This is a genomic window from Polyangium jinanense, assembly GCF_028435365.1.
The window spans coordinates 1-85,228 of sequence record NZ_JAGTJJ010000052.1 but is presented as its reverse complement, the minus strand read 5'-3'; the positions used below and the strand labels follow the sequence as shown (position 1 = coordinate 85,228).

Annotated in this window: 69 protein-coding genes; 37 read left to right on the top strand and 32 right to left on the bottom strand. The window is 67.4% G+C overall.

The window, feature by feature from the left end; genetic code table 11:
* The first annotated feature begins 11 nt into the window (after window positions 1-11).
* From KEG57_RS43610 to KEG57_RS43575, 8 genes are all read left to right on the top strand, one after another.
* A complete protein-coding gene (locus KEG57_RS43610; protein ID WP_272426882.1) occupies window positions 12-8,060 on the top strand; it encodes a non-ribosomal peptide synthetase in 8,049 nt (2,682 codons plus the stop codon).
* Entirely contained in the window at window positions 8,048-9,679 is a 1,632-nt protein-coding gene (locus KEG57_RS43605) for a cyclic peptide export ABC transporter (RefSeq protein WP_272426881.1), read from the top strand. Before KEG57_RS43610 ends, KEG57_RS43605 begins: the two co-directional genes overlap by 13 nt.
* Window positions 9,676-11,301 (top strand): cyclic peptide export ABC transporter, encoded by a 1,626-nt coding sequence (locus KEG57_RS43600; RefSeq protein WP_272426880.1) that lies wholly within the window; start codon window positions 9,676-9,678, stop codon window positions 11,299-11,301. Before KEG57_RS43605 ends, KEG57_RS43600 begins: the two co-directional genes overlap by 4 nt.
* Window positions 11,298-12,023, top strand: coding sequence for a DUF6875 domain-containing protein (locus tag KEG57_RS43595; RefSeq protein ID WP_272426879.1), 726 nt, complete (start codon window positions 11,298-11,300; stop codon window positions 12,021-12,023). Before KEG57_RS43600 ends, KEG57_RS43595 begins: the two co-directional genes overlap by 4 nt.
* Before the next feature lie 11 nt (window positions 12,024-12,034).
* Window positions 12,035-13,576 (top strand): substrate-binding domain-containing protein, encoded by a 1,542-nt coding sequence (locus tag KEG57_RS43590; protein WP_272426878.1) that lies wholly within the window; start codon window positions 12,035-12,037, stop codon window positions 13,574-13,576.
* A gap of 37 nt (window positions 13,577-13,613) precedes the next feature.
* Window positions 13,614-14,294 (top strand): YcjF family protein, encoded by a 681-nt coding sequence (locus KEG57_RS43585; RefSeq protein WP_272426877.1) that lies wholly within the window; start codon window positions 13,614-13,616, stop codon window positions 14,292-14,294.
* A gap of 23 nt (window positions 14,295-14,317) precedes the next feature.
* Entirely contained in the window at window positions 14,318-15,397 is a 1,080-nt protein-coding gene (locus tag KEG57_RS43580; RefSeq protein WP_272426876.1) for a prohibitin family protein, read from the top strand.
* Window positions 15,398-15,792: 395 nt separating this feature from the next.
* Window positions 15,793-16,590 (top strand): hypothetical protein, encoded by a 798-nt coding sequence (locus KEG57_RS43575; RefSeq protein ID WP_272426875.1) that lies wholly within the window; start codon window positions 15,793-15,795, stop codon window positions 16,588-16,590.
* Here KEG57_RS43575 and KEG57_RS43570 read toward each other — a convergent pair.
* From KEG57_RS43570 to KEG57_RS43560, 3 genes are all read right to left on the bottom strand, one after another.
* Window positions 16,580-17,401 carry an SDR family oxidoreductase gene (locus KEG57_RS43570; RefSeq protein ID WP_272426874.1) on the bottom strand — a complete coding sequence of 274 codons (822 nt, stop codon included), beginning with the start codon at window positions 17,399-17,401 and terminating at the stop codon, window positions 16,580-16,582. The two genes, KEG57_RS43575 and KEG57_RS43570, sit on opposite strands and share 11 nt — an antisense overlap.
* A gap of 104 nt (window positions 17,402-17,505) precedes the next feature.
* On the bottom strand, window positions 17,506-18,198 hold the full coding sequence (locus tag KEG57_RS43565) for a helix-turn-helix transcriptional regulator (RefSeq protein WP_272426872.1): 693 nt from the start codon (window positions 18,196-18,198) through the stop codon (window positions 17,506-17,508).
* Between the two features lie 72 nt (window positions 18,199-18,270).
* The gene (locus tag KEG57_RS43560) at window positions 18,271-18,606 is read right to left on the bottom strand and encodes an HNH endonuclease (RefSeq protein WP_272426871.1); all 336 of its coding nucleotides are present in this window, start codon (window positions 18,604-18,606) and stop codon (window positions 18,271-18,273) included.
* 194 nt (window positions 18,607-18,800) lie between these two features.
* On the opposite strand from KEG57_RS43560, the gene KEG57_RS43555 reads away from it, so the two are divergent.
* Window positions 18,801-20,381 (top strand): lipase maturation factor family protein, encoded by a 1,581-nt coding sequence (locus KEG57_RS43555; protein ID WP_272426870.1) that lies wholly within the window; start codon window positions 18,801-18,803, stop codon window positions 20,379-20,381.
* Between the two features lie 25 nt (window positions 20,382-20,406).
* On the opposite strand, the gene KEG57_RS43550 is transcribed toward KEG57_RS43555, so the two are convergent.
* Window positions 20,407-22,344, bottom strand: a complete 1,938-nt coding sequence (locus tag KEG57_RS43550; protein WP_272426869.1) for a NusA N-terminal domain-containing protein — start codon at window positions 22,342-22,344, stop codon at window positions 20,407-20,409.
* 128 nt (window positions 22,345-22,472) lie between these two features.
* Between KEG57_RS43550 and KEG57_RS43545 the strand changes: the two genes are divergently transcribed.
* Both KEG57_RS43545 and KEG57_RS43540 read left to right on the top strand, forming a co-directional pair.
* The gene (locus tag KEG57_RS43545) at window positions 22,473-23,279 is read left to right on the top strand and encodes an arylamine N-acetyltransferase family protein (RefSeq protein WP_272426868.1); all 807 of its coding nucleotides are present in this window, start codon (window positions 22,473-22,475) and stop codon (window positions 23,277-23,279) included.
* 77 nt (window positions 23,280-23,356) lie between these two features.
* On the top strand, window positions 23,357-24,664 hold the full coding sequence (locus KEG57_RS43540) for an SMP-30/gluconolactonase/LRE family protein (protein WP_272426867.1): 1,308 nt from the start codon (window positions 23,357-23,359) through the stop codon (window positions 24,662-24,664).
* Here KEG57_RS43540 and KEG57_RS43535 read toward each other — a convergent pair.
* From KEG57_RS43535 to KEG57_RS43525, 3 genes are all read right to left on the bottom strand, one after another.
* Window positions 24,556-25,422 (bottom strand): hypothetical protein, encoded by an 867-nt coding sequence (locus tag KEG57_RS43535; RefSeq protein WP_272426866.1) that lies wholly within the window; start codon window positions 25,420-25,422, stop codon window positions 24,556-24,558. The two genes, KEG57_RS43540 and KEG57_RS43535, sit on opposite strands and share 109 nt — an antisense overlap.
* A 357-nt stretch (window positions 25,423-25,779) precedes the next feature.
* Entirely contained in the window at window positions 25,780-26,394 is a 615-nt protein-coding gene (locus KEG57_RS43530) for an FMN-binding negative transcriptional regulator (RefSeq protein WP_272426865.1), read from the bottom strand.
* 42 nt (window positions 26,395-26,436) lie between these two features.
* Window positions 26,437-27,432, bottom strand: a complete 996-nt coding sequence (locus KEG57_RS43525; protein ID WP_272426864.1) for a helix-turn-helix transcriptional regulator — start codon at window positions 27,430-27,432, stop codon at window positions 26,437-26,439.
* 64 nt (window positions 27,433-27,496) lie between these two features.
* Here KEG57_RS43525 and KEG57_RS43520 point away from each other — a divergent pair, with 64 nt between their 5' ends.
* The 7 genes from KEG57_RS43520 to KEG57_RS43490 all read left to right on the top strand — a co-directional run bounded on the left by KEG57_RS43520 (window position 27,497) and on the right by KEG57_RS43490 (window position 34,548).
* Window positions 27,497-28,039: a dihydrofolate reductase family protein gene (locus KEG57_RS43520; protein ID WP_272426863.1), complete on the top strand. Its 543-nt coding sequence runs from the start codon at window positions 27,497-27,499 to the stop codon at window positions 28,037-28,039.
* Between the two features lie 93 nt (window positions 28,040-28,132).
* The gene (locus KEG57_RS43515; protein ID WP_272426862.1) at window positions 28,133-28,792 is read left to right on the top strand and encodes an RNA polymerase sigma factor; all 660 of its coding nucleotides are present in this window, start codon (window positions 28,133-28,135) and stop codon (window positions 28,790-28,792) included.
* Window positions 28,792-29,616 (top strand): hypothetical protein, encoded by an 825-nt coding sequence (locus tag KEG57_RS43510; RefSeq protein WP_272426861.1) that lies wholly within the window; start codon window positions 28,792-28,794, stop codon window positions 29,614-29,616. The genes KEG57_RS43515 and KEG57_RS43510 overlap by 1 nt, the downstream gene beginning before the upstream one ends.
* Complete coding sequence (locus tag KEG57_RS43505) at window positions 29,613-32,402, top strand: CHAT domain-containing protein (RefSeq protein ID WP_272426860.1); 2,790 nt, start codon at window positions 29,613-29,615, stop codon at window positions 32,400-32,402. Before KEG57_RS43510 ends, KEG57_RS43505 begins: the two co-directional genes overlap by 4 nt.
* 79 nt (window positions 32,403-32,481) lie before the next feature.
* Entirely contained in the window at window positions 32,482-32,898 is a 417-nt protein-coding gene (locus KEG57_RS43500) for a hypothetical protein (RefSeq protein ID WP_272426859.1), read from the top strand.
* A gap of 75 nt (window positions 32,899-32,973) precedes the next feature.
* On the top strand, window positions 32,974-33,399 hold the full coding sequence (locus KEG57_RS43495; protein ID WP_272426858.1) for a hypothetical protein: 426 nt from the start codon (window positions 32,974-32,976) through the stop codon (window positions 33,397-33,399).
* A 375-nt stretch (window positions 33,400-33,774) separates the two neighbouring features.
* Window positions 33,775-34,548 carry a LamG domain-containing protein gene (locus tag KEG57_RS43490; RefSeq protein WP_272426857.1) on the top strand — a complete coding sequence of 258 codons (774 nt, stop codon included), beginning with the start codon at window positions 33,775-33,777 and terminating at the stop codon, window positions 34,546-34,548.
* A gap of 64 nt (window positions 34,549-34,612) precedes the next feature.
* Here the strand turns inward: KEG57_RS43490 and KEG57_RS43485 are convergent, their stop codons facing one another.
* Window positions 34,613-35,266 (bottom strand): DUF4132 domain-containing protein, encoded by a 654-nt coding sequence (locus KEG57_RS43485; RefSeq protein WP_272426856.1) that lies wholly within the window; start codon window positions 35,264-35,266, stop codon window positions 34,613-34,615.
* Entirely contained in the window at window positions 35,263-37,923 is a 2,661-nt protein-coding gene (locus tag KEG57_RS43480) for a hypothetical protein (protein WP_272426855.1), read from the bottom strand. Before KEG57_RS43480 ends, KEG57_RS43485 begins: the two co-directional genes overlap by 4 nt.
* Window positions 37,924-38,206: 283 nt before the next feature.
* Between KEG57_RS43480 and KEG57_RS43475 the strand changes: the two genes are divergently transcribed.
* The 3 genes from KEG57_RS43475 (at window position 38,207) to KEG57_RS43465 (ending at window position 42,264) form a co-directional block, all read left to right on the top strand.
* Window positions 38,207-39,481, top strand: coding sequence for a response regulator (locus KEG57_RS43475; RefSeq protein ID WP_272426854.1), 1,275 nt, complete (start codon window positions 38,207-38,209; stop codon window positions 39,479-39,481).
* Window positions 39,482-39,597: 116 nt separating this feature from the next.
* Window positions 39,598-40,476 (top strand): phosphate/phosphite/phosphonate ABC transporter substrate-binding protein, encoded by an 879-nt coding sequence (locus KEG57_RS43470; protein WP_272426853.1) that lies wholly within the window; start codon window positions 39,598-39,600, stop codon window positions 40,474-40,476.
* A gap of 1,329 nt (window positions 40,477-41,805) precedes the next feature.
* The gene (locus tag KEG57_RS43465; protein ID WP_272426852.1) at window positions 41,806-42,264 is read left to right on the top strand and encodes a sensor histidine kinase; all 459 of its coding nucleotides are present in this window, start codon (window positions 41,806-41,808) and stop codon (window positions 42,262-42,264) included.
* Between the two features lie 4 nt (window positions 42,265-42,268).
* Here KEG57_RS43465 and KEG57_RS43460 read toward each other — a convergent pair whose 3' ends face one another.
* The 4 genes from KEG57_RS43460 to KEG57_RS43445 form a co-directional block, all read right to left on the bottom strand.
* Window positions 42,269-43,126, bottom strand: a complete 858-nt coding sequence (locus KEG57_RS43460) for a sterol desaturase family protein (RefSeq protein ID WP_272426851.1) — start codon at window positions 43,124-43,126, stop codon at window positions 42,269-42,271.
* 146 nt (window positions 43,127-43,272) lie between these two features.
* Entirely contained in the window at window positions 43,273-44,472 is a 1,200-nt protein-coding gene (locus tag KEG57_RS43455) for a sialidase family protein (RefSeq protein WP_272426850.1), read from the bottom strand.
* A gap of 64 nt (window positions 44,473-44,536) precedes the next feature.
* Entirely contained in the window at window positions 44,537-50,218 is a 5,682-nt protein-coding gene (locus KEG57_RS43450; protein WP_272426849.1) for a sensor histidine kinase, read from the bottom strand.
* Window positions 50,219-50,367: 149 nt separating this feature from the next.
* Window positions 50,368-51,069: a TVP38/TMEM64 family protein gene (locus KEG57_RS43445; RefSeq protein ID WP_272426848.1), complete on the bottom strand. Its 702-nt coding sequence runs from the start codon at window positions 51,067-51,069 to the stop codon at window positions 50,368-50,370.
* A 79-nt stretch (window positions 51,070-51,148) separates the two neighbouring features.
* Here KEG57_RS43445 and KEG57_RS43440 point away from each other — a divergent pair, with 79 nt between their 5' ends.
* Window positions 51,149-51,799, top strand: coding sequence for a TetR/AcrR family transcriptional regulator (locus KEG57_RS43440; protein ID WP_272426847.1), 651 nt, complete (start codon window positions 51,149-51,151; stop codon window positions 51,797-51,799).
* Between the two features lie 16 nt (window positions 51,800-51,815).
* Complete coding sequence (locus KEG57_RS43435; RefSeq protein ID WP_272426846.1) at window positions 51,816-52,526, top strand: NAD(P)H-binding protein; 711 nt, start codon at window positions 51,816-51,818, stop codon at window positions 52,524-52,526.
* Here KEG57_RS43435 and KEG57_RS43430 read toward each other — a convergent pair.
* The 8 genes from KEG57_RS43430 to KEG57_RS43395 all read right to left on the bottom strand — a co-directional run bounded on the left by KEG57_RS43430 (window position 52,495) and on the right by KEG57_RS43395 (window position 61,145).
* Window positions 52,495-52,989, bottom strand: coding sequence for a hypothetical protein (locus KEG57_RS43430; protein WP_272426845.1), 495 nt, complete (start codon window positions 52,987-52,989; stop codon window positions 52,495-52,497). The genes KEG57_RS43435 and KEG57_RS43430 overlap by 32 nt on opposite strands.
* 390 nt (window positions 52,990-53,379) lie before the next feature.
* Window positions 53,380-54,408, bottom strand: coding sequence for a Gfo/Idh/MocA family protein (locus tag KEG57_RS43425; protein WP_272426844.1), 1,029 nt, complete (start codon window positions 54,406-54,408; stop codon window positions 53,380-53,382).
* A 13-nt stretch (window positions 54,409-54,421) separates the two neighbouring features.
* Window positions 54,422-54,982: a class I SAM-dependent methyltransferase gene (locus KEG57_RS43420; RefSeq protein WP_272426843.1), complete on the bottom strand. Its 561-nt coding sequence runs from the start codon at window positions 54,980-54,982 to the stop codon at window positions 54,422-54,424.
* 289 nt (window positions 54,983-55,271) lie between these two features.
* Window positions 55,272-55,526, bottom strand: a complete 255-nt coding sequence (locus KEG57_RS43415; protein ID WP_272426842.1) for a hypothetical protein — start codon at window positions 55,524-55,526, stop codon at window positions 55,272-55,274.
* Between the two features lie 174 nt (window positions 55,527-55,700).
* On the bottom strand, window positions 55,701-57,758 hold the full coding sequence (locus tag KEG57_RS43410) for a serine hydrolase domain-containing protein (protein ID WP_272426841.1): 2,058 nt from the start codon (window positions 57,756-57,758) through the stop codon (window positions 55,701-55,703).
* 107 nt (window positions 57,759-57,865) lie between these two features.
* Window positions 57,866-58,969, bottom strand: coding sequence for an S-methyl thiohydantoin desulfurase family protein (locus KEG57_RS43405; RefSeq protein WP_272426840.1), 1,104 nt, complete (start codon window positions 58,967-58,969; stop codon window positions 57,866-57,868).
* A complete protein-coding gene (locus tag KEG57_RS43400; protein WP_272426839.1) occupies window positions 58,966-60,567 on the bottom strand; it encodes a hydantoinase/oxoprolinase N-terminal domain-containing protein in 1,602 nt (533 codons plus the stop codon). Before KEG57_RS43400 ends, KEG57_RS43405 begins: the two co-directional genes overlap by 4 nt.
* A gap of 47 nt (window positions 60,568-60,614) precedes the next feature.
* Entirely contained in the window at window positions 60,615-61,145 is a 531-nt protein-coding gene (locus KEG57_RS43395) for a hypothetical protein (RefSeq protein WP_272426838.1), read from the bottom strand.
* An 81-nt stretch (window positions 61,146-61,226) separates the two neighbouring features.
* On the opposite strand from KEG57_RS43395, the gene KEG57_RS43390 reads away from it, so the two are divergent.
* From KEG57_RS43390 to KEG57_RS43350, 9 genes are all read left to right on the top strand, one after another.
* Entirely contained in the window at window positions 61,227-63,620 is a 2,394-nt protein-coding gene (locus KEG57_RS43390; protein WP_272426837.1) for a hypothetical protein, read from the top strand.
* Window positions 63,621-63,784: 164 nt separating this feature from the next.
* On the top strand, window positions 63,785-63,955 hold the full coding sequence (gene rpmG / locus KEG57_RS43385) for a 50S ribosomal protein L33 (protein WP_272426836.1): 171 nt from the start codon (window positions 63,785-63,787) through the stop codon (window positions 63,953-63,955).
* Window positions 63,952-65,190, top strand: a complete 1,239-nt coding sequence (locus KEG57_RS43380; RefSeq protein ID WP_272426835.1) for a GTP-binding protein — start codon at window positions 63,952-63,954, stop codon at window positions 65,188-65,190. Before rpmG ends, KEG57_RS43380 begins: the two co-directional genes overlap by 4 nt.
* A gap of 162 nt (window positions 65,191-65,352) precedes the next feature.
* Window positions 65,353-66,471, top strand: a complete 1,119-nt coding sequence (locus tag KEG57_RS55940) for a sensor histidine kinase (RefSeq protein ID WP_272459607.1) — start codon at window positions 65,353-65,355, stop codon at window positions 66,469-66,471.
* Window positions 66,468-67,271, top strand: coding sequence for a LytR/AlgR family response regulator transcription factor (locus tag KEG57_RS43370; protein ID WP_272459606.1), 804 nt, complete (start codon window positions 66,468-66,470; stop codon window positions 67,269-67,271). Before KEG57_RS55940 ends, KEG57_RS43370 begins: the two co-directional genes overlap by 4 nt.
* A 57-nt stretch (window positions 67,272-67,328) precedes the next feature.
* Complete coding sequence (locus tag KEG57_RS43365) at window positions 67,329-67,988, top strand: ABC transporter ATP-binding protein (protein ID WP_272426832.1); 660 nt, start codon at window positions 67,329-67,331, stop codon at window positions 67,986-67,988.
* Window positions 67,985-68,788, top strand: coding sequence for an ABC transporter permease (locus KEG57_RS43360; RefSeq protein ID WP_272426831.1), 804 nt, complete (start codon window positions 67,985-67,987; stop codon window positions 68,786-68,788). The genes KEG57_RS43365 and KEG57_RS43360 overlap by 4 nt, the downstream gene beginning before the upstream one ends.
* A gap of 110 nt (window positions 68,789-68,898) precedes the next feature.
* Window positions 68,899-69,384: a hypothetical protein gene (locus KEG57_RS43355; RefSeq protein WP_272426830.1), complete on the top strand. Its 486-nt coding sequence runs from the start codon at window positions 68,899-68,901 to the stop codon at window positions 69,382-69,384.
* Window positions 69,378-70,715, top strand: coding sequence for a hypothetical protein (locus KEG57_RS43350; protein ID WP_272426829.1), 1,338 nt, complete (start codon window positions 69,378-69,380; stop codon window positions 70,713-70,715). Before KEG57_RS43355 ends, KEG57_RS43350 begins: the two co-directional genes overlap by 7 nt.
* 43 nt (window positions 70,716-70,758) lie before the next feature.
* On the opposite strand, the gene KEG57_RS43345 is transcribed toward KEG57_RS43350, so the two are convergent.
* Window positions 70,759-71,022: a hypothetical protein gene (locus KEG57_RS43345; protein ID WP_272426828.1), complete on the bottom strand. Its 264-nt coding sequence runs from the start codon at window positions 71,020-71,022 to the stop codon at window positions 70,759-70,761.
* Window positions 71,023-71,123: 101 nt separating this feature from the next.
* Here KEG57_RS43345 and KEG57_RS43340 point away from each other — a divergent pair, with 101 nt between their 5' ends.
* The 3 genes from KEG57_RS43340 to KEG57_RS43330 are packed head-to-tail and all read left to right on the top strand — an operon-like array spanning window position 71,124 to window position 73,167.
* Window positions 71,124-71,819: a helix-turn-helix transcriptional regulator gene (locus KEG57_RS43340; RefSeq protein ID WP_272426827.1), complete on the top strand. Its 696-nt coding sequence runs from the start codon at window positions 71,124-71,126 to the stop codon at window positions 71,817-71,819.
* Between the two features lie 46 nt (window positions 71,820-71,865).
* The gene (locus KEG57_RS43335; RefSeq protein ID WP_272426826.1) at window positions 71,866-72,240 is read left to right on the top strand and encodes a VOC family protein; all 375 of its coding nucleotides are present in this window, start codon (window positions 71,866-71,868) and stop codon (window positions 72,238-72,240) included.
* 15 nt (window positions 72,241-72,255) lie between these two features.
* A complete protein-coding gene (locus tag KEG57_RS43330; RefSeq protein ID WP_272426825.1) occupies window positions 72,256-73,167 on the top strand; it encodes a fibro-slime domain-containing protein in 912 nt (303 codons plus the stop codon).
* A gap of 18 nt (window positions 73,168-73,185) precedes the next feature.
* Here the strand turns inward: KEG57_RS43330 and KEG57_RS43325 are convergent, their stop codons facing one another.
* The 10 genes from KEG57_RS43325 to KEG57_RS43285 all read right to left on the bottom strand — a co-directional run bounded on the left by KEG57_RS43325 (window position 73,186) and on the right by KEG57_RS43285 (window position 83,851).
* Window positions 73,186-73,746, bottom strand: a complete 561-nt coding sequence (locus KEG57_RS43325) for a 2'-5' RNA ligase family protein (protein ID WP_272426824.1) — start codon at window positions 73,744-73,746, stop codon at window positions 73,186-73,188.
* Between the two features lie 13 nt (window positions 73,747-73,759).
* Entirely contained in the window at window positions 73,760-74,557 is a 798-nt protein-coding gene (locus KEG57_RS43320) for an NRDE family protein (protein ID WP_272426823.1), read from the bottom strand.
* A gap of 10 nt (window positions 74,558-74,567) precedes the next feature.
* Entirely contained in the window at window positions 74,568-74,696 is a 129-nt protein-coding gene (locus KEG57_RS43315) for a hybrid sensor histidine kinase/response regulator (RefSeq protein ID WP_272426822.1), read from the bottom strand.
* Between the two features lie 93 nt (window positions 74,697-74,789).
* A complete protein-coding gene (locus KEG57_RS56295; protein ID WP_372518239.1) occupies window positions 74,790-75,089 on the bottom strand; it encodes a PAS domain-containing protein in 300 nt (99 codons plus the stop codon).
* A 34-nt stretch (window positions 75,090-75,123) separates the two neighbouring features.
* Window positions 75,124-76,728 (bottom strand): ABC-F family ATP-binding cassette domain-containing protein, encoded by a 1,605-nt coding sequence (locus KEG57_RS43310; RefSeq protein WP_272426821.1) that lies wholly within the window; start codon window positions 76,726-76,728, stop codon window positions 75,124-75,126.
* 97 nt (window positions 76,729-76,825) lie between these two features.
* Window positions 76,826-77,812 carry a nucleoside hydrolase gene (locus KEG57_RS43305; RefSeq protein ID WP_272426820.1) on the bottom strand — a complete coding sequence of 329 codons (987 nt, stop codon included), beginning with the start codon at window positions 77,810-77,812 and terminating at the stop codon, window positions 76,826-76,828.
* 49 nt (window positions 77,813-77,861) lie between these two features.
* Entirely contained in the window at window positions 77,862-80,543 is a 2,682-nt protein-coding gene (locus KEG57_RS43300; protein ID WP_272426819.1) for a hypothetical protein, read from the bottom strand.
* A gap of 123 nt (window positions 80,544-80,666) precedes the next feature.
* The gene (locus KEG57_RS43295; RefSeq protein ID WP_272426818.1) at window positions 80,667-81,698 is read right to left on the bottom strand and encodes a lipase secretion chaperone; all 1,032 of its coding nucleotides are present in this window, start codon (window positions 81,696-81,698) and stop codon (window positions 80,667-80,669) included.
* A 12-nt stretch (window positions 81,699-81,710) separates the two neighbouring features.
* Entirely contained in the window at window positions 81,711-82,823 is a 1,113-nt protein-coding gene (locus tag KEG57_RS43290) for an esterase/lipase family protein (protein ID WP_272426817.1), read from the bottom strand.
* Window positions 82,824-82,936: 113 nt separating this feature from the next.
* Window positions 82,937-83,851, bottom strand: a complete 915-nt coding sequence (locus tag KEG57_RS43285; RefSeq protein ID WP_272426816.1) for a LysR family transcriptional regulator — start codon at window positions 83,849-83,851, stop codon at window positions 82,937-82,939.
* Between the two features lie 113 nt (window positions 83,852-83,964).
* On the opposite strand from KEG57_RS43285, the gene KEG57_RS43280 reads away from it, so the two are divergent.
* Together KEG57_RS43280 and KEG57_RS43275 are read left to right on the top strand one after the other, a co-directional pair.
* On the top strand, window positions 83,965-84,840 hold the full coding sequence (locus KEG57_RS43280) for an oxidoreductase (protein WP_272426815.1): 876 nt from the start codon (window positions 83,965-83,967) through the stop codon (window positions 84,838-84,840).
* A gap of 54 nt (window positions 84,841-84,894) precedes the next feature.
* Complete coding sequence (locus KEG57_RS43275; protein ID WP_272426814.1) at window positions 84,895-85,128, top strand: hypothetical protein; 234 nt, start codon at window positions 84,895-84,897, stop codon at window positions 85,126-85,128.
* The last annotated feature ends 100 nt before the right edge of the window (window positions 85,129-85,228 follow it).

Below are 85,228 nucleotides of genomic sequence, written 5' to 3'. Positions count from 1 at the left end.
TGCGCGAGCACCTGGGGGCGACGCTGCCGGAATACATGGTCCCCTCTGCTTTCGTGCGCCTCACGGCGCTGCCGCTCAATCCCAGCGGCAAAGTGGACCGCAAGGCGCTGCCGTCGCCCGACGCGACGCGCGGCGCGGAGACATCGTACGTCGCGCCGCGGACCGATACGGAGCGCGTGCTCGTGGCCATCTGGGAAGAACTGCTCCAGGTGCGGCCGATCGGGGTCCGAGACCATTTCTTCCAGCTCGGCGGCCATTCGCTCCTGGCGATACGCATGGTGTCGGCGGTGAAGGCGCAGCTCGGGCTCGAGCTGACCGTGGCCACACTGTTTCAGCAATCGACGGTGGCGGCCCTGGCGGCGTCGCTGGACGGGACGGAGAATCGACCGGCGCCCGTGGCCGCCCTCTCTCCCGCCCCGCGCGGCGCGGCCGATCCCGCGTACGCTGACCTCTCGGGGACCGAGCGGCGGCTCTGGTTGGTCGACAAACTCTCGCCCGAGGCGCGGTCGTACCAGGTCCCGCAGATGTTCGTCCTTCGAGGCGCGCTCTCGGAGCAGGCGCTGCGCCAAAGCGTGGCATTGCTCGCGGAGCGGCACGAGATCCTGCGCACGACCTATCCCGAGGTCGACGGCGTGCCGAGGCGGGTCGTGGCGCAGAGCGTATCGATCCCGCTGCGCGTGGAGGACGTCTCGGCGCTGCCCGAAGCCGCGCGGGAAGCCGCATTGCGCGCGCTCCTGGAGGCCGAAATCGGCATTCGTTTCGACCTCGGCGCCGGACCGCTGACGCGGGTCCTCGTCGTGAGCATGGCCGCCGAGCACCATGTCGTGCTCGTCCTCCAGCACCACATCATCACCGACGAATGGTCCTGCGGCGTGCTCCTCTCCGAGCTCTCGCGCCTGTACGAGGCGTGCTGCCGCGGCGAGTCTGCGAATCTGCCGGCGCTTTCGTACCAATTCGCCGATTATGCACGGGCGGAGCAGGAGGCGCTCGCGGGTGGCAGCTTCGGGATCTCGCGAGCATACTGGAAGGACAACCTCGCCGGTATACCGCGGCTCCAACTGCCGATCCTTCGCCCCGCCTCGGAGGGCGGCCCTGGCCCCGAAGCGAGCGTAATGCTCCGCATTCCTCAGCATGCGAGCAGCGCGCTCTCGGCGCTCGCGCGGGGCCACGGCTGCACGCCGTTCATGGCCTGGTATGCCGTCCTCACGGCCGTCCTGTCCCGCTACAGCGGCCAGAAGGACTTCGGGCTCGGCGCGGTAATTGCGAACCGCGAAGTGCCGGGCGCGGAAAGCCTCCTGGGCTTCTTCACGAACACGGTCGTGCTGCGGACCGACCTTTCGGGAAACCCTACGTTTGGCGAGCTGCTCTCTCGCGCGCGACGGACGTCGCTTTCCGCGTACGAGCACCAGGCGCTGTCGTTCGACATCGTCATGCAGGATCAGGGGCTCTCGCGGCAGGCTGGAGAGAACCCGCTGTATGACGTGGCCTTCTTCGAGGTGACGCCTCCGATCACCGGAGCTGCGGCCGGCTGGTCACCCGCCCTTGGTGCAGTGCGCGAGGGCGCGACGACGGCGAAGGACGCGCTCGCTGTGTCCGTACAGCACTCGGTCGAAGGGACCGTCGTGGAGGTCCTGTACGACACGAAGCGGGTCTCGCGCACGGCAGCGGAGCGCCTGTGCGGACATCTGCGGACGCTTGTGACGGACGCCGTGGCGCACCCGGACAAACGTTTGCCGGATCTGGACCTCTTGACCGAAGAGGAAACGCAGAACCTCGCCGCGTGGAACGACACGCCAAAGGCCGACCCCGCCGCCCCGTGCATCCACGAGCTCATTGCGGAGCAGGCGGCGAAGGCGCCGGATGCCGTGGCCCTCGAGCAGGACGGCCGGCAGCTCAGCTATGGTGAATTCGAGGCGCAGGCCAACCGCCTGGCGCACCACCTTCGCGCTCTCGGCGTCGGGCCCGAGGTGCGCGTGGCGCTGTGCGTGGAGCGGTCGTTCGACATGGTGGTGGCCCTGGTCGGGATCCTGAAGGCGGGCGGCGCGTTCGTGCCCCTGGATCCGGCGTATCCGGCCGACAGGCTCTCGCTCCTGCTATCCGAAGCGCAGGCGCCGGTCCTGCTGACGCACTCGGACATCGAAAACCGCTTCACGGCGTCCGGCGTGACGGTGGTGCGCCTCGACGCGGACGCGTCGCAATGGGCGTCGCTGCCGGCCACGCCCCCCGAGAGCGGCGTCAGGCCCGAGCATGCGAATTACGTGGTGTTCACCTCTGGCTCCACGGGCAAACCCAAGCCGGTCGTCAACGAGCACCGGGGGCTCGCCGCGCGTGTGGCATTCCAGCGCGAGCAGTTCGTGATCCATCCGAGCGATCGTGTGCTCCAGAGCGCAGCGGTGGCGTTCGACGGGGCGATCATCGACTGGATGATATCGCTCTGCAACGGCGCCGCGTGCGTGCTACCGAGCAATGCCTACGGCGCGGTCGAGGGCATTGCGGAGTGCCTGGACAATCGGGGGATCACCGTGTCGTTCATTCCGCCCGCGATGCTGCGCGTGCTGAACTGCCGCGCGCCCCATCTCCGCCATATCACCCTGGCGGGCGACACGACCTCCCCCGCGCTCGTCGCGCAGTGGGCGAAGGGCCGGAGGGTGCTGAACTCCTACGGCCCTACCGAGTTCAGCATTTTCGGGGCACAGGCCTATTTCGATCCGGAGCGACCGGAGAATTTTTCGATCGGTCGACCGATTCACGGCGTGCATATCTACGTGCTCGATGGCGCGAAGAGGCAGGTCCCCATCGAAATGGCCGGTGAGCTCCACCTCGCCGGGGTGGGCCTGGCGCGTGGTTATCTGAATCGTCCCGGCATGACGGCGGAGCGGTTCGTCCCGGATCCCTTCTCGAAGGAGCCTGGCGCCCGGATGTACTGCACCGGGGATCTCGCGCGCTGGAACGAGGACGGCGAACTCGAGTTTTTGGGCCGCGCCGACCACCAGGTGAAGATTCGAGGGTTCCGCGTCGAGACCGGCGAAATCGAGGCGGCGCTCTCCTCACACGCCGCGGTGGCGTCGTGCGTCGTCGTGGCGCGTGAAGATGCGCCGGGGGACAAGCGCCTCGTCGCCTACGTGGTGGCGAAGGACGGCGCGTGCACGGCAAGCGATCTGCGAGAGTGGATCCGCGCGCGATTGCCGGAGTACATGACGCCGTCGGCGTTTGTGTTCCTCGACAAACTGCCGCTCTCTGCGAACGGCAAGGTGGACCGCAAAGCGCTGCCGTCGCCCGAGGCGACGCGCGGCGCGGAGACAGCGTACGTGGCGCCGCGGACCAATACGGAGCGCGCGCTCGTGGCCATCTGGGAAGAACTGCTCGAGGTGCGGCCCATCGGCGCGCACGGCGATTTCTTCCTGCTCGGCGGCCACTCGCTTTTGGCGGTGCGCCTCGTGTCCGCGGTGAAAGCGCGGCTCGGGCTCGGGCTGACCGTGGCCACACTGTTTCAGCAATCGACGGTGGCGGCCCTGGCGGCGTCGCTGGACGGGATGGAGAAGCGCTCGGCGCCCGTGGTCGCGGTTTCCCCCTCGCCGCGCGGCGCGGCCGAGCCTGCATACGCCGGCCTCTCGGGGACCGAGCGGCGGATGTGGTTCGTCGACAAACTCTCGCCCGAAGCGCTGTCGTACCAGGTCCCGCAGATGTTCGTCATTCGAGGCGCGCTCTCGGAGCAGGCGCTGCGCCAAAGCGTGGCATTGCTCGCGGAGCGGCACGAGATCCTGCGCACGACCTATCCCGAGGTCGACGGCGTGCCGAGGCGGGTCGTGGCGAAGAGCGGATCGATTCCGGTGCGCGTGGAGGACGTCTCGGCCCTGCCAGAAGCCGCGCGGGAAGCCGCCTTGCGCGCGCTCCTGGAGGCCGAAATCGGCATTCGTTTCGACCTCGGTGCCGGACCGCTGACGCGGGTCCTCGTCGTAAGCATGGCCGCCAAGCACCATGTCGTGCTCGTCCTCCAGCACCACATCATCACCGACGAATGGTCCTGCGGCGTGCTGCTCTCCGAGCTCTCGCGCCTGTACGAGGCGTGCTGGCGCGGCGAGGCGCCGAGTCTGCCGGCGCTTTCATACCAGTTCGCCGATTATGCACGGGCGGAGCAGGAGGCGCTCACGGGTGGCGGCTTCGGGGTCTCGCGAGCGTACTGGAAAGACCAACTCACCGGCGTGCCGCGGCTCCAGTTGCCCATTCTTCGCCCCGCTTCGGAGGGCGGCCCTGGCCCCGAAGCGAGCGTAATGCTCCGCATTCCTCAGCATGCGAGCAGCGCGCTCTCGGCGCTCGCGCGGGACCACGGCTGCACGCCGTTCATGGCCTGGTATGCCGTCCTCACGGCCATCCTGTCGCGCTACAGCGGACAGAAGGACTTCGGGCTCGGCGCGGTGATCGCGAACCGCGAAGTGCCGGGCGCGGAAAGCCTCCTGGGCTTCTTCACGAACACGGTCGTGCTGCGGACCGACCTTTCGGAAAATCCGACATTCATCGACTTGCTCTCGTCTGCGAGGCGCACGTCCGTGGAGGTCTACGAGCATCAGGCATTGCCGTTCGACGTGGTGGTGCAGGACCAGGGGTTGTCCAGGCACGGCGATGAGAACCCGCTGTATGACGTGCTCCTCTTCGAGGTATCAGCGCCGCACGCCGGGATCGCGGCGGGGTGGTCGCCGCACCTCGAAGCGGTGTCTCCCGGTGTGACAACCGCGAAAAACGCACTGGTGTTCGCCGTGGCCCGTGACGCGGAAGGGACCAGCATCCACCTGGCCTATGACACGACACGGGTGGACGAAGCCGCGGCGAAGCGGCTGAGCGAGCACCTCTGCACCCTGCTCCTCGACGTGGTGGCGCACCCTGACAACCCCCTGTCCGAGCTTGCCTTCCTGACCGAGGCGGAGCACGGGCAGCTCGCGACCTGGAACGATACGGCGGCCGCGTATCCCGAGGGCAAGTGCATTCACGACCTCTTCGAGGAGCAGGCCGCACGAACCCCCGACGCGGTGGCATTGGTATTCGCTGAGCAAGAGCTCACCTACCGGGAGCTCGACCAGCGCTCGAATCAGTTGGCTCATTACCTGCGCGCGCTGGGCGTGGGCCCGGAGGTGCTGGTGGGGCTATGCGTCGAGCGTTCGCTGGAAATGGTGGTGGGGCTGCTCGGCATCCTCAAGGCGGGCGGCGCGTACGTGCCGCTCGACCCAAACTATCCGCGGGAGCGGCTGGCCTACATGCTGACGGACGCGCGGCCCGCGGTGCTGCTCACCCAGGAGCGCCTCGAGGGCAGCCTTTCCGCGCACGCGTTTGTCACGGTACACCTCGATGCGAGCGTGCCCCCTTGGCAGGAGCAGCCGCTCACGTCTCCCGGCGCCCAGGTCGTGCCGGAGAACGCGGCTTACGTCATCTACACGTCAGGCTCGACGGGGAGGCCCAAAGGCGTCCAGGTTCTGCACGGCGCGCTGACGAACCTGCTCCACGATTTCGCCGAAAAGATGGAGGTCGGGCCCCGGGACGTGATGCAGGCCGTCACGTCGCTGTCCTTTGATATCGCCGGGCTTGAGCTGTTCATGCCCTTGCTCCGGGGAGCCTCGGTCCACCTCGCGTCGCAGGAAGACGCGAGCAACGGCGAAGCGCTGGTGAGAGCCCTGGAGCGCGCGACGATGATGCAGGCAACGCCTGCGACATGGCGCATGGTACTCGACGCAGGCTGGAAGGGCGGAAGGCCCCTGCAGGTGCTGTGCGGCGGGGAAGCAATGACGCCGGATCTCGCGGCCAAGCTCGCACTCCGGGCATCCTCGGTCAGGAACGTGTATGGGCCGACGGAGACCACGATCTGGTCTGCTCATTATCGCGTCGACGCCGAGCAGAGCTACGTCCGGATCGGCCGAGGTATCGCCAATACGCAGCTCCACGTGGTCGACCGAAACCTGATGCAGGTCCCGGTGGGCATTCCTGGGGAGCTGTACATCGCGGGGGACGGGCTCGCACGCGGCTATCTCGGGCGCCCCGGACTGACAGCGGAGCGCTTCGTCCCTGACCCGTTCTCGAATGTGCCCGGGGCGCGGATGTACCGCACCGGTGACCTCGCCCGATGGGACGCGAACGGAGAGCTGGAGTTCCTCGGGCGTATCGATCACCAGGTGAAGATCCGGGGTTTCCGCATCGAGCTCGGCGAAATCGAGGCGGTGCTGTCGTCCCACCCGGCGGTGCGAGCGTGCGCCGTGGTCGCATGGGAGTCCTCGTCCGGCGACAAACGGCTGGTCGCGTACGTGGTGGCCGGGGAAGGCGAATGTACGGAGGGCACGCTGCGCGAGCACCTTCAGGCCTCGCTGCCCGCGTACATGGTCCCCTCTGTATTCGTGCGGCTGACGGCGCTGCCGCTGAATCCCAGCGGCAAGGTTGATCGCAAGGCGCTGCCGGCACCGGAGATGACGCGTAGCGCGGCGGAAACCTCGTACGTGGCACCGCAGACCGAGACGGAGCGCGCGCTCGCCGAGCTGTGGTCCGAGGTGCTGCAGATCTCGCCCGTCGGGATCCACGATAACTTCTTCACGCTCGGAGGGGACTCGATCCTCGCAATCCACGTGATAGGTCGCGCCAAACGAGCTGGCCTCCACCTGACCGTGCGCGACCTGTTCGCGCACCAGACGGTGGCGCAGCTCGCGCAGGCGGCGCGCAAAGAGAGCGCGGTCCTCGTGGAGCAGGGCGCCGTGACCGGGACGGTCCCGCTGACGCCGATCCAGCATTGGTTCCTGGATCGAGATCCCGAGGACGCCCATCATTTCAGTCCGGCGATGTCGTGGACGCCGCCGCCCGCGCTATCGCCGGAGATCGCCGCAGAGGCGCTGCGGATCCTCGCGCAGCAGCACGACGCATTGCGGCTCCGGTATCGTCGCACCGACGCCGGGTGGGTGCAGGAGCACGAGGAGGGGGCGACTCTGGTGCTCGAGCGGGTGGACCTATCGTCGCTTCCGCCCTCGGCCCGTGATGCCGCCGTAAAAAAGGCAGCGGAGGTCCTGCAACGGGGCATGAACCTGTCCAGCGGCCCGATCTTCCGCGCTGCGTGGCTGGATCTGGGCGAAGGCGGGGCGCGGCTGCTCCTCGCCATGCACCACCTCGTCACAGACATCGTGTCATGGCGCATCGTGTGCGAGGACGTGGAGCGCGCCTGCGACGCATTGATCGCGGGGCAGACGCCGAATCTCGGACCCAAGACGACATCCCTTCGCCGGTGGTCCGAGCGATTGCACGCGTTTGTCGGGGGCGGCGGCTTCTCGGAGCAGCTCCAGTATTGGCAGGCGCAATGCGCCGGCAGCGTGACGCCGGGCGCGCGGGACCACGATGGCGCGGTGGGGACCTTCGGCGATAGCTGCACCCTGGAGGTGGAGTTGTCTCCGGCAGAGACCCGTGCGCTCCTCCACGACGTGGGATCGGCTGGTGGAACGGAGATCCATGCGGTCCTTTTGTCGGCATTCGCAGAGGGAATGAGTGCGTCCTCCGGGACGGATACGGTCTGCGTGGCACTGCAGCATCATGGTCGCGAGCCCGTGGTGGAGGACGTCGACGTGTCCCGCACCGTGGGGTGGTTCTCGTCGCTATTCCCGCTCTCGCTGCGCGTGCCTTCGGAGGAAGATCCTGCTCTGCTGCTGAATGGCGTGAAGGAGCAGCTCCGGTCGGTGCCGGGGCGGGGCGTGGGATACGGCTGGCTGCGATATGCGCACCCGGACGCGGCCGTACGCGCGTCGCTCACCGTGCCAATGCCGGTGCTGTTCAACTATCTCGGGCAGCATGAGGCAGGCTCGACCTGGGAATTCGCGGGGACGGAGCACACGAGCGCGAGCCCGAACATGGCGTTGTTTCATGAGCTCACGTTGAGTGCCATCGTGATGCAAGGACGCCTGCGGCTCACGTGGGGTTACAGCCCCGCGATGTACGAGAAATCGACGGTGGAGAGGATCGCGGAAAGGGTCCTCTCGTCGCTGCGACGCCTCATCGCGCACTGCACCTCACGCACGATCGCGGGGCAGCAATGTACGTCATAGACCTTCTCCTCGAGGAGGCGAAGGGGCAGCGGGCTTCGATTTTCGCCGTCGCGACGATGGGGGGTATCGCAAACGCGCTCCTCCTCGTCGGCGCCAATGTCCTCGCCGGGTCCCCGGAGCAGGCGGACCTGCGGGCGCTTTTCCTGTTCGGGTTGACGATGGCCCTCTACGTCCTCGGTGCTCGAGCGACGTATCACCGGACGACGTCCCTCGTCGAAGCTGTGCTCCACCGCGTCAGGACGAGGATTGTCGAGAAGATCGAGCGAACGGAGCTCGAGGGGCTCGAGCGCGTCGGGACCGCAGAGATCTTCGATCGCGTCACGGAAAACATGTCCGTCGTGTCGGAGCAAGGGTGGGTGCTCGGGAGCTTCCTGCAGGCGCTCTTCGTCCTCGTGTTCGGGCTCGTTTACATTGCGTGGATCTCGCTGCCAGCCTTCGCGCTGATCGCGCTCATGCTGGTGTTCGGGTTCTTCATCGTTCAATACAGATTCGAAGAGGTCGTCGATGTGCTGCGCCAGATGGGGCAGCTACGGCTCGAGCTCTTCGACATGGTCATGGATCTGCTGAAAGGCTTCAAAGAAGCCAAATTCAGCCGTCGGCGCGGGCGTGAGATCCACGACGATATCGTGGGGATGGCCGAATCCCTCCGCATTGGCGCCGTGAGGACGGCCGAGGGGCTCAGCGGCGTCTTGGTCATGCCCAACTGCGTCCTGTACATCCTGCTGGGGGCGGTCATCTTCACCATGCCCAGGTACGTCGACGTGGATGCCGAGACCATGGCCAGCCTGGTCACGTGCACCGCGTTCGTCTGGGGCCCCTTCACCAGCGTGGCCGGAGGGCTCAATGCGGTGTTCCGCTCCAGCGTCGCATTCGAACAGATCCGGACGCTGGAGGGGAAGCTCGATGAGGCCGTCGAGCGAGCGGCCGTCCAGAAGACCGAGGATCCGTGGAACGGTCGCATCGGCACACTCTCGACACGCGATATCGTGTACGAGTATCCCACAGGCAACGGAGACAGGAGCTTCCGCGTCGGCCCCCTGAGCCTCGATATCGAGCCGGGTGAGGTCGTCTTCCTCGTCGGTGGGAATGGGAGCGGCAAATCGACGCTGCTCAAGGTGCTCACGGGGCTCTACCCGCGGAGCGGCGGAGAGCTGCGCGTCGGCGGCGTCCTCGTCCAGCCGGAGAACGTGGCCGCGTACCGTGAGATGATTTCGGCGATCTATTCGGACTTCCACCTCTTCTCCAAGCTCTATGGCATGCTGGACGCGGAGCCGGAGGCGGTGCGCGCGCTGCTCGCGCAAATGGGCCTCGAGGGGAAGACCTCTTTCGAGGCGCAGCAATTTACCCGGCGCACGCTATCGACCGGCCAGCGCAGGCGCCTCTACACGATCATGACGCTCCTCGAGGACCGCCCCGTTTACGTATTCGACGAGTGGGCCGCCGATCAGGATCCTGGATTCCGCAGGTACTTCTACGAGGAGCTCGTGCCCGCGCTGAAGGGCCGGGGCAAGACGGTCATCGCCGTCACCCACGATGATCGCTACTTTCATTGCGCGGACCGCGTCATCAAGCTGAGCTACGGGAAGGTCCAGGCGACCCCCCGGATGGATGCGCCTTGACGATCGTCGATCTCATCACCCAGGAGGCGGGGGGCGAGCGCCGTCGCATTCTCATGGCGGCGTGCGTGGCGGGCGCCACGAGCATGTTCGTGCTCATCGGGGCGAACGTCGTCGCCAGCGCGCCGAAGCTTTCGGGGCTGCCGGCGGCCGGTCTCTTCGCGCTCGTCGTCGTCGGCCATTATCTCAGCGCCAAGTACGTGTACTACCGGACGGCCACGGTCGTGGAATCGGCGCTGCACCGAATCAAGATCAGCATCGTCGACAAGCTCGAGAAGGCGGACATTCAGGGGGTCGAGCGCATTGGCACCGCGGAGATCTACGACGGGATCACGGAGAACCTGAGCGTCGTGTCCAATTACGGGCCGCTGATATCGGCGTTCTTGCAAGCGGCCCTCATCCTGGCGTTCGCGGTGCTGTACATCGCCTGGATCTCCTTGCCGACGTTCATCGCCGTCACGTTCCTGCTCACCATCGGCTACGTGACGTATCGAGGCAGGGCCAAGGAGCTCGAGCGCTATCTGCAGCGGCTCGGGGACGCCCGCGTCGCGTTCTTCGAAAAGCTCACGGACCTGCTGAAGGGCTTCAAGGAGGTCAAGCTCAGCCGCCGGCGCGGTCGCGACATCTGCACCGACATCGAGCGGTCGTCGGAGGTATTGCGGGGCTTCAACCTGAAGTCCGGCGAGATGAACAGCGACAACTTCATCTTCGCCAGCAGCAACCTCTATGCGCTGCTCGGCGTCATCGTCCTCGTCATTCCGCAGCACATCGACGTGGAGTCCTCTGCGCTGGTCAGCATCGTCGCGGCCATTCTGTTCCTTTGGGGACCCATGACCGTGCTGATCACGGGGGCGCCCGCATACATCCGCTCGAATGTGGCGCTTTCCAGGGCGCGGACGCTGGAGGAAAAGCTCGACAAGGCCATCCAGGAGACACGAATCGCGCTGGACGTCGAGGACGCGTGGAAAGGTGGATTCGGCGCGATCGCTGGGCGCGGCATCGAATTCGAATACGTTTCCGATGACGGCGACGGCGCGTTCCGCATCGGTCCCCTCGACGTCGACATCGCGGAAGGCGAGATCGTGTTCATCGTCGGCGGAAATGGGAGCGGCAAGTCGACGGCCCTCAAGGTGCTCACGGGGCTGTATCCGCCGACGGGCGGCGAGCTCCTGGTCGGCGGGATACGCGTCGATTCCAGCAACGTGGCCGCATATCGCGAGAAGATCTCGGCCATCTACTCGGACTTCCACCTGTTCGCCAAGCTCTATGGGCTGCTCGACGTCGACCCGGCGGCCGTACACCGGCTCATCGCGCAGATGGATCTCCAGCAGAAGACGTCGTTCGAGAACAAGGGTTTCACGAACCGCAATCTCTCCACCGGACAGCGCAAGCGCCTGGCCATGATCGTGGCGCTCCTCGAGGACCGGCCCATCTGTGTGTTCGACGAATGGGCCGCAGATCAGGACCCCGAGTTCCGCGCCTACTTCTACGAAGAGATTTTGCCGGCGTTGAAGCAGCGGGGGAAGACGGTCATTGCAGTCACCCACGACGACCGATTCTTCCACTGTGCGGATCGAGTGATCACCATGGAGTATGGCCGTATTCGGTCTGTGGAACGCGCATGAACCCGAGCATCGAGACATTGGCCAATGAGCCTGTATTGATCAGCGCCAATCAGCTCGTCGAGCAGAGCGCCGGTCTGCCGGCGGCTGCCCGCGCGCAGCTGCTCGAGGTGCTGGCTTGGCTCCAAACCTCCATCGCCAAGCCGAATCCGCTGATCGGTCGCAAGGGCCATGTGTGTCCCTTCGTCGGGCCTGCCCTGACCCGCTTTCGGTCCATCCGTTTTCATGTCTACCAGGGCGAGCTCCGCCCGGCTGCCGTGGAGCCGGTGCTGCGCGCGCTTGCGGCACGCTTTCCGACGCTGCCACCCGCCACCGAGGTCGGCCGCGAGTTCCGCGCCATTCTGACCTTGTTTCCGGAGCTGCCCCACGACGGGGGGCCGCTGCTGATCGACCCCGTGCACGAGGCGCTGAAGCCCGAGATCACTGCCCAGGGCTTGATGATAGGTCAATTCTACCCCGGCTGCCTCGAGCCCGGCTTGCACAACCCCGATTACCGCCCGCTCGAGGCACCGCACCCGATGCTGGTGATTCGCTCGATGCAGCTCACCGATCTGATGTTCTTGTTCTCGCGCCCGGAGTGCCTGCGCGCGTACGTCCGGAAGTTCGGCGTCTCCTCCCGCGACGAGCTCATGGCGCGCGTCGCAGCCGCCGACATCCCCAAGCTGCCGACGCTCTGGGAGGAGGTCGTGGACGCGGCGTTTCCCCCCGCGACGAACGTCGATTGATGGAGGACCTCGTGGCCCCGACGCGAAAGCAAGACGAACCTCGCTCGAAAAAACCGACACTCGGGCTCACCATTCGCGACATTGTGATCTCCTCGGGTCTGTTCGCCCTCTTCGCAACGTTCTTCGCGCGAGGTGGCAGGTTCGTGCCCGACCTTCCAAAGCCATCACGGCTCGTGGACATGAAGGTTGTGAACGAGGCCTCGACCGAGACGTGCGGATTGGCGCCGCACGACGGACACCCCGTCATCGTCGAGATGCTGTACAGCAGTGACAAGCAAGCGTGGATCGACGAGGCCGCGACTCGGTTCGCGAAGATATGTCCGAAGATCCAGATCAAGGCGATTGCGGCAGGCGGTATCGAGGGAGCCGACTCCATCCTGAAGGGTGAGGTAAAACCGACGATCTGGTCGCCCGCGGACGATCTCGTCGTTCGTTACCTCGATGGGCGCTGGAGGGAGAGCCACGGACGATCACCGATCGACATCACGAAGCAGGTTTCTCTCGCCCGCTCCCCGCTCGTGATCTTGATATGGGAAGATCGGCTCGAGGTCCTCGAAGCCATCCTCGAAAAAAGCAAGAGTGGCGAGGGGCTGTGGATGGATGCGATGTGCCCGGGGGTGCCACGGGACCCGCAGGATCTCGAGGAGATGGCCCTCGAACACATGGTGCCGGGGACGTGGAGCGATTGGTACGGCTCGGTCGTCCCGGCCGCGTTCCCGCAACAACCGGCGCCGGCGGCTCGACGGGTCGACAAGAAGTCCCAACGAGCCTATATCGCGCCGTTTCCGACGGCGGACGACATGAAGCGGTGGGGAAGAGCGAAGTTCGAGCACCCGTCGCCGACGCGCTCGGCCGAGGGGCTCGAGGCGCTTTACCTCATGGCCTACGATTACGCATTGCCTCCGAACGACCGGCCGACCGCGCTCAAGGAGCGCATCAAGCAGGCGCTCGGAGAACCCGCCAAAGAGGGTGTGGTCGTGCGTGGCGACCTCGCCGAGGCGGATTTCGCTCGCTCGTTCCAGGAGCGGCGGGAGCCTTTCCAGCGCTGGCTCAAGCGATGCGAAGCGGGCGCGCCGCCCCCCACCCCGTCAGCGCCCCTCTTGACCGACGCCATCTTCGACCTCGGCGCGAGCCGATATGACGCCGTGGTGACGCAGGAGCAGCTCGTTTTCACGGTTCTTCAGCAGTTCGAGAAGCATGCGGACGTGATGGCAGAGCTGCGCGTCGTGTACCCGCGGCCGACGCTCGTGAACGAACATCCCGTGGTCATCTTCGACGACGGAACGCTCACCGCCGAGCAGCGCACGGCTGCCGAGAAGTGGATCACCTTCCTTCGTGGCCCGGAAATGCAGAAGCTGGCCGTCAAGCAGGGTCTTCGGCCGGCGAGCCCCGAGTTGAAGCTCCGGAGCATCGAGGACTCCGAGAATCCTTTCTTCAGATTCCGACGTTATGGCGTGGAGATCGACGCGCCGTTCGTCGAAGCGCCGCGCCTCGACGGCAAATTCGTGAACGAGCTCGTTCGCGCCTGGCGGGACGCGACGGGGAGACACTGACCCGCTCATCGTTGCAGCTTGCGAACGGAGGAAAATCATGGCGACCGAAACCGCGCAATCGAATCAGTCGACGGAGAAGAAGACGGACGAGCCTCGAATCGAGGTGAAAGAGGAAGCGACGAGCGCACCCGAGGTCGAGCCGAAGGCAGAAGCCAAGGTCGAGCCGAACGCCGGACCGAAGACCGAGGGGACGTCCCGGAGCAGCGCCGCGCCGAAATCCCCTGAGCCGGTTTCGCGCGTGGGCCGTGCGGATGCCGTCATTCGGCGCAATGTGCTGTGGGTGCTCGGCGCCGGGCTCGTTCCCGTGCCTATCGTCGATATGGTCGCGATCACGGGTATCCAGGTGAAAATGCTCGCCGAGCTCTCGGAGCTTTATGATCTGAGTTTCCGGGAGGACATCGCCAGGAAGCTCATCGGCTCGCTCCTCTCGGGCGTCCTCGGCGTCGGCGCCGGCGCCGTGATCGGTGCCAGCCTGGGGAAGCTCATTCCGTTCGTGGGCCACGCGTTCGGCATCGTCACGGTCCCCGTCATCTCGGGCGCGTTCACCCGGGCGCTGGGCAAGGTCTTCGTCATGCATTTCGAGACAGGCGGTACGCTGCTCGACTTCGATCCTCACAAGGTGCGCAGCTACTTCAAGCAGGAATTCGAGAACGCCAAGGAGTACGTCGCGGACGTGCAGAAGTCCAAAGAGGATTCCAAGGCGACCAAGCCGTCCTGAAAAGTCCTTGATGAGAGCCGCCAATGAGCAAGCCGGAAGCGAATGAAGAGATGCAAAAGGGATCTTCGAGTGGCGACGCGAAGAAGCCACCCTTCCGGGAGTGGCTCGCGAAGTGGCTCCGGAAGGCCCGATTCACCCTCTATACGACGCTGGTCATCCTCCTGTTCGTGGTCGGCTTCCTCTGGCCGCGGATCTTCATCCGCGTGCCGGCGGGGAGCAGCGCCGTCATGTATCGTTTTTTCCTCGGTGGGACGGTGAGGGATCGTATCTGGGGCGAGGGACTCAACGTGATCCCACCCTGGGACGAGCTCACCGTCTACGAGACGCGGATGCAGCAGCAAAAGCTGAAATTCGACGTGCTCAGCGAGGAGGGGCTCAACCTCCCGGTGGAGATCTCCGTACGATACCAGCCGAACATGGAAATGCTCGGTTATCTGCACCAGGACATCGGCGTCGATTACTTCGAGCGGTTGATCCGGCCCGAGGTCGAGTCCCACGTCCGGCGCACCTTCGGCAGCCGGACGGCGCACGAGATCTACACGAGCGTGCGTGACCTCCTCCAGGAGGTCGGCAAGGTATCGGCGCTCGGGCGCCTCGATGAAAACGGGAATGCGCGTCCCTACGTGCAGCTCTACGAGCTCAAGCTACTTGATATCGAGCTGCCCGAAATCGTCCAGAGCGCGATCGCGGACAAGTACAAGCAAGAGCAGCTCATGCTCGAGTATCGCTTCAGGCTAGAGAAGGAAGAGAAAGAAGCCGAGCGGAGGCGCACGGAGGCGGCTGGGGTCCGCGATTACAACCTCATCGCGACCAAAGTTTCTCCGGACATCCTCAAGTGGCGCAGCATCGAGGCGTCGCTGGAGCTCGCGAAGTCGCAGATGGAGCTCGCGAAATCGCAAAACACGAAAGTGGTCGTACTCGGCGGTGGGCCGGGCACGCAGATGCTCATGAATGTCGATGGGGCCACGGCCGTTCCCCCGGCGGCGGCCGCGGGCGAAAAAACCACGGAGGGAAAGAAGGATCAGGGAGCCGGTACGTCCGCGGCCGATGCGGCTTCTGCGCAGGCTTCGAGCCAGCAGGGGGCACAGGGGAGCGGGCCGTGACGACGTGGGATGTGCTCCCGCCGCTGCTCCCCGCGTACAGTTCCGGGCGGAACGTGGCCGTTTGGTCCGCATGGACCTGATGGCCCATTCCGAAGGAGCCCGACTCTCGTGCGACGCAGCGCATGGCGTAGCCTTGCCATTCGAGGCTCACCATGCGGCCGAGGGAGGGGACGACGATGCGTGCAGGGGGCGCGGTCCGCGTGCTCGTGGCCATGTTTCCGCTGGTATTCTTGTCCGCGTGCCAGGCGGGGCGCGTCTCCCCCGCGAAGGACGCGCGAACGCCGTCGCCGGCGGAACATGTCCGTAGCGCCCGGCCGTGACCGCTCCCGTCCGGCGACCCGCTCTGCCCTCTGAACAGCGCCTTCCGCGACGCTTACGCCGAGCGCCGCGCCGCCATGCTCGCGGCCTCTGGACCGGTGCTCGTGCAATACGGCGATACGCTCGTGCTCCTGCATCGTGGCGAGCGGCTCGAGCGGCCGGCCACGAATGAGCGTTATCACGAGCTCAAGACCCTCGCGCACGTTCCCTTTGCCCTCTATTTGCTGCTTTCTGGAGCTGACGGCCCGATCGACGAGGCGCAGCTCGGCAAGCTCATTTCCTACGAAGCCCTCCTCAGGGCGGCGCTCTCCACGATCGACGCGAGGTTTTCCGACGCGGCCGAGCGCGAGCGCCAGCGGCGCATCCTCACCCGCTCGCTCTCGCTGATCGATCAAGCCACCGGCGAGAAGCGCCTGACGCCGAGCACGCTCGACGCGTTCGTTCGCTCGCAGCGCGCCGACGTCCTGGAGAACATAAAGGAGGCCGCCCACCAGAATGTAATGACCCTGCACGCGCAGGTGACGGCGTGGGCGGCGCGCTTGACGCCCGAGGAGCGCGCGCGGCTGCGGGTGGTGATCGGGACGGCGCACATGGCACGCCCCGGCAATCTGTCGATCCAATACTTCGCGGCATGGCTCGGTGAGCCCGTCGCCGGTCGCGCGGCCGACGAGCGCGTCGTCGACGGGGCGCGTATCATCGTGGCCGAGAACATTTTCGATACGGACCGCTCGATCGCGCTCGTCGGGACGCACCTCGTCGATCGATCCGCCGCCGCGGCATTCTTCGACGACCCCTTGCGCCTCGATAGGGACGTGCTATCGGACGCGGCCGAGGAGGCCATTCGCGCGCTCTTCGGCGGCTCACCTAAGCAGTAAACGCGGATGCGTGTTCCGCCGCCCACTGCGCGAACGTCCGCGCTCGCCGCCCGGTCACCTGCTCGACCGTGGGCGTGACCGTGTATCCGATTTCCGGCGTATTGCCATATATGTACACGAAAAACTCGATGGCCTCGGGCGAGAACCCCATCCCCTGCCACCGTTCGCGTGCTTGCTGCTCCGTCAACTCGACGAGGTTGATCTCGCGCTTGGCTGCAGCGGCGAGGATATCGACCTTCTGACGCAGGCTGAGCACTTCCGGCCCCGTGAGGGTGTACGTCTTGCCAGCGTGGCCATCCTGCGTCAATGCTGCCACCGCGACGGCCGCGATATCGGCCTCATGGACGACCGCGCTCAGCCGGTCGGGGAACGGCTCGCGCACGAGCCCCTCGCTGCGAATCGACGCCGCCCATTCGAGGTGGTTCGCCATGAACTCCACCGGCTGCAGAAAGGTCCAATCGATGCTTCCGGCGGCGACCGCCTCATCGAGCGGCGCGGGCGCGCCGCCGAGGAGTACCGTGATCCGTCGCACCCCGGCCCGTTCGGCGAGCGCGACGATCCGTGCCCCGGTCTCGAGCGGCGCGGAATCGTCACCGCCGAAGTTGATCAAGTGCAGGGCCTCGATGCCCTCGAAGGCTTCCGCGAATGTGTCCGGCGCGGTCAGGTCGCCGGCCACGGCGTGGACGCCTGCGGGAAAATGGGCTCGTGCGGGATTGCGGGACAACGCGCGGACGTGGTGACCGCCCTCGACGAGTTGCTTGACGATTTCGCGGCCGACGGTGCCGGTCGCGCCAGTGACCAAGATGTTCATCGATTGCTCAATAGGGGTGAAGGGCCCTCGTGGGCGCCTTGGGGTTTTCGCCCGAAGAACATGCACCACCCCTGCTGACAACCGATGGCAGGAGCAAACCACGGCTAGCCGCGCTCGCGCTCCCAGGCCTGGAACCACTCGAGGGCGAGCATTCGGCGTGGCTTGCCGTAGGGCCTTTCCGTGAGGGCGAGGCTCACGATCCGATCGGTGCGGAAATGCCGGAACGACGCGCGCAAGCAGCACCATGCCGCGACGATCTGCTTGCCCTCGTGGTACGCGATCTGCACCGGCCAGATTTCGCGCTCGGTAATGCGATTGGACTCGTCCTCATAGCGCAGCGCGAGCGCACGCTCCTTCCGCATCGCCTGCCGTACGAGGCCGAGCGCGGGCACCGGGACCGCATCGGCCCCGTTGAGCACGACCGGCCAGAGTCCCGTGTCGTCCATGTTCTCGCGTAGCTCCCGGGGCGAGACGGTCGCAATCTTGGCGAGCGCGTTCTTCGCGGCGCAGGCAAGACTCTCGTCGACCTGCGCGCCGACCCAGCGCGCGCCGAGGACGAGCGCCTCGAGCTCCTCCGCGGTGAACATCAGCGGTGGCAGGAAGAAGCCGGGCCGCAGCACGTAGCCGACGCCCGCTTCGCCTTCGATCGGCGCGCCAAGTCCGATCAGCGTCTGCACGTCCCGATAAAGGGTGCGTACAGAGACCCCCTGCTCGGCCGCGAGCTCGGCCGCGGTGACCGGGCGTCGATGGCGTCGGAGCGCGTCGATGATTGCGAAGAGGCGTTCGGTCCTACCCATCGACCACGACGATCGCAGGCCGAGCGGCCGGCGTCGAGCCCATTGTGTGCCGACGGCGCGGCCTCGCCAGACCTATCCGAGGCGCCGGCTGGCCCGCTCGGCCTTCTCTCGTGAAGAGCCGACGACGCGGTAAAGCTCCTCCGGGCTGAACCCGGGCAGCGCCGTCCCGGTGCTATGGAAATGCTCTGCCTTCACGTGGCAGGCCGCGCAAAGCGAGATCCCGTTCTCGGGCACGTAGCCGCCGTTCGGCAGCTCGTTCCGATCGGTGATGTGGTGGGCGTCGAGCTCCTCGACGGCCCGCTCCGGCGAAGACCGGAAGGAGCACCCTGGCCCCTCACATCGGTATTTCGCTCTCGCGAAAACCGCGTCGCGGAACCGGCCCCGGATCAGCTTTTTTTCGGCGCTCATGATCAAGGAAGAGGTAATTACGGGGAGATTCGCAGGTTACTGCAATTGTGGATGGGTTGCAAGGGTCACGACGCCGAGCCCCGAGGCGCTTGCTGACGCACGAGCCGCAGGGACAAGCGCGGCGCTCCGGCGCGAGCCCGAGGGCACTCGCGGGATGAAATGGTGGGCCGTAGGTTCCGCTTCGGGGTTTCGGCATGTCGCGAAAGCCCGTGCTCATCCACGATGGCCTCGTTCGAGCGCAAAGCCTTGCGCCGCTCGGGTGGCTCGCGCGCTTGCCCATCGTCCGTTCGGTCGCCGGATTCCTCTTCGGTCGTTCCGCCTCACGGCCCCGGAGCCGCGCCGTTCGATGGTTGTTTTTGCGCTCGCTCGGCGCGGTCCATTACCTCGCGTTCGCCTCGCTCGGTTCGCAGGTGCTCGGTCTTTATGGCCGCCGCGGCATTCTCCCCATTCAGGAGCGGCTCGAGCGTGCCCGGTACGTCCTGGGACCAAAGCGCTACCAGGCCATGCCGTCGATCTTCTGGGTGGATGCGTCCGATGCCACGCTCGTTCGCGCCTGCCGCGCAGGAAAGCTCCTCGCGGCGCTGCTCGTGCTCGGTGTCGCTCCTCGGCCCGTGCTTTCGCTGCTCTGGGCGCTCTACCTCTCGTTCGTCTCGGCCGGCGGCACGTTCCTTTCGTTTCAATGGGACGCGCTCCTCCTCGAGAGCAGCCTGCACGCGCTCCTGGTCGCACCGCGGGGCCTGCGTCCGGGGTTCGGCCGGGAGGACCCTCCGTGGCAAGCGGTGCTGCTCCTGCGATGGCACGTCTTCCGGCTCTACTACGAATCGGGCCTCGCGAAGCTCCAATCCGGCGACGTCACGTGGAAAAACCGCACTGCGCTCGGCTACCATTACGAGACGCAACCGCTCCCGACGCCGATCGGGTGGTACGCGCATCAGCTCCCCCGCCCCGTCCAGAGGCAGTCGACCCGGCTTGCGCTTCTTTGCGAGTGTATCGTTCCGTTTCTGGCGTTTGCTCCACGGCGCATCCGGCGGCTCTCCTTCTGGCCCCTCGCCGGACTGCAGGCGGGCATCGCCGCCACGGGGAATTATGGCTTTTTCAATTTGCTCACGGCCGTGCTCGGGTTGTGGCTCCTGGACGACGAACCGCTGCTCGGAAAAACCCTCTTTCGGGCCACGGGGCCCGCGCGGCCGATGCGGGGTGTCCGGCGCTTCGTGATCGGAGCGGCTGCGACCCTTCTCTTCACGCTCACCCTCGGCGCGCATCTCGAACGCTACGGGCCTCGCAACCCGCCGGGCCTTCTCTCGCGCATGCTGGACGCGCTCGTGCCGCTGCATTCGGTCAACACGTACGGGCTGTTCAGCGTCATGACGGTGCGTCGACCCGAGATCGTGATCGAGGGGTCCGACGACGGAGAGCGCTGGCTCGCGTACGAATTCCGCTACAAGCCCACCGATCCTCGCCGTCCGCCGCCCTGGGTCGCGCCACATCAACCGCGGCTCGATTGGCAGATGTGGTTCGCCGCGCTCGGGCCGCCGCCACGTTGGTTCGTCGCGTTCCTGGCCCGTCTGCTGGAGGGATCGCCCGAGGTGCTCGCGCTGCTCCAGCGCTGTCCGTTTCCGGATCGGCCACCGAGGTATGTGCGTGCCGTTCTTTACGAGTACAGGATGACGGACATCGAGACACGGCGCCGTACGGGGATGTGGTGGGAACGGGAGCGGCTCGGGCTCTATTTCCCGGCGATCACGATCGCGAGACCCGACGCAGCGGCGGCGTAAATGGTTCGGCGTGGCCGCGGCCCGATCAGGCGCCGAATCGCGGATCGATCACGTCGTGCAGGAAGGCCCGCCATACCCGGCGGTCGCGCTCGCCAATCCGCGCGCGCTCTTCGCCGTTCATGCCGTAGATGCCGCCGAAGCACTCGACGATGCTGGGACCCGCGAACGCGATGTGCCACTGGTATCGCCAATCGACGAGAAAGCGATCACCCACGTCGGGCAAGCCGAAGCGCAGCCATTCCGAAAGCATCAGGCTCGCAGGCTCCGCAGGCTCCGCCGCGTCGTCGGCATCCTCGTCCTCATCCTCGTCGTCCTCGCCCAAATACGTGATCTGGGCATCGAGCCCGCCGCGGACGAGCGCTTCGCGCAGCCACTCACACAGCCGCCGGAACGCGAATGCGTCGCCGTCGACGATGGCCCGACTCGACGGGTTCCAGGCATCGACCCGCAGGACCTGGCAGATCCCGTCAACCCCGGGCGCGAGCAGGCCGACGAACGCGCCGGCAAATGGGAACGCGCGCCGGAGATCGTCCGCCAGCACGATTGCATAGGGGCCGGCCTCGAACACGCCGAGCAGTCGCTCCGCGCCGACCGCCTCGCGGACGCGCGCGAGCGTCGCAGGGGCAGGCGCGCGCACGATCTCCGCGGCGCGCGTGAGCGCATCGAAATCGAAAGGCGGCACGGGCAAAGGCGGCGGCGCCCCGTGCTCCACGCGCGCGGCGAACAGGTCGACCAGCGGGAAGTAGCACGGCATTGCAGACAAAGAGTCGTCCACGAGCTCGAAGGGCTCACGCCCGAGGTACTCGACAACATGCACGTCGAGCCAAGCACGCCACGTCGCCGCCATCGCCGCGAGCTCCCGCTCAGTCGTCGCATCAGGGCCCGGTCGCGTCAGCGCCGCGCACTCGAGGCCGCCGAGCGGGAGGCCCGCGTGCGCCGTCTCGCCGGTGCCGCGATCGGTGAGCGTGAGCCCGACGCTGCTGCTGCCAAAGCCGCGCAGGCTGCGGTCCGCCGCGAAGACGGAGGTGATCGCGAGCTCGAGGTCGCGGCCCGCGAGCGTGAACGCGTGGCGGTGCTCGCCGAGCAGCCCGGGAAGGTGCTCCTCGCACCACGCCCAGAGCGAGCCTGGCCGCGGCGGCAGGATCGCTGCGGTGATGAGGCGCTCGCAGGCGGTATATTCCGACAAACTTTCGATACCTCCCGCGTCGACCTGGGCGCAAAGCGTCGCCAATTCGCGGGTGAAGCCGTCTCTCGCATCCGGTCCCGTCGGCACGTCGAGATATCGCCGCGCGAGCGAATCGTTGCCGGAGCATGGCAAGCGCCAGCGATGGGTGCCACCGTCGCGCTCGACCACGACGGTGAGCCCGGCATCGACCCACCCGCTGTGCGGGGTCAAGCGAATGAACTCGAGCCACGCGTCTTCGAACCGGAGCGTGGTGCCGCCCTCACGCGCCGCGTGTCCCACGAGCCAGCCGCCGCCCTCGCAGAGCAGCGTCCACAGCGTGCCGTCCGGAAGCGTGGGCGCCGGGAAGTGGCGCAGCCAGTAGCCATTGAGCGCCTCGCCGAGCGCATCCCACAGGCCCTCGGCCCACAGCGGTAGCGGCAGTTTGTCCGCGAGCGCGCCGAGCTTCTCCCGGCGCTCGGCGTCGCGTGGGTCTCGGGTGTAGTCGATCAGGATCTTGAGCTCGTCGGAAGCGTCCAGCTCGGGCGCGACCAGGCGCGCGTCGGCCAGCGCGATCTCCCGAGCCGCGTCGCTCACGGCGTCGACGACCGTGAGCACCTGCCATATCTGGACCTGGTCGGACGGTTCGGCGAGCTCGACCGCGAGGGGTGTCCGCGTTCCGAGGACGCGGATCGCCGCGTCGTGTGCAATGGCGACGATCTCGTCGACGATCGCCTCGCGCGTGAGCCCACGGGTGCGCCCGAGCTCGTCGATGAATGCCTGATGGGATGTAGGAAACATCGAGGGCGATGCTACCGCCGATGGCAGATGAGGTCGAGGTGGGGACGCAGCAAGATCCGGCTCGGTCCTCATGTCGATCCGACTGGCCGGAGGTTTCGAGGACATGCACATTCCCCCCGGGAGACGAGATGACCATCAACCTCGACGCGTACCTTCGACGTATCGGCTACATGGGGCCACGGGCGGCGACGCTCGACGCTCTGCGCGAGCTCATCCTCCGCCACACCGAAGCCATCCCGTTCGAGAACCTGAACCCGCTCTTGGGGTGGCCAGTGCCGCTCGACCTTCCGGCGCTCGAGCAAAAGCTCGTCGAGGGGCAACGAGGCGGCTATTGCTTCGAGCAGAACCGCCTCTTTCAGGCGGCCCTCGAGGCGCTCGGCTTTCGTGTCACCGCCCTCGCCGCGCGCGTGCTCTGGAATGCCACCGAGGACGCGATCACGCCGCGCAGCCACATGCTCCTGCGCGTCGACCTCAGCGACGAGCCGTACATCGTCGATGTCGGTTTCGGGGGACAAGTCCTCACAGGACCGCTACGTCTCGAGCTCGGCACGGAACAGCCGACCCCCCACGAGCCCTTCCGGCTGCTCCCGAGGGAGGACGACCTCTTGATGCAGTCGAAGATCGGCGATGGTTGGAAGACGACCTATCGCTTTGACCTCAAACCACAATACCCGGTCGACTTCGAGGTCTACAACTACTACCTGTCGACCCATCCGCGCTCGCATTTCCGCACCGGGCTGATGGTGGCCCGGTCCGTCCCCGGTCGCCGCTACACGCTTCGAAACCGGCAATGGGCGGTTCACCACCTCGGCGGCCCCACCGAGCGCCATACCCTGGAGCACGCAAAGGACCTGAGGCGGACCCTGGAGCGCGACTTTTTGCTCGCCGTCCCCGACACGCCCGAGCTCGAAGCCGCCTTCGAGCGCCTGACGTAATGCGCGTCGCGCGCTCTCCATCCCTGATCCCTTGAAAAACCGCATCGCTCTGCGACGCATCGAGCTATCCTCGCGCCGTGCGCTCTCTCTTTCTCGACGCCCTTCCTCTGCCGGCCACGGCCCTCGCCCTGCTCGTCGCGATCTTCTTGCCTGCGTGCGGCGGAGCGCCCGCGCTGGCGACCACCACGGCCAAGGAGGCGCCGGCCAAAGCCGCGCCGCCACCCGATCCCATGCTCGAGGGCCTGAAGCGCGCGCTCGCCGACAACCCCAACGACGGCGTGCTCCTCTCGACGCTCGCCGAGCTCAGCGCCGAGCGCGGTGAGCGCGCGGAGACGCTCGGCTACCTGGAACGCCTCGCTGCCCTCCGCTGGCCGTTTGCCCTGCTGGAGAGCTCGTTCGGCGAGCTCCGGCGGGATCCCGCATTCCGCGACGTCGCCGCGCGCATCGGCAAGAACGAGCCCGTGGTGCGCCGCAGCGCGCCCGCATTCACCCTCGACGAGCTCGATCTCGTGCCCGAGGGCATCACCCACGACCCCGCAACCGACACCTTTTACGTCGGTAGCATCCGCCACCGGAAGATCGTGGCCGTCGGCAAGGACGGCAAGGCGCGCGATTTCGTGCGTTCTGCAGAGGACGACCTGCTCTCCGTGCTCGGCATGAAAGTCGACGCCGCGCGGCGCCACCTCTGGGTCGCGACCTTCGCAAGCAAGGGCATGAAGGGTTTTTCGACGGAGATGAAGGGCATGGCCGCGCTCTTTCAATACGATCTCGACAAGGGCGCGCTCCTCCGCAAGATCGTCTGGAAGCGTCCGGGAGAAGCGCACCTCTTCAACGATATCGCTCTCACAGCGGCGGGCGACGTCTTCGTCACCGACAGCGAGGCCGGCTCGGTGCTCGCCCTTCGCGCGGGCACGGATACGCTCGAGGAGGTTTTGCCCGCGGGTTCGTTCGTGTATCCAAATGGCATCGTCCTGGCCGAAGGAGGTGCGCGCCTGTTCGTCGCGCACTGGCGTGGCGTCGCGATGATCGACTTGAAGAGCCGCGATGTACGGCCGCTCGAGGCCCCCGCAGGCGTGGTGCTCGCGGGCATCGACGGGCTCGCGCTCGACGGGCGGCGCCTCGTCGCCGTGCAGAATGGCCTCGGCCGCGCGCGAATCACGCGTTATCACCTCGACGAGGGCCTGTCGCGTGTCGTCCGCGAGGAGATCCTCGAATCGGGTCATCCTCTCTTCGACGGCATTCCAACGACGGGCGTCATCGCCCGCGGCAGCTTTTATTACCTGGCCAACGCGAACCTCCGCGGCTTCGACGAGCAAGGTCGCCCCAAGCCCGGCGAGAACCCCCGCCCATCGCAGGTGCTTGCCGTCCCGCTCGGCGATCCGTGAGCAAAGGCCTCACGGCGGCTCAGCCCATGGGATCCAGGAATCGTATCCGCATCTCGTCCTGCAGGACGTCTCGCGTCCGCCGGCCTGCGCCGCCCGTACGCAGCGCCTCGACGCGTGGCCAGGCGAAAAGCCCCGCAACGGAGTCCGCGTAGAACATCCCTCGCGGCGTGAGGTGCCGCGTCCGCGTCGAGCCTCGCGAGGCCGGCGGCCTCGATCGCCTCGATCTGCGCGCCGAAATGCTCGACGAGGTCCACGCCGAAGAGGTCGCGATACGTGGGGCGCGGAATGCGGAGCAGCGCGAGGCTGCGTGTCGTGAAGAGCAGACGGAGGTCTTCCTCGCCGTACGGAAAGTACAGATCGTGTGCTCCCCAGAAGGCCCCCTCCAAGGACTTGCCGCGAGCGAGCTTCACGGCGCGCCGCTGCCCGAGATTCGTGAACGTCGAGCTCGACAGCGGCCCGAAACCAATCGCGTCGTACCGTTCGGGGGTGAAGCTATACTCCTCGTAGACGAAACGACGATCGGTCGCGTGGACCTCGGCCCGCTCGAAATTGGTCAGCGTCGTCTGCACGTACCCGCGCTCACGCAGCGCCTCGCGCACGGCGAGCCAGTTGTCGCAGGCCTCTTCGAGGGAAGGGAGCGCGGCGCGGACGGCCGGGTCCTCGGCCCAGGGGGTGCCCTGGCCCTCGGCGAGCACCAGATGATAAATGCAGATCTGATCGAATCCGAGCGCCGCGGCCTCGTCCACATCGGCCAGCATTTGCGCGCGGGGCTCCGAAACAGGCTCGGGACGCCCTCCAGGGTCACCTCGGCCCCGCGGAGATCGAGGTTGCGCCCGAGCGCCTCGACGATGTTCGCGAGATCTGTCTTCGGCGTGAGGTTCGCCGTCGCGCCGCCGAAATAAACGGCGTCGACGCGCCGGTCCGCGAGCTCGTCGTGTTTCAGGAAAAACAAGTCGTTCCGGTCGACCACTGCCTTTGCGGTCTGGCGTAGCAGGGCCTTGTCGTAACGATCGACTCCACAGCAGGGCGCATGAGCGGCAGCATCGGATACCCCTGCAGCAGCCGGTGCCGCTGCGGCCCCGCCATCCGTCGAGCGAGCTCGTCGTGCCACGATGTCATCGTTCCATCCATTCGAGCATCGCCAGATCGTCGGGCCCACCGCGCTCCCGAAGCGCCTGAATCACCCGCGCCCTGTCTTCCGGAGACCGATTCTGGCTCAATTTGAACTTGGCCTCCAGGCGCTCGATGGGGAGTGTGAAGCCGACGATCGCGTCGAGCAGGTCCTCGCGGACGTCGCTTTCGAGGTGTTCGAAGCGCCAGGGCTCGCTCGCACCTCGCTCGTGGAAGGCGGAGAGATCGTCGAGCAAGGACGCGAGGCTCGCGCGATCCATCGGGGCTTCGAGGCGGCCGTGGGCGTGCACGACCATGTAGTTCCAGGTCGGGACCTGCTCGCGCGGGTGCTCGTACCAGCGAGCCGAGACGTAGCCGTGGGGGCCGGAGAAAACGACGGTCGCCGGGCGGCCCGCGAGTTTCCAGATGGGGTTCGCTCGGGCGACATGAGCGCGCAGGCTGCCGTGTGGACCCGCGTTGCGATCGAGGAGGAAGGGCAGATGCGCGATCTCCAGGGAGCCATCGCCTTGCGGGACGATGAGGGCGCCGAACGAGTGGGCCTCGATGAAGCCGTGGATCTCTGCCGGATCGGTCGCTTGAAACGTTTTGGGGAGGTACACGTGGACGCAGGATAGCGGACGGCGCGGCGCGTGGTCGAGGGGTCACGAGGGTTCGGGGCCGAGCCCTCGACACGAATCCGGACCATTGCGCAGCGCCATCCGCATGCCCACGCGATAGAGACGTTCTCGCAATGCGGCCGGCGCCAGCACCTCGACGCCGTCGCCCAGGCCCGTGAGCTGGTGCGTGGCCACGTCCTCGCTCTCCAGCAGGAGATCCACCGTCCGAAAGCCCTCGGCGTCCGGCGGTCCCGCGTCCTCCAGCATCCGGCGCACGGCATCGTGCGGGACCACGTGCGGGAGGCCCTTCTGCGCGCCGGGCGAGAGGCGAACACGGCACGGATAGGTCAAGAGCGATCGGTCGAACGTCGCCGACGATTCGGCCCACCACGCGGCAAGGTCGAAATCATCCGGCCGGACAAACGTCTCCGCCTTCGCCTCGGCCTTGTGAATCCGGCTGATCCGGTAGGTCTTGATCACCCGCCGATGCCGCGCGACCAGGTACCACGTGCCCGCCTTGAGCACGAGCCCGAGCGGATCCACGCGACGGCGGGCCGACCTTTCCCCGTGCCGCAAGTCGAGCCGACGACCTTCCCAGACGGCCTCGGCGACGGCCGGCAGCGCATCGAGTTTTTCGCGGCGCGAAAACCACCCCGGCGCATCGAGCAGGAATCGCTCCCGGATCCGGCCGGCACGGCCGCGCAGCTCCGCCGGCAGGGTCGCGTCGACCTTGGCCCGCGCCGTCGCGGCGACCGTGGCCAACCCGAGGTCGGCGACCGCCTGCGGCGCGCCGGACAAAAACAAGGCGCTCGCCTCCTCGGCGGTCAGGCCATCGAGGTGCGTGCGCCAGCCCGGGGCCAGGCGAATCCCGCCGCCCGGCCCCGACTCGGTCCAGAGCGGAACCCCCGCGGCCAAGAGCGCCGCGATGTCCCGGTAAAGCGTGCGGACCGAGACCGAGAGCTCGTCGGCGAGCGCGGTCGCCGTGGCGTGCTTGCGTCGCTGGAGGATGAGGAGGAGCGCGAGAAGCCGGCTGGATCGCACGTCCGCATCATGCCAGAAAAACACTGACAGAAGGTGTCAGGGATGTCCGGGTATCTTTTCAACCATGACTCGGACCCAATACTACGTGGCTGCCAGCATCGACGGGTACATCGCCGACGCCGAGGGGCGTCTCGGCTGGCTGTTTCAATTCAACGACGTCGAAGGCGTGGACGCGCATTACAAGGCCTTCCTCGCCGGGGTCGGGGCGCTCGCCATGGGCTCCGCGACCTACGAGTTCATCCTCGCAGAAGGCCTGAAAGCGTGGCCGTACGCGGGGCTACCGACCTGGGTGTTCACCCATCGCGCGCTGCCGGCCTTCGAGGGCGCGGACATCCGGTTCACCTCCGAGGACGTGAGCGTCGTCCACGAGCAGATGGTGCGCGCGGCCGAGGGGAAACACATCTGGCTCATGGGCGGCGGCAACCTCGTCGCGCAGTTCGCGCGGCGAGGGCTGCTCGACGAGATTCTGCTCGGCGTCGCGCCCGTGGTGCTCGGCAGCGGGGCGCCGCTCCTGCCGGCCTCGATTCCAGGCCCGCTCGAGCTCCAGGGCATCACCCGATTCGGCCGCGGGTTCGTCGAGCTGCGATACGAGATCCCGCGCACCTAGGGCAGAAGGGCACTCCTCGGGCGGGTGGTACGGCGCGTTTCCACTTCCGCCGTCTGTTTGCCCCCTCCCCGGGCAGGACGCTAGGTTCTCGCCGTGCTCGCCCCCGAGCTGACCGTCGCGCTGGTAGCGAAAGCCCTCGTGGGGGAGCGGCAGGCCGTGCGCGCGCTCGTGGACAGGCTCACGCCCGTCGTCCAGATGCGCGTCGCCCGGGCGCTGCGGCGGCGCCGAGGGGCGGCGCTCGGGCGGGATGTCCGGCAGGAGGTCGAGGACCTCACGCAGTCGGTGTTCCTGGCAATTTTCGCGAACGGCGGGCAGGCCCTGCGCAAGTGGGACCCCGCCCGCGGCTCCTCGCTCGAAGGCTTCGTCGGGCTGCTCGCCGACCACGAGATCGCCTCCATCCTGCGCAGCCGCCGGCGCAGCCCCTGGACCGAGGATCCAACCGCGGACGAGGATCTCGCCGAAGACGCGCCCCCGGGCGACGTCGGGCCCGAGCTCGAGACCCTCACGCGCGAGGCCTTGCGGACGATCGTCGACCGGCTGCGCGAGCGGCTGAGCGACCGGGGCCTCGAGCTCTTCTTTCTGCTCTTCGTCGAGGAGCGATCCACCGAGGAAGTCTGCGCGGACACGGGCCTCACGCCGGACGCGGTCTACGCGTGGCGCAGCCGGATCGGCAAGCTCGTCCGGCAGATCGCCGCCGAGCTCGTGTCAGAAAACGAGGATTCGGATCGTAGATCTCTCCGGAGGCCCCCCTGATGACCACGGATGATCTGCTGAAAGCCGTGGCGCAGGCTGCCCGCGAAGACGAGATCGAGGACGATCCGCGCTGGTCCGCCCTGGCCGAGGGGAAGCTGTCTGAGCCTGATCGCGCGGCGCTCGAAGAGCTCACGCGGAAGTCGCCGCGGCACGAGGAGGCCTGGCACATGCTGAGGCCGCTCGACGAGGAGGCCCGCGCGCGGTTCACGGACAGGATCCTCGCGCAGATGGACAGGGAAAAGGCCGCCGAGGAGAGCCCTTCCCCGGCTGCGCCGCCGCGCGAAGGCGCCCAGGTGATCCCGCTCCCGAAGAAACGCACCTGGGTGCCTGCGCTCGTCGCGCTGGCCGCCGCCGCGGCCGTCGCCCTGCTCGTCGGGCTGCCCGGTCGCGGGCCCTCGAACGGGGACCCGCTCCCTGCCTACGAGGTCAGCCTCCTCGGCGGCGAGCGCAGCACCCGCGCGGAGCCCGCGCCGGGCGAGCCGCGCCCGCCGCTCCGCCTCGGCCCGGGTTCGTCCCTGGAGATCGTGCTCCGCCCGGCCACGCCAGACCGGAAGCCGATCGCTGCGGGCGGCTTCTTGATCCAGGATGGCCGCGCGCGCGTGTGGCCGATCCAACCTGACATTTCTCCCGATGGAGCCATCCGCGTCGCAGGGGAGCGGGAAACCTTGTTCCCCAACTTGCCCGCGGGTTCGTACGAGATCGTGATCGCCGTCGGCCGCGTCGGAGCGCTGCCCGAGGCCGACGCGGTGGTCCGCAGCGCCGCTGCGGAGCCGGATGCGCGCGTGCGGCTGTTTCGCCAGTCGATCATGCTCGTGGACCCATGACACCGGCGCCAGCGCGAGCGTCCTCGCTCGTTCCCGCCCTGTTCTTCGCGCTCGCGCTCGGCACGCGCGGCGATTCACGCCTCGAAGCACTTCCCACTCCGCCCTCGCCGCTCCTGCCGCTCGAAGTCGAGGTCGCAGGCTGCGGCGCCGTGCTCGCCGACCCCGCCTGTGAGTTGCCCGAAGATCGAACCCTGCGGGTCTGGGTGAAGGCGCCGCCGGGAGCCCGGATCGAAGCGGCCCTCGATGCCTCCGCCGTCCCGCTCGAAGGTGCCGCAATCCAGGGCGGCACGCTCGGCCGGATCGAGGTCCCCGCCCCCACGCGCGAGCTCTCCGTCACGGCCACGCTCGGCGATCGGCGCGCGGCCTTCCGGCTGCCGCTCCGCCCGCCGAGCCCCGATCCCGCCTTGAAGGAGGCCGAAACCCTGCGGCAAACGGGCAAACTCGACGAGGCCAGAAAGCTGCTCGCGGCGATGAGCGCCGACCCCGATCCTGTGCGCAGGGCGCGGGCGCTCGGCAAGCTCGCCCGGATCGACAGGGCCCAGGGCCGGATCGAGGAGGCGATCAGTCGCTTCGAGGAGAGCATGCGGGCCCACCGCGCGCTCGGCCGGATCTCCGACGAGTTCCTCGATGGGTTCGCGCTCTATTACACGTTGACGTACCACGGGCGGAGGCTCGCGGAGGCGCGGCGCGTGCTCGAACGCCTCGAACCACTCGCGGATCGGAATCCGGAGGGGCGCGTGCTCCTGTCCTATTACGCAGGGCTGCTCTCCTCGGAGACCGGCGATCTGCGCACCACGCTGGGGCTTTTGCGCGCCTCGGCGGAGGGCGCCGAGCGGCTCGGGCTCGCCTTGCATCGCCTCGACGTGCTGCAGCTCGAGGCCGACATGCTGCAAATCCTCGGGCGAGGCGCGGAGGGCGAGGCGCTGCTCGCCGAGGTGCGCGCATCGTTCCCCGAAGACGCGAGCCCGTGCCGAAAGGCCTCGATGCACACGAGCGTCGGCTGGTTCGCCTTGCAAGCCATCGCGAGGGGAGATCGATCGGAGCTACGCATCGAGGACGCGATCGCCGCATTCTCGCGAGCGCTCTCCCTTCACCGGGGCGCGTGTCCGGACGGCGAAAAACTCGCCAATGCGCTCACGAACCTGGCGCTGGCCGAGCTGTTCGGCGGAAATGCCACGCGGGCCGCGGAATACCTCGCCCTCGCGCGCCGCGAGCGCCCCGATCCGGACGCGCGCCTCGCCGTCTGGCTGCTCGATATCGAAGGTCGCATCACCTTCGGGCGCGGCGAGCCGGCGCGCGCGCTTCAAATCTACGAGCGAATGGCGGAAATCGCGGCGGCGGGCGTGCTCCCGGCGAGCCGCTTTCGCGCGGCGCTCGGGCGAGCGGAGGCGCTCGAGGCGCTCGAGCGCGTGGCGGCCGCGAAGGAGGCGTATGCCGAGGCGGAGGCGCTCCTCGACGACCACAGCTTGCTCGTTCCGCTCGGACAAGGGCGCGAGACCTTCCTCGGCCGGTTCGACGAGGGCGCGCGTCGGCGGGTCGATTTCCTCCTGCGCCACGATCCGGCCGAGGCCGCCAGGGCCGCGCGTCGTTCGCGCGCGCGGTCGCTCGCGGCGCTTCGATGGCAGGGCCGCATCGCGGCGCTCGGCCCCGAGGAGCGGGCTCGCTGGGAGGGCGCCATTCTGGATTATCGACGCGAGCGGGATGCGCTCGATCACGAGGCTCGCGGCGACTGGAAGCTCGCGGCCGATGCGCTCGCGCGCGCCCGCGCGGCGAGGAGCGCGCGCGAGGCGAAGCTCGTGGCCGCGCTCGATCAAGCGCTCGCGGTGCTCGGGCGCGCCGAGGTCGATGGTGGCGCGGCGTTGCCTCCTGTGCAGCCGGGCGAGCTGCTCCTCGTATACCACCCGATTCGCGACGGCTGGGCGGGGTTTGCCCTCAGTCGCGAGGGCGTCACGGCGCGCAGACTGCCCGCGCCGAGCGCGACGCCGACGCCGGAGGAGCTTTCCCGATTGCTGCTCGAGCCTTTCGGGGACGTGCTCGCCACGGCAAAGCGGATCCGACTCGCGCCTTATGGCGAGCTCGATCGCATCGATTTCCACGCGCTGCCCTGGAAGGGCGCGCCGCTGCTCGCGCGAGCGCCGGTGGCTTATGTCGTCGACCTCCCCGCGCGCGGCGAGAGCGTCGAGACGCCGGCCGCGGAAGGCGCGGCATCGGCCGTGGTGGTGGCCGATCCGCGTCGCGACTTGCCAGCGGCGCGGCGCGAGGCTGAGATCGTCGCGGGGGCGCTCGAAGAACGAGGGGGCTTCCGGGTGCGGCGATTGTGGACCCGCGAGGCCACGCTCGGCGCGGTGCGCGAGGGGCTCGAAATGCCCGGGGCCATGCTCTTCCATTATGCGGGGCACGGCTTCTTCGGCGGGCGCGACGGCTGGGAGAGCGGCCTGCCGCTCGCGGAGGGCGGCTTTCTGAGCGTGCGGGACGTCCTTTCTTTGCCGCGGGTGCCGGCGCACGTCGTGCTCTCCGGGTGCGACACGGCGCGGACGGCGGCCGAGGCGCGCGCCGAGGGGCTCGGGCTCGCCCAGGCGTTCGTCGTGGCCGGAGCTCGGTCCGTGATCGCGGCGACGCGCCCAATCGACGACCACATGGCCCAGCGGATGATGGCGGCGCTGTATGGTTCGCCCTCCGCGCGTGGCCCGATCGACGCGGCCGCCGCCCTGCGCGACGCGGCGCTCTCGGTCCGGGGCGAGGACGCCGCGTCCGACTGGGCGAGCCTGCGTGTGCTCGTGCCCTGATCGCGTGCTGCCAGAAAAAAGTGGTGGGGTTGTCAGACTCCGAAACGCGGCGTCGTAAAGGACAGGCGTGGAGGACGTCATGCATTATCGAATCGCGCTTGGTTTGTGCCTTTTGGTCATGGGTTGTGCCTCGGGCAGCGCGCCCGACACCAAGGAGAGCGTGCCGGTCGTCATGGCCCGCACGTGGCCGCAGCCTACCGATCCGCAATGCGGCGCGTGCTCGTATGTGCTGGCGGAGCGTACGGTGTACGCTTCGCTGGACAGCATGGACGAGATGCCTCCGATGGATCTCGTCCTTTACTCGTCGTCGAAGCAGGTCCTCCAGAGACACGTCGGCCTGGCACCCCGGACGTACGCTCCGGGCAAGGCAACATATCCGGTCCCGGACGGCGCGACGCAGGACGTCGGTTATGGCGTGCTCGGTTGGCAGGGCCGGTCGGGTTACCAGACCAAAACGATCCCGGTCGCGTACAGGTCCCCATTGCCCACGCAATGAGCCGCGCGCTCCTGCTGCGATGGGGTTGTCAGACCGGGCGGGGCGTCGTCGTAAGGACAGGCGCGGAGGGATACGATGCGAAATCAAATTGTGTTCGGATTGTGCATTCTGGTCATGGGCTGCGCCTCGAGCAGCGCGCCCGAGGTAGCGGAGAGCAAAGCGGCCGTCATGGCGCTTCGAGCTCCGCTGCCGCGCCCTACCGATCCGCAGTGTGGCGCGTGCACGTACGTGATCAACGAAACGCTGGTGTATGCGTCGCTGGACGGCATGGACCAGATGCCCTCGATGGATCTCATCCTCTACACGTCCACGGGGGAGGTCCTCGGCAAATATGATGGGCTCGCGCCCCGGACGTACGCGCCTGGCAAGGCGACGTATTGGGTCTCGGACGGTCCGACGAGGAGCGTCGAGTATGGCGTGCTCGGTTGGCAGGGCCTGACGGGCTACCACACGCAAAAGATCAAGGCGGTTTCCTCGGAGATACTCCTCCCCGTGGAATGACCCGCGCGCTTCCCCTGCGCGCCGCCCCGCCTCCCCTCCTCCCGGCCCCCTGCTCGCCCGTATCACCTCTGCCGCCGCACCACGCATCACCCCGCGTGATGCACCCACGCGTCCGCGGCGAGAATGAGCACGGTCCGAAGCGGTAGCCGGCCGCCGAAAAAACCCGGCGAGGGTCGTCAGAAAACGGAGACCCTCGTCGTAAGAACCATCGAGGCGAGCGCGAGGATACGAAAGAGCGCGCTGCCCGAGAAAATTCACGCGGGGAGGCGAAGCACGGGCGCCGCGAAGGCCCCCCTGCCCTCGTCTGCCCCGAAAGCCATCGCCCCTGGGGGCATCAGACGAAGACCGTTCGAAACCAGAGAAAGAGAGACCCACATGAAGACGAACTCGATTTTCACGGCATTGCTCATCGGCACCGGCCTCGTCGCGACGGCTTGTATTGCGGATCCCGGCGTCGCGGACGATGTCGGCGAGGAATACGGCATCGAGGAGGGGCGCGTCGGCGAGGCCGAGGAGGCGCTGCAGATCGCATGGCCCGTCGCGGCGTGGCATTTCGACGTCAATTGCAGCGGCGCCACCGCGTTCGATTCGTCGGGCAACGATCTGCACGGCGTCCGGTCGGGCGGCGTGAATTGCGCGGCGGGCGCGAAGGGCGGCAAGAGCCTCGAATTCAACGGGACGAACGGCAAGGTCGAGATCCCGGACCAGGCGGCGCTCGATTTCACGACCGCCATGACCGTTTCGGCTTGCGTGAAGCCCCAGTCCCTCGCGTCAGGCACCATCCTGAGCAAGTGGTACGCCCTCGATTCCTACCAGCTCGGTGTGTCCTCGGGGAACGTCCTTTTCTCGGTGGCATTCCCGGGCGGCCAGTGGGGCGTCACGAAAGACGTGACGGCGCCGGCGGCGACGGGCGTGTGGCAACACGTGGCCGGCGTGTACGACGGGGCGAACCTGCTCCTTTACCGGAATGGCGCCCTCGTGGCGTCGACGCCGGCGAGCGGAACGCTACAGCAATCGAGTCGCCCCGTGGTGATCGGCAATCACCCGTCGTGGAGCGCGTTCAACGGCAACATAGACCACGTCTACCTGTACAATCGCGCGCTCACGGCCGCGGAGATCGGCACGTTGAAGGCCGAGTGCCTGAACTGAAATGGCGGGGACGTGGCAGGCGCCTCGGTGACGGGGCGCGGCCCGTCGGTTCATCGTCCGCCGATCACGTCGCCGGAGGGGTCCGCGGCTTGCGCGGCTTGCGCTCCTTGGGCGCGCCGAGCACGGCGCGCGCGTCCTCGAAGGCCTCGCTGAAGAGCGCCGGCGTCGGCGGCGCCCAGATCGGCAGCCGGATCGGCTCGATGTCCTGGAGGCCGCACTTCTTCTGGCCACGCTCCCGGACCCAGATCGCGTCGTGCCGCGCCATCATGAACCAGCCGTCCGCAAGCGGACGCCTCGAATCGGTCACGACGCCCTGCTCGACCTTCCCTCGATGGTAGCCGCGCTGCCGCAAGAGGCCCTCGAAGGCCACGAGCGGCCGCGGCTCGGTCGCGACGATCAGCGCGGAGAGCTCGGCCGCTGCGTCGCGGGTGAAGGGGCGTTCGAGCTGCGCGAAGGGCTGCACGAGCGCGAGCGCCGAAAGCTGCCTGCGCAGGGCCACGAGCGCCGCCTCGTCGATCTCGATCGGGTGCGGGATCGTCACGGGCGCCTCGAGCTCCACGGCCGCGCCCGCGGCGTCGACCACATCCTCGGCCGTGAGGATCGCGAGGCGACCGTTCACGTCCTTCCACACGAGCCCGGCCGCGAACGCGCGCACCACCGGGTGTTCGAGCACGAACGCGCGGAAGTGATCGGCGTCGAAGCGTCGGGCCACGATCATCGCCGCTTCGAGCCTTCGGCGGTCGCGCGTGTCTTCTCGAGATCGTGCGGGGCGCGCGGGGTCGTGTGGTCGAGAAGTCGATCGCGGCCTGTACCCCGCTCCTCGCACGCGCGGCGGAGCGCTTCCTCCGCGACCCGCGCGAGCGCTGGCTCGCCGTGCTCCGCGAGGTGATCGAGCCATTCGAAGGCGACGCCGCGGCCACTCCGGCAGAGCGCCTCGATCTCGAGCGGCGTCCGGGCCGCGGCGCCGAGCGCGTCGAGCTGCGCGTCGCTGCCGAGCGTGCCGATCGCGAGCACGCGCCACGGCTTGTGCCCGAGCATCTCGCGCTCCATCGCCGCGAGGAGCTCGGCCGCATCGCCGTCGTCGATTTCGCGGCGAATCGCGGCGAGGCCACCATAGGGCACGCTCGCGTCGTCTGCGGTGAGCGCGGCGAGGAGCCCACGGCGCGCGTCTTCAGAGAGCTCCACGCCGTCGCGGAAGCGAATCGCCGGCATCCCGGGGAGCCGCGGGACGTTTGCGCCCCGCGCTCTCGCACGTTCGGCGAGGTACACGTCGAGCGCCGCGTGATCGGACGCGAGCACGCTCGTGCGGCATGACTCGAGCGCGAGCGTCAGCGCCGCGAGCCGCTCGCCGGTCGCACCCGCGAGCGCTTTTTCGAGCGCGGCAGCCGCCTCCGGAGCAAGCAGCGCGCAGAGCACGCGCGCCGCCGAAACGACGCTCTCGTCGTCGTCCCGCGCGAGCAAGGGAAGCACCTCGGGCACCACGCGTTTGCCTGCACGCACGAGGCCGCGCACCGCGCTCTCGCGCACCGGCGCATCCTCGCTGCGCGCGCACGCGAGCAGCACGCGTCGTCCCTCCCACGGAGAACGCTCGGCGACGTGTGCCGCGATCTTCGCGGTGTTTCCCGGAAGGCGCCGCTCCAGCCGAAAGCCGAGCGGCTCGAGCGCGGACGGCACGCGGTCGAGAAGCGTCTCGTCGAGCCCGTGGATGCCGCGGTCCGCGACCAGGAGGTCCGCGACGATCGCAGCGATGCCAAGGTGCTTGCCGGCCTCGGCCACGGCGAACCCGAAGAAGCTGTGCACCACGTCGAGCTCGGCGAACGCCGCAAGCGCGCGCGCCGGATCGGCCTGGATCGCCGCGCGCACCTGAACGAGCGCGTGCTCCGGCCAGAACCCGGCATAGCTTCGGCCGTGGGCCACCATCTCCGCGTACCGCGCGCGCTCCTCGCGCGTGAGCGACACCTGGAGCTCGCGCAGCGCGACATCGGCCGGAGTCGGCTGCCCCGTGACCGCGCGCAGCTCGTCCCTCGCCCAGCGCGCAAGCGTCCCCTCGCCCTTCGACGCCTCGATCAGCGCCGGCCGCGTGCCCTCCCCGAGCATTCGGAGCGCATCCCGCGCGGCGTCGCGCGTGATCTCGTGGCGGTCGTCGGCATGCGCGAGGAGCACCTTGGCCACGCTCGGATCGCCCAGCGCGCCAAGCGCGCGTAGCGCCACGCCGCGCCACGCCGCCTGTTTGCCCGGTCCTTCGAGCCACGCGACGAGCGGCGCGACCGCGGCGGGGCCCGAGGCGATCAGCGCCTCCTGCATCACGCGTTCGTTCCAGTGATCGCGGCCGCGATCGTCGGGAAAACGCTTTGCAAGATCGTCGAGCGCGAGCCCGAGGATCTTGGACGTGGGCACGAAACGCGCGAACGTCCAGTTGATCGTGGGCATCGCGAGGAGGAGCGCCTCGCGCCGCTCGGGCGTCAGCGTGAGCAGCGTCTCGCCGAGGATCGTGACGATCGGTTGGCTGGATGCGATCGTCATCGCCTGGGTCAGAAGCGCGTCCCAGCGCGCATCGAGTGGAGCACCTGTGGCCTCGAGGAGGCGCGGCAGGAGGAACGCGCACGCGAGCGTCACGTCGGGCTGGTGCGGCGGGCTCTCCTCCGCGCGCATAATCACCAGCGGGAGCGCCTCCTTCGCGATCGACCGCACGTAGCGGAGCGCGCGCTTCGGCTCCGGGTCGTGGCCCCAGGCCTGCGGATCGAACGCGAGCGCGATGGCGGCCTCGGGGCTCATCGTAAAACCCTCGTCGAGCAGGCCGTCGGCGCCGTTCCACAGCACGTCGCGCGCGTTCGGCGACGGGAGCGTGCGACGGAGCGCGGCGAGCGCGGCGGGCACGTCGGTCGCGAGGAGCGCCGCGCGCATGGCATCGGGCATCGGCCGCGTTGTGTTCAGAGAGCTGCCCCAAGCGTCGCCGCGTGGACAGCGCTCCTCGTGCGTCAGCACGCCGTTCGTGAAGATCGTCCAGTAGCCCTCGAACACCTGCTCGCCCTTGGCGTTCCGCGAGCGTTTGCCTTTCCGAACGGGTTTGCCGTGCTCGAAGACCGTCACGAGCCAGACGCCGTCACCTTGTGCGACCTCCTCGAGCATCAACGAGCCGTCTTCCCGGAACGTGTGCCACGTCCCGATCGGCTCGCCGATTGAGACGCCGGCCTGCCAGAGCGCGCCGTTCGGGTGGTACCAGCGCACCGGTCCGTCGTTTGTCCCGTCGCTCTTGCGCGTGACCCACTGGCATTTGCGCTGGGTCTCGGCCGCGTCGTGAAAGGACGTGTGGAGCGTGTGGGTCTCCTCTTGCTCGGGCGCGAGGACGATCGGCTCGTAGGATGTCGGGACCACGGGCGTTACGATACGCGCGCGCGCCTCAACCTCCATCACGGACGTCACGGGTGGTGCGACGGGCCGAAGACATGGAGGCCACTGACGGCAGTCGCGACAGATCGAATACCGTTATGCAATTGCAGACATCGGCGAGAATGTGCTCCGGTGGAGCGCCGAAACGTCCCCGTTGAATCAAGCGCAGCGGGTGGAAGCGCCCTCTTTGCGCAAGTTTCCAGCATTCGTCCCGATGGACGCGCGCTCGTTTCCGTGTGACGTTGGGAAAACAAGTATGGACGCGACCTTGTCAAAGAACCGACGCATCCTGGTCGTGGACGACAGCGACTCCATTCACCGCGACTTTCAGGAGATACTCAAACATCGTATGTACACATACGATCTCGATGCCATGGAGGCGTCGATCTTCGGGGGGCACACGGCCGCGTCGCCCGTGCTGGGGTTCGAGCTCAGCTTCGCGTCGCAAGGCGCCGAGGCGCTGGAGAAGGTCCGGAAAGCCCGCGACGTCGCCGCCCCCTATGCGCTCGCGTTCGTCGATATGCGTATGCCCCCGGGATGGGACGGGCTGGAGACGCTGACGCACCTCTGGGCCGAGGATCCGACCCTGCAAGCCGTCATTTGCTCGGCTTATTCGGACCATTCCTGGGCCGACATCACCGCGAAGCTCGGGGTGACCGATCGCTTCTTGATCTTGAAAAAGCCCTTCGATCCAGTGGAGGTTCGCCAGATCGCCTGCGCGCTCACCGAGAAATGGAACCAGGCCGATCGTTCTGCCCACGCCGAGGCCGATCTCCGGCGGAGCGAGGCGAAAAACCGAGGGATCCTCACAGCACTGCCCGATGCGTTGCTCGTCGTCACGCGGGACGGAACGTGTCGCGATTTCAAGCCCGCGCGCGGAGCCGTCGCGTCCACGCTCGTGTTTCGTACGGATGAGCCCATTTCCGCGGTGCTCGGGGAGGAGCTCGGCGCGCAGATGGCCGACCACGTGGGGCTCGCCATCGACACAGGCAGCGCGCAGATCTTCGAGCTCCGGCGCGAACAGGAGGGCGGCGCACGCCATTTCGAGGCGCGCGTCGCGGGCCTCGACGCCGAGGACGCGCTCGTGCTCCTGCGCGACGTCACCGAGGAGCGGCAACGCGACGAGGCGATCAAGCAGCAGCGGGCGCGGGAGGACGCCTTGCGCGCGCAGGCCGAGACGCTGCTTTCGATCTCCACGCCGCTCATTCCCATCACCGACGATATCGTGGTGATGCCCCTCGTGGGCGAGCTCGAGCCCTTGCGGATGCGGCACGCGCAGGAGACGCTCCTGCAGGGCATCATGGCGCGCAGGGCGCGCACGGCCATTCTCGACGTGACCGGTGTGCCGCGCGTCACGCCCGTGACCGCCGACGAGATCGTGCGTATCGCGCAGAGCGCGCGCCTGCTCGGCGCGGAGGTCATGCTCACGGGGATCCGGCCCGAAGTGGCGCAGACCTTGGTGGCCCTGGGTGAGAGTTTTTCCGGGCTATCGACGCAGCGAACGCTGCAGAGCGGCATCGCATTCGCGATGGGGCGCCGTTAGCAGGCTGTCAGCGGGGGGGACGTCGTATGCGTGGGTGGCTGAAATCACTGGGAATGTGGAGCTTTTTGGGAGGCATCGTCCCGGCCACGACGCTCTCCGTCGTTTTGACGGGGCCCATGGACGAGCCCGTATCCGAACGCCCCGATATCGTGCCCGGCGCGGCGCCCGCGGTGGCCGCGCGCCCCGTGCACATGGTGATGAGCGGGGCGTTCGTGTCGGAGTCGGGCATCAATCTCTACGAGAGCATCGCGCATCACCTGGCCCGGAAAACCGGGATCACGATCGAGGTCACGACGGGCCTCGCCTACAGCACGATCAACAGCATGCTGGAGACGGGCGCCGTGGAGCTCGGCTTCATCTGCGGATTGCCCTATACCGTGCTGCGCGACCTGCCCACCCCGCGCGCCGAGCTCCTCGGCGGGCCCATCATGAAATACCCTCGTTATGGGGGCCAGCCCGTCTACTTCGCGGATCTCGTGGTGCGGAACGATAGCCCGTACCATTCGCTGGAGGATCTCCGGGGCCGCACCCTCGTGTACAATGACGAGCGGTCGCACACCGGGTACAACGCGCCCCGCCACCACCTGATGGAGCGCGGCTTCGCGCGCGGCTTCTTCGGCAAGGTCGTGCGCTCCGGCTCGCACGAGGAGTCGATCCGCATGGTGGCCGCGGGCGAGGCGGACGCGAGCTGGGTGGACAGCCTGGTGCTCGATTACGATCGCGAAAAGCGCCGCGGCCGCGCGGGCGAGGTGCGGGTCCTCGAGAGCATCGGTCCCATGACCGTGAGCCCCGTCGTCGCCTCGCCCGATTTACCGGCAGAGCTCCGCGCCGCGCTCCGGAAGACGCTCCTCGGCATGCACGAGGATCCGGACGGGAAGCGGCTGCTCGACGCGGCGTTCATCGAACGGTTCGCCCCGATCGAGGACGCCCATTACGATGCGCACCGCTCCATGATGCGCGCTGCCGAAAAGGCGGAGGTCGTCGCGATCCGATGAGCGCGCCGCCACCTCGCGCGGGCATGCGCGGCCTCGTCCAGCCCTTCGTGGTGCTGCTCGCCGCGAGCGTGGCCTTGCAGCTCGCCTCGCTCTTGGCGGTGCGCGAGATCGGCCTCCGCACCGAGCAACGTCGCCTCTTGCTCTCGGCCTCTGAAGCCACACAGGATCTCCTGGATCGATACGAGAGCACCACGTACCTCGCCGTCGTGGGGCTCTCCACGTCCGATTGGGACCTCTTGCTCCGGCAGCGCAAGCTGGCCAAAGCGCTCGAGACGCAGGTCTCGCAGAACCTCGTGGCGCTCCAGCACGGGGGAAAGGCGCATATCGGCGGCGCGGAGGTCTCGCTCTCGCTCCTCTCCGACGACGAGCTTGCGACGAAAGAGCACCTCGCCGCCGCGGAGCCCCTCTGGGCCGAGGTGCGAACGAGCGCCGTGCGCGTGCTCCGCTCGGACAACCAGTCGCTCCGGAACAACCCCGACATCGAACGATTCCAGGCCGCGTCGCAGCGGCTCGATGAGGCGCTCGTCGCCCTCGACGCGGACCTCGACCGGCGCGCCGGGCCCGATCTGATCTGGCTCGGGCGTGCGCAACGGGCGCTGCCGGTGGGGACCGTGGCCTTGATGCTCTTGCTCGGCGTCTTCGTTTTTCGGCGCATCCTCGTGCCCTTCGACGCATCCATGAAGGACCTCGCGCGGAGCGAGGGTGCATTACGCGTGGCGCGCGACGAGCTCGAGCATCGAGTGGAGGAGCGCACCGCGGAGCTCTCGACCGCGAACACCGAGCTCGTGGCGGAGCGCGAAAAGCTCGCTCGCGCGAACCAGGAGCTCGAGTCGCAACGCGAAAAACTCCTTCGGGCAAACACCGAGCTCGAGCGGCAGGAAGAGGCGCTCCGGCGTTCCAACGAGGAGCTCGAGCGGCGGGTGGAGGAGCGCACCGCGGAGCTCCGGGAGGCGCAGCAGCGCTCGCTCGCGCTCGCGCGGCAAGCGGGCATGACGGAGATCGCCTCGAACGTGCTGCACAACGTGGGCAACGTGCTGAACCACGTGAACACCGGAAGCGCGATGCTCGCGGAGCGGCTGCGGGCGCTCCGCGTCGAGCCCATCCTCAAAGCGGCCGAGATGCTGGAGGCGCAAAAGGCGGATCTGGCCAGGTTTTTCTCGACAGACGAGCGCGGACGCAGGCTGCCAGAGTATTTCGGCAAGCTGGGCCAGAGCCTCGCCGCCGAGCGGGCGGATCTGCTCGCCCTGGTGGGCGGGCTCGAGGAGCACGTGGCGCACATCCGCGCGGTCGTCGATTTCCAGCAGAGTTATGCCACCGTGACGAACCTCGATGAGCCGGTGGATCTCGCGGTGGTCCTCGACGACGCGCTCCGCATCTCGATGGCGAACGGCCGCCGGGGCGGTCGTCGAGCGCGCACTTTCGCCTCTGCCGCGGGTGCTCTGCGACAAGCACAAGGTGCTGCAGATCGTCCTGAACCTCCTCGCCAATGCGAAATGGGCGCTCGACGAGCGGGAGGGAGAGGGCAAGCGCCTCGCGGTACGGCTCGCGCGACCGGCGGAGGACCGGGTGCGCATTCAGATCATCGACAATGGCGTGGGGATTGATTCCGCGCTGCTCACGAAGATCTTCCAGCACGGATTCACGACGCGGAAAGGCGGCCACGGCTTCGGGCTGCATTCCTCGGCGCTCGTGGCCCGCGCCATGGGCGGGACCCTCGCCGCGGAGAGCGAGGGCCCGGGCCATGGGGCGACGTTCACGCTGGAGTTCCCGTTTCGACCTGCGGGATGAGTCGTCAGCCTGGCGCGGATTCCGCGGTCGCTTCCTCGGAGGTTTGTCCCGTGATACGGGTGCCGCAAAGGACGTCCCACAGGTAGAGCGCCTCGCCGAAATGCGTGTTCGCCCGGGCGTGGTGCACGTTGTGGAAGGCCGAGGTGTTGAGGAAGATCCGCGGCAACGTCCTCTCGACCCACGACAGGGTCACGCCGCAGTGGAGATAGAAGTTGAGGTTCACGAATCCCACGACCAGCCCGAAATAGAGCGGCGCCCAGTGCAGCGCCTCGGGGATGCACAGGAAAAGAATCGGCCAGAACGTGAGCAGCGCCTCGACCGGGGCCACCGCGAACCCGGCGAAGGCGGTGGGATCACGGAAGACGTGGTGGGATTTGTGGAATCCGAACAAGAGCCGCGTGTGCAAGAGCCGGTGCTTCCAGTAGAGCCACGCGTCGATCACGACGACGCCGAGGAAGGTCTGCACGAGGACCCGGGTCACGCTCACGCCGTGCGCGTCGAGGTCCCAGACGAGCCCTGTCGGATGCCCCAATCGCCACGCCGTGAGGGGCCAGGCCATGAGGCAGGCGGCGACGTACATGGCGCGCGCCGTCTCGAAGGCTTCCCGCGCCATGGGCGCCGGCTTGATGCGTGGCCCCTGAATCCGCGCCCCGAGGCGGCGCGAGAGCCATGTCACGATCGCCGCGCCCGACAGCACGGGCACCACGAGGGCGGCCACGGAAAAGGCGAGGCTCGAAAACCAGGTCCCCGGGCTCTCGGGATGAAGAAATCCAGCGGCCGTCAAGGCGACGAGGACGGCGGCGTCGATGATCTCGTGGATGGTCCAGCGCCGAGCATTCTGCGCTGGAGGCGGAGCTCGCATGGCATACCTCCGATCGGATGCCTTCGAGCCAGTATCACAGCTTGCAGCGGTTCATCAATTCCCAGCAGCGATGCGTCGAACGCGACGACAGTGCGACTGCGGCGGGATTTTCCAGGCGGAGCATCCGACCGACACGAGCACTTGATTCAGGGGCCGCCGCCGTTCTCGACCGTCAGCCCCAGATAAAGCAGCTTCGGGTCCGCGGGAGAGGCGACGATGGCCGATACATCGTCGTTCGCATTGTGCGTCTTCGTGACCTTGCCGGTGGCGTGGTCGTAACGGAAAAGGTCTGTCCCGTAGTCCTGGTACTCCATGCCGAACACGAAGTAGAGCACGTTCACGTCGGCCGCGTGCGGCGCGAGCAGGTTGCCATTGATGAGGTTGACGTCTGCCGACTCGGTGACGACCACGTCGAAGCTCTTGCCACCGTCGTTCGATCGATAGATGTGGCGGATATCCGGGCCCATCTCCAGCCCCTCGGCCCAGACGACGTCCCCGTCCACGGGCGACACGGCGAGGGAAAACACGTTTGCGCCATTCGCGCCGAGGCCCTCGCTCTTGGACCACGTCGCGCCGCCGTCGAACGAGACGGAGCCGCCGTCCACGGACTGGCCCCAGAGCACGTGGTCGATGTTCTTGGGGTCGAAGGCGAAGCGATACCCGAGGATGCTTCCCGAGGCAGGAGGCGTGCCCAGCTTCGACCACGTCTCGCCGCCGTCGTGCGATTCGTGCAGGCTGCCACTCGCGTCGCCCAGGCGCAGGTGCTTGCCGTCGCCGGGGTCGACGCCCAGGCCGACGATGTTCGGTGCGGGCGTCGAAAAGCCGTGGGGACCACTTTCATCGATTCGATAGAACCCGTCGCCATTCTCGGCCCATGCGTACGCGAGCCCTCCCGCCGCGGCCGTGAGCCTGAAATTGCTCCCGGAAAGTGTTCCCACCTCGCTCCAGGTGCAGCCGGCGTCCTCGGAGCGCAACACCTTCCCCTTGTGCTCGGCGAGCAGCGTGTTCGGTACATCGAGCGCCGCGAGCCCGTAGGTGTATCCGATTCCCTGGAGCTGCCCCGGCGTCTCTGCGAGGGTCGCTCCTTCGTCGAACGTAAAGGTCACGGCGGACGTCCCGCTCACCGATTCGCACGCAGGTAGCGCCCAGCCGGGCGTGGAGCCGCCCGTTCCCCCTGTGCCACCTGTGCCACCCGCGCCACCGGCGCCACCCGCTCCGCCAGAGCCGCCTCCGCCGTTGCCGCCGGTCCCGTCGATTCGAGGGGTGTTGTCGGAGCCGCAGCCGAGCAAGAGCGCGCCGGCCGTGGCAAAGGCGCAGACAAGAATAAGGTTCGTCTTTGCAAGCATGATGATGTCCCTCATCGGTGGAGCACACCCAATGCAACGGGCATGCCTTCACTTCCCGCTCGTCCTACCCCTCGCCTCGCCCGGTGGCGATGGGGGGCCCGGCAACAGGTAACTCGACGATGAACGTCGCTCCGGCGGAAGGCGCACTCTGGACACGGATCGAGCCGCCGTGCGCCTCGGCGAGCTTGCGGCTGAGGTAAAGACCAAGCCCGAGCCCGCCATAAGACTTGCTGGGCACGGCGCGCACGAAGCGCTCGAAGATGCGGCCCTGCTGCTCCGGGGCGATACCGATTCCGTGATCCTTGATCGCGAGCCGCGCGATCCCGTCCTCCTGGTCGATGAAGATCTCGATGGGTTTGCCGGCCCCGAATTTGGCGGCGTTCGAGAGCAGATTGACGACGATCTGCTCGATCCGGGCAGGATCCCAGTTTCCCACGACCGGAACGTGGTCCCGGATCGAGGTCGAGCACCGGGCCTGTGAGAGCTGAAGTTTGAACTGCTCGACCACGTCGCGGACGAGGGCCCTGAGGTCGACGATGGCGAGCTCGAGCGGGAGCTGACCCGTGTGGACCCGCGCGACGCTCAACAGATCATCATTGAGCCGGCGCAGGCGCGCGCCTTGCCGCAAGGCGCGCTCGGCCAGCTTGGTCATGCTCTGCGGATCGCTGGAGGAGCCCGACTGGCTGGCGCGGCCCATCGATTGTAGCGAGAGCATCAGCGACGTGAGCGGCGTGTTGAGCTCGTGCGACGCCATGGACAGGAACTCGTCGCGTGCGTGAATGGCCTCCTGGGTCGCCCGATAGAGCCGCGCATTGTCGATGGCGGTCGCGGCCCGGCGCGCGACTTCCTTCGCCAGCTCGAGGTCGGCGCTCCCATAGGTGCGGCCCGACGCACCGGAGACGAGCGAGAGCACCCCCAGCGTTTGTCCGCGCGAAAGGAGAGGCACGGCGAGCATCGATCGGATTCCGAGCGCGCGGATGATTCTCGCATGCGCTTCGTCCTCGGTGTTGTCTTGGAGGCGAGCGTCCGAGAGCTCGGAGATCAGGACCGGCTCCCCCGTGGCAAGGGCCTTGGCTGCCGGATGGGCCGACCCCTCGTGGGGCGGATATTGCCGCTGGAGCTCCTCGAGCAGCGGCGCGTTCGCGGGGTCCTTGTGCACCCCGGCGATGCGCCGGATCTCCTGACCCTCCACGGTATCGATCACGCACCAGTCGGCCATGGATCGCACGCACAGCTCCCCGAGGCGCGCGAGTGTATCTTCGTAATCGAGCGATCCCGCAAGCAGCTCCCCGGCCTCGGCCAGGAACGCCGAGCGCCGCTCCGCCTCCTCGGCCGCGGCCCGCGCCCCCTGCGCGTCGGACAGGAGCCGCGCATTTTGCAGGGAAATGGCTGCCTGGACCGCGAGGAGCGAGAGCGCGACGAGCCGATCAGGCGTGAACGCGCCGATGAGCAGGTTGTTCTCGAGATAGAGCAGCCCGACCACGTTGGCCTGCCGCAAAATGGGCATGCACAGGACCGACTTGGGCCGCTCACGGGTGACGTACGGGTCCGCGGCGAACTTGCTCGCCCTCGCGTCGTCGAGGAGCACCCGCTCTTGCGTCCGCTGCGCATATCTCACGATCATGGCCGGGACGAGGGGGGACGACGAAATCGAAAGCGACGGGAGGAGGCGCGTCACCACCCCTTTCGCTTCGAGGCGTGCCTCGGCTTCCATCGAGAGGTCGCCATTTCGCAGGAGAAGCAGGTAACTCTTCGTGGCGCCGCCCTCTTCGAGGACGACCCGGAGGAGGGTGCTGGCCAGCTCGTCGAGGAGGATTTCGCTCGAAATGGTCTGGGAGGCCTTGACGACGGAAAGCAGATCGAGCTGCTCGGTGCGTAGCGCGAAGGTGGCGGTCGGCGTGAGCGGCCTGTGCTCCTCGAGACGCGGATGTTGCTCGTCGATCTGCCTCACCTTGCCATCGGCGCCCCAGCGCACGTAGCAGGCGCGGGCGTCGCGGAGATACGTTTCGGCCACCTGCTCGAAGCCCCGCGCCCGGTAAAACCTCGACGAGAGCTCGTAGGCGAGCCCTTCGTTATGGACGAAGCCATTCTCACGCGCGGACCGGATGGCCTGCTCGTAGAGGCGCATGGCGTCGAGGTCGCGTCCCTCGACGCGAGCGACCTCGGCCGAGACAAGAGCGTATCGATTGAAATAATTCTCGGGGCAGTTCTCCGCCCAGAGCGCGAGCTTCTGCTGCACGTCCGCGATGCGCCGAGCGAGCTCGCCCTGCTCGCCGGCGGGAGCATCCGGGAGGAGCTGCACCATCGTGAGCGCGTGGAAGAAATGGTGGGTGGCCTCGATCGGCATGGCCCTCGCGGCGCCGAGGTTCGTCGCCGCGCGGGCTGCGAACGAGAGCGCTTCGGCGTGACGCCCGTAAAGGAACGCCGTGATCTGCTTCATGATGTCGTGGAAGACGATGCCGCAGCCGAACGTCGCCCGGGTGATCGCCGCGAGGCACGCGTCCTCGTGGAACGCAGCATCGTCGAAGCTCGTCGGCCCCTGCGTCGCGCCCTTCAGGCAAGCCACGAATTGCCGCTCGAGCCGGATGGTCTCGCAGACCGGAACGTTATGGCTCTGCCTGGCGAACGCGGCATATTTTCTCGATACCTGGAGCACCTCGTCGAGCGGATCGCCCTTCTCGACGGACTGCCAGACGGTCTCGAAGGCGAGGAAGCCGGCATAAACGAGATCGCCCACCTCCAGGCACGCCTGAAAGGCCCGCTCGAGGATGGGGATGCCGGTGACGAAGGGTCTCCGCCAAAAATTGATGTGGTTGCCGTGGAGGTGGAGGAGCGTCCCCTTCAATCGGGGGTCGTGAAACTTCTCGTTCAGCCGCAGCGACATCTCGGAGAATGCGTAGCCGAGAGGGATATCGCCAAAGGCCGACACCAGCATCATGCCATAGATGCTGTACGCGAAGCAGGACGGCTGGGTGTTGCCGTACTGCAGGGACAAGCTCACCGCCTTGAGGGCGAGCAGGGGAAAGAGCTTCGGCCGCGCGATGTACGCGCAGGGCGCCGCCTCGACGAGCAGGCCGATGGTCGTCCGCGCGTCGGGATCGGTGGCCACGGGCGCGTCGAGGATGTCGGCGACGCGACGACCACGCAGGTGCGTCCGGATCACCTCGACCTCCGCCTCCGTCGCGGCTTTCAGCGACTCGTCCGAATCGGGGAGCGTCACCTCGAAGAGGCGCAGCGCTTCGAGCGCGACGGTCAACCCATCGCCGTATCTCCCGGAAACCTGGTACAATCGCATTCGCAGGCCAATCGCCGCGGCGCGGTCGAGATGGGAGCGAGCATGCACGAGAATCAGATGGAAGAGCGCGTCCGCCGTTTCGAAGTTGCCGACGAGGTACTCGCATTCGGACCGCTCCAGATAGAGCGCGAGCGTCTCGTCGTAGAGCGCGCTCCAGGCGTCCTTGGGCAGGAGCGCCGTCGCATGGGCCAGGTAGTTGCGCGCCGACGCATGGGCGACCGTGGCCTTGGCCTTCGTTCCCGCCAGAAAATTGAGCCTTCGGAGTGATTCCTTCTCGCGCGCATCGGTGATGAGCTCCGCCCCGCGGTTCAGCTGGCTCACGACATCGAAGATCTGCTCCTCGATGGTCTCCTCGGGCAAGTTGGCCAGAAAGAGCCGGCCGATCCGCAGATGCACCTCCGCGCGGAGCTCCGCCGAGACGAGCGAATAGGCCGCTTCCTGAATGCGGTCGTGGACGAAACGGTAGGAATCGCCCAGGCGGAGGATGAGCCCCACGCGGACGGCCTCCCAGAGCGCCACGTGCACCTCGTCCTCGGAATCGCCGCGAATCATCGCGAGCGTGGCGGCCTCCGCGCGGTTGCCGAGGCACGAGACGTGGGTCAGCACGTCCTGGGTCTGCGCTGGGAGCCGCTTCAGCTTGTCGACCATCAGGTCGACCACGTTGTCGGTGAAGCTTTTCTCGCGGATCCTGGCCACATCCCACCGAAAGGCCACCGCGCGCTCGTCGAATTCGATGAGGCGCTCCTCGTACAGCGCGGACAGGAACTGGATGACGAAGAATGGATTGCCGGCCGTCTTCTCGTGCACGAGCTCCGATAGCGGCTCGGCCTCCTCCACGGAGCAGCGGAGGGTGTCGCTGAGGAACGCCGCGAGCTGACGTTTTTGAAGCGGGCCGAGCACGATGTCGGAGACACGCACGGCCGATTTCCGCACCTCGTTCATCGCCAGCATCATGGGATGGGTGGGAGGCACCTCGCTATGGCGGTATGCGCCGACGACGAGGAGGCTGTGCATCTCGGGATCGGTCAGAAGGTCCTGGAGGAGCGCGAGGCTGGCCGAATCGGCCCATTGCATGTCGTCGACGAAGAGCACGAGCGGGTGCTCCCTCTGCGCGAAGACCCCGATGAATTGCCGGAACACGATGTGGAATCGATTCCGCGCCTCGCCCGGCGGCAGCGCAGGGACCGAGGGTTGCGCGCCGAGGACGTGCTCGATCGGCGGGATCACGTCGACGATGAGCTTCCCATTGATCCCGAGGGCCGCCGCGAGCCGCTGCTTCCATGCCGCGATCCGCTCCTCGCTCTCGGCCAGGATCTCGAGCACGAGCTCCTGGAACGCCTGGACGATCGTCGAATACGGGATATCGCTGTTGATCAGATCGAACTTGCCCGAAACGAAGAAGGCCCGTTCCCGGACGACAGGCTCGTGGAGCTTGTGGACGAGCGCGGATTTCCCGACTCCCGGCTCCCCGGCAACGAGCACGAGCTCCGGCATTCCCGTGGTCACGACACGCTCGAACGCGTCGCAGAGGAGGGCGATCTCCGCCTCCCTCCCGTGAAGCTTCTGCGATATCTGGAGGCGGTCTGGCACGTCGAGCGCGCCCGGGGGGAACGGCTCGATACGCCCGCTCTCGCTCCATTGCGCGAGGCACGTCTCCAGGTCGTGGAGCACGCCCCGCGCGGTCTGGTAGCGGTCGCAGGCCATCTTGGCCAGGAGATGCATGACGATGCGCGCAATGGCCTCGGGCACCTCGGGGACGATCTCGGAGGGGGATGGGGCGACACGCGCCAGGTGGAAATGAATCCATTCGAGCGGATCTCGCGCCTCGAACGGGACCCTGCCCGTGAGCATTTCGTAGAACGTGACGCCGAGCGAATAGAGGTCGGTGCGGGAGTCGACGGCCCGGTTCATTCGCCCCGTCTGCTCCGGCGACATGTACGGCAGCGAGCCCTCGATTTGCTCCGGGCTCTGAGGCGACGTGTGCTCGCGGGGAAGTCGGGACGCGATCCCGAAATCGGTGAGCTTCGCCTCGCCCGTCGCGGGATGGACGATGATGTTCTGGGGCTTGATGTCCTTGTGGACGACGCCATGCCGGTGAATGTCCGCGACCGCGGTCGTGATGCGAATCGCGAGCCGCAGAAATCGCGTTGTCTCCATCGGCGCCCCGAGCAAGCGGTCGAGGGGCGTGCCCGCCGTATCCTCGAGAACGAGCGCCGGCTGCCCGTGATACGTGTCGAGGGCGAGCGGCCTGATGACGGTCGGGAGGTCGAGCGCTTCGCCCAGCGCTTGCTCGTGTTTCAATCGTTCGATGTCCTGCGGGCGGCTGCGCTTTGGATCGAGCGCCTTGAGGATCACCCGGCGGCCATCACTTTCTCGGATGGCACGGAGCACGAGGGTCCCCCGACCCTCGAAAAGGGTCTCCGTGATCGTGTACGGGGAGGGACTCTGCATCTCCATGAAATCTGCTGCGACGAGCGAGCGGTCGGCGGCGGCGCTGGGTGAGGCTGAGGGCTCCGCGTGTTTGTAAGCACAAGTCGCACCAAGCCATCCGGATACGCCCGGCGCCGCGGCTACGATGCTCCGCCCGAGCGGCCGCAACCTCAGGAGGGAATGACCTTTTGGAGGGAGCGACGGGTGAAGCGCCAGAAAAGGACGACGACGGTGATGAACACGGCGCCCAGGCCGATCCACACCCAGGCAGGCGCTTCGCGCATCGCGTCGAAGACCTTCTCGCCGAAATAGGCGGTCCCGAGGAGGGGCAGGAAGTACCCGGCCAGCGAGCCCCAGAAATGCGTCTGGAAGCGCACCTGGGAGATGCCGAAGAATACGTGGAGCATGGGCGGCATCCAGAAGATGAAGCGGAGCATGAACACGGTGAAGAACGCCCGCTTCTCGAGGGCCTCTTCGTAGGCGCGGAAGCGCGCGGGTACGAGCTTCGAGACCCAATCGCGCGCGACGAAGCGCGCGAACGAAAAGCCCACCACGCTCGCCGCCATGGTGCCGGCCATGGAGAGCGCGAATGCCACCGGCCACGGCCAGATGAGCGGCGCCGCGAGGATGAAGATCGTGCCCGGCACGCCGAACGGCTGGAGCGCGGCGTACGCAGCCACGAACGCGGCATACCCCCATGGCCCGAGCTCCACGAGCGCCTGCTTGATACGCGCAGGCTCGCTGAAGACCTCGAACAGGCCCAGGCGCTGCGCCACGACCAGCCCGACGGCCACCGCGGCCACGGCGGCGATCCTCATGTTGCGGAGCGAGCGGCTCGCCGCGGGGTCCGGCGGGGGATCGGGCGATCGCACGCGACGATGTTTACAGTTCAAGTCGTTACTGTCAAGTCCGGTTGACAAAGTTATCAACAGTTGTCAACTTTGCCAGACCGTGAACGAGACGAGCCCCAGCGACAGGTACGTGGAGGACCCGCGCCGCCGCAAGCTGATGGATGCGGCGCTCACGGTGTTCACGCGATTCGGCTTCCGCAAGGCGTCGATGGACGAGGTGGCGCGCGCCGCGGCTATCTCGCGTCAGGGGCTCTACCTGCATTTCGCCACCAAGGAAGATCTGTTTCGCGCGTCGGTGGAATACCTCCTCGTCACCGCGCTCGCCGGCGCGACGGCGGTCCTCACGGACGCGGAGATGCCTCTGGAAAAGAGGCTGGTCGCGGCGTTCGACGTGTGGGTCGGCCGGTTCGTCGGCGCGCTCGGGCCCGACGCCACGGACCTCGCAGCGGCCGCGAAGGAGCTCGTCGGGCCCATGGTCGGCGAGCATGAAGCGCAATTCGTCGAGGCCGTGGCCAAGGCCTTGCGCGCCGCCGGGCTTCTGGCCGTCTACAAGCCCGCGGGGATCACCGGGCAAAAACTCGCGGAGACGCTGTATGCCACGGCGCGCGGCCTGAAGCACGGCTCCGCGACGCGCGAGGCATTCATCGAAAGCATGCACATCGCGGTGCGCGTGATGTGCATGCCGTTGCAGGAGGCCGGCAAGAAAACACCGGCGAGCCGACCGCGCAAGCCGCGCGACAAGACACGATAGTTCGAGGGCAACAGATATGAAAGTCCTTCTCTTCGGTGCGACGGGGATGGTCGGGCTGGGTGCGCTGCGTGAGTGTCTGCTCGATCCCGGGGTGGAGAGCGTTCTCGCGGTGGTGCGCAGTGCGACGGGGCAGCGGTACGAAAAGCTGCGCGAGATCATCCATGACGATTTCACGGATTTCTCCGCCATCGAGAGCCAGCTCGCCGGATATGACGCGTGCTTCTTCTGCCTGGGGGTCTCCGCGTCGGGCATGAAGGAGGCCGACTATCACCACATCACGTACGATTTCACCATGGCGGCGGCGGAGACGCTCGTCCGGAAAAACCCCGGGTTGACGTTCATCTATGTCTCCGGCGCGGGCACCGACAGCACCGAGCGTGGTCCTTGGATGTGGGCCAGGGTGAAGGGCAAGACCGAGAATGCGCTGCTGCGATTGCCCTTCAAGGCGAGCTACATGTTCCGACCGGGGTACATCCAGCCGCGTCACGGCATCGTCTCCAAGACGAGGCTCTATCGCGTCGGTTACGTCATCATGGGGCCGTTTTTCCCCGTGTTGCGCCTCATGGCCCCGAAGTACGTGATCACCACCGAAGACGTGGGGCGGGCAATGCTCCAGGTGGCCAGGCACGGCGCGGACGGGCGCATACTGGAAAACCGCGATCTCAACGCGCTTTCGCAGGCGTATTCGCGGCCTTCTACGCCCGTTTCCGAGGCGGATACCGGATGATCACCACGTGCATGTGGGCATCCTCCTCCAGCCTGGAGGTCTGAATCGAGATCGCCCCTTCTTTCTTCAGCTTCTGAAAATCCGCTGCGGTCAGGGTCAGCGTATGCGCGTGCCCGGCGAGACCTTGAACGTCGTAGGTCTTGTCCGAGCCCGCGGCCATGTCGGCGGCGGTGATCACGACCTCGTGCTCGTCTTTCCCGCTGAACTCGGCCGCGCAGGCGGTCACCCATTCCGGCGGATCCTCCGCGGGCGCGCACCGCACGTGCACGCGGTGCGTATGCGTGAGGCCCTGGGTGCTCTTGGCGCGCAGAAGCTCCCCCCGCAAAAGGGTCTTCATATCGTCCGCCGTGAGCGTCACCTCGTGCGGATGCTTCGCCGTCCCGGCGATTTGATAGGTTTTTTCCGCGCCGGCCAGGACGTCGGCCAGCGTCACCACGAAGACGTGACCGTGGTTCTTCCCCACCCTGCAGAGCACCCTCGCATACGATGGCTCGGGCGGCTTCGCCGCGGGCTCCGGCGTTGTATTCGTGGCGGGCTCCGGGGGCGCTTCGACGGGCGCCGTGGTCGCGCTCGGCTGCGCGGTCGGCTCTGAGGCTGGCGCGGTGCTCTTGCCAGAAGCCGCTGTCGGGGAGGTCGTTTGCCCCGTCGCGGGATTCGGAGAACTGCCACCGCACCCCGTCCACGGGAGCGACGCTGCGGCTGCTGCGATCTGAAGAGCTTGTCGCCTGCGCATGAGTGCCTCGAAGGCCTTTGGGGCCCGAGCCTAGCCAAAGGACAGAAACGCAGGCTCCGCTCCGATTGTCAAGCGCAACGTAGGGGAGAGGGGCGACCCTGGGACGGCGCCACGGACGGACTATCGTGTGTACTGTGGCACCGCCATCGCGCGGCCCGTGTTCGCGGATTGCACGGCGATGATGCAGGCCGCGGCGCTATTGGCCCCATCCACGGCCTCACAGACGGTCGCAACGCCCTCCAGAATGGACGTCACGAAGTGCTCGACTTCGAGGTCATACGAGTACCCTGTCCTGGTCAGGTCCTTGAGAGATGTATGTGCCGCATCGGCTCCTCGGCCCAGCCACATGTCCGTGCTCCGGATCGTTCCGCGCGTGCCATAGACGCTGAGATGGCTCACGGGAGGTCGAGGACCGATCGGCCCATATGCGCTTGCCACCTTGCACAGGGATCCATCCGCCATCCGCGCGAGGAACACCTGGCAATCCGCATTGCGCATCTGCGGCACCGCCAGCTTGTTCTCGTAGCTCATGACCTCGACGGCATTGCTGCGGCTGAGCCAGCGGCACAGATCGAACGCGTGGACCCCCCCTCCGATGGCAGGTTGCTCGTGCTCGCGATGCCAGTTCGTGCCCAATGCAGCGTTGAATTGCTCGTGGGAGGTGTCCTGGGCGAGGTAGTGGATGTAGTCCGCTTCCAGGTAGAAGGTCCGCCCCAGCGTCCCATCGGAGCAGAGCCTGTGGACCTCGCGGAAGAAGGGGTGGAACCGGAGGATTTGCCCCACGAGCGTCCTTTGCGCAGGTCGCGCCAACGCGGCATCGACCATGGCGTCCAAATCTTCGAGACGGTCTGCCAGCGGCTTTTCCACGAACACATGGCAGCCTGCCGAGAGGGCAGCGAGAAACGGGGCTGCGTGACGCGCATCATCGGTGTTTACGGAAACGATGTCGAGAGACTCCCGTGCGAGCATGTCCTCGATCCGCGCATAACCCGCGGGCTCATGCCCCAGCCGGGCGATCGCTTCCTCGCGGCGGGCCTCGTTCGTGTCGCAGACCGCCGCGAGCACGGTTCGTCCCTCACGGCGGTAGCACTCGGCATGCGCGAGACCGTTTCGCCCGCATCCAACGATACCAACTCGCAACGGACGCATTGCAGGTCCCCTTTCATCCGCGTTTCCGGTACAAGAGCAGCTCACGCTCCCGAATGACCAGGTCGACACCGTGCACCGTGCACCGGATGGCTTCTCCATATTCGCGATGTAGCACGCGATGAAGACCGTACCGGTTGACGATGCGATCGATTTCCGCAGCCCCCAGGTAAGCGATCACGGTATCGTCGCCGCCGCGCGTCTCCAGATAACCGTGAGCGTTGAGCGTACGGATGATTTTCACGAAAGCAGGGTTCGGGTTCGCGATCAGGAGGTGCCCGCCGGGTTCCAGGCGCGCATTCAGGTTTTCGATGGCCCGCTTGGGATCGACGAGGTGGTTGACCGCGTGAACCATCGTCAGGAGATCGTAGCGCCGTTGCCAGGAAAAATCGACGCTACAGACGTCGGCTACCGAGCACCCCTCACCGTCGAAGTCGAAACGGTCGATGCCCTCGACGCGGCACGCAGGGTGGCGCTTCCTCGTCTCGCGCACCATGAAGCCGGTCCCGCACCCGACGTCCAGCATGGCCGTGAAGCTCGTCTCGCGCACGACACGGAACAACGCATCGAGGTCCATCCGATAATTGTATGAATGGTTGAACGCATCGAGCTTGCGCCGATAGGCCGCGGCGTCGAACGAGCGCTCCGACAGGTTCGAATTCGCACCATGCACACGCCCCTGGGGCGGTGCGCCATGAGGGGGAGCGACCGTATCTGCGGCGCTCGTGGGGGGAGAAAGTAGCATCGTTTCCTGCTTGCTCCCCCGAACTCACATTAGCACGGATGAGTTCCACCGCACAAGCGCGCCATGAAGCGACGGTCGCTCTTGTTTATTCCAATGGTAGCAATGAAATGCGACTGGACTGTTACAATATCCCCATGCGAAGAAGCAAGACAAAGACCCGCTCCATCAGCGTGAGGTCGACGTCCACGTAGAGCGCGCGCACCGTCAACCGGCCGTTTTTTGGCGCATGGCTCGCGAATGCGTACGGAGCGGGCAGGTCCGTCACGCGTGTCCGGAACTTCACCTCGCAAGCGTGCCACGGGCCGTTCGACTCGATCGCCTGGACAATTTCGGGCTGATCCGTGAGGAGCGTGAATCGATAGGACACCCAGAACATGTCCTCCAAGCGGGCGTCGGTCAGCTCGGCGACGCGGGTTCCTCGCCATTCTGCAAACCAGCCCTCGTCGCGCCCGTAGTCCGCCGCTACCGCACGCGCTTTCCGCCACCGGTCCAACTGGCGTTGCTCCTTGTTAGTATTCGACCGCTTGATGGTGATGTTCTTGTGGTCGCGTCAGTCGCTCTCCGTGAACACGTACTCGTGCTGCGCGTCGCGAATCTTCAAAGTTCTACGCCCCGCCTGCGCGGAGGCGACGAGCTCGGGCGACCAGCTCGGCGCCGTCACGACGAACGTGATCGTCCCGTCGGGGTTCCTGCGCGACGCAATCGGCGCTTTCCACGCGCCGAAATCGAACGTCGCGCCGTCGCCGGTCTTCGTCACGCGGATCTCGCCGAGCACATCGTTGCGATAACGCGACGCGAGCTTTTCGACCTCGCCCTGATCCGGCGGGATGCTCAGGAGCTTGCGCGAGGCCGCGATCCATTCCTGCGACGCTTTCGCGGAGACCACGACCGTGTCGTCTGCCTCGGGCCTGCCATCGAACAATACCTCGAGCAGCTTGCGCGGGAATGCATCCATCAGCACATTGCCAGAATCCGCGTTCGTGAGAATCACCGCCCCGACCCCGTGCTCCGGCAGCCATACCATGTTGCTCCGGTAGCCGCGCATCCGGCCGCCATGGAACACCATCGGCGTTCCCGACGAGGTATCGACGTCGAGCCCCATTCCGTACCACGAGTCCTTACCGGTCTTGACCTGCGGAGCCTGCCGCGCAGCCAGGATCGCCTCGGAGACGTAACGCTTGCCGCCGGGCAGCACGCCCTTGGCGAGCTCCATTTGCACGTATTTGAGGAGGTCCCGGACGGTGCTCCACGCCCCGCCGGCAGGGCGCACCGCGCGGATCGGGTAATTCTGCGCCATTGGGACCGGCGCGATCTTGCCGTCGACGTCGAACGCGTACGGCCGCGCGTAGTTGTCGCGCATCGCGCGCGCGAAGTCGAACGTCGTCCGCGTCATGCCGAGCGGCCCGAATACGCGCGTCGCCATCACCTTGTCGTAGGCGGCGCCGAGCTCGAGCTCGGGAAAGGCCACGTGGCCACCGACCAGCCCCGCCGCCGCGGCAATGGGGTTCGAATACTGGTACATCTCGCCGAACTTGCTCGTCGGCTGCATCCTGCCGAGGATCGTGAGCGCGAGCGCCGGCGTCGCGCCCGCGGGCCCGAGCAACCACTCGAGATCGTGGCGCGGCAGCCCGGTGCACGCGCACAAGAGGTGCTTGACCTGGACCTTGCTCGTCGTGTCGGGGTCACCGAGCTTGAACGCCGGCAAGAGCGTGGTGACCGGGGTGTCCCAGCTCAGTTTGCCCTCGTCGACCAGCTTCCCGAGCATCAGCGTGGTGAGCGACTTGGTGTTCGACGCGATGAGGTACGTCGTGTCCGCGTCAACCAAGGCCTGCTTCCCGAGCTCGCGGACGCCGAACCCGCCGGCGAACACGACCTGGCCGTCTTGCACCACGCCGATCGAAATGCCGGGGACGGAGAGCGTCTGCTGGGCACGGGTGATGAACGCCTCGAGCTCGGCGACCCGCGCGGCGTCGAGCTTATGCGCTTTGCGCCCCGCGAAGGTTTCGCGCACGTAGCCTTTCGGCAAGAGCTGGTCGAGCACCAGCGCGATCTGCGCCTCGCGTTTCCCGGCGACCGAATTCGCCATGTCGGAGATCCGCACGGTCCACTGATCGCCGTGCCGCATCGTCCGCGCGGTGACCGTACGAAGCTCGTTCGGCGAGGTCTGGTACGTGTACGTGCGCTGTTCCTGCCAGCCATCTTTGTTCGGCGTGGGCCAGGTCGACCTGAGCGGCCATTTCGCATCCGGCCGATACGCGGTCCACGCCTCGGCGAGCGCGGCCTCGGCGTCCTTCGCCTGGACGTCGACCAGCGCAATCCACGAGCCGCCCTCGGGGGCTTCGAGGATCCTCGCATTGCCATTTTCGCGCAGCGACCAGCCCGCCGGCGCGATGAACGTATGGCCGGCGGCCGTCTTGCTCGGCGTATCTGCGGAGAGCCTTTGCGCCGCGGCCGGTTGCGCCGCGGCCGGTTGCGCCGCAGCAGGTTGCGCCGCGGCAGGTTGCACCGCGACCGGCGCGGGTTGCTTCGCCACGGGAGCCTTCGGCGAAAGATCCGGCGAGTTACAGCCGATGGCAGCGAGGAGGACTGTGACAAAGAGGGATCGCACGGGCGCCGAGCGTAGCACCGACGTTCCCAGATTGCCGAGGGGCGGAATGCTGCTGCCCGTCATCGCCGCGCTCGGCGTCGACAAACACCCATAACGAGAGGCGCGCGTCAGCGGTCGGCGCCGTAGACGCCCGGCAGGGGCCGGTAGTCCACGTCATAGCCGAACGCCCGAGGGCCGACGAAGCGCAGGGCCTCGGGCGTGCGCAGCAGGCGGGGCGCAGGGATCCCAAGCACCAAAACGCGCAATCCATAACGCGCGATCTCGGTGGTTACAGGCTCCGCGGTGAGCCGATCCACGAGGCAGAGGAGGTCGGGCACCGAAGCGACGACCTCGCCGCCACGCCGGGCAATCAGGTACTCGTTCTGCAGTTCGATCTCGAGGCGCTCGTCCCGGCTCTCCTCGAGGCCCTCCAGGGTGAGCCGCCCGCGCGCGAAGCCGCCCTCGAATCGGCGCTCCACGTCGTGCAATTTCCCATGGAAGAGCGCCTGGCCGCCGGTGACGTGGAGCAATGCGGCGATGGGGTCGGCGTGGCGCCGGCGCGCCTCGCGCACGGCCGCCCCGACAGCGGCCGCCAAGCTCAAGGTGCCGCGCACCGCCGTCCGCTTCATGTCGGCGCCACGCATCACCGGGAAGGCAAACCCGGCAGCGCCACCCATCTGCACGGTGAGCGCGCGCGCGAGGCGCTCGAGTGAGACGGGGTCGTCGACGCGCGTGAAGAGGGCGGTGTGGTGTCGGATGTCCACGATGGCTGCGGGCGTGCAGGGCACGCCGTAGATGGTGAACGTGCAATGCTGGAGCTCGGGGAAGGCTCGGCCCATGCCGTCGGCGTCGATCACGGGCAGGCCCGCCTGGGCGGCCGTGACAAACGGCGCGACGGCATTGCTTCCGCCGATCTCGGCCGGGATCAGGTAGTCCACGGTGCGGCCGAGGTGCGCCTCGAGGGCCCGCAGGGCGACGAGCTCCTCGTCACCGCGTGGCAGCCGCTCGAGCCCGATGGTCGGCGCGCCCATGCCGCCGACCGAGGCGACCAGCGCGTCGTCCGGCACCTCCTCGGGCGCGACCACGGGCGGGCAGCGGCCCGCGCGCAGGTAGGGCAGAAGGGTGAGGCGGCCATGGTAGGGATTGCCGCCGCCGCCCGCGCCAAGCACGCCCGCGCCGAGGACGAGATCCTCGAGACGCTCCTCGTCGAGCCCACGAAGCGCGTCGGTCACCCGGCCACCTCCGCCAGATCGCCGGCAGCCTTCACCCGCACCCGCACGGCGTTGCCAGGCAGGTAGGTGAGCGGCACCTCGTCCACCTCGACGATCTCGATGGAGTCAGGGCGTGCGCCGGCCACGCGAGCGCGCTCGATCGCCTCGGCGCGGGCACGCGAAAGGGTCTCGTCCCTGCTGCGACGCTCCAGGGGAAAGATGCGGTCGACCTCGCCCGAGGCCTGCGCGATGGCGGCCCCGATGGCGTTGGCCACGCCGCCGGCTGCCGGTCGCAGCACCGACGACGTGCCCGCGAGCGCGTCGGGCACGAGGCCAGCCGCGCCGCCCACCACGATGACGGGCACCGGCTCCGGGCTGGTCTTGCACGCGTCCACGGCCTGCTCGAGGAGGGCGCGCACGCGGGCGGTGACCGCGGCGAGGAGGTCGCGCGGAAGGCCGGCGACGCGCTCGGGGCGAAGCTCGGCTGTGGAGCCGGCGAGGTGGGGCCCGCCGCGCGCGAACGCGGCAGGGCTGAAGAGCCCGGCGGCGAGGCCGATGTCGGTGAGGGTCAAGGTGTCGCCGCCGAAGGCGAGGGCGCACGCTTCGAGCGCGTGGCCGACGCTGCGGGGGCCGATGCGCAGATCGCCGGCGCGCGCCTCCACCACGCTGCCGCCGCCGAGGGCGAGCGACGCGAGGTCCGGCATCCGGAAGTTGACGCGCACGCCACCGAGCCGCGCCCCGGCCGGCGCCTCGCGGGGGAAACCGCGGACCAGCATGCCGACGTCGGTCGAGGTGCCACCCACGTCGATGACCACGGCGTCGCCCATGTTCGCCAAGAAGGCGGCGCCCCGCATGGAGTTCACCGGGCCCGAGGCGAAGGTGCGCACGGGGTGGCGCCTCGCCAGCTCGGCGCGGAGGAGCGTGCCGTCGTTCTGGGTCAGGTAGACGCGCGCAGCGAGCCCATGCGCGGCGACGGCGCGCTCGAGGCTGCCCACGACGCGTGCCGCGAGCGGGAGGAGGCAGGCGTTGAGCAGCGCGGCGTTCTCGCGATCGAGCAGGCCAACCTGGCCGATCTCGTGGGAGAGAGTGACCGCTACGTGAGGCAACGCCGCGCGCACGCGCTCCGCGACGGCCTCCTCGTGCGCGGGGTTGGCTGGGGAGAAGATGCCCGCAAGGGCGACGGCCTCGACGTCCGCGGCGGCGAGGCGCGCGATCGTCTCGTCCACCTCGTGGTCGTCGAGCGGGGCGATCTCCCGGCCGTCGTATTCGTGGCCGCCCGCGAGGAGGTGCACGCCGCCCGAGACAACGTCCCGCAGGTCGTCGGGCCAGTCTGCGAAAGGGAGGATGGATTGCCCTGCTGGCAGGCAAAGGCGCACGGCGGCGGTGCGGGCCAGGCCGCGGCGTTCGATCACCGCATTGGTGAGCTGGGTCGTGCCGAGCATGACGGCGCTGATGGCGCCTCGGTCGACGCCGGTCTCGGCGAGGAGGGCGGCGAGCGCGTCCTCGACGCCCGAGGCGACGTCCGCGCTCGTCGGCCGCTTGACCCAGCCGAGCATGTGGCGCTCGTGCATGAGCACGGCGTCGGTATGGGTGCCGCCTACGTCGATGCCGACGCGCATGCGGTCAAAATAACCACCGGGGGGCGATGCGCCGCGGTGCGCCGGGCTTACATGCAGGGGGGGTCGACGGCACAGACTGTCACCGTCGCCTCGCCCGCGTAGGGCTGGCCCGCCTGGGTGACGAATGCGTACCGAAACTTTGCTGTGGTGCCCTCGACCGATAGAACCTCGAGCGAGGCGCTCTTCGCGGGCTCATGGTTGCCGCTGATGCCGTCCGCGAACCAGTTGGCCGCCAAATTCGCGTTGGGGTTGTTCTCGCCGTAGCTCCAGGATTGACCGGCCGCGAGCGTGCTCGTCCCCGCGGAGGACGCCGCAAAATTGATCTGCGGCTCGGGTCCGGGCGCGGTGCTGCAGTCGCTGTCCGTGCCGATGATCACGGCGAGCTGAGGCGTCGTGTTCCCGGGGCACCAGTCCCCCGCAGCCCCCTGGTTGGCGAGAGACAGCGGCATCCCTCCGCTGCCCGGCCCGCTCGCCGTGCTTTCATTGCCGTCGCCGGGGAGGACATCGTCGGTGCTGCACGCGCCGACGAACGCGGCCGCGAAGAGGGCCGCGCCAAGAACAAAGCTATGTCGTGTCACAACCAACCCTTTCCCAGGTGCTTGTGGGCAGAATTCCAAGAATGCAAGGATAAGGAGCCATGATAGCCGCCAGGGACGGATGTGCAAGTTCGGGCGAATGATGCGCGGGAGTCCGAATTACAAATTTTAATGTCGGGTTCATGCATTCCTGCGCTGGCAGGCAACGGAGAAGCACGTAAGCTCGAAGGCATGAGCTTCATCCGTGCCTCATCCTTCCTCTTTTTTCTGTGCACCGCGGCCGCCTGCAGCGACGGTCCGAACGATGGAATCAGCGGCGGAGCCGGCGGCGGCGGCTCGGGCCCCGGTCCGGCTCGTTGTGGAGGGGTCGTCCGCGCGGCGAATCTCGACGCCGGCGACTGGGATCGCCGCTTCACCATTGCCGGGCTGACCGGTCACGATGGCTTTGCGCCGGCCGTCCACGATTTCGCGCGCGAGCCGGACGGCTCGCTGATCGCGGCAGGTCGATTCCAGTGGCACGAGGGCAAGGCGGTGCCGCCGCTGATGCGTTTTCGCGACGGGGCGTGGGAGCCTGCGCGGACCACCTGGGAGCTCCCTGCCCCACTCGACGGATTCTCGGCGATCGCAATCGGAGAAAGCGGCGATCTCGCGCTCGCCACGAACGACACGTTTGACGAGCGCGACGGCGAGATCTGGCTCGACGACGGCTCCGGCTTGCAATCGATCGGCGCGTTCAAGGGCCAGGTTCGTAGCCTCGCCTGGTTCGCCGGACGCCTCTGGGCGGCGGGCCTGTTCCAGCTCGACGGCGCGACCCCGATCGAGGGCCTCGCGACGTGGGACGGAACGAGCTGGAGCGCGGCGCCGGGCGGCGCGCTGCAAGGCTCCGCGTACGAACTCCTCGTCGACGGCGATACGCTCTTCGTCGGCGGCACGTTCACCGAGGTCGGAGGGATCCCGGTGGCGAACATCGCGTCGTACGACGGCGCCGCGTGGACGCCGCTCGATTTCGCCGACGCCCAGATCATCTACGCGCTCGCGCGCACGCCGAGTGGAGCCCTCTACGCCGGTGGCGTTTTCGGTGACTTCATGAAAGCGAGCGGCATGGCCCGGTGGAGCGGCACGGAATGGCAGACGCTGGGCGGGGGGCTCGCGCAGCACCAGACGCGCGGCGTCGTGACCGACCTCGTCGCGCACGGTGAGATCGTCGATGCCACCGGCTGCTTCACGACCGCGGGCGGCACCCCGGGCGAACCCGGCGCCATTCCCTCGCATGGTGTCGTTCGCTGGAACGGCAATGCCTGGCAATCGCTGGACGAGGGCACCCGGGGTGTCGTCGCGCCCTGGTACCAGCCGATGATCTGCGGCGACGAAGGTCCGACGGCGATCTGGGACGTGCCTCAGCAGAGGCTCGCTCACGACGGGCAGCGGCTGTTCGCGGGCGGCTTGTTCCCCGGCATCGACGGCGTGCTCTCGCAATCGCTCGCCGTGCACGACGGCAGCGGCTGGGTTGCCCAGGGCAAGAGCGGAATCGGGATCGGCGGCTCGCTCGAGCTCATCGCGGCCGGCGGCGAGACGTGCGAGGTCTATGGCGTCGGCTCGTTCACCCATGTCGCCGGCGCGCCCGTCACGACGCACGTCGTCCATTTCAATGGCGAAGGCTGGGACGTCCTCGACGATTCCTTACCCTCGGACGGGGATGTCTGGTGTCCGGCGCTCGACGTCGGCGCCGAAGGACAGGTCGCGGTCGGCTGTGTGGTTTTCCCGCCAAACGGAGGACCTTTCGGGCGCGTCCTTTTGCGTGAAGGCAATACGCTCGTCCAGGTCGCCGTCGAGGGACTCGATCCGGTCTGGGGGCTCGCGTGGGCGCCCGACGGCGTGCTCTGGATCGCGGGCGGAGGAACGAGCGGCTACCTCGCGCGCCTCGACGGCGACAAGCTGACCCTTGTCGAGCAGGGCTTCGACGGCCCCGTGCACCACCTCGGCGTCGCTGCTGCGAACGACATCATCGTCACCGGCAATTTCGCCAAGGTCGGCGCAGTCGAGGCGTCGCGGATTGCGCGCTGGGACGGCGAGGCCTGGTCACCTCTCGGCGACGGTTTGCCCGGACAGGTGCTCGCGTTCGAGCGCGACGGGACCACCGTCTACGTCAGCACCTACGAAGAGGGCAATGGCGCGTACCTGCTCGGCGCGTTCGACGGAACCTCGTGGCGCGAGCTCGCGACGCCCGAGGCGGGTTTGACCCCGCAGACGTACTTCTCGTTCAACGCGATCCTTGCCATCGATGGCGGCTTGATCCTCGCGGGCACGGCCGAGCTCGACGACGACTCAGGCCGGGGCGTCCTCGTCTACCGAGACGGAACTTTGCGCGCGCTCGGCGGCGGCGTGGGCGCCATCGGTGTCACTGGCGCAGCCGTGATGGCCGACGCGGTCTGGGTTTCCGGCACCATCGCCGAGGCTGGTTTCGGCGAGAAGCGTGTACCGTCCATCGGGGTCGCGCGATATCAGCTCGCACCGTAATCCGTGCCATCGTCCCGATGGTGCACGGCAAACTGCACTAGAATTCCAGTTACAGTTGCTCAGGAAGCGCGGCGAGTAGGTCTCGCGATGCTCCAGGAGCACGTGGACTCATGACTGATGCAACAAAGTTGCAACTGACTTGGAGATGAGGTAGCAGGAAGCCCATGCGCGACACGATCAGGCTCGTCTCGTCGGCGGGCACCGGGTACTGCTACTACACGACGAAAAACAAGCGGACGACGACCGAGAAGCTCCAGATCAAGAAGTACGATCCGATCGCTCGCAAGCACGTCCTCTTCACCGAGGCGAAGATCTCCAAGGGCGGCGCGAAATGAGCGATCGCAGGCTCCCCGTCACCGTGCTCTCCGGCTTCCTCGGCGCCGGAAAGACGACGCTCCTCAACCACGTGCTCGGAAACCGTGAGGGCAAGCGGGTCGCGGTGATCGTGAACGACATGAGCGAGGTGAACATCGACGCCGAGCTCGTCCGGGGCGGCGGCGCCGCGCTGAGCCGCACCGAGGAGCGGCTCGTCGAGATGACGAACGGCTGCATCTGCTGCACGCTGCGCGAGGACCTCCTGCTCGAAGTGCAAAAGCTCGCACGCGAGGGGCGCTTCGATTACTTGCTCATCGAGTCGACGGGGATCAGCGAGCCTCTTCCCGTGGCCGAGACCTTCGGCTTCGAGGACGACGCGGGCGCGCGGCTCTCGGACGTGGCGCGGCTCGACACGATGGTGACCGTGGTCGACGCATACAATTTCTCGAAGGACTTCGCCGCCGCCGAGGACCTCGCGGAGCGGGGTGTCGCGGCGTCCGCGGAGGACGATCGGAGCGTCGTTGATCTGCTCGTCGATCAGGTGGAGTTCTGCGACATCATCGTCCTGAACAAGGTGGACCTCGTTTCGCCGGAGGAGCTCGGGTTGCTCGAGGCCACGGTGCACAGGCTGAACCCGCGGGCGCGGATCGTATCGGCGACGTTCGGCAAGGTGCCGATCGATACGATCATGGGCACGGGGCTCTTCGATATGGAAAAGGCTCGAGAGGCGCCGGGCTGGATGGCCGAGATGCGCGGCGAGCACGTGCCGGAGACGGAGGCGTACGGGCTCGGAAGTTTTGTCTTCCGTGACAGGCGCCCCTTCCATCCCGCGCGTCTTTACACGCTCATCCACGAGGAGTGGCCGGGCGTGATTCGATCGAAGGGCTTCTTCTGGCTCGCGACGCGGCCCGAATGGGTGGTGGAATGGTCCCAGGCGGGCGGCGCATACCGGTTCGGCGCCGTGGGGAAATGGTTGGCCGAATCGACGGACGATGGGCCCGAGGACGAGGTTTCGGGGCGGCGGCAAGAGATCGTCATCATCGGGACCGCGGAGCGCGAGGGGCTACGGGCGCGGCTCGAGGCTTGTCTGCTCTCGGACGAGGAAATGGCGCTCGGCCCCGAGGGCTTGCAACAATTCGAGGATCCGTTTCCGCCGTGGGAATGGCCAGAGGGCGAAGAGGACGACGGCACGCCGCCCGGGGATCCCCGTTTCGCGTCGATGTGGACGAGGGAGGCGGCCGAGGACGCGCGCTGAGGCGAGTCTTGCTCGTCCTTCGCGCCTGGTCGCCGTCAGGGCACGGCTCGTCCGTCGATCATGGCCATTCGTCCGATCGGGATGTCCGCGTCGACCGGTCGTACGGTAAAACGCTCGGGTATGAGCGTCCCTATGCCCGAGCTGTCCAGAGGCGCGCCCTCCGTGGGCGCCTCACCCCTGGATGCGCATTTCTTCGGCTGGAAGCGCTTCGTGGCGACGACGGCCGTCGTCCTGGCCATCCTCTTTTTCCCGTTCACGCCCTCCGACCGACAACGAGACAACACCAACCTGCCGTTTTTGCTCGTTTGCGTGCCCGCGCTCCTGCTCACGCTCTCGGCGGTCTTCCACTGGGCCACGCGCCGGCGCCTCGGCTCGGCGCAGACCCTGCTCGTCAGCCTCGCCGTCGCCTCCATCGCCGGCATCGTGCTCGTCATGGGCACCTGGGCCGTGCGGACGTTGCTGCACGTCCCGCCGCCCCCCGGGCGCCCCGTGACGTACGCGATCGCCATCCGGTTCGGCGTCACCTTCGGCCTCTTCATGTGCGCCATCTGGGCGCTGGCGTTCATGTACCCCTACGCCACGGAGGACGCCCGGCGGCGCGCGCTCGAAGCCGAAAAGCTCAAGCTCGAAGCCGACAGGCTGCGAACGGCGGGCGAGCTCGCCCGGCTGCGCGCGCAGCTCGAGCCTCATTTCCTGCTGAACACCCTCAACGCCATCGCGGGCCTCGTCACGCAGGATCCCGGCGAGGCCCGCCGCCTGCTCGCTTGCCTGGGCGACCTCTTGCGCGACGCGCTGCACGACGCCGACGAGATGCAGACGCTGGGGGAGGAGATCGCCTGGCTCCGCCGTTATGCCGAAATCCTCGAATCACGCCACAGAGGGACGCTGCGCTTCCAGTGGGACATCGCGGATCGGGCCGCCCAGGTCCTCATGCCCCGGCTGCTCCTGCAACCGCTGGTGGAGAATGCCGTGAAGCACGGCGCCTTGCGCCGACATGGAGGCGGGCAGGTCGTGGTGCGCGCGACGCTTCGGGAGACCGGGGACGGGGCCCCGAGGCGCCTCGTCTGCACGGTCGAGGACAATGGTCCGGGTATGCCGGCGAAGCCGCTACGCTCGGGGGCGTTTGGCCTGCACGCGGTGCGCCGGCGCCTCGAGCTCAAGTACACGGACGCGGGCTTGCAAATTGATTCTTCGCCCGACGGGACACGATGCATCGTCGAGCTCCCCTGCGTCACGACGCCGCCGCGGCCCGCGACCCGAGCCATCCCGGAGATGGCATGATGAACGAGATTCCTGCGGCAGGTGATTCGTATCGGCTCCGTGCTCTCGTCGTCGAGGACGAGTGGCCCGCCCGCAATTACCTCGTCGAGCTGATCGAAGCGTCGCAGCTCGCCGAGGTCGTCGGCGCCGTCGCGAGCCTCGCCGAAGCCCGACAGGCGCTGCAGCTCGCGGCCGGCGGGCTCGAGATCGACGCCGTCTTCGTGGATATCGCGCTCGGCGGGAGCGACGACGAGACGGGGCTCGATCTGGTGCGCACCTCGGTGCATCACGCGCGGAGGCCGATGTTCGTGCTGGCGACGGCATTCAAAGAGCACGCGATCGAGGCCTTCGAGCTCGGCGTCGACGATTACCTGCTGAAGCCATTCACACAAGAGCGCGTCGATCAATGTCTGCGTCGCCTCCACGTCCGGAAGCGCCCCTCACCGCCTTCGAGCCCGCTGCGCATCGTCGCGCGTCGGGGCAAGAGCCTCGTGTTCCTCGAACCCAATGAGGCCTGGGCATTCGAAGCGGCCGATCGACTCACCTCCGTGCATACGCCGCATGGCACGTTCGACCTCGACCTGTCGTTGTCCTCGATCGAAGCGTCCTTCGGGCGAGCGCTCACGCGTGTCCACAGGAACTGGCTCGTGAATGCGGCCTACATCAAGGAGCTCGAGCGCGAGGGAGGCGAAACACGGATCTTCGTCGGCTTGGGCATTGGTCCCGAGCGGCGGGGCGTGAGCGTTCCCGTCTCGCGCGACCGCGCCCAATCCGTGCGCGAGATGCTGCTCGCGAGCGCGACCGGGCTCCGCCGCGCTTGACCGACGCCCGCCTGGCGCGCGTCCACCCCCGAGGCTAGACGAGCAGAGGGACGCCTCATGCCCTCTGCCATCGAAGCCCGCGACATCCGCGTGATCCGCGAAGGACGCACCCTCGTCGACGGCGCGAGCCTCGTGGTCTCGTTCGGCGAGAAGGTCGCGATCACAGGCGCCTCCGGCAGCGGGAAGAGCACGTTTTTGCGGGCGATGGCTACGCTGATCCCGATCGATGGTGGGCACGTGCTGCTCGACGGGGTCGATGCGATCACGCTGCCTCCGACGCTCTTCCGGACGCGTGTCGCCTATCTGCCCCAGGCGCCGCCGATGCTGCCTGGCAGCGTGGCGGACAACGTGGCTGCCGGGCCGGCGCTTCGCGGCGAGACCCTCGCGCCCGAGCGGCAGATCGAGCTCTTGCGGGCGGTGGGGCTCGACGAGGCGTTTCTCGCGCGCGGCGCGGACGAGCTCTCGGGCGGAGAACGCCAGCGCGTCGCGCTCGCGCGCGCGCTCGCCAACGAACCGAAGGTGTTGCTCCTCGACGAGCCCACCGCCGCGCTCGATCCGGAGACGGCCCTGCAAGTGATCGATCTCGTCCGCAGCCTGGCGACCGCGGGGCGCAGCGTGGTGATGGTCACGCACATCGCGGCGCACGCAGAGGCGCTTGCGGGCAGGCGCTACGTCTTTCGCGCAGGGAAGCTCCTTGCCGGCGCGGAGGGACCGTGAGTTACCTCGAGATCCCGCTTCCGCGGCTCGCGATGACGCTTGGTCTCGTCGCGCTTTCGATCCTCGCCTCGCGCTGGAAGCGGCTCGACCTCGAGCGTGATCTCGCCTGGGGCGCGCTGCGCGGCGCGGTGCAGCTCCTGGCCATCGGCCACGTGCTGCTCCTGCTCTTCGAGCACGAGCGGCCCGCGTGGGTGGCGCTGGCCCTCTCGGTGATGGTCGGGGTCGCGGCGGCGACGAGCGCGCGGCGCGTGGAGCACGGGCCCTCGGCGCGCACGTTGTTTCCTTATGCGCTCGCGGCCATCGTGCTCGGCTCCGTGGTGGCGCTGGTGCCGGTTTTCCTGTTCGTGGTGCCTTTGCACCCGAGCTACGAGGCGAGGTACCTCGTACCCATCAGCGGCATGATGATCGCGAGCGCCATGAACGTCGTGGCGCTGGTCTTCGAGCGCATCTTCGCCGCTGCGCATGCGCACGCGGACGAGATCGAGCAGCTCCTCGCGCTCGGGGCGACGCCCGAGCAGGCTCTCGCCCGACACGTGCGGGCCTCGGTGCGCGCCGCGATGATCCCCACCATCAATGGCCTGCTCACGGTCGGGCTCGTCGCGCTGCCGGGGATGATGACCGGTCAGATCGTGAGCGGCACGGCGCCCGAACAGGCGGTGCGCTACCAGATCGTGATTCTGTATCAGCTCGTCGCCGTGGCTGCGGTATCCGGCGTGCTCGCGGGGGGATTTGCCAGGCGCCTCCTGTTCACGCCGCGCGCGCAGCTTCGCCTGCCCGAGCGCGCGCGGAAGAAGCGATGAATGCGCTGCCGCTTCCGTGGACAAACCGACGCTCTCACCATCGACCTCGTCGGACGCCGCGATTGTCCTTGACCGCACGCGAGGCCCTCTGGCATGGACGATCCATTCCCGTGCCACTCGACGCCCGCCTGCCACTCGCCGCGTTGTTCGTCGCCTGCACCGCTTGTAATGGCGCGCCGCCCGCGCCAGCCTCGCCCCCGCCGGCCGTCCCGATTGCGACGGCCATGGCTCTTGCCGAGCCTCCCGCCCCCTCCGCCGAGGCTCCGGCTTCGAGCGTACCGCCGCCTGCCGAGCCGCCGCCCTACCCGGAGGCGTGGATCCGCGAAGCCGAAACCACGAATCAATCGCTGAGCTGCCTGGAGGTCATCTACAAGCAGGGCTGCTCGAGTACACGTGTCGGCTCGGTGACGGTGGCGGTCACGCTCGCGCCCGACGGGAAGGTCATGCGATTGGATCAGGTCGACAACACGGTGGAAAACGAGCCGGAGGTCGTGTGGCGCTGCCTCGTGCGAAAGCTCCCGATGTGGAAGCTGCACGCGCCGGAGGGCACGTCGCCGACGTTCCGGCTGACGCTGCATTTCCACGACAAGTGCTGAAGGCGCTCCTCGCGCTCGGCCTGGGTACAATCTCGGCGTGCAGCGCCCGCTCTGCCGGCTCGCCGACCATCACGATATCGCCGCCCGTCTCCTCGCAAGCGGCCTCGGACGCGAGCGTGAGTCGGGCGGAGGTGAAGCCTGGGACGCAGTTATGGACACTGTCGTTCGACGCCTCCATAGGCACCCCGTCGCACGCCGCAGCGGACGCGGACGGCAATGTGCTGTGGACCTATCCGCTCTCCGGTTCGGTAAACCTCCCGACGGGTGTCATCTCCACGGATGTTTTCGACGTGCTCGTCGGAAAGGTCTCACGTCAAGGCACCTTGCTCTGGGCGCGGCCGCTCGACCTGCCATCGCACGAAGTACGCGCCCTCGCCGTCGACGCGGCAGGAGGGCTCGTGCTCGCCGGCATGTTCACCGCGGGGCGCGCGCAGGGCAAAACCGATCAAGGCGGCTTCGTCCTGCGCCTCTTCCCCGACGGCCGGATGGACTGGAAACTCGCATTCGACGGCAGCGTGGTGCCGGACAACCTCGGTATCGATGCGCGCGGCGAGGTCACCCTGACCGGCGGAATGCAGGAGACCGTCGATTTCGGCGGCGGGCCCCTCACGAGCCCCTTCTCCCGGAACAGCACGTCGTACACGTGGTTTCTCGCCCGATTCGGACGCGACGGCAGGCACGTCTGGAGCACGAAGACCGATTTCAACCGATTCCCGGCGCACGCCTTCCTGTCCGATGGCTCGATCGTGCTCGCGCCCGACGCGGCCGCCCCGATGACGCTCTTCGGCGCCCCCCTCGACGCCGGTCCGCACCTCGTCCGCGTCGACGCCGACGGGAAGGTCGCCTCCAGCCGACCGCTTTTGGTCAGTGCGACCAAGCTTGCCGCGTCGGGCAACCGCGTATGTGCGCTCGCCTGGGACCCACCGCTCACCGGACCCGGTTACGCGGGCCAGCCATCGTCACGTCTCGCGCTGCAGTGCTTCAATGCTCGAGGCGCGCTGGTCTTCGACCGCACGCTGAGCGACCCCAAAAATCCCCAGGCGCGCGACAAACACATCTCCGTGCACGATATGGTGCTCGACCCTTCGGGGTTCGTCTCCATCACCGGCTCGACGGTGGGCGATGCGCCGCTCGACGCCTTCACCCTGACGGGCGGGCAATTCATTGCAGGCTTCGCCGCCGATGGGAAAATACGCTTCGCCACACAGGCGCCTTGCCCAGGGAGCTTCGGGCTGGGCCCCGATGCGGTGCTCTTCGGGTGGTGCGACGACGAACGCGGTCGCGCGCGGCGCGACGGCAGCACCGTCATCCTCACGCGTTATGCGCGTTGAGGAACGCCCGCCGCGGGACGCATGCCATGGCTCGCTCGGCAGGTCAGCGACGCCGTCCGCTGGGCTCCGTCTGGTCGGCGTGTACGCGGCCGACGGGCTCGACGTGCTCGCCTCCCGGTGAATGCGGAGGGGGCGGGGTGGGCTCGGCTTCCAGCTCTGCCTCGCGCAAGGAGGGGCCCTCGGCTGGAGAGCCGATCGACGCCCATCCTTGCTCGCGCACCTCGGTCTCGTCGGCCGAGAGCTCGTGGTAATGCTGGTGGCTGAAGACGGTCTGGCCGGACGGTTTCTGTGGTTTCTGCGGGTCCATATCGGAGAGCCCCCTGGTGCCTCGAGGGCCTCGCGTCGAGCCCCGCCAGAGCGCTCCTGCGTGGCCGGGCGGAGGAGGCTGGTTCGCGCTATCTTTTCCGCATGTCTCGCGCCGCCCGCCTGCTCGATCTCCTGGAGCTCCTGCGCCGCCACCGCGCGCCGATCCCGGGCCCGGCGCTGGCGGAAGAGCTCGGCATTTCCATTCGCACGCTTTATCGCGACATCGCGACGCTGCAGGCGCAGGGTGCCGATATTCAGGGCGAACCCGGCCTCGGGTACGTACTGCGCCCCGGCTTCACCCTCCCGCCGCTGATGTTTTCGGCCGACGAGCTCGAGGCCCTGGTGCTCGGCTCGCGCTGGGTCGCGGTGCGGGGCGATGCGCGGCTCGCGGCTGCGGCGGGGAATGCCGTGGCGAAGCTCCGCGCCGTGCTGCCGGACGACCTCCGCGCGAACGTCGATACCGCGACACTCACCGTGCCGATGTTCCGCAGCGAGCCGGTCGCCATCGACGCCTCGGTGATTCGCGCCGCGATCCGCAAGGAGCACAGGCTCGTCATCACGTACCAGGACCAGAATGGCGAAAGCACGACCCGCACGATCTGGCCCCTCTTGATCGGCTTCTTCGACAAGGTGCAGGTGCTCGCCGCCTGGTGCGAGCTCAGGCAGGACTATCGTGCCTTCCGTGTCGACCGCATCCGATCGGTCGAACCGAAGGACGAGCGTTATCCGCGCCGCCGTACCGTGCTCGTCCAGGAATGGCGGGCCAGGCAGGTCGCGCTCGCTCCTGCCGGAAACTGACAGTCGCAAGGCGCACACCATCCGCGTCCACCTGATGGAGATGCTGATGCGTACCCTCAACTACCTGCTGCTTGCCGTCCGTGATCCGCTCCGAAGCGCCGAGCTGTATTCGAAGCTCCTCGGCTCGGAGCCGGTCGAAACATCAAAGACGTTCGTGCTCTACGTGCTGCCAACCGGCCTGAAAATCGGCCTCTGGCTCGCCGGCGAAGTCGAGCCGGCCCCGAAGCCCGCCGGCGGCATCGAGATCTCGTTCCGCGAACCGAGCAAGGACGCCGTCCTCGCGACCTATTCCGAGTGGACCAAGCTCGGGCTCACGGTGGTGCAGGAGCCGACCGACATGGATTTCGGCTTCACGTTCGTAGTCGAGGACCCGGACGGGCACCGCCTCCGCCCGTTCGTCCTCGCCGCGAATCCGCGGTAGTGTTATCCTCCACCAATGCGCGCCACGATCCTTTCGCTACTTGGCCTCGTATTCGTCCTCGGTTGTTCGTCCGGTCAGGGCACCGGTTCCCCGCCGGGTGCAACGACTGCATCTTCCGGCTCAGGCTCGGGGGGTGGAGGAAGCGGCGGCGCGGGGACTGGCGGCGCGGGTGGAGAAGGCGGCCTCAATTTCACGACCTCCAGCGGCACCGGCGGCGATCCCGGCGAAGAGTGTTTGAGCACCCTGACCATGCGGGTGCGCGACTTCTCCGAGAGCCACCCTGACTTCCAGTGGAGCGACCATCCCAATTTTGGTGACGTCGTCGGTGTTCGCCCGGGCATCCTGGCCGCCGAGCTGGCCGAGCAGCCTGACGGCAGCTTCAAGCCGGTGTACGTCGCCGGGAACGAGGTCAGCCCCGATGGCCCGAACTACGCGCCCTTCACCGGTGCCGCCCATTTCGACGCGTGGTACCGGGACACGCCCGGCGAAAACTTTGCCACGAACGTGCAGATCCCGCTCACGGGCAATGGCACCACGCTCGTCTACGACGATGCCAATTTTCATCCGATCGACGCGACGTTCGGCTTCGGAGCCGAAGGTTTCGAGCTGAATGGCATGCCGAACAACTGGCACTTCACCACCGAAGCGCTCGTCTCCTTCCGTTACAAGGGCGGGGAAGTGTTCACGTTCCGCGGCGACGACGACATCTGGGTGTTCATCAATCACCGCCTCGCCATCGACCTCGGCGGCATCCACGGTCCCGAACTGGGCACTGTCGATATCGATCAGCGCGCCTCGGATCTCGGCCTCGTCGTCGGCGGCGTGTACGATCTGCAAGTCTTCCACGCCGAGCGGAATTACTCGGGCTCGAATTACCGGTTCGAGACGAGCAACTTCTGCTTCTTGCCGGTGGATCCGCCCAAGTAGCGCTCCGCTCCATGACGATCATGAGATAGTCGCCACGGTTTCTTGCCGCATTCCGAAAGGGATCCAGCGTTCGACAACGAACGGCGCCTCCCCCTCGCGGGCGATGAGCGCGACCGCATGAACCTTGAATGCAATCGGCATCCAGGTGGACTCGACCTCCCCGAGAAAGCGCGCAAGCTCCCCGTCGCCATTTGCCTGGCCGACGCTGAGATGCGGCTTGAATCCGCCCGCCGGACGGGCGGTATCATCACAATCGGGGACCACCTGCACCAGCGCGGCATGGAGCGCGAGGATCGGCTCGTGCGGCTCGGGATCGAGCCAAACCGTGAAGCGACCGCGACCGTGCTGGAAGTGCCCGAAATGCCGGAGCGTCAAGGTGAACGGTGAAACCTCGGCGCAGGCCGCGGCGAGCGCAGGCGCGAGGGCGTCGAACTCGACACGGGGTCGAAACGGATAAAGCAGCGTGACGTGCGGCATCCACCGTCCGATCTTACGGTCGTGAACCTTCCGGATCGCCTGGATCGGCTCCCAGCTCTCCGGGGGTGGAACGAGGACGGCAGCCGTCCAGTGCGTCTTCATGGTCGGGAAACGTTCAACGCGCGTACCCGTCGTCGTGAGCCAGCCGAAAGCCCGTCTCCACCAGACCCGGCTCGTTCCCCGGGACAAAACTCCTCTCGAGGAACCGGACCTCGCCCATTTTCGAAAACGTCACCACCGAGCTCGATCGCGTCCCATAAAAGGGAGGCGTCCTCGCATCCGAGATGAACAGCGGCGCGAGCATACGCTCCATCTCGAGCCCCACGCCCGTATCCGGAAGCTCCGCGTCCGGGGCTCCCTGCTCCGAATGCAGCATCTGGAAAAACCTTTCCGCCTCCGGGAGCGGACGCTCCCCGACGAGCTTCGTGAAGGCGCCCTTGCCCTGCACGAGCTTCGGCCAGGGCGTGTCCAGAAGGTGATTGCTGAGCCCGTACACGCCGGGCGCAAGGCGGCGCGACTCGCCCGTCTGGCTCGCGAAATAGGCCGCCTCGCCCCGCGTGCCCACGATCAGGTTGAACCCGTTGTATTCACGGGCGTGCGGCCGCAGGCTCTCCGTGTATTCATGCGGCGAGCCCTCGCCCAGGAGATACGCAACCACGAGCGCCCCGCGCGATTTCGCGTCCGCGTGATGAGCCGCAGGGTCCCGGAAGTTCGTGATCGCCGCGAAGCGCCCGGACCTCGTCACGCCGAGCCAGGTCCCGCCGCTCTGCAGGTCGCGACCCGCGAGGATCTCGGGATGCTCGTCCCAGAAATGCGTTTCGCGCGTCGGACGGGCGAACACCTCGTCGCGGTTCGCCGCCAGCACCACGTCGAAATCGGGATGGACCCCGAAGCCCAGGAACAGAACGCACATACGCGCGAGTCTAGCCGGTCGCAGGCGGATCCGACATCAGCAACGTCTCGAGCACGTCGGTCAGCTCGGCCACGCGGACCGGTTTGGTCAGGTACCGGAAGAACCCGGCTTGCTCGGCCCGCTTCTTGTCCCGATCCATCGCCGCTGCGCTCAGCGCGATGACCGGGATCGCTCGCGGCCTCCGCGATGGCGCGCGCCTGCCTGAGCTCGTCCTCGCGCTGCACCTCGTCCGTCACGTCCCAGATCGTCGTGACGATGCCGCCCTCGGCCGTTCTCTGATCGCGGATGCGCAAGGAGATCCTGCGCGTCCTCCGAAGCGAGCTTCGCTGCGGCCTCGATCTCCCTGCGCTCGCGAATGTCGCGGATCGCGGCGGAGACCACGATGCCCCGCGGGGAAGAGCTCCTCGGTCTGGGCGTTCACGAACTCGATGAGCCCATGCTCGTCCACGATGACCATGGCGTCGGGCGCGGTCTCGAAGAGCTGCCGAAACCGCGCATCGATGGGTTCGTCCTGGCCACCGTCATGCGTCATGACGCACGCATATCATGGCCCCCGGCGCCTCGCATCAGCGCTCCCGCAGCTCGTCCCCAAACCGCTCCAGGAACTCGTCATACGTCCCATTGAAGAGCCGCGGACCTTTGCGGGACAGCGCGAGCACGCGCGTCCCGAGCTTGCCGATGAAATGCCGATCGTGGCTCGTCACCACGACGGTCCCCTTGAATGCGATCAGCGCCTGCAGGAGCGCGTCGATGCTCTCCACGTCGAGGTGGTTCGTCGGCTCGTCCAGCACCACCACGTTGTTCTTGAGCAGGATGAGCTTCGCCAGGACCAGCCGCGCCGCTTCCCCGCCCGACAGGCTCTCCGTCTTCTTGAGCCCCGCTTCTCCGCTGAAAAGCAGCTTCCCCAGCACCGAACGCACGTCTTCGAGCTGCGCGTCCGGATCGAAGCGGTGCAGCCATTCGTACGCGGAGAACCCGGATTCGAGCGCCTCGTGATGATCCTGCGCGAAATACCCCACGTTCGTATCGTGGCCCCACACGACGGTCCCCGCGTCCGGCGCGTGCTCCGCGACGAGCAGCTTGAGCAGCGTCGACTTGCCGATGCCGCTCGGCCCGATCACCGCGAGTTTGTCCCCGCGATTCAGGTTCAGACCGAGCCCCTCGATCACCTGCAGATCGCCGAAGCTCTTCGCCAGGCCCTCCACGCGCAGCACGTCGCGGCCGGACGGTTTTTCGATGTCGAACTTGATGTACGGCCGCACCACGCTCGATCGACGCACCTGGATGCTGTTTTCGAGCTTCTCCATCTCCTTCACGCGCGACTGCGCCTGGCTCGACCGGCTGGCGCTCGCGCCGAAGCGGGCCACGAAGTCCTTGAGCTCCGCGATCTTCTTCTTCTTCTGGGCCGCGTCGGCCTCCGATTGACGCCGCCCGGTCGTCTTCTGCTCGATGAAATCGTCGTAGTCGCCCGTGTACACGGTGACCGTCTGGTAATCGACGTCGGCGACGTGCGTGGCGATCGCGTTCATGAAATGCCGATCGTGGCTCACGACGAGCAGCGTCCCGCGGAAGTCGTGCGTCAGGTACGATTCGAGCCAGCGAATGGAGTCGAGGTCGAGGTGGTTCGTCGGCTCGTCGAGGAGCAGGACGTCGGCGCCCGCAAACAGAGTCTGCGCGATGAGCACACGCAGCTTGTACCCGCCCGCCAGCGTGCTGACGGTATCGAGGTGCCGGGACGACGGGATTCCGAGGCCTTCCAGGATCTCCGCCGCGCGGGCCTCGGCGGTGTAGCCATCTTCCTCGCCGATCGTCCCTTCGAGCTCGGCGAGGCGCATGCCGACCTCGTCGTCCATCTCGCCTGCGAGCAGCCGTTCCTTCTCTTGCGTGGCGTCCCAGAGGATGCGGTTGCCCATGAGCACGGCGTCGAGGATGCGGACGGACTCGTACGCGAAGTGGTCCTGCGAGAGCACGCCGACCTTGAGCTTGCCCGGGATCTCGACCGAGCCTTGATCCGACTCGTGCTCGCCCGAGATGACCTTGAGCAGCGTGGATTTTCCCGCGCCGTTGGCCCCGACGAGCGCGTACCGCTTGCCCGGATCGAACCGCATCGAGACATTTTCGAAGAGAATTTTCGGGCCGAAGCGCTTGGAGAGCTTGTCGAGCGTGATCATCGCGGCGCCCGACCTAGCACGTGTTCCGGACGTTTGCCGCAGCCAACGAGAGGATGGGGGAGGAACGTAGCCGGCGGACGTGGGCCGCAGTACGGGCTCAGCCGGGCGGCAGGGCGGTCAGGGTTTGGAGAAATTTCTCGCGATCATAACCGGTGATAATCCACACGCCCGAGCCCGGCGACAATCGCGAGCCCCATGCGCCTTTCTCGCGATAGAGCTCGACCTCGGCCCACGCGCCGATCGAGGGATCGATCGCGCAGCACGCCGCCAATGGATCATGAAACGCCTTGCCGCCCATGGCCTCCGGCGCCGACTCTTCAATCTCGGGCGCCGACGGAGGAACGGTCCTCTTCGCCTGCTTCTTCTCCAGATACACGTCCATGCCCTCCCAGATCAGGCGAAGGGACAGGCTCTTGTCTTTCAAGGTCCCGATCCGATCGTGCATCTCGTGGTCGTAGATCACGCCATGACAAACGTTCTTCGAGACGAACCTGCGGCTTCCGATGCCGGGGTATCGGAGCGCCTCCAGCGCCGACTTCGGATCCCCATTGAGGTTGTAGGTCGGACAGGTGACCATCCCGCGAAACTTGGGGAGCTGGCGCTCCGACGGGACGACGCCCTCGCCGGCAAAACCTCCTTGCACGACGAGGCGGCCCACCTGGAAGCCGGGGAGCTTCATGGCGCCGCCCAGGTTCTTGAGCGGGGCGCCCGTGATCAGGGTGGTCTTTGCATCACAGACCGCGCGCAAGACCTCGGGGCCCGGCGCGGCATCGCGCGAGGGCGGGATCTCGCCATAGGCCTTGTAATGCCACGAGGAGACGCACACGCCTCGCGGCCCGTGCCGCCCCTCCCCCGGGCCCGTGCCCTCCCGGACCGATTTGGGCTGATGGTCGAGATTGAACGCGCCCACCGGGATGTCCCTGCCAAACCACCCGAGAGCCTTTCGCACCACGCCGACCTGGTCGGGTGTGCCCGGGGTGATGGTCACTGCCTTGAGGTTGACCTCGGGATGGCCGAGCAGGAAGAGCAGCGTGATGAAATCATCCGGATCGCCGGTCTCCATGTCCCATACGACGTCGAGCATGTTGCCTCCGCTTCTGCGGGGTGTCTTGGTTGGTTCCAATCCGTTTGCTTCAAGCGCGGCGGCGCCGACGCGCGACGATGAGCGCGGCGAGGCCGAGCGCGGTGAGACCGAACGTGGACGGTTTTTCGGAGCCGATCATTCTGCAGCCGCAGTCACTTTCGGCGCTGGGCTCGCTGCCGCCGCTTCCGCCGACGCCTCCGCTTCCGCCCGCGCCTCCGCTTCCGCCGACGCCTCCGCTTCCGCCCGCGCCTCCGCTTCCGCCAGCTCCTCCGCTTCCGCCAGCGCCTCCGCTTCCGCCAGCGCCTCCGCTTCCGCCAGTGCCTCCATTGCCGCCTCCGCCTCCGCTTCCGTCGACGCAGACGCCAGCCTCACACGAGCCGCCGGGGCAACTCGAACCGTCGGGCGTGAACCCGTCCGCCGGGCAATCGATCGCATCTCCCGGGCAAACCTCAAGGGCATCGCAGGGGCCGTCCGTCGGACGGCAAACGACATCGGTACCCGCGAATGCATCGTCGGGACAAACAATGGTCGTCCCATTGCACGTCTCATCCAGATCACACGGGCCTGCGGCAAAGCGGCACGTTGCGCCGGCGGGCGCGATGGCATCCGCAGGGCAGTTCGCCGATTGCCCGCTGCATGCCTCGTCCAGGTCGCAACCGGCCGCCGCGGGGCGGCAAATCGAGCCGGCCGCCGCGAGCGCATCGTCGGGGCACGCCATGCTCATGCCGTCACACGCCTCCGCGACGTCGCACTCCCCGGCGGCCGCGCGGCATTCGATGCCGGCGGCGCGGGGCGCGCATACGCCGTCGGCCGTGGAGCCGGCGGCCACGCTGCAGGCGCGACAATCGCTGGGATCGTCATCACACGCCGCGTCGCAGCAGACGGAATCGGCGCAGAAGCCACTTTGGCATTGTGCGGCAGCGGAACAGGGCGTACCGTTCGGCAGGAGCACGACCGGGAAGACGTACGCGGCGCCGGACGACGTGCCGAAGATCTGGGCGCCAGACGCACCGGCCACGATCGTGTTTCCATCGATGGCCACCGCACCCCCGAGATCGTCGTTCTGGGCGCCATTCTTCGCGACGAGCTTCGTCTGCTCGGTCCACACGGACCCGGTCCGCTTGAAAACGTAGGCCGAGCCGGCTGATGACTTCGCCCCGACGTCGCTGTAACGCGCGCCAATGACGATGGTGTCGCCCTGAATGGCGACGGCCGCGCCGAAATGATCATCCGCATTCCCATCGCTCGCGACGAGCTTCGCTTCCTGCTGCCACATGCCGCCCACCTTGCGGAAGACGTAGGCGGCTCCGGAATCGAACCCCTTGTCGTCGTTCCGGAGCTCGCCGACGACGACCGTGTCGCCGGAGATGGCCACGGCATACCCGAATTCGTCGCCAGCGCCCGGAACACCCGCGAGGACCTTTGCTTCCTGCGTCCAGACGCCGCCGCTCCGCGTGAAGATGTAGGCCGAGCCGCACGGCGGATTCGTGGCAATCGCATTGTCGTAAGGCGCGCCCACCACGGCGACGTCTCCGTCGATCGCGCTTGCCAGTCCAAATTGGTCGCTTACAGCGCCGTCAGCCGCGAGGAGCTTCGCCTCCTGCGTCCACGTCCCGGCATTGCGGACGAACACGTACGCCGAGCCGGAGGTCCCGCCCTTGTCGTCGTCGAAGTATGCCCCGATGATCGCGGTATTCCCCGAGAGATCGATCGAGCGGCCGAAGTTGTCACCCGCGGCGCCGTCGTCTGGCGAGAGTTTGGCCTCCTGGGTCCACGTGTCGCCATTCCGGACGAATACGAGCGCCGAGCCCGAATCCGTCCCCTTTTCGTCATCGAGATTGGCACCCCCGACGAGAATATCGCCCGAAACGGCAACGGACGCGCCGAACCAATCACCGGCCACCGCGTCGGGCATCACGAGCTTCGCCTGCTGCGTCCAGACCCCGCCCCCGCCGGTGAACACGTACGCCGCGCCGAGCGGCGAGTTTCCCGGCCCGTCGCCGGAGGCGCCCACAACGATCGTATTGCCCGAGACGTCGACCGCCGTGCCGAAATAGTCGTACGACGCGCCCGTGGCGGGGATGAGCTTCGCGATATCGTTCGTGATCGTCGGATCGACGACGACGGGATACACCGCGCCCGACGTATCCACGTGAATCGAGAGCCGCTCCTCCCCCTCGATCTTCGAGAGCCGGATCGGCAGGTCCCGGCCGCGCGCATCGAAGGCGTACAGATCACGATACGCGAGCCGCGCCGTTCCCTCGGCGTCGTGCAACGTCGCGCCGCGGCCCGAGGGCCAGACACGCGCGTCGAGCCCGCCGCGCAGCTCGACGTCGATCACGACGTCCCGGGCGCCTGCGCAATCGGGCGCCGAATCGAGCGTGAAACCCTGCTCGATGCCGCGGGTATCGCTCACATACCATTCGACGAGCCCCGGCCCCCCGCCCTGCTGCGCTCGCCTGTACTCGACGCGGCCCGCCTCCGCGACCGGCGCGGGCTTCGAGAGCGGCCGGAGATCGTCTCCACATCCGAGCCGGCTCGCCTCGAACACAGCCTTTTGCGCAAGCCCACGCGCCTCGACCGCGGCGCCGGACGCCGTGAACGTCGCCTCGACGGAGGCATTTGGGTTTGTCGAGGCGAGCACGAGCCCCGCCCCATTCGTGGCCCCGTCCGAAGGGGACGTCGAGGGGGTACACGCCGCGATACACCCCGAGAGAGTCAGCGTCCCCAAACGCAGCGACGTAGAAATCACAGTGAAACGATTTCTCATGAACGGACGTCAACAGAGTGACGGAGCACTGTCAAGCGCGTGAGGCGCCTCATGCGCGGCGATATCTTGCGCCCGCGCGCCCGTTCAGTTCTGGCCCCAGCGACGCGGGCGGTTGAAGCGGAAGAAACCGCCCTCCTCTTCGGCGGCGATGACCTCGGCCTCGTCGCCGAAGTACCGCCGCCGGAGGTCCGCGAGCTTCTGCTCGAGCTCCTTGCCGCTGTAGGCCTCGGTCAGCGCCTTTCGCTCGGCCATGTATTTCTTTCCGTTCTCCCAGCGCGCGTCGCGGTCGTGGTCGAGCGAATCCCAGCGCGCGAGCGCCGCGTCGTCGAGACCCATTCCCTTGCGAATCTCGCGCAGGCTCTCGGACCGCGCCGCGGCGGACATCGCGTCGAGCTCGGCCTGCACCGATTCGAGCGAGAGGAAGCGGTTCATCACCTCGTGCCGATGCTTCTCGAGGTAGGTGTCGTATTGCTCCTCGTAGATCTCTTCGAGGCGCTCCGTGTACGTCGTGAGCTTGTCGCCGAGGCTCTTTCCTTGCAGGCCGTCGATTTCCTTCAGCGTGTCCGTGACGGCCTGGTTCTTCTGCTCCGAGGCCCAGATCTCGTCGGCTGCCTCCTCGCCGAACAGACGATTGCGCTCCTCCCGGATCGCCGCCCGGCGCTCCTCGGGATCGAGCCCGTCGAGGCGGGCGTGGTTTTCATTGATCCAGCGCTCGTAGTCCAGGCGCTTGTCGAGGTTTTTCGCGATCTCGTCGTACCGATCGGGGAAAGCCGCGCGCACTGCCGCGAGCAGCGCCTCCCGCCAATGCTGCGGGTCCAGCTTCTGGAAATGGCGCATGAGCGCCTCGATGAGCTTGATCTGGACGTACGGATTGCGGATGTTCGCCCCGTAACGCGAGCGCAAACGCGCGACGAGCTCGGCATCCGCCGTCGGAACGGCGGACACGCTCGGCTGCGCGGCACGCGGCGGCGCGGGGAGAACGGCGCCCGCGGCCTCCTCGGGGGTCGCCGCGGCCGTGCCCACGGGCTCCTGGATCTTCTCCGGACGCAGCGCGAAATAGAGCGAAAGGACGAGCAGCGGCGCGCCGATCGCGAGGAGGGTCTTCCGCTTTTTCATGGCCGCCGCTTCTCAGTCGTAATACGCCATGTACTCGAAGATCGCCGCGTAGAACTCCATCTCGTCGAACGTGTCGGGGCCGATGCCGACGACGTCGAGGTGATCCTGGTCGATGACGCTCGACATCGAGCTCATCTGCGTCGAGGTCGGCGCATTCAGATCCCCCACGTACCCCGGGCCCGCGTCGTTCGAGATCGAGTCGAGGGCAAGGAGCGTCTCGGAGTATTTGAGCCGGTGGCCCATCTGCTGCGAGTTGACGCCCACGAGCCCGTCGTCGTCCCGCTCGTTACACGTGCCGTCGCCCATGCCGCTCGCGCCGTCGTTGTCGCAATCGCCGGAACAATAGCCGTCGCCGTCGATGTCGTAGAAGAGCTCGCTCAGGAGGAAGAGCGCCGGGTTCACGTTGACCCCGTTCTGCGCCGTCATGAGCGATCCGTAACGAAACGCGTATTTCGAGTCGACCGGATAGAGGGCGTTGAACGCCTTCATTCCCGTGGTGACTCCGTCGCTTCCGGAGTAGTCGTTGTACACGAGCTGCTTGGCGCCCGCATACCCGTCATTCCCCGGCTCGTAGATGGTGTCGCCATAATAACTTGCCAGCGCGGAGATCACGCTCGTCACACCCGGGCGCAAATCGAGGATGTACTTGGCCACCGGCGAGCCGCGGTGGGGCGAGGAGATGCTGATGAGCACGCGCACCTTGGCGGTGCCGTATCGCTCGTAGAGAACGCGCGCCGCCTTGCGAATGTCGATGCCGCCCTGCGAGTGGCCGACGAGGTTCACCTTCGAGGCGCCCGAGGTCGCGAGGAACCCCTCGATGTCGTCGGCGAGGTCGAGCCCGCGCACCTCCGAGGTCTGAAACGCCGGCACCTGCGCCGCGTAGGCCTTCTGGCCCGCGTCGATGTCGCCATTGCAGTAGACTTCGAGAAGTTCATTGCAGGCGTCGCCGACGAAGGTGCCGTAGTCGTCGCCCCAGTAATCGTACCCGAGCAGGTCATCGAATCCGCCCATGCCGTGCGCGAACACGACGGGATAGGTCGTCTTCGGGGCGGCCGCCGAGGCCGCGCCCGCGCTGCCCGCGAGGATGGATAGCGATGCCAACAGAGCGAGCGGCAGTCTACGCATCGACAACTCCTTGACGGCGAGGGGCGGCGCCTGCCGGCCCGGGAGCCCGAGGAGAACCGATTTCCCTACCAAGTGTCAAGCACGAAAGCGTCGTTCGTGAACACCAGAAAAGTTCATCGCCCGCGCTTCGACGACGCCCTTCGCGCCCGCAAAAAGTCCACGAATACCTTGAGTTTGAGCGGCATCTGCGAGCGGCTCGGATAATACAGGTGGAATCCGGGAAACGGCACGCAGAACGCTTCCAGCACCCGTGTGAGCCTCCCCTCCCGGAGCTCGTCCCGCACGTAATCCTCCATCACGTACGCGAGGCCGAGCCCATCGAGCGCCGCACGGACCATCAGCGCAGCGTCGTTCGCCGTCACCCGGCCCTCCACCGCGATCTCGAACTCCTTGCCCTCTTCGTCGAACTCCCACTTGTAGATCACGCCGCTCGTGGGCTGCCGGTACAGAATGCAATCGTGACGATGGAGCTCCCGCGGATGCTTCGGCACCCCGTGCGCCACGAAATACGCCGGCGCGCCCACCACGGCCATGCGCAGGTCGGGGCCGATCCGCACCGCGACCATTTCCTTGTCGAGCGTCTCTCCCAGACGAATGCCCGCGTCGAAGCCGCTCTCCACGAGGTTCGCCAGCGCGTCGTCGATCCCCACCTCGACGCGTATTTCCGGATAGGCAGCGAGGAACGACGCGAGCACGGGCTCGATGACCATTTCAGCGGCGATCCGGGGCACGTTGAGGCGGAGCGTCCCGGCGGGGCGATCACGAAACTCGTTCAAGCCCTCGATCGCCGCGCCCACGTCATCGATCGCCGGTCGCACCCGCTCGAAGAAACGCTGCCCCGCCTCCGTGAGGCCGACGCTCCTCGTCGTGCGCTGCAGGAGACGCACGCCGAGACGCTCTTCGAGTTGCCGAAGCTTTTGGCTCACCGCCGACGGCGTCACACCGAGCTCCGCGCCCGCCGCGGTAAAACTCCGCTTTTCGGCCACCGTGAGGAAGGCGAGCAGCCCATCGAGATGATCATCCCGCACTTGTTAGAGTTCCTAAAGAGTGTTTGCAGACATCTCATGTTTCGCGATTGAATGCAAGGTCGTACGTTCCTCCTCGAAGGCGGCGCCGAGCGGGCCCGCGGGAGGAGAGCATCATGAGCACGACGAGCAGCACCCCGAAGGGCGAGTTCACGAGCAAGGGCCGGGTCTGGTTCATCACGGGAACGTCCTCCGGGTTCGGCCGGAGCCTCGCCGAGGAGGCGCTGCGCCGCGGCGAACGGGTGGTCGCGACCGCACGAAACCCGGAGACCCTCACGGACCTCGTTCAGAAGGCCCCGGACCGCGTGCTCGCGTTGCGCCTCGATGTCGGGCGCCCCGAGGACATCGGGCCCGCGATCGAGGCTGCCCTCGCGCGTTTCGGCGCGATCGACGTGCTCGTGAACAATGCAGGGTATGGCGTGGTCGGCGCGGTCGAGGAGACCTCGGACGCCGAGCTGCGCGCGCAATTCGAGGTGAACTTCTTCGGGGCCATCGCGCTCACGCGGGCCGCGCTTTCGGGCATGCGCGCGCGACGCTCGGGCGCCATCGTGCAGATTTCGAGCTTCGGCGGGCAACTCTCGGTCGCGGGCTTCGGCGCGTATTCGGCCACGAAATTCGCGCTGGAGGGAATGTCCGAGGCCCTCGCCGCCGAGGTCGCCCCGCTCGGCATTCGCGTGCTCATCGTGGAGCCCGGCGCATTCCGCACCCGCTTCGGCGGCAGCGCGCTCCGTCGTATGCCGACGATCGACGATTACGCCACGACCGTAGGCCCCACCCGCGCCTTCGCCGCCGGCATGGACGGCACGCAGGAAGGTGATCCGGCGAAAGCGGCCGCGGCCATCATCGATACCCTCGACCGCGCGGATGCGCCCTTGCGGCTTCCTCTCGGCGCCGACGCGGTCCAGGCCCTGCGGACGAGCCTGGCCCGCAAGACCGAGGAGCTCGAGACATGGGCTCCCGTCGCGCGCTCGATGGCATTCACGACGACGTGATGCCAATCGTGGCAGCATAGCCGACCCCGAGGCAGCGTGATACATGACCGCGACGTGAAGCTCGTTCTGCCGCGGTTCGATCGCGAGGGCGCCGTCCTCCTCGTCGTGACGACGATTCTCGCGCTCGCCTACGGCATCACGCACGACCACCTGACCGCGACGCTCTCACCGGAGTATTTCCTCTTCGGCAAAGATCTCGCGAGCGATCCACGCCCGTTCCGGTGGGCTGTGACCCTGCTCGGGGCGAAGGCGTCCTGGCCGCTAGTACATCATCCCCAAAGTTCGTAGTCGTTCCCATCCCTCCGCGCCCTCCTCTTTGGGTTCGTCCGAGAGCAACGGGGGTTCGTCATGGAAACATCCTTCCCTGTTGTTCTGTTCAGGGGCACAT

Bases quoted from the DNA above. Each gene is read 5' to 3' on its own strand.
- KEG57_RS43605 (WP_272426881.1), top strand. From the start codon at position 8,048: ATGTACGTCATAGACCTTCTCCTCGAGGAGGCGAAGGGGCAGCGGGCT.
- KEG57_RS43595 (WP_272426879.1), top strand. From the start codon at position 11,298: ATGAACCCGAGCATCGAGACATTGGCCAATGAGCCTGTATTGATCAGC.
- KEG57_RS43585 (WP_272426877.1), top strand. From the start codon at position 13,614: ATGGCGACCGAAACCGCGCAATCGAATCAGTCGACGGAGAAGAAGACG.
- KEG57_RS43580 (WP_272426876.1), top strand. From the start codon at position 14,318: ATGAGCAAGCCGGAAGCGAATGAAGAGATGCAAAAGGGATCTTCGAGT.
- KEG57_RS43575 (WP_272426875.1), top strand. From the start codon at position 15,793: ATGCTCGCGGCCTCTGGACCGGTGCTCGTGCAATACGGCGATACGCTC.
- KEG57_RS43570 (WP_272426874.1), bottom strand. From the start codon at position 17,401: ATGAACATCTTGGTCACTGGCGCGACCGGCACCGTCGGCCGCGAAATC.
- KEG57_RS43565 (WP_272426872.1), bottom strand. From the start codon at position 18,198: ATGGGTAGGACCGAACGCCTCTTCGCAATCATCGACGCGCTCCGACGC.
- KEG57_RS43560 (WP_272426871.1), bottom strand. From the start codon at position 18,606: ATGAGCGCCGAAAAAAAGCTGATCCGGGGCCGGTTCCGCGACGCGGTT.
- KEG57_RS43555 (WP_272426870.1), top strand. From the start codon at position 18,801: ATGTCGCGAAAGCCCGTGCTCATCCACGATGGCCTCGTTCGAGCGCAA.
- KEG57_RS43550 (WP_272426869.1), bottom strand. From the start codon at position 22,344: ATGTTTCCTACATCCCATCAGGCATTCATCGACGAGCTCGGGCGCACC.
- KEG57_RS43545 (WP_272426868.1), top strand. From the start codon at position 22,473: ATGACCATCAACCTCGACGCGTACCTTCGACGTATCGGCTACATGGGG.
- KEG57_RS43535 (WP_272426866.1), bottom strand. From the start codon at position 25,422: ATGCTGGCCGATGTGGACGAGGCCGCGGCGCTCGGATTCGATCAGATC.
- KEG57_RS43520 (WP_272426863.1), top strand. From the start codon at position 27,497: ATGACTCGGACCCAATACTACGTGGCTGCCAGCATCGACGGGTACATC.
- KEG57_RS43510 (WP_272426861.1), top strand. From the start codon at position 28,792: ATGACCACGGATGATCTGCTGAAAGCCGTGGCGCAGGCTGCCCGCGAA.
- KEG57_RS43505 (WP_272426860.1), top strand. From the start codon at position 29,613: ATGACACCGGCGCCAGCGCGAGCGTCCTCGCTCGTTCCCGCCCTGTTC.
- KEG57_RS43500 (WP_272426859.1), top strand. From the start codon at position 32,482: ATGCATTATCGAATCGCGCTTGGTTTGTGCCTTTTGGTCATGGGTTGT.
- KEG57_RS43495 (WP_272426858.1), top strand. From the start codon at position 32,974: ATGCGAAATCAAATTGTGTTCGGATTGTGCATTCTGGTCATGGGCTGC.
- KEG57_RS43490 (WP_272426857.1), top strand. From the start codon at position 33,775: ATGAAGACGAACTCGATTTTCACGGCATTGCTCATCGGCACCGGCCTC.
- KEG57_RS43485 (WP_272426856.1), bottom strand. From the start codon at position 35,266: ATGATCGTGGCCCGACGCTTCGACGCCGATCACTTCCGCGCGTTCGTG.
- KEG57_RS43470 (WP_272426853.1), top strand. From the start codon at position 39,598: ATGGACGAGCCCGTATCCGAACGCCCCGATATCGTGCCCGGCGCGGCG.
- KEG57_RS43465 (WP_272426852.1), top strand. From the start codon at position 41,806: ATGAGCCGGTGGATCTCGCGGTGGTCCTCGACGACGCGCTCCGCATCT.
- KEG57_RS43460 (WP_272426851.1), bottom strand. From the start codon at position 43,126: ATGCGAGCTCCGCCTCCAGCGCAGAATGCTCGGCGCTGGACCATCCAC.
- KEG57_RS43455 (WP_272426850.1), bottom strand. From the start codon at position 44,472: ATGCTTGCAAAGACGAACCTTATTCTTGTCTGCGCCTTTGCCACGGCC.
- KEG57_RS43450 (WP_272426849.1), bottom strand. From the start codon at position 50,218: ATGCAGAGTCCCTCCCCGTACACGATCACGGAGACCCTTTTCGAGGGT.
- KEG57_RS43435 (WP_272426846.1), top strand. From the start codon at position 51,816: ATGAAAGTCCTTCTCTTCGGTGCGACGGGGATGGTCGGGCTGGGTGCG.
- KEG57_RS43425 (WP_272426844.1), bottom strand. From the start codon at position 54,408: ATGCGTCCGTTGCGAGTTGGTATCGTTGGATGCGGGCGAAACGGTCTC.
- KEG57_RS43420 (WP_272426843.1), bottom strand. From the start codon at position 54,982: ATGGACCTCGATGCGTTGTTCCGTGTCGTGCGCGAGACGAGCTTCACG.
- KEG57_RS43415 (WP_272426842.1), bottom strand. From the start codon at position 55,526: ATGTTCTGGGTGTCCTATCGATTCACGCTCCTCACGGATCAGCCCGAA.
- KEG57_RS43400 (WP_272426839.1), bottom strand. From the start codon at position 60,567: ATGCGCGTCGGCATCGACGTAGGCGGCACCCATACCGACGCCGTGCTC.
- rpmG (WP_272426836.1), top strand. From the start codon at position 63,785: ATGCGCGACACGATCAGGCTCGTCTCGTCGGCGGGCACCGGGTACTGC.
- KEG57_RS43380 (WP_272426835.1), top strand. From the start codon at position 63,952: ATGAGCGATCGCAGGCTCCCCGTCACCGTGCTCTCCGGCTTCCTCGGC.
- KEG57_RS43370 (WP_272459606.1), top strand. From the start codon at position 66,468: ATGATGAACGAGATTCCTGCGGCAGGTGATTCGTATCGGCTCCGTGCT.
- KEG57_RS43365 (WP_272426832.1), top strand. From the start codon at position 67,329: ATGCCCTCTGCCATCGAAGCCCGCGACATCCGCGTGATCCGCGAAGGA.
- KEG57_RS43345 (WP_272426828.1), bottom strand. From the start codon at position 71,022: ATGGACCCGCAGAAACCACAGAAACCGTCCGGCCAGACCGTCTTCAGC.
- KEG57_RS43340 (WP_272426827.1), top strand. From the start codon at position 71,124: ATGTCTCGCGCCGCCCGCCTGCTCGATCTCCTGGAGCTCCTGCGCCGC.
- KEG57_RS43335 (WP_272426826.1), top strand. From the start codon at position 71,866: ATGCGTACCCTCAACTACCTGCTGCTTGCCGTCCGTGATCCGCTCCGA.
- KEG57_RS43330 (WP_272426825.1), top strand. From the start codon at position 72,256: ATGCGCGCCACGATCCTTTCGCTACTTGGCCTCGTATTCGTCCTCGGT.
- KEG57_RS43325 (WP_272426824.1), bottom strand. From the start codon at position 73,746: ATGAAGACGCACTGGACGGCTGCCGTCCTCGTTCCACCCCCGGAGAGC.
- KEG57_RS43320 (WP_272426823.1), bottom strand. From the start codon at position 74,557: ATGTGCGTTCTGTTCCTGGGCTTCGGGGTCCATCCCGATTTCGACGTG.
- KEG57_RS43315 (WP_272426822.1), bottom strand. From the start codon at position 74,696: ATGGATCGGGACAAGAAGCGGGCCGAGCAAGCCGGGTTCTTCCGGTAC.
- KEG57_RS56295 (WP_372518239.1), bottom strand. From the start codon at position 75,089: ATGACGCATGACGGTGGCCAGGACGAACCCATCGATGCGCGGTTTCGG.
- KEG57_RS43310 (WP_272426821.1), bottom strand. From the start codon at position 76,728: ATGATCACGCTCGACAAGCTCTCCAAGCGCTTCGGCCCGAAAATTCTC.
- KEG57_RS43305 (WP_272426820.1), bottom strand. From the start codon at position 77,812: ATGCTCGACGTCGTATGGGACATGGAGACCGGCGATCCGGATGATTTC.
- KEG57_RS43295 (WP_272426818.1), bottom strand. From the start codon at position 81,698: ATGAAAAAGCGGAAGACCCTCCTCGCGATCGGCGCGCCGCTGCTCGTC.
- KEG57_RS43290 (WP_272426817.1), bottom strand. From the start codon at position 82,823: ATGCGTAGACTGCCGCTCGCTCTGTTGGCATCGCTATCCATCCTCGCG.
- KEG57_RS43280 (WP_272426815.1), top strand. From the start codon at position 83,965: ATGAGCACGACGAGCAGCACCCCGAAGGGCGAGTTCACGAGCAAGGGC.